The sequence below is a fragment of the Desulforamulus profundi genome (assembly GCF_002607855.1).
Map to the genome: position 1 here is coordinate 1 of NZ_AWQQ01000116.1, position 89,317 is coordinate 89,317.

General features: G+C 51.4%; 71 protein-coding genes, 15 pseudogenes and 1 riboswitch. Of the genes and pseudogenes, 70 read left to right on the top strand and 16 right to left on the bottom strand.

Annotated elements, in window-relative coordinates; all coding sequences use genetic code 11:
* The 10 genes and pseudogenes from P378_RS16210 to P378_RS16265 form a co-directional block, all read left to right on the top strand.
* A partial coding sequence (locus P378_RS16210; protein WP_143338527.1) for a transposase occupies positions 1 to 550 on the top strand: 550 nt, incomplete at its 5' end.
* Between the two features lie 108 nt (positions 551 to 658).
* Positions 659 to 970 carry an Rpn family recombination-promoting nuclease/putative transposase gene (locus P378_RS23195; protein ID WP_274378747.1) on the top strand — a complete coding sequence of 104 codons (312 nt, stop codon included), beginning with the start codon at positions 659 to 661 and terminating at the stop codon, positions 968 to 970.
* 4 nt (positions 971 to 974) lie between these two features.
* The gene (locus P378_RS23200; protein ID WP_274378754.1) at positions 975 to 1,451 is read left to right on the top strand and encodes an Rpn family recombination-promoting nuclease/putative transposase; all 477 of its coding nucleotides are present in this window, start codon (positions 975 to 977) and stop codon (positions 1,449 to 1,451) included.
* A 374-nt stretch (positions 1,452 to 1,825) separates the two neighbouring features.
* Entirely contained in the window at positions 1,826 to 2,173 is a 348-nt protein-coding gene (locus P378_RS16225; protein WP_238473341.1) for a Fur family transcriptional regulator, read from the top strand.
* Positions 2,174 to 2,221: 48 nt separating this feature from the next.
* Positions 2,222 to 2,767 (top strand): NADH peroxidase, encoded by a 546-nt coding sequence (locus P378_RS16230; protein WP_073236531.1) that lies wholly within the window; start codon positions 2,222 to 2,224, stop codon positions 2,765 to 2,767.
* 375 nt (positions 2,768 to 3,142) lie between these two features.
* Positions 3,143 to 3,601, top strand: coding sequence for a Fic family protein (locus P378_RS16240; RefSeq protein ID WP_274378755.1), 459 nt, complete (start codon positions 3,143 to 3,145; stop codon positions 3,599 to 3,601).
* 552 nt (positions 3,602 to 4,153) lie between these two features.
* Positions 4,154 to 4,699 (top strand): hypothetical protein, encoded by a 546-nt coding sequence (locus tag P378_RS16245; RefSeq protein ID WP_238473343.1) that lies wholly within the window; start codon positions 4,154 to 4,156, stop codon positions 4,697 to 4,699.
* Positions 4,696 to 6,015 carry an anti-sigma-I factor RsgI family protein gene (locus P378_RS16250; protein ID WP_099083962.1) on the top strand — a complete coding sequence of 440 codons (1,320 nt, stop codon included), beginning with the start codon at positions 4,696 to 4,698 and terminating at the stop codon, positions 6,013 to 6,015. Before P378_RS16245 ends, P378_RS16250 begins: the two co-directional genes overlap by 4 nt.
* A 643-nt stretch (positions 6,016 to 6,658) precedes the next feature.
* A pseudogene (locus tag P378_RS24345) lies at positions 6,659 to 7,179 on the top strand (stalk domain-containing protein).
* A 280-nt stretch (positions 7,180 to 7,459) separates the two neighbouring features.
* A complete protein-coding gene (locus P378_RS16265) occupies positions 7,460 to 8,041 on the top strand; it encodes a Uma2 family endonuclease (protein WP_099083965.1) in 582 nt (193 codons plus the stop codon).
* Positions 8,042 to 8,255: 214 nt separating this feature from the next.
* Here the strand turns inward: P378_RS16265 and P378_RS16270 are convergent.
* From P378_RS16270 to P378_RS16285, 4 genes and pseudogenes are all read right to left on the bottom strand, one after another.
* Positions 8,256 to 9,055 (bottom strand): annotated as a pseudogene (locus P378_RS16270) (ATP-binding protein).
* 20 nt (positions 9,056 to 9,075) lie between these two features.
* Positions 9,076 to 10,999: pseudogene (gene cooS, locus P378_RS16275) on the bottom strand (anaerobic carbon-monoxide dehydrogenase catalytic subunit).
* Positions 11,000 to 11,100: 101 nt separating this feature from the next.
* Complete coding sequence (locus P378_RS16280; protein ID WP_238473345.1) at positions 11,101 to 11,781, bottom strand: Crp/Fnr family transcriptional regulator; 681 nt, start codon at positions 11,779 to 11,781, stop codon at positions 11,101 to 11,103.
* A gap of 155 nt (positions 11,782 to 11,936) precedes the next feature.
* Positions 11,937 to 12,170, bottom strand: coding sequence for an AbrB/MazE/SpoVT family DNA-binding domain-containing protein (locus P378_RS16285; protein WP_099083967.1), 234 nt, complete (start codon positions 12,168 to 12,170; stop codon positions 11,937 to 11,939).
* A 119-nt stretch (positions 12,171 to 12,289) separates the two neighbouring features.
* On the opposite strand from P378_RS16285, the gene P378_RS19850 reads away from it, so the two are divergent.
* Complete coding sequence (locus tag P378_RS19850) at positions 12,290 to 12,451, top strand: hypothetical protein (protein ID WP_180261148.1); 162 nt, start codon at positions 12,290 to 12,292, stop codon at positions 12,449 to 12,451.
* Between the two features lie 7 nt (positions 12,452 to 12,458).
* Here P378_RS19850 and P378_RS16290 read toward each other — a convergent pair whose 3' ends face one another.
* Complete coding sequence (locus P378_RS16290) at positions 12,459 to 13,367, bottom strand: selenium metabolism-associated LysR family transcriptional regulator (protein ID WP_099083968.1); 909 nt, start codon at positions 13,365 to 13,367, stop codon at positions 12,459 to 12,461.
* Positions 13,368 to 13,379: 12 nt separating this feature from the next.
* Entirely contained in the window at positions 13,380 to 14,408 is a 1,029-nt protein-coding gene (locus P378_RS16295) for a YeiH family protein (protein ID WP_099083969.1), read from the bottom strand.
* Positions 14,409 to 14,715: 307 nt separating this feature from the next.
* Here P378_RS16295 and P378_RS16300 point away from each other — a divergent pair, with 307 nt between their 5' ends.
* The 17 genes and pseudogenes from P378_RS16300 to P378_RS16360 all read left to right on the top strand — a co-directional run bounded on the left by P378_RS16300 (position 14,716) and on the right by P378_RS16360 (position 29,725).
* Complete coding sequence (locus P378_RS16300; RefSeq protein ID WP_338013948.1) at positions 14,716 to 15,150, top strand: phasin family protein; 435 nt, start codon at positions 14,716 to 14,718, stop codon at positions 15,148 to 15,150.
* 49 nt (positions 15,151 to 15,199) lie between these two features.
* The gene (gene ubiB, locus P378_RS16305) at positions 15,200 to 16,876 is read left to right on the top strand and encodes a 2-polyprenylphenol 6-hydroxylase (RefSeq protein WP_099083970.1); all 1,677 of its coding nucleotides are present in this window, start codon (positions 15,200 to 15,202) and stop codon (positions 16,874 to 16,876) included.
* 142 nt (positions 16,877 to 17,018) lie between these two features.
* A pseudogene (locus P378_RS16310) lies at positions 17,019 to 17,707 on the top strand (WecB/TagA/CpsF family glycosyltransferase).
* A gap of 206 nt (positions 17,708 to 17,913) precedes the next feature.
* The gene (locus P378_RS16315) at positions 17,914 to 19,170 is read left to right on the top strand and encodes an LCP family protein (protein WP_099083971.1); all 1,257 of its coding nucleotides are present in this window, start codon (positions 17,914 to 17,916) and stop codon (positions 19,168 to 19,170) included.
* 111 nt (positions 19,171 to 19,281) lie between these two features.
* Entirely contained in the window at positions 19,282 to 19,509 is a 228-nt protein-coding gene (locus tag P378_RS16320; RefSeq protein ID WP_180261151.1) for a stalk domain-containing protein, read from the top strand.
* Entirely contained in the window at positions 19,506 to 19,883 is a 378-nt protein-coding gene (locus P378_RS16325; RefSeq protein ID WP_180261152.1) for a copper amine oxidase N-terminal domain-containing protein, read from the top strand. Before P378_RS16320 ends, P378_RS16325 begins: the two co-directional genes overlap by 4 nt.
* Before the next feature lie 74 nt (positions 19,884 to 19,957).
* Positions 19,958 to 21,102: pseudogene (locus P378_RS16330) on the top strand (acyltransferase).
* Positions 21,099 to 21,929, top strand: a complete 831-nt coding sequence (locus P378_RS16335; protein WP_099083974.1) for a polysaccharide deacetylase family protein — start codon at positions 21,099 to 21,101, stop codon at positions 21,927 to 21,929. Before P378_RS16330 ends, P378_RS16335 begins: the two are co-directional and overlap by 4 nt.
* Before the next feature lie 40 nt (positions 21,930 to 21,969).
* Complete coding sequence (locus P378_RS23205; protein WP_274378748.1) at positions 21,970 to 22,902, top strand: FAD-dependent oxidoreductase; 933 nt, start codon at positions 21,970 to 21,972, stop codon at positions 22,900 to 22,902.
* Entirely contained in the window at positions 22,899 to 24,011 is a 1,113-nt protein-coding gene (locus tag P378_RS23210) for an FAD-dependent oxidoreductase (RefSeq protein ID WP_274378749.1), read from the top strand. The genes P378_RS23205 and P378_RS23210 overlap by 4 nt, the downstream gene beginning before the upstream one ends.
* A 107-nt stretch (positions 24,012 to 24,118) precedes the next feature.
* A complete protein-coding gene (locus P378_RS23215; protein ID WP_274378750.1) occupies positions 24,119 to 25,057 on the top strand; it encodes a DUF5693 family protein in 939 nt (312 codons plus the stop codon).
* A 55-nt stretch (positions 25,058 to 25,112) separates the two neighbouring features.
* The gene (locus P378_RS23220; protein WP_274378751.1) at positions 25,113 to 26,048 is read left to right on the top strand and encodes a DUF5693 family protein; all 936 of its coding nucleotides are present in this window, start codon (positions 25,113 to 25,115) and stop codon (positions 26,046 to 26,048) included.
* A gap of 104 nt (positions 26,049 to 26,152) precedes the next feature.
* Complete coding sequence (locus P378_RS22310) at positions 26,153 to 26,884, top strand: polysaccharide pyruvyl transferase family protein (protein ID WP_238473346.1); 732 nt, start codon at positions 26,153 to 26,155, stop codon at positions 26,882 to 26,884.
* 124 nt (positions 26,885 to 27,008) lie between these two features.
* Positions 27,009 to 27,173 (top strand): hypothetical protein, encoded by a 165-nt coding sequence (locus P378_RS22315; RefSeq protein ID WP_238473347.1) that lies wholly within the window; start codon positions 27,009 to 27,011, stop codon positions 27,171 to 27,173.
* A 56-nt stretch (positions 27,174 to 27,229) separates the two neighbouring features.
* Entirely contained in the window at positions 27,230 to 27,811 is a 582-nt protein-coding gene (locus P378_RS22320; protein WP_238473348.1) for a phosphodiester glycosidase family protein, read from the top strand.
* Complete coding sequence (locus tag P378_RS22325; RefSeq protein WP_238473349.1) at positions 27,805 to 28,674, top strand: stalk domain-containing protein; 870 nt, start codon at positions 27,805 to 27,807, stop codon at positions 28,672 to 28,674. The genes P378_RS22320 and P378_RS22325 overlap by 7 nt, the downstream gene beginning before the upstream one ends.
* Positions 28,664 to 29,725 (top strand): hypothetical protein, encoded by a 1,062-nt coding sequence (locus P378_RS16360; protein WP_238473350.1) that lies wholly within the window; start codon positions 28,664 to 28,666, stop codon positions 29,723 to 29,725. Before P378_RS22325 ends, P378_RS16360 begins: the two co-directional genes overlap by 11 nt.
* A 51-nt stretch (positions 29,726 to 29,776) precedes the next feature.
* On the opposite strand, the gene P378_RS16365 is transcribed toward P378_RS16360, so the two are convergent.
* Positions 29,777 to 31,450: an FAD-dependent oxidoreductase gene (locus P378_RS16365; protein ID WP_099083975.1), complete on the bottom strand. Its 1,674-nt coding sequence runs from the start codon at positions 31,448 to 31,450 to the stop codon at positions 29,777 to 29,779.
* Between the two features lie 181 nt (positions 31,451 to 31,631).
* Here P378_RS16365 and fabZ point away from each other — a divergent pair, with 181 nt between their 5' ends.
* The 11 genes and pseudogenes from fabZ (at position 31,632) to P378_RS16415 (ending at position 47,333) form a co-directional block, all read left to right on the top strand.
* A complete protein-coding gene (gene fabZ / locus P378_RS16370; protein ID WP_099083976.1) occupies positions 31,632 to 32,060 on the top strand; it encodes a 3-hydroxyacyl-ACP dehydratase FabZ in 429 nt (142 codons plus the stop codon).
* A 193-nt stretch (positions 32,061 to 32,253) separates the two neighbouring features.
* Positions 32,254 to 33,347 (top strand): annotated as a pseudogene (locus P378_RS16375) (glycosyltransferase family 4 protein).
* Between the two features lie 53 nt (positions 33,348 to 33,400).
* Positions 33,401 to 34,265: pseudogene (gene galU / locus P378_RS16380) on the top strand (UTP--glucose-1-phosphate uridylyltransferase GalU).
* Between the two features lie 59 nt (positions 34,266 to 34,324).
* Positions 34,325 to 35,161: an NAD-dependent epimerase/dehydratase family protein gene (locus tag P378_RS16385; protein ID WP_338013949.1), complete on the top strand. Its 837-nt coding sequence runs from the start codon at positions 34,325 to 34,327 to the stop codon at positions 35,159 to 35,161.
* 453 nt (positions 35,162 to 35,614) lie between these two features.
* Positions 35,615 to 37,078: a phosphoglucomutase/phosphomannomutase family protein gene (locus tag P378_RS16390; RefSeq protein ID WP_099083977.1), complete on the top strand. Its 1,464-nt coding sequence runs from the start codon at positions 35,615 to 35,617 to the stop codon at positions 37,076 to 37,078.
* Positions 37,079 to 37,227: 149 nt separating this feature from the next.
* Positions 37,228 to 38,625: a S8 family serine peptidase gene (locus tag P378_RS22330; RefSeq protein WP_238473351.1), complete on the top strand. Its 1,398-nt coding sequence runs from the start codon at positions 37,228 to 37,230 to the stop codon at positions 38,623 to 38,625.
* Positions 38,626 to 38,642: 17 nt separating this feature from the next.
* Positions 38,643 to 40,283 (top strand): S-layer homology domain-containing protein, encoded by a 1,641-nt coding sequence (locus tag P378_RS22335; protein WP_238473352.1) that lies wholly within the window; start codon positions 38,643 to 38,645, stop codon positions 40,281 to 40,283.
* 271 nt (positions 40,284 to 40,554) lie between these two features.
* On the top strand, positions 40,555 to 42,126 hold the full coding sequence (gene murJ, locus P378_RS16400; RefSeq protein WP_099083978.1) for a murein biosynthesis integral membrane protein MurJ: 1,572 nt from the start codon (positions 40,555 to 40,557) through the stop codon (positions 42,124 to 42,126).
* A 59-nt stretch (positions 42,127 to 42,185) separates the two neighbouring features.
* Entirely contained in the window at positions 42,186 to 42,449 is a 264-nt protein-coding gene (locus P378_RS16405; protein WP_180261153.1) for a YlmC/YmxH family sporulation protein, read from the top strand.
* 66 nt (positions 42,450 to 42,515) lie between these two features.
* A riboswitch (SAM riboswitch) is annotated at positions 42,516 to 42,613 on the top strand.
* Between the two features lie 97 nt (positions 42,614 to 42,710).
* Entirely contained in the window at positions 42,711 to 43,904 is a 1,194-nt protein-coding gene (metK, locus tag P378_RS16410) for a methionine adenosyltransferase (protein WP_099083980.1), read from the top strand.
* A gap of 498 nt (positions 43,905 to 44,402) precedes the next feature.
* Positions 44,403 to 47,333 carry a M6 family metalloprotease domain-containing protein gene (locus tag P378_RS16415; protein WP_099083981.1) on the top strand — a complete coding sequence of 977 codons (2,931 nt, stop codon included), beginning with the start codon at positions 44,403 to 44,405 and terminating at the stop codon, positions 47,331 to 47,333.
* An 81-nt stretch (positions 47,334 to 47,414) separates the two neighbouring features.
* On the opposite strand, the gene P378_RS22340 is transcribed toward P378_RS16415, so the two are convergent.
* Both P378_RS22340 and P378_RS22345 read right to left on the bottom strand, forming a co-directional pair.
* Entirely contained in the window at positions 47,415 to 47,636 is a 222-nt protein-coding gene (locus P378_RS22340; RefSeq protein WP_238473353.1) for a hypothetical protein, read from the bottom strand.
* A gap of 8 nt (positions 47,637 to 47,644) precedes the next feature.
* Positions 47,645 to 47,896 carry a helix-turn-helix domain-containing protein gene (locus tag P378_RS22345; RefSeq protein WP_238473354.1) on the bottom strand — a complete coding sequence of 84 codons (252 nt, stop codon included), beginning with the start codon at positions 47,894 to 47,896 and terminating at the stop codon, positions 47,645 to 47,647.
* 139 nt (positions 47,897 to 48,035) lie between these two features.
* Here P378_RS22345 and P378_RS16425 point away from each other — a divergent pair, with 139 nt between their 5' ends.
* From P378_RS16425 to P378_RS16500, 17 genes and pseudogenes are all read left to right on the top strand, one after another.
* Positions 48,036 to 48,773 (top strand): ATP-binding protein, encoded by a 738-nt coding sequence (locus tag P378_RS16425; protein ID WP_180261154.1) that lies wholly within the window; start codon positions 48,036 to 48,038, stop codon positions 48,771 to 48,773.
* A 75-nt stretch (positions 48,774 to 48,848) separates the two neighbouring features.
* Positions 48,849 to 49,313 carry a glycosyltransferase family 2 protein gene (locus P378_RS16430; protein WP_099083982.1) on the top strand — a complete coding sequence of 155 codons (465 nt, stop codon included), beginning with the start codon at positions 48,849 to 48,851 and terminating at the stop codon, positions 49,311 to 49,313.
* A 36-nt stretch (positions 49,314 to 49,349) separates the two neighbouring features.
* On the top strand, positions 49,350 to 51,068 hold the full coding sequence (locus P378_RS16435; RefSeq protein ID WP_238473355.1) for a sensor domain-containing diguanylate cyclase: 1,719 nt from the start codon (positions 49,350 to 49,352) through the stop codon (positions 51,066 to 51,068).
* Positions 51,065 to 51,790 (top strand): ComF family protein, encoded by a 726-nt coding sequence (locus tag P378_RS16440; protein ID WP_238473356.1) that lies wholly within the window; start codon positions 51,065 to 51,067, stop codon positions 51,788 to 51,790. The genes P378_RS16435 and P378_RS16440 overlap by 4 nt, the downstream gene beginning before the upstream one ends.
* 433 nt (positions 51,791 to 52,223) lie before the next feature.
* On the top strand, positions 52,224 to 52,421 hold the full coding sequence (locus P378_RS16445) for a cold shock domain-containing protein (RefSeq protein WP_011879371.1): 198 nt from the start codon (positions 52,224 to 52,226) through the stop codon (positions 52,419 to 52,421).
* 142 nt (positions 52,422 to 52,563) lie between these two features.
* The gene (hpf, locus tag P378_RS16450) at positions 52,564 to 53,085 is read left to right on the top strand and encodes a ribosome hibernation-promoting factor, HPF/YfiA family (RefSeq protein WP_099083984.1); all 522 of its coding nucleotides are present in this window, start codon (positions 52,564 to 52,566) and stop codon (positions 53,083 to 53,085) included.
* 259 nt (positions 53,086 to 53,344) lie between these two features.
* A pseudogene (gene secA / locus P378_RS16455) lies at positions 53,345 to 55,958 on the top strand (preprotein translocase subunit SecA).
* A gap of 62 nt (positions 55,959 to 56,020) precedes the next feature.
* Positions 56,021 to 57,127, top strand: a pseudogene (prfB, locus tag P378_RS16460) (peptide chain release factor 2).
* Positions 57,128 to 57,379: 252 nt separating this feature from the next.
* Positions 57,380 to 58,231, top strand: coding sequence for a YitT family protein (locus P378_RS16465; RefSeq protein WP_099083985.1), 852 nt, complete (start codon positions 57,380 to 57,382; stop codon positions 58,229 to 58,231).
* Positions 58,232 to 58,269: 38 nt separating this feature from the next.
* Positions 58,270 to 59,088, top strand: coding sequence for a transketolase (locus P378_RS16470; RefSeq protein WP_099083986.1), 819 nt, complete (start codon positions 58,270 to 58,272; stop codon positions 59,086 to 59,088).
* Positions 59,089 to 59,234: 146 nt separating this feature from the next.
* Positions 59,235 to 60,176: a transketolase family protein gene (locus P378_RS16475; RefSeq protein WP_099083987.1), complete on the top strand. Its 942-nt coding sequence runs from the start codon at positions 59,235 to 59,237 to the stop codon at positions 60,174 to 60,176.
* Positions 60,177 to 60,360: 184 nt separating this feature from the next.
* Positions 60,361 to 61,047, top strand: a complete 687-nt coding sequence (gene ftsE, locus P378_RS16480) for a cell division ATP-binding protein FtsE (protein WP_099083988.1) — start codon at positions 60,361 to 60,363, stop codon at positions 61,045 to 61,047.
* A complete protein-coding gene (gene ftsX, locus P378_RS16485) occupies positions 61,037 to 61,924 on the top strand; it encodes a permease-like cell division protein FtsX (protein WP_180261155.1) in 888 nt (295 codons plus the stop codon). Before ftsE ends, ftsX begins: the two co-directional genes overlap by 11 nt.
* Positions 61,925 to 62,015: 91 nt before the next feature.
* Complete coding sequence (locus P378_RS16490) at positions 62,016 to 62,831, top strand: murein hydrolase activator EnvC family protein (RefSeq protein WP_238473357.1); 816 nt, start codon at positions 62,016 to 62,018, stop codon at positions 62,829 to 62,831.
* The gene (locus tag P378_RS22355; protein ID WP_238473358.1) at positions 62,774 to 63,142 is read left to right on the top strand and encodes a M23 family metallopeptidase; all 369 of its coding nucleotides are present in this window, start codon (positions 62,774 to 62,776) and stop codon (positions 63,140 to 63,142) included. The genes P378_RS16490 and P378_RS22355 overlap by 58 nt, the downstream gene beginning before the upstream one ends.
* Before the next feature lie 120 nt (positions 63,143 to 63,262).
* Positions 63,263 to 64,413, top strand: a pseudogene (locus tag P378_RS24350) (S41 family peptidase).
* 79 nt (positions 64,414 to 64,492) lie between these two features.
* The gene (locus tag P378_RS16500; protein WP_099083990.1) at positions 64,493 to 65,740 is read left to right on the top strand and encodes a PDZ domain-containing protein; all 1,248 of its coding nucleotides are present in this window, start codon (positions 64,493 to 64,495) and stop codon (positions 65,738 to 65,740) included.
* Between the two features lie 80 nt (positions 65,741 to 65,820).
* Here P378_RS16500 and P378_RS16505 read toward each other — a convergent pair.
* Positions 65,821 to 66,083 (bottom strand): annotated as a pseudogene (locus P378_RS16505) (DUF3243 family protein).
* Between the two features lie 183 nt (positions 66,084 to 66,266).
* Here P378_RS16505 and P378_RS16510 point away from each other — a divergent pair.
* Complete coding sequence (locus P378_RS16510; RefSeq protein ID WP_099084000.1) at positions 66,267 to 66,851, top strand: uracil-DNA glycosylase; 585 nt, start codon at positions 66,267 to 66,269, stop codon at positions 66,849 to 66,851.
* Here P378_RS16510 and P378_RS16515 read toward each other — a convergent pair.
* A complete protein-coding gene (locus P378_RS16515; protein WP_099083991.1) occupies positions 66,794 to 67,327 on the bottom strand; it encodes a coiled-coil domain-containing protein in 534 nt (177 codons plus the stop codon). The genes P378_RS16510 and P378_RS16515 overlap by 58 nt on opposite strands.
* A gap of 182 nt (positions 67,328 to 67,509) precedes the next feature.
* On the opposite strand from P378_RS16515, the pseudogene uvrB reads away from it, so the two are divergent.
* Positions 67,510 to 69,525 (top strand): annotated as a pseudogene (gene uvrB / locus P378_RS16520) (excinuclease ABC subunit UvrB).
* 12 nt (positions 69,526 to 69,537) lie between these two features.
* On the top strand, positions 69,538 to 72,372 hold the full coding sequence (gene uvrA, locus P378_RS16525) for an excinuclease ABC subunit UvrA (protein ID WP_099083992.1): 2,835 nt from the start codon (positions 69,538 to 69,540) through the stop codon (positions 72,370 to 72,372).
* Positions 72,373 to 72,488: 116 nt separating this feature from the next.
* Here the strand turns inward: uvrA and P378_RS16530 are convergent, their stop codons facing one another.
* From P378_RS16530 to P378_RS16540, 4 genes are read right to left on the bottom strand one after another with little or no spacing between them, the layout of a single operon-like run.
* A complete protein-coding gene (locus P378_RS16530) occupies positions 72,489 to 73,676 on the bottom strand; it encodes an ABC transporter permease (RefSeq protein WP_099083993.1) in 1,188 nt (395 codons plus the stop codon).
* Between the two features lie 14 nt (positions 73,677 to 73,690).
* Positions 73,691 to 73,996, bottom strand: a complete 306-nt coding sequence (locus P378_RS22360; protein ID WP_238473359.1) for an HlyD family secretion protein — start codon at positions 73,994 to 73,996, stop codon at positions 73,691 to 73,693.
* Complete coding sequence (locus P378_RS23225) at positions 73,972 to 74,682, bottom strand: HlyD family secretion protein (RefSeq protein WP_274378753.1); 711 nt, start codon at positions 74,680 to 74,682, stop codon at positions 73,972 to 73,974. The genes P378_RS22360 and P378_RS23225 overlap by 25 nt, the downstream gene beginning before the upstream one ends.
* Positions 74,679 to 75,356: a TetR/AcrR family transcriptional regulator gene (locus P378_RS16540; RefSeq protein WP_099083994.1), complete on the bottom strand. Its 678-nt coding sequence runs from the start codon at positions 75,354 to 75,356 to the stop codon at positions 74,679 to 74,681. Before P378_RS16540 ends, P378_RS23225 begins: the two co-directional genes overlap by 4 nt.
* A gap of 320 nt (positions 75,357 to 75,676) precedes the next feature.
* Between P378_RS16540 and uvrC the strand changes: the two are divergent.
* From uvrC to P378_RS16565, 6 genes and pseudogenes are all read left to right on the top strand, one after another.
* A pseudogene (gene uvrC, locus P378_RS16545) lies at positions 75,677 to 77,531 on the top strand (excinuclease ABC subunit UvrC).
* A 79-nt stretch (positions 77,532 to 77,610) separates the two neighbouring features.
* A pseudogene (locus P378_RS16550) lies at positions 77,611 to 78,434 on the top strand (Cof-type HAD-IIB family hydrolase).
* Between the two features lie 125 nt (positions 78,435 to 78,559).
* A complete protein-coding gene (rapZ, locus tag P378_RS16555) occupies positions 78,560 to 79,429 on the top strand; it encodes an RNase adapter RapZ (RefSeq protein WP_099083995.1) in 870 nt (289 codons plus the stop codon).
* A 12-nt stretch (positions 79,430 to 79,441) separates the two neighbouring features.
* Positions 79,442 to 80,765, top strand: a pseudogene (locus tag P378_RS16560) (gluconeogenesis factor YvcK family protein).
* Between the two features lie 80 nt (positions 80,766 to 80,845).
* Positions 80,846 to 81,070 carry a hypothetical protein gene (locus P378_RS22370; protein WP_238473360.1) on the top strand — a complete coding sequence of 75 codons (225 nt, stop codon included), beginning with the start codon at positions 80,846 to 80,848 and terminating at the stop codon, positions 81,068 to 81,070.
* Positions 81,028 to 81,675, top strand: a complete 648-nt coding sequence (locus P378_RS16565) for a polysaccharide deacetylase family protein (RefSeq protein WP_238473361.1) — start codon at positions 81,028 to 81,030, stop codon at positions 81,673 to 81,675. Before P378_RS22370 ends, P378_RS16565 begins: the two co-directional genes overlap by 43 nt.
* Before the next feature lie 100 nt (positions 81,676 to 81,775).
* On the opposite strand, the gene P378_RS16570 is transcribed toward P378_RS16565, so the two are convergent.
* Positions 81,776 to 82,342 carry a polysaccharide deacetylase family protein gene (locus P378_RS16570; RefSeq protein WP_207654071.1) on the bottom strand — a complete coding sequence of 189 codons (567 nt, stop codon included), beginning with the start codon at positions 82,340 to 82,342 and terminating at the stop codon, positions 81,776 to 81,778.
* Between the two features lie 510 nt (positions 82,343 to 82,852).
* On the opposite strand from P378_RS16570, the gene P378_RS16575 reads away from it, so the two are divergent.
* From P378_RS16575 to P378_RS16590, 5 genes are all read left to right on the top strand, one after another.
* On the top strand, positions 82,853 to 85,006 hold the full coding sequence (locus P378_RS16575) for an O-antigen ligase family protein (RefSeq protein WP_238473362.1): 2,154 nt from the start codon (positions 82,853 to 82,855) through the stop codon (positions 85,004 to 85,006).
* A gap of 14 nt (positions 85,007 to 85,020) precedes the next feature.
* On the top strand, positions 85,021 to 86,550 hold the full coding sequence (gene wbaP, locus P378_RS16580; protein WP_238473363.1) for an undecaprenyl-phosphate galactose phosphotransferase WbaP: 1,530 nt from the start codon (positions 85,021 to 85,023) through the stop codon (positions 86,548 to 86,550).
* An 87-nt stretch (positions 86,551 to 86,637) separates the two neighbouring features.
* Entirely contained in the window at positions 86,638 to 87,333 is a 696-nt protein-coding gene (locus P378_RS22375) for a mannose-1-phosphate guanylyltransferase (protein ID WP_238473364.1), read from the top strand.
* A gap of 41 nt (positions 87,334 to 87,374) precedes the next feature.
* Entirely contained in the window at positions 87,375 to 88,061 is a 687-nt protein-coding gene (locus P378_RS22380; RefSeq protein ID WP_238473365.1) for a cupin domain-containing protein, read from the top strand.
* A gap of 24 nt (positions 88,062 to 88,085) precedes the next feature.
* Positions 88,086 to 89,105 (top strand): glycosyltransferase, encoded by a 1,020-nt coding sequence (locus P378_RS16590; RefSeq protein WP_099083996.1) that lies wholly within the window; start codon positions 88,086 to 88,088, stop codon positions 89,103 to 89,105.
* Positions 89,106 to 89,317 lie beyond the last annotated feature (212 nt).

Sequence of the window (89,317 nt, forward strand, 5' to 3'; positions counted from 1 at the left end):
CCGTAAGGGAAAACCCATCACTAGGCAACGGTTTTTACCCATAGCTGCCATTGCAGCCACTTATGAGAAGCCAGCGGCTGAAAGCAGTGTGATTCTTCCAGAGGAAGAATGTCCGGCAACCTTCAAGGATGCGTACCTCTTGATAAGCAACCGAGTCGATGCACCGGAAGAAGCGGCCAGTGTCTATGCCAAACGGTGGAGAATAGAAGTTTTTTATCGCATGGTGAAACAGAATCTTGGATTAACTTCGTGCTATGCTCATTCTGAAACTGCCCATTTCGCACATGTGGAACTCTTGTTCACGGCGAAGACCCTTCTTTGTTACGCTACTTGGGAGTGCAATAAAGAAGGCGCCGAACAAGCCCCATCCCTCTGCGAAGTGGTAAGGTACTTTTTCAACGCCAGCTGTCGGATCAGCTGTTGCGAGCAGTTGATCCAAGTCTATTTTGACACGGCAACCGAGCGTTTTTCAAGGCTTATTGATAAATTTTGGCCGCAATCTTTAGAACTTAGGTTATGGATCTGGGAATATTATCCTGGAACTGCATAACTACTGTCTATTCAATAAGACTAAAGAGAAACTGCTTTTAGATCTGATTGACACTAAAGAATTTCAAAGATTACGCCGAATCAGGCAACTGGGCTTTTCTTTCTATACATGGACCGGGAGCTGGACCCCAAATACCTGCTGGACAGAGCAGCCAGGCTGGACATACTGGCCAGGACAGCCGCAGGAGCGCTGGTAAATGTGGAGCTACAAATAGCCAATAAATACAACATTGACAAACGTACTTTATTCTACTGGGCAGGGCTCTACCACGGGCAGTTAAGTAGCGGGCAGGATTTCATCCACCTCAGAAAAACCATCACCATCACCATCAACATCCTGGGCTTTAACCAGTTCAAAGGCAAGACAAAATACCAACACACCTTCCGCATCATTCCGCATCAGGGAAGACGAGACCGGTGAGTTACTGAACGATGAACTGGAGATACACTTTTTGGAGCTGGAGAAGTTCATCCGGCTGAAACGCAGGCCGAAGGACGCCCTGGAGGAATGGCTGCTATACTTCAATAATATTGTAGGCGAAGAAATGGAGGCGATCGCTATGGGAAACCCGGGCATTCGCAAGGCAATGACCATCGAGCAGATATTCTTCAAAAACCAGAGGGAGCGCAGGCTGTATGAGCTAAGGGAGAAGGCTGTCAGGGAYGAAATCTCCATGGTGGCAGGAGCCCTGGCCGAGGGAGAGGCTAAAGGTAAGGTTGCAATGGCTCAGGAGGCTATCTGCAAATACCTGGATGCCAGGTTCCCTGAAGATTCCGCTGGTTTACAGAGAGATATCCAGAAAATTAATGACATAGTCATTCTTGATAAAATCATCAACAAAATCTACACTGTTAATAGCCTGGAGGAAGCGGCAGCTATTGTCAGGGAGGCAGCCAAATAAGCAAGATAATGTCAGACATCACAAAAATTAGCCCCGGAAGGAGATAGACCCTCTTTCCGGGGCTTCTTGTGTCTAAAGGAGGGATTACAACAGTGACAGGGTGCCAGGCAGTAAGGTCGCCGTTCAATGGCTGTTCAGCCAACTTATTGGTTACTGAGTTTTTGGGGATTGGGGCTCTGGCTTGGTTTATTGACTTGTTCGCCAGGAAAAGTTTTATGTAACCGAGTAAAAATTTTGGCATTAAGATGTTGACAAAGAAAAAATGTTAAATTATAATGATTATAAATTAATAGGAGATWTAAATTTAAAATGATGATAAATAAGCTTAAAAATTTAGGCTGAAATTAACGCCTCAAAGACTGGCAATTTTAAATTTGCTTGAAGGTAATGCAAAACACCCGTCAGCGGAGGAAATATACAATCAATTAAAACCCCAGTACCCTTCATTATCTCTTGCGACGGTATACAATACCCTTGAAATACTGGCTAAAGCAGGGGAATTGCAAGAGATAAGGATAAAGGCGGATAAAAGACATTTTGATCCYAATCCTGCCCCCCATGGCCATTTTTTATGCCGGAGTTGCCAATCTATTTATGATTTGGATGCAGGCCCTCTGGAAATACAAACGTCATTTAATATTAAGGGGTATTTGGTGGAAGAATATACACTTTATTTTTATGGGATATGCCCAAGATGTTGGGAAAAGAGCAGCRGCAAATAACCCGTAACAGGGAATTATATAAAAAATTAAGTTTAGGAGGTTAAATCTATGAAAAGATGGCGCTGTATTGTTTGTGGATACGTCTGCGAAGGGGAGTCTCCGGTGGAAAAATGTCCCAACTGCGGAGCACCCCAGGAAAAATTTGAACTRTTGACCGCCTCCGGTCCGGATCTGGTGGACTGGAATAAAATAGGTGTGGTTAAAGGCTCCGGTTTTGAAGAGGATCTGAACATGCAGTTTAAGGGAGAGTGCATGGAGGTGGGCTTATATATTGCCATGGCCCGTCAGGCCGAGCGGGAGGGCTATCCGGAGATAGCAGAAACAATGAAGCGTATAGCCTGGGAGGAAGCTCACCACGCAGCTCGCTTTGCTGAACTTCTGGGGGAAGGATTAAGCGAAAGCACKGAGGAAAACCTGAAAAAACTGGTAGACGGCGAAGCCGGTGCCAACCGYGGGAAAAAGGAAATCGCCGTCCGCGCCAAAAAGGAAGGACAGGACGCGATCCATGATGCCATTCATGAAGCTTGCAAAGACGAAGCCAGACATTGCATGGCTTTCTACGGTCTCTTAAAAAGGTACTTCCCAAAGGCTTAAGATATTTACACAGGAATATACCCTTTGTTAAAAATAGCAAGGGATGCTTGTTTTCCGGCAAGAAAATCCCTTGCTATTTTTCGGTTATAAAGAAGGTTGCCGGAAGTGGCAAATATAACAAAGACATATTCGGGCAACAGATATCAGCAAATTTGGCCTGCATGGGAGGCAGCAAAAGAAATCTGTATTTTAATATATGTTTAAATATGTTATTTTTAAAATATTGATACCACAATCCCATGCACCGCATTTTCATTAACTGGTGACAACCAAAGATATGGAAAGTATCACAAGAAAGCCCCCGAGAGAAAGTCTCTCCCAGGGGCTTTTTTGTATTGATAATTTATGCAAAAAATGTAAGAAACCAAAGGGCTAATCAAAGAGCTTCATGCCATGCTTTTCTCTGGCATCAAGACCCTGGTCGGAGGCGTCCCTGTGGTACACGGGGCTTATAAAATCAAAGATAATCACGTTCTAACTGCCAACAGCCAAAGCCATCACTACATTCCAGCTACCCAAGTTCCTGTTGAGATGGAAAAACTGATCACCTGGTATAACGATAATAAGCAAATCCTTCATCCCATCAAATTATCTGCCCTCTTTCATCACCGGTTTGTTGCTATTCACCCTTTCCCCGATGGGAATGGCAGAGTGGGCCGGTTGTGCATGAACTACATCCTGATGAAAAAAGGATACCCCCCGGCCATTATCCGAAAAGAAAACCGATGGGATTATTACACGGCTCTTGAAGAAGCAGATAACAACAAGCCCGAATCATTTGTACATTCCAGTAAGAAAGAGCAGCCATGGACCTTTGCTACAAGGGCAAGTTGATTAATACAAGTTGGTTAATAAATGTTACGGTTATGAGGTTCTTGGTAAACAGTTCATGCGAACTGTCTACTCACCAGCCACAAGAACCGTCCCTGCGGCTTCATAATTAGCACTACGGTGTCACTTTCCTCCTCTGTGACCGGTTTGGCAGGTAAGATCCTCGCTCCCTGTCTATTTACGTCGAGTGCTGTCATTTGGTACAATCTTAGTAACCCCGGAAAATTTAAGTAATCAATTTTTGACACTTATTTGGTTTCAAAGGCCCCGAAAAACTCAACGGTCCACGAATGTCAGTGTAGGCGGGTGATCACCTGGTGAAGGATCCACAGTTGCAAGACCTCCTGGAAAAGGCCAGGGCCGGAGATAAGCAGGCCCGGGATGATCTACTCCAATCTCACCGGGCTACATAGCAGAGGTCGCGGCTGCTTACTGCGGCCGCAGGCTTTACTGGCAAAACGAAGACGAGCTGAGCGTTAGCTGCTGGCCTTCAACGAGGCCATCGATACCTTCAACCACTCTGCCGGCAAGGAGTTTCTCCATTATGCCCGGCTGGTGATCAAAAACCGGCTGATCGACTACTATCGTAAAGAATCACGACACAACCACCTCTCCCTGGAAGGATTGCCTGGCAATGAGGAAGGTCTTCCGCAGTGGGAAGCAGCTACCGCATGGCGACAGTATCACGAGGAAGAACTGGCCCGCGAGCGGGCGGAAGAAATGCTCCGCTTCGACCAGGTTCTACATACCTTTAACCTTTCACTGCAGCTTTTGGAACGGGCCTGTCCCAGGCACCGGGATACCCGGGAGATGCTGGTGCAAGCCGCCTGCGTGCTGGCCAGGGAACAGGACTTGCTGGCCTACGTTAAGCGTTACAAGCAGCTCCCTCTCCAGGAGCTGTCCCGGGCCACCCGCCTCAGCCGGAAGGTATTAAAAAGGGGACGAGCTTACATCCTGGCGTTGACCCTGATTCTCACCCATTCTGAATTCACGCACCTGCGCTCCTTGTTCTCGCTGCCACCGCCGGCTGCCTGTAGCGCCGGCCCAACGGACATGTCAAAAACGCCGGCCGGCTCTTCCAGGGGAGGTGACCCTCGATGACCAAGATAAAAGGGTTAGTGGTGAAGACGGAAGGCCGCCACATGTGGGTCGCCACCGAAGACCGGCAGTTCAGGCGGTATCCCCTTCCTGCCACAGGAGCTGCCGTCGGCCAGGAGGTGTGGGTTGAACAGCCCGTACCCGCCGTTCCGTATTTCTCCTCCCGGGGTGCCCTGGTGGCGGGCCTGGTAGTAATGATATTCCTGGGGGCGTTCCTCTGGCAATTGGTCCCCGGCGGTACCCCTGTCGCCTACCTGGCCGTGGACATCAACCCGAGCCTGGAAATCGCCGTGGACGGTGCGGGCAGGGTGCTGGAAGTGGAACCCCTGAACCAGGACGCCAAATTGCTGGTAAAGGGCCTTTCTCCCCGGAAGAAGGACGTCTATACCTTCCTTGACCGGATAATCCAAAAGGCCGAATACTCCGGTTACCTCAAACCCGGACGGGATAACCTGGTGCTGGTGACCATCATGCCGGTCAGGGACGGAGCACCCGTCCCGGTAAACGCTTCCGGGGTAAAAGAAGCTGTCCTGAAAAGCCTTGCTGACCGGAACGTTAAAGGTAAGGTCGGCATTCAAAACGCCTCTCCGGAGGAACGCATCAGAGCCAGGGAGGCGGGTCTTTCGGTAAACCACTACCTGCTCATTAACAGGGCAGTCGAAAAGGGAGTTCTGCCAGGCCTCACCGTAAAGGACAAGGCCGGCATCCAGGAGATCCTGAATCGTTTATCCGCCAGGGGCATTCAATTGGAACAGCTGGTGGTTGAATTCGGTGTCACCGCGGGACTTGGCAGCAACCAGCCGCCCCCCAAGGAGACCCTGGTTAACCCCGGGACAGTACCGCCCGGCAGTACTCAAGAAACCACCGGTAATCCGGAGCACCGGGATGCCAGGCCAGCAGAATTTCGTCCAGTGGATGAGGACGAGGAGCCAGGCGGGGACGACGACCGCCTACCGGAGGACGAGGAAGAAGCCGGCATTAAAGGCGAAGAAAAAGTTGATGAAGCGGATGAGGGTGAGGGTAATGAAGCTGGCGCGGAGGATACCCGCATAGAAGATGAAAAAGACGACGCCCGGGACCAGAGCATTGATCGTGATGGTGGTCAACCCGATGATTCTTCTAAACAAGAACCGGGCGAAGAAGCAAAAGAAGATGCGGGCAGTGATAACGGTGGCGACGAAGACGACGGTGCCGGTGTTCTAAAAGATTCCGGCAATGAGGACGAGAGCAAGGGCGATGATCAGGGCGACGTTCGCGAGAAAGAAAAATTTTTTGATCTGGACCCCCAAATTTTTTTCCGCCCACGCACTAACCAGTGAAAGCCAAAAACAGAAGAAAGGGGAGGTTCAAGTGTTCAGGATGCGTAGCAAAAGGTTACTGGCACTGCTGGTGATGGCTGTTTTTCTGGTAGCGGTATACTCTGTGGGAGGAGGAGCTGCAGCCGCCACAGGAGGCACGTCACCGGCACCGGAAACCTCTGCCGGCCCGACTGTGCCAGGGGACACCGGCGATGACAAACCAGGCACGGCTGGTGACCAAGACAAGGATGATGAAGACCGGAATGAAGAACGGGATGCCGGCAAAGATGCGAACAAAGTTGAAGACCAGGACGAAGAGGTAGACGAGGATCAAGCAGCTCGCGAAGAGGCGGATGAAGACCTGGACCTGGACGAGGAAGAGGACGTAGGTGACAAAGACGCCGAGAAGCAAGCAAAGAGACTTGCAAAAGCCCAGGAAGACCTGGCAAAGGCCCTGAGGAAACTGGCGGAGAACCCCAACGATAAAGATGCTTACGAAGACATGGCCAGGGCCTCTGCCGCCCTGGGCCAGTGGGATCAGGTCAAAGAAGCGGCAACACAGCTCCTGGCTATAGACCCGGACAACGAAGAGGCCGGCATCTTACTCGCGGTAAGCCTCTACCGCCAGGGGGATCAAGAGGGAGCGCTGCAACAGCTCCAGGCCATGGCCACCCAAAAGTCCGGTGACGACGACGTTTACGAACTGCTGGGAGAACTCCTGGAACTCCAGGGAGAACTGGATGAGGCGCTGGAAAAATACGAACAGGCCGCCGCTCTTAACCCCAACGACCCGGACATTTTCGCCAAGTTGAGCGTGGCTTATCAGAAAGTGGGGATTGAAGGAGTCAAGGTCTTTGTCAACGGTAGCAAGCCGCAATTCGACGTCCAGCCCCAGATCGTCGATGGGCGCACCCTGGTTCCCTTCCGGGCGCTGGCGGAAAGTCTCGGCGCCAGGTGGCCTGGGACGAAGCGACCCGCCAGGTGACAGTGTTTAAGGTGGACATCACCATCCACCTCACCGCTGACAGTCCGGTCGCCACGGTTAACGGCACTCCCGTCAACCTGGATGTACCTGCTACCATCACCGGCGGCCGGGTACTGGTACCCCTCCGGTTCCTGGGTGAGGGACTGGGCGCTAAGACCAAGTGGGATCAGCAAAGCCAGATGGTTATAGTCAGTCAATAAGTAGAGATACAGGTGCAGATCTAGAGGGGATACCCCCACAGGGGTATCCCCTCTACTTGGGTCCGATTACGGGATAGTGCGCTGTATCATTATCCTTACCGTCGTTGCCCGCTGCAGCCACAAACACCATGTTGATTAAACAAAGACCTTACACCACTATGTTTTGGTGAACTCATTTCCTCGGCATTTTAAAAGGACAGGGGGTTTTTATTCCAGGTTAAACAGGTTATAATTAAGAATAGGAAATATCTGTTAACTGCATGAGGAAGGAGAGGAGAGAATGGCAATCATCCCTACTAAGCAAGAAAGATATAGTTATCTGGACTATAAAGACTGGCCTACCGATAACCACTGGGAGTTGATAGAAGGGGTTCCTTTTGCCATGGTCCCAGCTCCTTCAACGGAGCATCAACTCATTAGTGGGAATTTGTTTTTTACTATAAAAGGCCATTTAAAGTCGAGCAAAAAAGATTGTATTGTCTTTTATTCTCCGTACAACGTGCTATTACCAGAAGAAGGAGAAAGTGAAGAAAATTGCTCAACAGTTGTTCAGCCCGACCTACTCGTAGTTTGTGATAGAACGAAAATCAAAGAAAAATATTGCGTGGGGGCACCTGATTGGATTATTGAGATTTCCTCCCCTTCTTCTCCTTCCATGGACTATGTGAAAAAGTTGCACCTCTACGAGAAGCACGGGGTTCGAGAATATTGGATTATTAATCCTCAAAAGAAACACATTATGATCTTCCGGTTGAAAGAAAATGGCGAATATGATGTGCCTGAGATTTATATAGAGAGCGGGGTTGTAAAGGTTAGTATTTTTGAAGGTTTCGAAATTAAAACAGAGGATGTTTTTGTCTAATAGGGGTACTGTATACATAGAGCAAAAAGTTCTTTAAACCAATCACAGCCCCTCTAATAACAGGTCTAGCCCTTACAGACCATTAACGCTTCCTTCCGGAAGGTTTAGAAAAACCGTTGTAGATACTCGACCGGAGTTACTAACTAATTAGGGTCTTATTACATGCCGGGCGAACCGAAAATAGACGTGGCACAGGCCACGTCTATCCATTTCTCTAGATTTTATTTAACAGATATTGCTCCAGTTTATCTTTAATGTCCTGCACCCGGGCCACCATGGAAGGGCTCGCTTCAAAGAGGGTCTTGCCGGCAAGATCAGCGGTAACTGCTTCCGGATCGTAGGTAGAATCCCTAACAGGGGCAGGAAATCAAGGGCTTGGCGAACACTTTCTTCCTGGCCGGGCCGAACTTTATTGGCCACGGCAAAAACCCGCTCAACCCCTAAATCCCGGGCAAATTTTACAGTGACTTTGGCCGTTTGGAAGCTGCGCTGCCCGGGCTCCACCACCACGATAAAGGCATCCACCCCTCTGGCAGTTCCCCGGCTCATGTGTTCCAGCCCCGCTTCCATGTCCACAATTACCGTGTCGTCTTCTTCCAATACCAAGTGATTTAGCAGAGTTTTTACAAAGGTATTCTCCGGGCAATAGCAGCCGCTGCCTCCGGTGGAAGTAAGACCTAACTGGAGCAGTTTAATGCCACCCTTTTGCACCACGTGTTTTTCCGGAATGTCATCCACCTTGGGATTTAAACTAAACCACTGGCCGCTGGTACCAGGTTCCGCGCCGGTTCGTTCTTTAATTAATTTTCTGTCCTGGGCAATGGTTGTAACCTGTTCCAACTCCTGTGCTGTGAAACCCAGGGCCATGCCCAGGTTGGCATCCGGATCTGCATCCACCGCCAGTACTTTTCTACCCTCCCCGGCATACAGGTGACACAACATGGCTGATAATGTGGTCTTGCCAACGCCCCCCTTACCGGAGACGGCAATCTTCACACCGGATTGTATCGACATTCTGTGTACCCCCTAGATGATTAGCTTAGTCCAAGAGCTTTCCTTTTTGCTTTAATTCGGTTGAGGATCATTTCTGCTGCTTTAACGGGATCTTCTTCATAAATCAGCTTGCCGCCAAACAACCCGTCGGTGGTTACAGGGAAGTTTTCCTTTTCGGCTGTCAGTACATTGACCACCAGTTCCGAACCGGTAACCTGGGGATTAACACCCACGTGTACGTCTACCCCGTTGGCAATAAAGTAAGTGCCAATGGATAAAGCCTTGGGATGGTGAGTTTCCGGACAAGAACCGGCAACCGGTAAATCTTTAATACCGACTCCCAGGTAGTTGGCCAGAGCATTTAAAAGGTCAGCAATTCTGGAGTTGTCGACGCAACTACCCATGTGCAGGGCCGGGGGCAAGGCCGGCAGGCCGTTAGCCTGGCCAATGGCGGTCAAGATGTTTCGTAAACTTTCCCCGGCATATTGTACCCCATCTGGGGATAATAATCCGAACTTACCCAAAGAGTGGGCGGAGCAACCGGTGGCAACCACCAGTACATTATTTTTGATCAGTTCCATGGCCAGGGCCACGTTTGAGCTGTCTTGTTTAACCCTGGGGTTGGTGCAGCCCACCAGGGCCACGGCTCCCAAAATCTGCCCGCCGGCAATGGCATCAACCAAAGGTTTTAACGGGTCTTCGGCGTTAACACCTTGAGGGCTTCTACAATCTGTTCAACAGAGAACCCGGCATAGGCTTCTGTAACCTCATTGGGTATAGAAATTTTCCTGGGATCTCTCTTTTTAAAGTTGGCAATGGCCTTCCGCACAATTTCTTGGGCCGCTTCATCTGCCCGCTCGGTGCTGAACTCCACGTGGGTAGCCCCGGACATCTTGGCATAGGGCAGAGTGGTAATGATTTCAGTATGATAGCAGCTGGCCACTGTCTGAAGGCCGGGCATGATGCACTGGATATCCACTACCATGGCCTCCAGAGCCCCTGTGATAATGGGCATTTCCTGGCTGGCATAGTTGGTGGCCACAGGAACGCCCTTGCGCATTAATAATTCGTTTCCGCTGCAGCAAACACCCACCACATTAATTCCCTCGGCTCCTACAGCTTTGGCCTCGTCCTTAAGTTTGCCGGCCCATGCAACCACTTTCTCAGCTAACAGGGGAACATGGCCGTGCACCGAAATATTCACCATTTCCTCTTTGATTACACCAGACGGTATTGTGCCTTAACCGCCTTGGGAGTACCAAACAGGATATCCTGAAGATCGGTGGACATGTGCAGACCGGCGTAACCGTCCACCAGTCCCATGGTGATGGTTCCCAGCAACAGGTTGGCAGGATCGGTGTCACCGCCCATTACCTGGCGAGCCATGGCTTTAGCAATTTCCAGGTGGGCGTTTACCGGCAGCAGGCCGAGTTTTTCCCAGTTCTCAACGGACTTGCTGTTGGCTCTAAATTTAAGCCAGTTTAGGGTGCCATGTTGTTTTTGGAAATCTTCCAATGCCTTGGTGGCCACTTCCTTGGCCAGGTGATTAACATCTTTTCCTTCAGCATTTAGGCCCAGACCTTGAGCCACAGCCTTTAGTTTTGCTTCATCCTGAATGGCGTAGGGAGCTTTGCCTTCTACTGCTTCCAGGATGGCATGGGCAACCTCCCTGGCGTGCTCGGCATGACTGGCTGTCCCCTCGGTAACCGTGGTTAAAAAGTTTCTGGCTACAATTGTATCTACATTGGCGCCACAGACGCCTGCCCGGGCTCCTTTTCCTTTGGGCGCAATACGGCAGGGTCCTTCAAGGCAGTGCTTGCAGCATACCCCGGTGGATCCAAAACCACACTGGTTCATTTTGGCTGCCCGGTCAAAGGCTGTATCGATCCCTTCCTCCCGGGCCTTGGTCAGCATTTGTTGTACACCGGTGTCCATGGACAGGTCTTTAACATCCTTTAAACCCATCAGACATCCCCCAATCCATTTTTTCTTTCATCTTATACCTATTCACCGGTGATTTCTGTAAAGTTCTTTACAAGTTTTAATTAAAAATTATGAATTTTTAATTAATTGTCAGCTGGCTGTCGGTATTTTTTTAATCCGTCTATATCTTTAATAATCAGGTTTTTCTGCTGAACTTTAATTAAACCCTTTAAAGTTAAATCCTTAAAAAGGTTTGCCAGGGTCTGTCGGCTGCTGCCGATCATACTAGCAATCTCTTCTCTGGTAAAGGTGAGCCGAATGACAATCCCTTGATCTGTTTTGGTTCCGCTATTCCTGGCCCATTCCAGCAATAAGGATATCAGCCTGACACCGGCTTCTTCAAAAACTAAACTCTCAATAACATCCATGGACCCCTTGAGGGTATCCCCCAAAACCCCGGCCAAGCCCAACATCAAATTAGGTACTTTAACCAGCATTTCCTTAAAAACCTCCATCGGGATGGCCGCTATCTTCACGGGTTCCAACGCTTGTCCAAAGGTGCGGGTATGCCCGCTGTAAACATCCCCGGCAGTTAGGATGGTCAGGGTAAACTCTTTTCCCTGGGGATAGCTTAGATAAACCCGCACCTTCCCTTCCAGGATTAATAAAATGGACTTGTGGAATTTACCGGGTGAAAAAACGATTTCCTTACGGTTAAAACGGTATTCTGTAAAACAGTGCTGGTAGTCCTCCAGATCTTCCAATTTAACGCCGCCAAACAGATCAGTTTTTCTTAAGCCTCCGAGACTCTTAATTCCTAACACCCCCACCGGCTTTGGTCTTACTCATTATTTTCATATAAGATGTGATAAAAAGCAATTAGCAGCCGGTTAGTGGGTGCCAGGCAGTGCGGCCGAGCCAGGTTGCGTCGTATAGCGGGCCAAAAGCATTTGTGCTGAAGGGATTGAGCCACGAAATACTAAACGGGAAGGCTGATGCGGTTGCCTGTGCAGAAAGCAATATCAGGCAATAAACCATAGGTCTGGTCGACTATCCCTTTTTTAGCCTTTGCCTGCTTGGACTTTAACACAATCCTTCCTTCCTCAACATAACAAGCCAGGGTATCCCCTTCTTTAAGGTTAAGGTTAAGGCTATTTCTAGCTTCTACAGGTATAACAATTTGACCTCTTGAAGAAATCTTGACAGTATACATTTCTTACACCTTCTTATGTTACTTATTATTCTTATTATATCTTAAGAATAATTTACTGTCATAATTTAGTTGGTTACAAGAGGGGGAGTAGCCTGCTACCCCCCGGTTGTATCAAAACCGTGCTAGATTACTCGATTCCCCTCGGAGGGGTATCTTTTCTCTTTGCCGCCGACTCGCTGGTGGGCGAGTCCATGCAGAACCCGGCCAAATACTATCGCAACAATGTGGCCAGTATTGATCAATTTCTTGTAATCTACATAACCCCGGTCAAAGACATTTAGGACATCACTATTGTCTAACCCCCATGGAGCAAAAAGAAATGAGAAAAGCAATAAACTCCTCCATCGCCGGGGATTGAAATTTTCCTTTGTGATAAATTAGATAAAACTGACGAAATAAAGGTAAATCTTTTATTTTAACAGGGACAAGGGTTCCCAGCTTTAATTCCTTTTGTACCGCCCATTTGGAAATAATCGTTGTTCCAAACCCCGCTTCCACAGCCGCCTTTACTGCTTCCGTACTTCCTAATTCCATTACCACATTCAAGAAAGCCAGGTCTACCCCCACCTCTTCCAGTCGCTCTTCAGTAATCCTCCTGGTGCCAGATCCTTGTTCCCTTAGAACCAAGGGTAAGGCTACAAGTTCATCTAATGAAATAACCTGTTGTTGAGCCAGTGGATGGTCTTTTGGTATCACAACAATGAGTTCGTCATGCAGGAAGGGTTTCACGGTCAATTCCAAATTTTCCACCCGGTCTTCCACCAGTCCCAAATCTAGCTCGTGCTTCACTACCATACTCACGATATGTTCTGTGTTTGTCACCTGGAGTAAGGCTTTTACCTGGGGATGTTGTTGATTAAATGCCCCCAGTATTTTTGGAATAACGTATTCCCCTAACGTAAAACTTGCCCCCAGTGATAATGGCCCCTGGATACTGCCGGTAAATCTTGCGATATCTTTTTCTGCCGCATCGATTAAGGATAATACCTTGTCCACATATTGATACAAGATTCGGCCAGCTTCTGTAATCGTTACCTGATGGGTGTTACGCTCGAACAATCTGGTGCCAAAATAGTCCTCCAAGGACTTAATGTGCATGCTGACTGCCGGTTGAGAAATAAAAAGGGCCTGTGCAGCCCCTGAAAAACTTTTTTTGTCTGCCACTGCCTTAAAAATCTGAAATTGGTATAAACTCAAATACGATTCCTCCTAGAAACCAATTATGTGGATGGCTAAAAAACCAGCAATTGAAATAATAACAGAACCAATTATACCAATAAGAAATGCCTTTTGTCCCATTCGTTTGAACATTTTTAAATTGACGCTAAGTCCCATACCTGCCATAGCTACAGTTAAAATTATAGCACTGGCCTGCAACATAAGTGAAACAAGTTTTTTATCTATTATACCAACAGTATTAAGACAACTCATAGCAATAAAACCAAAGATAAACCAGGGAATTGTAATCTCATTTATTCCACTCTTTTCTTTATCCTTAATACGCAAGTTGAACCAAAAACTCGTTACTAGAGTAACAGGAACAATCATTGCCACCCGGCCAAGTTTCGTCAAGATAGCCATGTCTGCAGCTGCACTACCAAAAGGTTGAGAAGCTGCTACTACATGGGCCACCTCATGAAGGGTTGCTCCGGCAAAGATCCCATATTCTTTTAAACTCAAACCTAAATAAGGTTGTAACAAAATGTAAATAATACTCCCAAAGGTTCCCAGGATGGCAACCGTTGCTACCGATACTACTGTTTCATCCTCATCGGATTTAATCGTTGGTGCAATGGCGGCAATGGCGGCTGCACCGCAAATCCCAGTTCCTACCGCCGTTAATAAGGCAAGTTTTTTCTCAACACGATATATTCTCCCCAAATAGTAAATAATACCAATAGCTAAAACAATAACTGAGACATCAAGAAGAATTATTTGTGGACCCGCAGTGAAGATAGCATTCAGATTAAGTCGTACACCCATTAAAATAATTCCCAGTTGTAGAAGTTTTTTACTTGCAAATCTTATACCGGCACTGGCATGAGCAGGTATTCCCATCAGGGCCCGCCATGTTACCCCCACTATAATTGCAATAATTAAGGGACCAGGTATCGATAAAAGAGGGAGACTCACGATGTTGTGAGTAAGCACCCCCACCACTACTGCCAGAATAAGTCCCCGGATTTCACCCCGAAATTTTCTTTGTTGGTTGCTGTTAAGTAAAGCATTTCCTTGCATAATAACCATCTCCTAACAATTTGCTCTGTGCAAGTCTAAGTCTAATGGGATTATTTTTAAATTGGAAATAATTCATGATGATAAACCCTATAAAGATATGCTTATAAACCTATCCTTTATCGGGTGTTACCAGTTTTCATGTTTCTTGCTGATTTCAAGTTTAAAAAAGCAGACTAAATACTCCGGTTGGTGGAAAAATATCGATTAAGGGAAACGAGGTATAGCTTTGCAACCTCAACTAAATGCGCTGCAAAAATACGCTATTAGAATCTAGGAGTGCATTTGCAAAACGGGGTGACCTTTATGGGTGAAATTTAACTTTTTGGCAGGAAAAGGCACAAGGCGTGACGAAGTACAAGGGGTGACGCAGTTAGAAGTAATGCCGGGAATATTTTTGAAGTGTTTTGCTGTTCTTTTGCTTAAAAAATCAGAAACGGAGGCAGTGGTTATGATGGATTTCATCAAAAAAGGATTAGCGTTCGGACTTGGTTTAGCCGTTACAAGTAAGGAACAAGCGGAAAAGTTTGTCAATGAGTTGGTAAAAAAAGGTGAACTGTCTCAGGAAGAATCGAAGGATATGATCAACCAACTCATTCAACGAGGCGAAGAAGAAAAAAAAGAAATAAAACGCATTATGCGTGAGCAACTCAAACAAATGATGGACGAATTGAATTTAGCCACAAAGGATGATATCAATAGATTGGAACAACGAATTCAGAATCTGGAAAAACGAGACGAGTAGACGAGGGGGATCAATCATTCAGGTCCCCCGTTGTTAAGGGGACGTATTGATGCTCGGAAAAAGGATGCGCCATATCAGTCGTTATCGAGATATTGTAATCGCTTTGGTTCGCCATGGATTTGGAATCGTTGTCGAGGAAATTGGTTTTGCTCATTTTCTCTCCTTCCCCCAGAGACTGTTCTTCGAGACAAAGGGAAAGGATTCAAAAACCACTGGCGAACGTATAAGGCTTGTTCTGCAAGAATTAGGTCCGACTTTCGTTAAATTGGGGCAGATCGCAAGTACGCGCCCCGATTTGCTCCCCGAAGATATCGTCCGTGAACTGGAAAAATTACAGGACAGGGTCCCTCCTTTTTCTTTTCAAGAAGTGCGTGAGATTGTTCAAGAGGAATTGGGGGGAGATCTGGAAGAAATTTTTTGTCATTTTGAGGATTCTCCATTAGCTGCCGCTTCGATCGGACAAGTCCACCAGGCAATCCTGTGTTCTGGTGAAAAAGTGGCGATAAAAATTCAACGTCCTAATATCACCACTGTTATTGAAACAGATTTGGAAATCCTTCAGGATTTGGCTACTTTGGCTGAACACCGTTTGGAATGGGCGGCAAGGTATCAAATCCGGGATATGGCAGAGGAATTTTCCAAGTCCCTTCGAGCCGAGCTCGATTATACGATTGAAGGACGAAATGCAGAGAAAATCTCCAATCAATTCAGAGACGATTCTAAAATATATGTTCCAAAAGTGTTTTGGGAGTATTCCACCAAAAGAGTATTAACTATGGAATACATCGAAGGTGTAAAATTCAATGAATTAGAAAAACTTAAGCAAAAGGGATATAATGCCAAAATGCTGGCGGAAAGTCTAGCGAAGGCGATCTTTCACCAAATTTTCATCGACGGTTTCTTCCATGGGGACCCTCATCCCGGAAATGTCTTGGTGTTGCCGGGAGAGGTGATTGCGTTTATAGATTTCGGCATGGTAGGACGCCTTACTCCCGAGATGAAATACCATTTTTCTTCATTGGTTATTGCCTTAATGCGTCAAAGTACGGACGGGGTGATAAAAGCCATCCTTCTCATGGGACTGGTGCCTGATGATGTGGATATGATGCAGTTGCGAGACGATGTAGAACAATTAAGGGAGAAGTATTACGGTGTCCCATTAAGTCAAATAAGTCTTGGAAAGGCCGTCAATGATCTATTTAGTGTAGCATTTCGACACTCAATCCGAATTCCTGCAGCCTTAACGTTATTAGGTAAGACTTTGCTGACGATTGAAGGCGTCGTTGAAAAACTAGATCCTGACTTTAGTATCCTCAATATAGCTGAGCCATTCGGGCGTCAACTGTTAAAGGAACGACTTCATCCTAAAAGTTTAGCGGAAACTGCATGGAAGCATGTTTCCGATTATGGTGAGTTGCTGTTTGATCTTCCTAAACACATTAAAGAATTAACCTCTTTAATCAAACGGGGGCGACTTCGTCTTGAAATCGACATCCCTGAACTTGATCTTTTGTTAAAGAAACTGGATCGGATCAGCAATCGATTATCATTTAGCATTGTTTTATTGGCGTTCAGCATCATAATGGTAGGTATTATTATTGGTTCTTCTCTAGGTAGACAATCAACCTTACTGTGGAAAATTCCGGCGATTGAGATTGGTTTTGGTGTGGCAACATTAATGTTTTTGTGGCTGTTATATTCGATTTTTAAATCGGGGAGATTTTAGCAGACTTACAGGAAAATTTCTAATGGAGGTGTAAAGTCTGGTCAGGGCTTAACTGGATTAAAAACAGTTAGGTTTTTTGAACCGGGCGAAATGTTTTTTGAGTCGTATCAATTTGCTTGGTGCATGGATAGATAATTTAGACATGAAAGATACTGTAATTAAGGCAACATCCTTTATTAAAAACAGTACAAAGAGTCATGAAATTATTACATTAAATCCTGAATTCCTCTTCAGGGCTCAAAGTAAATGTGAGCTGTTAAAATTAGTTAATGAGGCAGATTTAGTGACTCCTGATGGAGCGGGTATTGTTTGGGCTTCTAAAATTGCAGGTACGCCTGTTCCGGAAAGAGTAACAGGCATTGACTTAATGTTAAATTTGATGCCTTTGGCAGAAAAAGAAGGGTGGGGGATATTTTTATTCGGAGCCTCACCCGGGGTAGCAGAAGAGGCGGCAGAAAACTTAAAAAACAATATCCGAGACTGAACATTGTAGGCACCCGCCATGGGTATTTTAAGGAAGACCAAGAAGAAGAGATTGTTAACCAAATAATTGCCGCCAAACCTCATCTGCTCTTTGTGGCTTTAGGTATGCCTAAACAGGAGCTGTGGATTTATAAGCACAAAGATCGTTTAGGGGTTCCGGTTTCTATAGGGGTAGGCGGCAGTCTTGATGTTATAGCCGGCAGGGTGCAGCGGGTTTCGCCTTGGTTACAAAAGATGCACTTAGAGTGGCTGGGGCGGTTAATTAAGGAACCCCACCGTTGGAGGAGGCAGTTGGTTTTACCCAAGTTTGCCTGGTTGGTGATAAAAAAATATGTTCTTAAGTTATAACACCCCTGAAATTTTAACAAGGGTGTTATCTTTTTGCAGCTGTCTTCGTCTTTATTAGTAGAATTTTTGAAGGTAGACAGGGGTCAACGTCGAATATAGAGTTAATCTCACATATTACTTTGAGTGGCCCCAATTATTAGCGTTGAATGTTACTGGTGAACAATGTTACAATAATTTTGTATGCCGGTTAGCTCGGAGGTGGCAAAATGGAACGAAAAAAACGCAGAAAGCTGAAAATACTTCCCTTTATATTGTTCTGTTCCTTCTTAGTGCTGGTCTTAGGTGTGGGTTACGTTTTAGCGAACCAGTTTCTTTTTGACGGAAAAGGGCCTCTATCGATGGGTGCTAAGGAATCGGACGAAGATAACCCATTTAAAGACCGCATGAACTTTCTTCTCATGGGGATTGACGCCCGGGAGGGGGAGACCAATACCCGTACGGATACCATTATGTTGGTGAGTGTGGATAAGAAAAAGAATCGAATTGCCATGATTTCTTTGCCCCGGGACACCAGGGTCAATATTCCCGGTCATGGCTTTGACAAGATTAACTCGGCCAATGTTTACGGTGGACCCCAGTTGGTCATGGAAACCGTTTCTGATTTGACGGGGGTTAAGATTGACCATTATTTGATGACCAACGTCCGTGGCTTCCGGGACATTGTTGACGCCCTGGGCGGGGTAACCATTGATGTGGAAAAGAGGATGTATCACTACGATCCCTATGATGAGCCGGACCTGCGCAAAATTGATTTGCACCCTGGTGTGCAGAGGATGGATGGGAATAAGGCCCTCCAGTATGTGCGCTTTAGAAGTGACGCCCTGGGGGATGTGACCCGGACTGAGCGGCAGCAGAAGTTTCTGAAAGCATTGGCCAAGGAAATGATGCAGCCTTCTACCATTACTAAGCTTCCCAAACTGGTGCCCACCATTAATAAATACCTGGAGACCAACCTTGGCCTCACCCAAATGATTACTCTGGCTAAGGCGGCACAGAATTTAGGAAATGTGGAGATTGTCACCCAGACGATGCCAGGAAAGTTTCTGAATATGAACGGTGCCAGCTATTGGAGCGTAGACCCCCAGCAGGCCCGGCTGGTGGCGGAGTCCCTGATTCGGGATGGTAAAGTTTATGACGTGGTGTTGGGTGAGGAAAACATAAATACCAGGAATATAGCGAAGGAAACCACTTCAAAGCCAAAGACCAGGGAATATCTCCCGGCAAACCCGACCACGGATAAAGAGTCTGCTCCTGATTCTGAGACCAAAACAACCCCGGAGGCTAAAGCACCTAAAGGAACCGATGTTGAAATCATCGTGAATCCTCCCAAGGAATCCGGGGCTGAGCAAACCAATGGCGGAATCGGTACCTCCGGTACTCAGAAGAAACCGGTGAACAACAGTGCCCAGGAAGGTGGGGCCAATTCCGGGTCCAGCAGCTGGCTTCCTTCTGCACCTCTATAGTAATTCGTCCCTATGTCGTAAAGAATGAATGAACCAGGGAGTAAGGGATTTTCTCCCTGGTTTTTTGATTTATTGTTCAAATTTCTGAGGTTTAAGGGAGAACTTTATAGCATGAGACAGATACTCGGTAAACCTATCTTATTTATTATTGTTTTGTTGATGGTGTTCACTTCTTCTCTGCCGGCCATGGCCAACGAAAGTCAAATTGCCTTTCCGGTAGGTAAGAAAGTCTATTCCATAAACGGGCAGGAAAAAACCATGGACGCCCAGACCTTTGTAAGCAACGGGAGGACTTATATACCCTTCGTTACCTGGGAGAATCCCTGGGGGCGGAGGTGAAGTGGGTAAGTGACGGGGGGAATCACGGGCAGATTATTTTAGTGAAGGGCAGCAATGGTGTGGTTTTTCGCTTGGACAGGAAAGAGTATACGATTATCCGTGGGAACAATGCCACCAGTGCACAAATGGATGTGGCACCTGTATCCAGGGAAAACCGGTTGTATCTGCCGGCCAGATATGTGGCAGAGGTGTTCGGTTATCAAATGAACTTTGATACGGCCAGCAATGCGGTACAGATTTATCCTTCCACGAATCAAACACCTGTTACGGATGCCCCTGAACAGAAAGCACCGGAGATGGTAAAGCCAGATCCGTCTCTGGTTAACGGGTTGCTTTCCACTGTTTTGCTGCTCTACTCTTTTATGTTTTATTAATTTTTAAACCTTGTTTGTTACAAATTACCCCTGTTTTTTGTCTAATGAATAAAGGAAATAGTTGGAGATAAATGATGAGTGCTGAAAACAAGCAATCCCTAGGCGAAATTGAGATCACCAGGGGAATTGCCATTCTGGCGGTTCTGTTAATTCACATTACCGGTTTACCGCTGCGGGTGCTGGAACCGGGTTCAGCGTCCTTTTTGTTCTACACGTTGATAAACCGGGGCATGCAGTTTGCTGTACCGTTGTTTTTAATGATCAGTGCCCTGGTGCTGGCCTATGGCACCGGTTGGGGGAGAAGATTAACTGGTCCAAATTTTACCGAAGGCGGTGGCAAAGGGCTGTGGTGCCCTTTCTTGTCTGGACCACCCTTTACTTAGCCCTTCGCTTTTTCATCATCCGGGATATCCCCTATATCTCCTTAAAGCAGGGGCTGTTGTGGTATGGTTTTGGTAAGGGCTTCTTTCACCTGTACTTTTTATCGGTGGTAATTCAATTTTACCTGCTGTTCCCGGTCATACATAAATTCTGGAGAACCTTTAAACCCAATTTCATAACAGCAATTTTACTCTTTGGGTCCGTCCAGGTGGTTTTTTATTGGTTAAACAAGCTTTACATCTACCAGCACTTCAGTTATACGGGCTCTTTGATTTTTAGCTACAGTTTCCCTATTGGCATAGGTTTATGGATGGGATACAACACCGGGCACTGGGCTGCCTGGTGGAAGAAATACCGGGCCTTTTTCATTGCCCTGGCGGTGGCAGCGGGAGTATTTTATATTAACCGCTATCTGGCGTCCCTGGACGGGGTCAGGATCAGCACCTTTTATTTTCAAATGGCCTGGGCTCTCTATGTATCCACCCTTGGCATTTGCGTGATCTTCCTGGCCAGGCATTTGGCAGCTAAGGAAGGTACCATAGGTTCCTTTCTGTCCGGAGTCTTTTCAAAAGCCGGGCAATATTCCTATGGCAGCTACCTGGTTCACCCCTTTTTCCTGCTGGTGTGGCAGAAGATTTATGCTCCTAAGGAATCACCGGGACTGGACCTGTCTGTCTGGGGCGGGTTTCTGGTGATATTTGGACTTTCCTGCGTTACAACCTACCTTTTGGAAAGAACCTTTCTCGCCAGGCTGCTTTTTGGTGTACCTCCTAAAGGAATAAATGGGTTAACCGGTTTATCTGAAATTCAAAAGCAGAATAGGAGTCCGAGAGCATGAAAAGCTATATCCTCAAGAATCTGAGCGTTTGTCTGTTATTTTTCTGGCTCATCAGCATCCCTGCCACCATTGCGGAGGCCGCCAACAAAGCACTGATTCTAAACTATCATCATCTGGATCCCGCTGCCAGGTCCAGTTCCACCATTTCTCCGCAGTTGTTTGCGGAGCATATGAAATATTTAAAGGACCATGGTTATACTGTCATCAGCCTGCAGCAGTTGAAAAAGTATTTATTGGCTCCCCAGACGAAAGGGGTCGCAAATGGGAATAATGGTAAAGGGACCTTGCCGGACCGTGCGGTGGTGATTACCTTTGACGACGGTTATGCGTCCTTTTACGAATACGCCTACCCGGTGATGAAAGAATACGGATTTCCCTCCACATTGTTTACCATCGTGGGGAAGGTAAGCAATCCTTCTCCCAACGAGATTCCCAAATTGACCTGGGAGCAGGTAAAGGAGATGGCCGCTACCGGGTTGGTGGACTTTCAATCCCACACCTATGATATGCACTATCTGGTGAATAAAAAATCTGCTTTAATAGCGGAACCGGCCTTAAAGGTGCAAACCGATTTACGTCTGGCCCAGGATGTGCTGGCTTTCCATACCGGACGTTTTGTTGATGCCATTGCTTACCCCTTTGGCCACTACAACCGTTCTCTCATTCATATCGCCCGGCAAGAAGGCTACCGGTTAGGGTTTACCTTAAACCAGGGGGCAGTTCAAAAAGGGATGAACCTGATGGAGCTGCCAAGAGTGGCTGTGGGGGATGAGAAGACAACCGTACAGGAATTTGAGAAAGTACTGCTCCGTTATTTGGCTCAGTAGTGTTATCGTTATTCTATAAAAAGAGGGTGTGCACAACTAAATGATTCGGTTTAAGAAGTGGCACCGGTTGTTTCTCTGTGCCACTATTCTTCTGTTGGGCTTGTCCTGGCTGTTTTTCGGGGGCACGGGCAGGGGTGGCGGTAACGGAATTGTTCCGCTCAAGCAGACTAAACTAAAGGGTTCTTACGACGTTGTGGTGGTCGGTGGAGACCCGGAAGGAATTGCTGCGGCGGTTGCTGCGGCCCGCAGCGGTAAGACAACCCTGCTGGTGGACACCCGCCCGGTCCTCGGGGGCCTGATGACCCGGGGGTGGTTAAACAGCATTGATATGAACTACGGGCCGGGGAGAGAGATTTTAAACAAGGGGATTTTTCAGGAGTTTTTTAAAGGCATTGAAGGGGACTCCTTTGATGTGGTTACTGCCACAAATGTATTTCATAAAATGGTTAATAAAGAGGAAAACCTGGATGTTTTACCCTCTGTTGAGTCTGTTTTTCCCATTGTGAACGGCGAGGTGAAGCCCATAATACAACCGGGCCAGTCAGTGGTAAAGGAGCAAACGGCCGGGCAGTATGCCGGGCTTGCAGGCGGAGATAAAAGAAAGGCCAGCGAAGCAAAGGCTACCGGGAACCGGTCTGATCCATTGGTCATGAACGGCATTCAGGTACGACTGAACGAAAGTCAAACAAAGAATATTTCAGCCGGGCGGGTGATTGATGCCACCCAGGATGCGGATATCGCTGCGGCTGCCGGGGTGCCCTTCACCTACGGGCAGGAAGATTACGGCAACCGGGGCCAGGTCATGGCCGTTACGCTGGTTTTTAAGCTGGAGGGCATCAGTAAAGCGGACTGGGCAAAAATGATGCTTCATCTGAATATTAAAAGATTCAAGCAACGGTTGCTGCCGAAGACAGTATTGAGCGTCATGCCGGGGCCAATTTACGCAGTGCCTGGGGTTTTGACGCCATCATGAAGGATTACAAATCCAACACCCTGGAAGTGGCCATGCGGGGGCTGAATGTTGGACGGCAGCGGGACGACAGTGTTTTGATTAATGCTCTGCAGATTTACGGGATAGACGGGCTGAAATATGAAGACAGGCAGAAAGCCAGAGAGCTGGCCCAAAAAGAGCTGCCTCATATTGTGCAGTATATGAAAGAACATATCCCGGGCTTTACTAACGCCAGGTTGGCGGGTACCGCGCCGGAGTTGTACGTGCGGGAAACCAGGCATATACAGGGTCTGTACCGTTTAACGGTGGATGATGTCCTGGAAAACAGGGATTTTCCGGACCGGGTTGCCTTCGGTTCCTATCCCATCGACATCCAGGCAACCGACCCGTATTTTCGAGGAAACGTGATCGGAGTTCCCACCCAGTATGCTGTTCCGTTGAGATGTATCGTACCCCAAAAGGTGGAAAACCTGCTGGTGGTGGGGCGTTCCGCCAGCTTTGATTCCCTGGCCCACGGCAGCGCCAGGGTGATACCGGTGGGCATGGCCACCGGGCAGGCCGCCGGCGTAGCGGCGGCCCTGAGTGTAGAGTCCGGCTCATCGTTCCAAAAGATGGCGCAGGATTCGAATTTAATTGAGCAATTGCAACAGCGTCTGGGAGACCAGGGGGTGGAGCTAAAGCCCTTTCAGGCGCCGGCTCCCCTGGAAACCCGCCACTGGGCCTATGAGGGAATGAAATTCATGCGCCGCCATGGCCTGGCTGCCGGTGGTTACAGCAACAACTACCGGTTGGATGAAAACATGCCGGAAGCCCAGTTTATCAACGGGTTGAATGTGTTGAAGCTTGCCGGGGTAAAGGTAAAGGAGCGGCCGGTGCTCTATCCCGAGGGAAACGAGCTGACCCTTCAGGATGTGGCGTATATGTTTGCACGCTACCTCGGCTATGATTATAACAAGAAGCAGGCCTATGAATATTTTACCAAACTGGGATTCTGGGACAGCCAGACGGTAAAGCGTGTGCAAGAGAATAAGGGAGTTGTTACCGTTGGTGCGGGGTATATGCTGTTAAAGGATTTTACCGAGTGGCTGGCGGCCAATCCCCCGGCGGAGAGGGAATCAGCAACGAAGTAACATTAAAGCAGTAAAATAAGGCCGCGCATATGCACGGCTTTATTTGTGCCTTTTCGCCAAGAAGAGTATAATAAATGGAGAATTTTGTCATGGGGAGGAGATAAGACTTGAACAAATGGTGGAGGTACGGCCTCTGGGGGGTTCTGGTGATTGCCGTACTGGCTGCAGCCCATGTGGCCTTTTGGCAGCGCTATATGGTAGAGAGAGATCACAATCAAGTGCAATTGACCTTAAACTACGACGAAGTGGCTTCCCTGGCGGGGTTAAAGGGGTTAAGTGCCGTTGAAGGATTAAAGGAATTTAAAAAGCACGGCATTACCGGCGTCGTACTGCGGGAGCCCATGCTGGAAGATTTGCGCCTTGCCGGAGACATTCAGATCTATACCGGGCAGGGGCTGGTAAATTTACAAAGCAGCCATACTGCGCCGGTCTGGCTATCCAGCCTGTTGGAAAAAACGACGCTGGTTAAGAGTAACACTTATATCCTAACCTTTGACAAAGAAATCTATCAGCAACTTCGCACACAAATGTCTGCCAAGCTGGCCAGTGTGAAAACCCTGGAAGTTGACGATTCTACCTACGTAATTGAAACGACCGCCCCGTATATAGCAATAAAGGAACTGGGGGCCGGTTTTACCCGGTATTCCATAACGGATGTACAACAGGCCGGTATGACTGTCATCTTACAGATCCGTACCTGGCCGGGGGCCACCCAGCAAAGTATCGACAAAGTTTTTGCATCATACCGTGACATTCCCGGTGTTTCCGCCGTCATGTTTAATGAAGACACACTGCCGGGATACCCGTCCCTCCTGCCGGAGCTGGCAGCTCAAATTGAAGAAATGCATGTGCCTCTGGTTCAGGTGGAATTCTTCCCCCAGTTTGGTTTCACTAAAGTAGGGTTTCTCCTGGACAAAAACGTTGTCCGCCTGCACACAATCCCGCAGAATGAGTTAAAACGCATGTCTCCCGGTGAGGCGCTGGACCGCTACACCCTGGCTGCAGCGGAACGAAACCACCGCATCCTTCTGATCCGCCCCTTTTGACAGGGGGGACCTGCTGGAGAGAAACACTCAGTTCATTGACCAGTTATCCTCCCGGTTGGCAGGTGAAGGACTTAAGGTGGGAGCCGCCAGTGACCTGCCGCCGGTGCCTGTTTCCAGACCCCTGGTGCTGATCATCGGTCTCGGGGTGATCGCAGGGGGCCTGCTGTTGCTTGAAAAATTAAGGGGGGACAGGCTGGTTCCGGCCGTTGGCGCAGCGTCCGTGCTGCTTTGGGTGGCGGTGCTCTATTTTGACTTTCTCCTGGCCAGAAAAATAATGTCCCTGGTATCCGTCATTATTTTCCCGACCCTGGCCCTGATCTCCTATGTCAAGAGGGAGGGACTTTCCCCGGGAGCGGCGGTCTGGCGCTTTATAAAGATTTCCCTCTTTTCGCTATTGGGAGCTTTGTTTATGGTGGGGATGCTGGCGGATGCTGCATTTATGCTGAAGCTGGATCAATTTGCAGGGGTGAAACTGGCCCATGTGATTCCTTTGCTGGTGGTTCTTCTCTATTTCTCCCTGGTTGTGGCCAAAGGGGCGGCACTGCCGGAAAAGGTAAAAGGTCTCTTGAACCAGCCGGTTTTGCTGGGGGTTGCCCTGGCGGGGGCCTTGATGGCGGTGGCGATGATCGTTTATGTGGCCAGAACCGGCAACGAGGCCATGACCGTCAGCGGGCTGGAACTGCAGTTCCGCAGCCTGCTGGATCAGATTTTGGGAGTTCGTCCCAGGACCAAGGAATTTTTGCTGGGTCACCCGGCCCTGCTGCTGGTGCTGCTGTTTGGCTACCGGGACAACCGCTTTTTACCGTTACTGCTGCTGGGGGCCATCGGACAGGCCTCCCTGGTCAATACCTTTGCCCATATTCATACGCCTCTTCTGGTGTCCCTGATGCGGGCCTTCCACGGGATCTGGTTGGGAATTCTGCTGGGACTGGCTGTGTATTTCTTGATTAAGCTGGTCTGCCGTTACGGGAGAGGGGTTCTAAATGGCTAAAGTTGTAATATCCGGTTATTACGGGTTTGATAACCTGGGGGATGAGGCGGTTCTTTTCAGTATCTTAAAAACTGCGGGATCTTCGCATTGGGCTGAGGATCGAGGTGCTTTCCAATACACCGGAGGAAACGGCGGAGATCTATAAAGTAACTTCCTCCAACCGGTGGAAACTCGGGGATGTCTACCGGGCCCTCAAGGATTCCGATCTGTTGATCAGCGGCGGGGGCAGCCTGCTGCAGGATGTTACCGGCATCAAGAGTTTGCTGTATTACCTGGGGGTTATCTGGTTGGCCCAGCGGCTGGGCAAGCCTGTCTTCTTTTATGCCCAGGGCATCGGGCCGGTGAAGTCCTGGTTGGGCAGGCTGGCCATGAGGCTGGTGGTGAATAAGGTAAACTATATCACCGTGAGGGATGAATCCTCCCGGCAGGATTTAGAAGAGATGAAAATCAACCGCCCCGGCATCCGGGTGACAGCGGACCCGGTGCTGGGCCTGGAACAAAAATTTGTAGATGAAAAGATCGGCCGCGCCATTTTAGAGGAAGTCGGGCTGGATTTGTCCATTGAACGGAAACTGGTGGGGGTTTCCGTTCGGGAGTGGCAGGGCCTGGCGGATTACAAAAGGGTAGTGGCGGAAGTTTGTGATAAGCTGACACGGGTGGGCCACCAGGTGGTATTCCTGCCCATGCACTATCCGGACGATTTAAAGACTTCGGAAGAAGTTGTGGAACTGATGGAACAACCCGCTGTGGTGCTGTCCCAGCGTTATTCGGTGGTTGAAATGGCCAGTCTTATTGCCAATATGGATTTACTCATCGGCATGAGGCTGCATGCCTGATCCTGGCCGCCGTCATGCATGTGCCGCCGGTGGCCGTTTCCTATGACCCCAAGATCGACCGCTTCATGGGGCTGCTGGGCCGAGAGGCCGCTACCCCGGTGGACAACCCTAGTTTCGATGACCTGTGGCGCACCGTGGAGGAAATACTCTGCGAGCCTGGCTGGTCCGGGAGGAACTGATCCGGCAGGTGGAACCCCTGCGCCAAAGGGCCCAGTCCACGGCGGCGCTGGCCATGGAGGTCTTGGACCGGTCTTTATCCAAAGGCGTCCACGCCACCAAGTATTTGTAATTCAAGTTGGGGACGGTTCTTGACTTGAATTCGGTTTAGTTTTAAGGGAGGTAAAAATGACAAAAAGAAAATGGCTACCTTTCATTTGCTTGTTTCTGACGATGCTTTGGTCCTTTCCTGCCTGGGCGGCGGAGCAGATTGCTCCGGGAGTTCGCCAGTGGTCCTTTGAAAGGACGAACTGGGAAGGTAAGTCCATCAAGGGTTATGTGTTGGAGGTGGATCCTAAGCAAAAGTATACCGAGATTCGCGCTGTGATGGGGAATGAAGTCATCGGCAGCAAGGAAACCCTCAGCAGTATGGCGGAGCGCACCGGGGCGGTGGCTGCCATTAACGGCGGTTTCTTTGACACGGTCACCGGTATGCCGGTGGGGAATGTTTTTATCGATGGCAAAGCCGAGTATGTTTCGGATATTTTAAGAACCTCCTTTGGCTTTACCTACGGCGGGGGCGTCAAGATTGGTTACCTGGCCCCCAAAATGAAGGTAGAGGTTGTCGGTGTGGGCCAATTGGCCATTAAAGGCATTAATATGCCGGCGGTCAGCGACGGGCTGGTGCTTTATTCCCGGGTCTGGGGCAAGGCAGTGCCGGCGGGAACGCAGCTCCTGCTGAAACCGGACGGCAGTGGCGCTTTTTGGTAGAGCCTGTTTTCGGTAGTACCCAGATTCCGGCCGGCGGCTATGTTTTAAGCGGATGGGGAGGTTCAACCAACCAACTGATGGCGGTTTCTGCCGGTGCCAGGGCCAGGGTGATTACTGAGCTGCCCCAGGAATGGAGCAACCTGCGCCATGTTTTATCTGCAGGTCCTTTACTGGTGGAAGGGGGTCTGCCGGTGGATCAGGCGGTAAACGAAGGCCTGTGGGGCAAGGTATTGAAACCGGCGCCCAGAACTGCCTTGGGGGTTAACGCACAGGGGAAAGTGCTGCTGGTGGTGGTGGATGGCCGGCAGGACGGCAGCGCCGGGCTTACTTTAGAAGAGTTGTCATATCTCATGATGGATTTGGGTGCTGTCCGGGCGGTGGCACTGGACGGCGGTGGCTCCAGTGAGATATGGGTAAAGGGAAAAATTCTTAACAACCCCTCCGACAAGAAGGAACGCCCCCTGGGCAACGGGTTGATGATCATCCAGCAGATGCCTGTGTACGTAGACCACCAGCGGCTGTATTTAGACGTGGCTCCGATCATTGATCAAGGGCGGACCCTGGTGCCCATGCGGAAGATCTTTGAGCGATTGGGCGCTGAAATTAACTGGGATGAAGCGACCAAAACGGTGACGGCTGTCAAAGGGGAACTGAAAATTGAACTAACCGTAGGAAAAACCACTGCTGTGGTGAACGGTAAAAACATCAAGCTGGATGTACCGGCCAAGGTGATCAATGGACGCACCCTGGTGCCCATGCGTTTTGTGGGAGAAGCCCTGGGGGCCAAGGTGAATTACGTTACCACCAACGGCCCGGCCGTTTACATCGAGAGTGCGGAGGGAGGGTCCGGCCTTGCAAAATAAGCTGATCATCTTTATGTTGGGGCTGCTTTGCTTTACCATGACGGCGCTGCCCGCCGCAGCGGAACCGGTGATGCCTCCGGAACTGGAGCAAATGATGAACGACCAGACGCAGCAGGTGATTACCGAATTGCCGCCCCGGCTGGCTGTGGACTATATTGCCAATATTACCTATAACCTGGTGCGGGATGTTCAGAAACTGCCCAACGGCAATTTGCTGCTCTGCCGGGTGGGCGCCTGGATGCCCGGCATCGTTGAGGTGGACCAGCAGGGAAATGAGGTATGGAATTACTACGGCCTTCAGGCCAACAGCGCCCAGCGGCTGGCTAATGGAAATACATTGGTTGCGGATTCCGGCGCTCCGGGAGCGCCCTATGTACCCAGGGTGGTAGAACTGACCCGGGACGGGAAAAAAGCCTGGGAATATGCGCTGCCTTCCCTGGCCTATGCTCCCCGTTATGCGGAACGGCTGGCCAACGGCAACACCCTGGTGGTGCTCCCCTTTGAGGTACGGGAAGTAACCCCTCAGAAGAAAGTTGTCTGGCAGTATGGCCAGGGCAAGCCCGGTAAACCCGGCGATCCCGGTTACCTGGCCCGCCCTGCACGGGCCCACCGCCTGGCCAATGGCAATACCCTAATTGTGGACAGGGGTTATGCCAGGAATGGGCGGGTATTGGAAGTGACCCCCGGCAAAAAAGTGGTCTGGCAGTTTGCTGCCGCTGCCGCACCTTCTGCGGGCAGCCAGGAACAGAAACCACCGGGTTTGGTTGAACCGCTGGATGCATTGCGGCTGGCTGACGGGTCTACTTTGGTAACCGATAAGAAACTGGATATGGTCTTCCTGGTAGATGCCCAGGGGCAGGTCCTGCAGGCCAAGTCCTGGGCCGGACTTTACAAAACAGCTCCGGTGACAGACCTTTGGTTTGCCGAGCCAAAGGAAGATGGCAATATCCTCATCTCCGGCACCATGGTAACCGGACGCACCCGGGTGGCAGAAATTATTGGGGACAGTATGAAGGTTGTGTGGGAGAAGAGCCTTTTCCAGAGCAACTAGAAAAATAAATTCAAGTCAAGAACCGTCCCCGCTTGAATTTACGGTTTTTGTTTATTTATCCAATCTGGCGCCAAACTGTTGCAGTTTCTTTTGCACCCAGGCAATATCCTCCTGTGCAAACTGTTTGGGCTGCTTGTTGGCAGCCAGTGACCTTGCGGCTGCCACACCGGCAGCGTCCCCAAGGACCGCCAGGTTGGGCAGCACCCTCAGTTCCGCCCAAGCAAAGGAAGAGATGCCTGCTGCGTAGCCCGGGATCAGTAAATTTTCTGTTTTGGCAGGAAGGAGAACCTCAAAAGGAAGGTAGACCGGGTTGGTGGGCTCACCGCCGGCCTTCTGCCAATCCGGGCGCAGGTGCTTGGTTACGGGCCAGTTGTAGCTTCCGGAAGCCTTTAAATCGTTGGGAATGAAGGCATTAATGTCCATCATGTAATAGCCCAGGCCGATCCGAGTGGGGTAATTGTGTGTATCGGCTCCCTTGGAGTCCGCCCCGGCCCTTTGGGCTTCTTCCGTGGAAACAGCGAAATTAGTGTTCTCAGTTCCGTGGTCAGACTGCCCAGATAGCGGGCTGTGTACGGACTCTCGAATATACATAATCTGTCCTACCACCGGTAAACCCCGGCTGTCTCGGACCAGTTCAGCCTCACCAAAGCCGTACCAGTGGCCGGTGGCCGGGTCCTGTACTTTAAACTGCCGCAAGGTATTGATGAAATCAGGGTTTTGCAAGAATTGCCGGGCCTTCACCCGGGCCTGGTCCACGTTTAAATGACCCGGAGGAGTATCGGCAGGATACCGTTTGCTCCCTTTATCCCGCTCATGTGCCCGGGCGTCTACATTGAAGACCAGCAGGCAGTTCACCCACCAGGTATGATTGTCCTTCCCGTTGCTGGCAGCATTAATGGGTTTTATGGCAAAGCCTTTGGGGCCGTATTTCTCATTAAAGGCGATGACCTGCGGGTTGGCGGCAAAGGCCTGTTTTCCTCCCGCCAAGCCCCAGCTGCCCTTGGCGTCCCGGACAAATTCCCAGTCCTTAATTTGCGCGTTTTTGGGCGGGGTCTTAACACCGGTTACCTGAAACATTAGGGTAGCGGCCTGCTGCCGGGAGAAAGAAGTCTCGTCCCCCGGTAGGTATTGCCTGGGCCAATCTCTGCGGCCCACACTGACGGGATTGCCGGATAAGCGGGTTAACCGCCCGTCCACTGTGGCATCGATGAAAATCTTTCCCCTAACCTTTTGGATATCATCTCCCCAGGCCACCTCCCCGCTTTGTTTCCGGGCAATACTCCGAAGCCGGATTTCCTTTATCGTGTTGTTTTGTACTATGAGATCCTCGATGTCATAACCATAGAGGATTTTTAAGTTGGGGAACTGGGCAAGGTCCTCTCTAATGATTTGGGCCATCCCACCGGTATTGTAAAATTGCCCGGCTTTAGCATACCAGCGGCCAAAGGAACCCTGCGTAACCACGTGTCCTTTCCAATAACGAATATCGGTAAAATTTTGCCCGCCGACGGTACCGATGCCGCCCAATTCTTGAACGGGGTCATTTACCACCAACAAAATCTTTTTCTCCGGCGCCGCCGCTGCAGCGCTGCGGGCCGCCGCACACCCGTCAAACCCGCCGCCGATAATCACAATATCTTGCCTGAGAGTTTGGTTATAAGCAAAGACAGCGTAGCCTAAAAGCGGTAACGCCACGATCAATAAAACAGCCAACAGTTTTTTCATTTATGAACCTCCGAAATCCAAAATTCAAAAGTAACAACGTATAATTACGAGACCTTACTTCACAAGCGAAAGGCGAACAGCGAACATCTACCAAAAATTTCTTTTTTTCTTGTAATTTACGGCAGGAACCACTATAATATTGGCGAAAACATCCGTATATACATATAAAATGGAGGTTGACATGCTCGATATAAACGCCATACAACAAATTCTACCACACCGCTACCCCTTCCTGTTAGTGGATCGCATTTTGGAGATGGAAGAAGGGAAAAAAGTTGTCGGTATCAAAAACGTTACCGCCAATGAAGAGTTCTTTCAAGGCCATTTTCCCGGTTTTCCGGTCATGCCGGGTGTTTTAATCATCGAAGCCATGGCCCAGGTGGGGGCGGTTGCCATTCTTAGTATGCCTGCATATGCCGGCCGCATTGCCCTTTTTGCCGGAATTGATAAAGCCCGTTTCCGCCGGCAGGTGTTCCCGGGGGATACCCTGCGGATCGAGGTCGAGGTGTTAAAACTCCGCGGCACCGTTGGCAAAAGCACGGCCCGGGCCTTTGTCGGGGAAGCGTTGGCCGCCGAAGCGGAGCTAATGTTTGCCATCGGGCAGAAATAAAGAGAATCTCGTTGTATTTTTAAACGATTGTCAGGTTTATGGCATTTTTGCCTGAACAAAAGGTTTTTTTGGTATTCCTTAGGCAAGGTAGTTAAATTTGTTGCTGTACAGGTTTGTAACTCCTGGGTTAGAATGAATAGGATTTCTGATAATTGTTAGTTTGCCGGTTAGCTTGGAGGGATAAATGTTGATAATGACTTTACCACTGGCTTTTTTGCTGGCCCTGGTGGTAGCTCTTTTTGTGACACCTTGGTACGCAAAGTCGCTTTTAAAATTGGCGCCGTTGATCAACCGGATCAACGCAAAGTACACAGCAAAATTATGCCCCGTATGGGCGGGCTGGCTGTCTATATAGCCTTTACTGTTGCCGTGTTGTTGACTCAACAACTAGACAACCGGTTAATCGGTCTGCTGGTTGGTGGGTTGATTATTGTATCACTGGGGATTCTTGACGATACCAGAGGTTTGCCGGCCAAGGTGAAGCTGGTGGGGCAAATCGCCGCCGCAGCTGCGGTGATTCCCTTTGGTATTCAGGTGGATTTTATCACCAACCCCCTCAACGGCCACCTGGTGCATCTGGGCGCCTGGGGAATTCCGGCCACCATCTTTTGGATTATTTCCGTAACCAATGCCATTAACCTGATTGACGGCTTAGACGGATTGGCAGGAGGGACTTCCTTTATCGCCGCCCTGACCCTGGCTGCGGTCACCTGGCAGCAGGCCTACCTGCTGGGCGGGTTAGGCATGGACGTGGTTTCTCTGGCCTTGATCCTGGCCGCTGCAATCCTGGGCTTTTTACGGCATAACTTTTACCCTGCCAAGATTTTCTTGGGAGATACGGGTTCCATGTTCCTGGGTTATGCATTGGGCACCCTGGCGGTCATGGGTGTGGCAAAGGCTGCCACCGCCATCTCGGTGATTATTCCCATGGTGATCTTGGGCATTCCCCTGCTGGATGTGTTTTTCGCCATCCTGCGCCGCTACCAGAGCCAGCGCCCCATCTTCCAGCCGGACAAGGAACACCTGCATCACCGCATGATGGCCCTGGGCCTCTCCCATAAGCAGACGGTGCTGGTTATTTATGTCATCAACCTGGTGCTGGGCATCAGCGCTTTCTTGTTAACCGTCATCACCACCAACCAGGCGGTGCTGCTGCTCTTTATTCTGGCCGTGGCGATTATCGTGGCAGCCAACAAGATTGGCATCATCGGCAAGGCCACCAGGGAAAGCATTCAATCCACTGTTTCAGTTTCACAGAACTTACAACAGCGGTCCTCCAAAATGTAGGACCGCTGTTTGGCATTGGTTCTATTCATCAATCCTAAGAAAGGAAGCGGAGTATGAGGGTTCGTAAAGCCATTATCCCAGCAGCCGGGCTCGGTGTTCGGTTTTTGCCGGCTACCAAGGCGCAGCCCAAGGAAATGCTGCCCATTGTAGATACTCCAACGATTCAGTACATAATCGAAGAAGCGGTAGATTCGGGCATCGAAGATATCCTTATCGTAACGGGCCGCAACAAGCGGGCCATTGAGGATCATTTTGACAAGTCCTTGGAATTGGAAGTACAGCTGGGCAGTAAGCAAAAACATGAATTGCTCGGTTTGGTGCGAGACATCAGCGAAATGGTGGATATCCACTACATTCGCCAGAAGGAACCCCTGGGGCTGGGCCACGCCGTCTATTGCGCCCGCAAGTTCATTGGTGATGAGCCTTTGCGGTTTTGCTGGGAGATGATGTGATTCGCAGCAAGGTACCCTGTCTGAAACAGATGATCAACCTGTACGAAGAGGTCCGCTATACCGTCCTGGGAGTGCAGGAGGTGCCCCAGGAACATGTAAACAGGTATGGTATTGTAGAGGCCACCACCGAATGTGAAGGTGTCTGCCGGATTTACGACCTGGTGGAGAAGCCTGAAATTGATCAGGCCCCTTCTAGGCTGGCGGTTATGGGAAGGTACATTTTAAGTCCCCGGATTTTTAACATCCTTGCCACCACCAGGCCGGGAGCCGGCGGTGAGATTCAATTGACCGACGCCTGAAAAAGCTGGTTCACGCCGAAGCCATTTACGGCTGTTTGTTTGAGGGCAAACGTTATGATGTGGGAGATAAGCTGGGTTATTTGAAGGCCACGGTTGAGTTTGCTTTGGAAAGGCCGGATTTAGCGGAGGAATTCAGGAAATATTTAAAAGAGATCGTAGAAGAATAATTTCGAGGTTCTGTTCGAAGTTCGAGATTCGAAAACAGGTAAAGGACTGAAGAAGAATAGTGAGAGTCTTAGTTACCGGAGGGGCCGGTTTTATCGGCTCCCATGTTGTGGAGGCTTTGCTGGAAGCGAATCACGAAGTTGTTGTGGTGGATAATTTATCTACCGGCAAAGAAGAAAATCTACCCCCGGGAGTACCCCTTTATAAAGCGGATATTATAGACCCGGGCATAGAGGATATTTTTCAGGAGATCAGGCCCCGGGCCTTAATCCACCAGGCTGCCCAGGTGGCCGTGCCGGTTTCCCTGCGGGACCCGGTATTTGATGCCAAAGTAAACATTATTGGCACCTTGAACCTGTTGGAGGCGTGCCGGAAATACGGCGTGGAAAAGATGGTTTTCGCCTCTTCCGCAGCCGTGTACGGCAATCCTAAATACCTGCCGGTGGATGAGGAGCACCCTCTGAGGCCTCTGTCCGGTTACGGAATCTCCAAGCATACCGTAGAACGATATCTGGAGGCCTATCAGGAACTCTACGGCCTGCGCTGGACCGCCCTGCGCTACGCCAACATTTACGGCCCCCGCCAGGACGCCCTGGGCGAAGGCGGCGTGGTGGCCATTTTTATCGACAAGCTGCTTAATAACCATAGGGCGGTTATCTTCGGCGACGGCGAGCAGACCCGCGATTTTGTTTACGTCAAGGATGCAGCCACAGCCAACCTGTTGGCCCTTGAGCATGGGGACAACCAGATCCTGAACATCAGCACCGGCCAGGCTTCCACCGTGAATGAGTTATACACTTTGATCCGGCAGGAGGTAGGTTCTCCCTGCAGCCTGAGTATGGTCTACCCAGGGCCGGGGATATCGTGCATAGCTATTTGGATAATAAAAGGGCGGTAACACAACTGAACTGGCAGCCCAAGTATAGTTTAGCCCAGGGATTGCAGGAAACGGTGGCCTATTACTAAAATTCAAGTCGAATTCAAGTCGGGGACGGTTCTTGACTTGAATTCACCCTTGCAATTCAAATCAAGAACCGTCCCCAACTTGAATTATATAAACAACAACCCCCGGGTTTACTTACTTCCTGAACCTTTCACCGCTTTCTTATCTTTACTCACGATTAAATATCGGTCCAGCGCTTTGCGGCGGGTGTCCAGGGCTTTTATATCCACAGCCTTGGCCATATCATCAATCTCCTTTAAATACGATGTTTGTTAATTAATCACATTATTCCCGGTAAAATGACATTATAAACCTTGCCAGCATTGGAATAATATGCATAATTAAGGTGTAGATATCATAAAATAGTCTTTGTATCAAATTCCATTTATTGACGGGAGGAGATTGCCTTTGACTCATCAGATATCCTTTGGAACCGATGGATGGCGTGGCATCATCGCCAAAGACTTTACCTTTGACAATGTCAGGCTGGTGGCCAGGGCGGTGGCGGCCTATGTAAACGGGCAGGGCATTGGGGAACGGGGCCTGGTGGTGGGCCGGGACAATCGTTTTTTGGCCGAAGATTTTGCCGAGGCGGTGGCAGAAGAGTTTATCCAGCAGGACATTCCGGTGTTTTTGTGCTGCGGTGCCACCCCCACCCCGGTGACGGCCTATTCCATTAAGATTCACGGGGCTGCCGGAGCAGTTATGCTGACGGCCAGCCACAACCCGCCACCCTATAACGGCTTCAAATTCATACCGGAGTATGCAGGACCGGCCCTGCCCCATATCACCAAAAAGATTGAAGAAAATATCGCCAGGCTGCAGGCCGGGGAACCCTGCGACCATTATCGATTGGGGCCGCCGGAGGGGCGTTACGGGAGACTGCTGGAAGAGGAAAAGCCCCGGGCCTGTACCTGCACCGAACACAATCCCTTTGATGAATATGTCAAGCACATTTCCTCCATCATCGACCTGCAGACCATTGGCAGGGCGGGGCTGAAGGCGGTTATCGATCCCATGTACGGGGCCGGCATCGGTTATCTGGAACACATTTTGGGAGAAGCCGGGGTCCAATTGGAAGTTTTTCATAATCAACGGGACCCGCTTTTTGGTGGCACCTTGCCGGAACCCACCGGCAAGTCCCTGGAGGAGCTGAAAAACCGGGTCAAGGCCGGCGGGGCCCATTTGGGCCTGGCACTGGACGGGGATGCGGACCGCTTTGGCATCATTGACGCCAACGGCGAGTACATTACCCCCAACCAGTTCCTGCCCCTGCTGTATTACCACCTGCTGACCGTAAAGGGGTGGCGGGGACCGGTGGCCCGGACGGTGGCCACCACCCACCTGCTGGACCGAATTGCCGCGAAATATGATCAGCCGGTGTACGAATCTCCGGTGGGCTTTAAATACATCGGCCAGAACATGCTGGAAAAAGACTGCATCCTGGGCGGGGAAGAAAGCGGAGGCTTGTCCATCAAGGGGCACATTCCGGAAAAGGACGGCATTTTAGCGGGACTGCTGGCTGCTGAAATGGTGGCGCACCATGGCAAGAGCCTGACGGAACTTATGCAGGAGGTTTATGCAGCCTTTGGCCAACTGCACAGCGAAAGATTGGATATTCATACTTCTCCGGAACAAAAGGCCGAGATATTGGAACAATTGAAGGAATTTGCGCCGGGGGAACTGGCGGGGCAGAAGGTCATCGATAAAATTACCCTGGACGGCACCAAGCTGGTGCTGGCGGACGGCGCCTGGGTGTTGATCCGCCCCTCGGGCACGGAACCGCTGTTCCGGGTTTACGTGGAGGCCAACAGTCCGGAGCAAAAGAGTCAGATTCAACAACAGGTGAAGGATGTGTTAAAATTAAATTAAGTTTTTAATTATGCAGCAAACAAATATCTTGCTGTCTGTGTTTTAAGTTGTTTGATGATAAATGAAGGAATTAACTGAGGTGCTGTCGAAACTTTTTCGATGGTGCCTTTTTTCTTTGTACGGGTCGTACTTATTTATGAGGTGATATTTTGGGTTGCTTAAAAAGAGACAGATACAAACCCTTTTTATATGGTCTTATCTTTTTGATGGTTGTTCTGATGCTGCCCTGGCCCGTCTGGGCCGATGCACTGGAATACTCCTACCGGTTCGAAAATAACCTGGCTGCAGGAATCATGGGAATACCGGGCCTTTGGGCCCTGGCCCAGGGCACAAACGGCAGCGGCCTTACCGGTAAAGGCCAGGTGATCGCCGTGGCAGACTCGGGACTGGACGGCGGTGCATTGGAGACCGTGCATCCGGACATCAAGGACCGCCTGGTGGGAGTGAAGGACTTCAGCGGCGACGGCTGGAGCGACCCCAACGGTCATGGAACCCATATTTCCGGCAGTATTGTTGGCACCGGCAGCAGGTCCCAGGGAGCCATCCAGGGCATAGCGCCGGAGGCAGGGCTGTACTTTCAGGCTACCTACAATGCCAAGGATAAAACGTTACATATCCCCTCGGTTTATGAGTTATTGCAGGACGCCTACAATGCCCCCGGCAAACCGAGAATCCATGTCAACAGCTGGGGGGCCAGTTTCAGTGACGGTATTTATGACTGGGACACCTACAACCTGGACAAGTTTGTTTGGGAACACCCGGACATGGTGGTGCTGAAATCGGCGGGCAACGGCTATAAAACCGCCAAACCCTTTGTCAGCTCCCCGGGGGCTGCCAAAAACGCCATCACCGTAGGTTCCACCGAGGGGACCCGGGGCGTGGACACCGGTTCGGACAACCCGGACCAGGTGGCATGGTTCAGCAGCCGGGGCACCTTTGACGGGCGCATCAAGCCGGAGGTGCTGGCGCCCGGAACCTGGATTCTGTCCACCCGCAAGACCCGGCCAAACCCGGCGGAAGATAATTATATAGGCATGTACAACCAGTATTATGGCTATATGACCGGCACCAGCATGTCCACCGCCCTTACCGCCGGTTCCCTGGCGTTGCTGCGCCAGTACCTGCAGCAAAAGGGTCACTCCCCCAGCGCCGCCCAACTGAAAGCTCTGCTTATTTTCGGCACCCGCTGGCTGCCGGGAGTTCCCGCCAGCGACCAGGGCTTTGGCCGGGTGGATGTGGAGAAGTCCCTGATTGCCCTGGAAAAGGGAGATGCCAGGAGTTTGGACGAGAAGGGGCTCAAGACCGGGGAAAAGGCAACCTACACCTTTACCGGCAACGGTAAACCCTTTAAGGCGGTGCTGGCCTACTCGGACTACCCCAGGACGCCGGGCATTGGCAAGGACCTGGTGAATGACCTGGACCTGAAAATTACAGGTCCGGGCGGTAAGGAAGTCTATTGGGGCAACGGTTATATCGACGGGGACCGGCTGAACAACACCGAAGAAATTATCGTCAGTGATACCAAAAGGGAGAAACCTACACAATAGAAGTCACCGGGCAAAAGGTGGTCAAGGGTCCGCAGCCCTTCGCCCTGGTCTATGGCACCTTGCCTTACCATGGAACTATTAAAGAGATTAAGGATAATACCCTTACCTTCACCAGCGGTGAGAGCTTAAAGGTGAGTTCAAATGTTAACGTTCGAGTGGTTGGGGGCGACGCCCCGTTAAAGAACGCCGGTCTGAAAGACATTCCGGCGGGTGCGGAAGGGTATCTGGTCTTTGGTACGGACGGCCAGGTCAGCCATATCGACGCCCTGTATACCACCGTAAACAGCCAGGTGCAGTCCAAAGAAGGAACCAACCAGTTGATTATCTTTGACGGCACCCGCTGGACCCTGGCCGAAGGAGCCGGCATCTTTGTGGGCGGCAATGCGATAAAATGGTCGGAGCTGCCCATTGAGGCAGAGGTCAAGATGACGGTCAATCCGGTGACCGCCAGGGTTTGGCGGGTAGACATTCAAGGACTGCCCAACCATTCCCCTTACGTCCCCCTTCCTATTTCCGAACGGGAAGTCAGACAGGCCATTGAAAGTTCCAAGAACACCGGTAAAGTTGTTCTTGCCGCCGGCGGGGGGAATGAAACCGGTGAGGACAAGCCCGTCACCCTGGCCTTTGGAACGGCCCTGGCGGCGGAACTCTATCACTACGGCCGGCCGGTGGAACTAAAACTTCCCGGCCTGAGCGTGGAGGTTCCCGCAGCAGAGTTTGGCCGGATCGGTCAGTCCGAGCAGGGAGCCCAACTGCAGATACGGGTGACCTGGCAGTCCGTAGGGGAACAATCACTCCCCGGCACGGATTCCTTGATGCACCTGCGTCCCGTAGGCAAACTGGTGGAGGTGCGTCCAGCCATCGTTTGGCCCGATGGCAGCCAATTGGTGGTCAGTCAATCGAAAAACCCGGTCAAGGTAACCATTACATCTCCCATCGGCTCCACCGCAGGCCTGAACGTTCAAAAGATCGGCGCCTACCGGTTTAGCGAGATGACCCGCCAGTGGGAGTTTATCAATAATGATTACAACCCGGATACCGGTAAGTCCGGCTTTACCGTCAACTGGTTTGGTAAATTCGGGGTCCTGGAAGCCAGCCGTACCTTCAGTGATATAACGGGGCACTGGGCAAAGCCCCACATCGAAATCATGGCCGCCCGGCATGTGGTGAGGGGAATCACACCCGAAGCCTTTGGTCCCAATGAAATTGTCACCAGGGGTCAGTTTACCGCCATGCTGGTGAGAACCCTGGGACTGCCGGAGGACCCCAAGGGAGTCAAGTTCAGCGACATGCCCCAGGACTACTGGTGTGCCGGGGCGGTGGGCACCGGGGTGAAAATGGGCCTGGTGGTCGGCTACAGCAACGGCGCCTTTGGTCCCAACGATCCCATCACCCGGGAGCAAATGGCGGCCATGCTGGTGCGGGCCATCCGGTTTAACAGCCATAGGGTGATCCCTGACAGCGCGCCCCGGCCGGGTCTCTTTGCAGACGAAAACACCATCGCCCCCTGGGCCAGGACCTCTGTTTCCATCATTGTTCAAGAGGGGCTGATGAGAGGCAGAGGGGAGAATTTGTTTGCGCCCAAAGCATTAACCACCCGGGCCGAAGCGGCTACGGTGATGGCGCGGCTGCTTGAATACAGGGCCAATAATAAATAGAGGTCGGTCGTCAGTCGTCGGACGTCGGATAAACAGGGATTCATGTTGTTGAAGCAATCAATCTTTGTTTCTAAATGTTAATGTATGAGAAAGGTTTCCGGCCAGGGGAGCCTTTCTTTTTGATTCCTGTGTTATAAAGTGCAGGATATAGGGAGATTAAGTAGAATATATTACTTTTGTTGTCTCAGGTTAGATAAGCTCTAAAAATACAGATAATCTACCAATGATAGATAAACTAAAAGCCGGCGTCCGAAACAGGAGGTTTTATACTTTGTCCACCGGAAAAATGATTGCCCGGGCCACCCTGGTGATCGCAGTGATAAACCTGCTGTCCCGCATCCTGGGTTTTGTGCGGGAGCAGGTCATTGCCTATATGTTTGGCGCCACCGCCGTGACCGATGCCTATGTGGTTGCCTTTAATATTCCCAACGCGGTCTTTGCCATTGTCATTGGCGCCCTGGCCACCGTGGTGGTGCCCGTTTTCAGTGAATATGCCGCCAGGGGCCAAAAGGAAGAGGCCTGGCGGCTGTTTAACACCGTCATTACCATGGTGATCATTATTTTCACCCTGTTTACCGTGGGAGGGATTTTTGCCGCCCCGCTGCTGGTGAAACTGACCGCCCCGGGATTAAGCACGGAAGTGGCCGGCTTAGCCACCCGCCTGACTGTGATTATGCTGCCCATCCTGGTGTTCTACGGTCTATCCACCGTATTCCAGGGGCTGTTAAACGCCAACCAGGTCTTTGGCATTCCGGCCTTAAGTGTCAGCGTCACCAACATCACCATCATTGTTTCCGCCTTAACCCTGGGCAGTGTCTACGGCATTGACGGTTTGGCTGCCGGCACGGTGCTGGGCTTTGTGCTGGCCGCCCTCATGCAGGTGCCTAAGCTCAGGCAGGTGGGCTTCCGGTTTAAATTTACCGCCGACTGGAGCCATCCCGGCGTGCGCAAGGTGCTGTACCTGGTGGGTCCGGTGGCCATCGGAACCTCCCTCAACCAGATCTACCTGATTATCGACCGTATCCTGGCCTCCGGGCTGGCAGAGGGCAGCATTTCCGCCCTCAACTTTGCCAACCGGCTTATTTTGATGCCCATTACCTTTTTTGTGCTGGCCATCGGCACCGCCTTTTACCCCACCGTTACCACCCTGGCCGCCCAGGGCAAACGGCAGGAACTGGCGGATACGGTGCTGCGGGCAATCCGCATGGTCATTCTCTTTTCCCTGCCCGCCGGCATCGGGCTGATGGTCCTGGCCACACCCATTATCAAACTGCTGTTTGAACACGGCCAGTTTGGCCCCAGGGCCACGGAAATGACCGCCTTTGCCCTGATGTTTTATGCCATTGGCCTGGTGGGCCAGGCGGCCAACATCATTCTCACCCGGGCCTTTTATGCCCAGCAGGACACCAGGACTCCCGTCATACTGATGGCCGTTACCGTGGCGGTGAACCTCATTTTCAGCCTGCTGCTCATCGGCCCCTTAAAACATGGCGGCCTGGCCCTGGCCAACTCCATTGCCTCACTGGTCAACACCGCGATGCTGACCTGGTTTCTCAATAAACGGATACCGGGCATGTGGAATGCCGGCGCGGTCAAATTCCTGTTCCAAACCACCTTGGCCACCGCCGCCATGGCAGCGGCCGCCTGGGGGGTTAACGCCGCTGCGGCGGGCCTGCTGGCACCCTACGGCACCCTGGGGCTGGCAGCCCAGGTGGGCGCAGCGATCTCCGCCGGCCTGCTGGTCTTTGTGGGGGCGGTCTTTTTGCTCCGAATGGAAGAGGCTGGCCTGGTTACCCTTTACGCCGGTAAATTGCTGGAACGCCTTCGCCCCTCCCGGGGTTAGTCGCCAGGTGCACAAAAAACTCCCCTGGCGCATAGCATGGGTTAGGGGAGGTGCGAGTGATGATAAAAGCAACCCAACTGGAAACCAAGGATATTGTTAATCTTAAGGACGGCGCAAAACTGGGTCCGGTGAAAGATTTGCACATCGATCTGGAGACCGGCAGGGTGGTGGCCCTGGTGCTGCAGGGTTCCCGTCGTTATTTCGGCCTGGTGCGTTCCGGCAAGGATATGGTGATTCCCTGGGAACTGGTGAAAAAATTTGGCATCGACACCGTTTTGGTGGATTTGGAGCCCATGGACCGATCTTACTACGAAGTAAAATAGATTTAATTTGACACAAAGTACCTGCTTTGCTACAATATAATCTGGCAATTTTGCTAAACATTTCTGTGCTCATCAAGAGAGGTGGAGGGACTGGCCCGATGAAACCCGGCAACCTCACGGAAGGTGCCAAGTCCTGCGGGAAGTCTCTTCCTGACAGATGAGGTCATTGTGGGAAAGCTGGGATAAAATAACCTCTCCAACCGGGGAGGTTTGTTTATTTCTGATGAGAGCGGGAAAAGTTAATAGAGGGAGGGAATATCATTGAGCAGAAAACTATTTACTTCCGAATCTGTTACTGAAGGCCACCCGGATAAAGTAGCGGATCAAATTTCCGATGCTATACTGGATTCCATTCTGGCCAAGGACCCTATGGCCAGGGTTGCCTGCGAGACCTTTGTCACCACCGGCCTGGTGCTGGTGGGCGGGGAGATCTCTTGCAATTGTTATGTTGACATCCCGAAGGTCGCCCGGGAAACCGTGCTGGAAATCGGTTATACCAGGGCCAAATATGGTTTTGACGGTGACACCTGCGCGGTTCTCACTGCCATCGACGAGCAGTCCCCGGACATTGCTATGGGCGTGGACAAGGCACTGGAAGCCAAAACAGGCGAAATGACCGAGGATCAGATTGAGGCCATCGGCGCCGGTGACCAGGGCATGATGTTCGGCTTTGCCACCGACGAAACCTCCGAATTGATGCCACTGCCCATTTCCCTGGCCCACAAGATGGCCCGCCGCCTGGCCGAAGTTCGCAAGACCGGCCTGGTGGATTACCTGCGTCCCGACGGCAAGACCCAGGTCACCGTGGAATACGAAGGGGACCGGCCGGCCCGCATCGACACCGTAGTTATTTCCACCCAGCATCACCCGGAAATAGAACTGGCCGTCATTCGCCAGGACATGATCGAAAAGGTGGCCCGCTACGTGCTGCCAGCCGAGTTGATTGATAACCAGACCCGTTTCTTTATCAACCCCACCGGCCGTTTCGTCATCGGCGGACCCCACGGGGATGCCGGCCTTACCGGGCGTAAAATCATCGTTGACACCTACGGCGGCCGCGCCCGTCACGGCGGCGGCGCCTTCTCCGGCAAAGACCCCACCAAGGTGGACCGTTCTGCCAGCTATGCTGCCCGTTACGTGGCGAAAAACGTGGTGGCCGCCGGCCTGGCCAAGCGATGCGAAGTTCAAGTGGCCTACGCCATCGGCGTTGCCCGCCCGGTATCCGTAAGGGTGCAGACCTTTGGCACCGGTGTGGTCAGTGACGATGTCATCATTGATCTCATCAACCGTCACTTTGACCTGCGCCCCGCCGGCATCATCAAGGCCCTTGACCTGCGCCGTCCCATTTACAAGCAAACAGCCGCCTACGGCCACTTCGGCCGCCCCGACCTGGATCTCCCCTGGGAGCGCACCGACAAGGCTAAAATTTTGCGGTCTGAGGCTGGCTTAAAATAACATATCTTTAAACTAAAAATTAGACTCTTGACATAAAGGGGTTGAGTGTAAAATACTCTCAACCCCTTTCTTTTATCTTTAGTTACTATTCCTCTTAAGGCCCTTTTCTCGGAAAGGAAGTACTTGTTTTAACTTCTAAAGCCTATTCGTAAAACACTAAAAATATCTTACAATATTTTTTCTAATCAGCAGGATTTAGCCATAATTTATCATAATAATACTTTAATTTGGCACAAGTAAAAAATCTAATCAACTGGCGATTAAATCAAATAAAATATTCACTGGGGGTGAGTATAAAGCCATACATGTACGGAAACATAGCTCTTAAATTTTGAAAGTATTATATGTTAATGCTATTGCTTTGAGGACTAAATAACTTTAAATGTAAGAAATTTTTTAGTATGAAAGAAGATATTATTTTATTTTCCTAAATAGTTGACTAAGATGTTTGGCCTAAAAATGTCCTAAATTTAAACTGAATAGCTAGGGGTGTTATTTATGATGTCTCCTAACGTTAGAACAAAACTGTCCTTATTTACAACCCTATTGATGCTGTTACAACTATTTATTTTTGTAACACCGGGTATGGCCTCAGAAACGATAGGAAGTGTAGATAAGTATAAAACAAAAGGTCCCCAGTACATGCCCCTGCGCCCGGACCTACTTAACCAGAAAGGGCTTCCCGAAGGACCAGTAATGAAAAGTTTTGGATCTAATATGGGTTCGACCTTTACGTCAAAGGCAAACGACAACATTAATCCAAAGCTTCCCGATGGTTCTATTAAGCCTAAAATGAGTCCCGCTCCTGAATTAGACCAATCGGGAAGGCTGCTGGTGCCCCAGATCGGGACGAAAAAATCTGTTGCCATTATGGTTTACTTTGAAAATGATCCCTTTGAACCAGGAATTGATCAAAATTATTTCAACGATATGCTCTTTAATGATACCCCTGGCGCAAATAGTATGCATAATTATTACAAGGAACAGTCCTATGGTCAACTTAACATAGACGGAATTGTTTTAGGACCATACAAAAGTGACTACAATATTGACTATTACGCGCAGGATACAGCTACAAATAATAACGGTATTGATGACGCAAACGTTCAGATTTACGAGTTAGCCAGGGAATCTGTTCAAAAGGCCGTTTATGATAACCCGGATTTTAACTGGGACGACTACGACCAGGATAGCGACGGTTTTATCGATAACGTTATTATTATACAAGCGGGACCCGGTCAGGAAGAAGGGGCGCCAGCCAACAAATCTATCTGGTCTCACCAGTCGGCCATTCCTGGTGGGGAACCGGTTGGTGATGGTTTGAAGGTCGCAAATTATACTATGCAACCGGAGACAGGAAAGATTGGGGTGTTTGCTCATGAATACGGTCATGTCCTCGGTTTGCCTGATTTGTATGATGTTTCCTATACAATAACAGGTGCTGGTGAATGGGAACTGATGGCTTCCGGGTCATGGAATAATAACGGTGAAACTCCTGCAGGTTTGTCGGCCTGGTCTAAGCATTACTTGGGTTGGTTGAATTACACCGAACCGAATGAAGATCTCAAAGATCTAGTTTTACAAAATACTGTAGATTACCCAGAGGCATTACGATTATGGACTAACGGGCAAGGAAGCAATACTTATTACCTGGTCGAAAACCGGCAAAAAAAGGGTTATGATTCATTCCTGCCCGGGGAAGGGTTACTGGTATGGTGGATAGATAATCCGGAACGTTTCGTTGATTACAACCGTGTAAATGTACCAGTTCCTACTTGTATGCCTGTGGAGGCTGACGGCAATTACAATCTCTGGTCCAGTGGTTTGTTGCAATCTAACAGTGGGGATGCAGGTGACCCCTTCCCGGGATCAACCAACAATACAGCCTTTACTTTTACATCAACGCCCAATGCAACAACTTACGATTTGCTTAATCCAAACAATTGGGAAGTATCAGGATTGTGGGACGGCTTATATACGGGAGTATCTTTGTGGAATATACAAGCACAGGATCCAAGCGCTAATATAAAAACATATAAGTTTGATACTACAGTAAAGAATGGAATACTATTGACTCCCAGGACAAGTCTTTCTCAATCTAGTTTAACCTTAGGACAGAGCATTAATCTGGAATATGTTCTCCTGAATGATAATACAGTTGTTAACATTTATGTGGTGGATGGAAATGGAAGTCTTGTTCGTAATCTTATAACCAGTAATACGGAGAACAAAGGTATCCATTCCATTAGTTGGGATGGCAAGAAAAACAACGGTAGCTATGTAAGCGCAGGAAACTATAAGATTCGAATTGAAACCAGCGTAACCAGCACCAATACCAAAAACCCCTTGGGTGGAGGTTCCAGCTTTGAAAGAACTGCCACGTCCAGTCATGAACTTGCCATTCAAGTGACAAGCAATAACACTGGCAGTATTGGTGGAGGCGGAGGCGGCGGTGGTGGAGGGATTTCCACTGATTCCTCTAAAGAATCCATTATTGGGGACTTCGAATTCAATGAGGCCGTTTCCGAATCGAAAGAAACCGGTAGAGTAGAAATTTCAACTTCCGGCAAAGAAGTCCGGCTTAATGAAAAACAATTGAAAAGAGTTGTGGAAACTAACAAACCCATGGCTCTTTCGGTAAATAATGTAGGTATTGTTCTTTCCAACCAATTAGTTCAACGACTTTTAGAAATTGGAAACGCTAGTTTTACAGTGGAGCCTGTCACCGTCAACCAGGCGCAAAGCATTATGGCTCAAGCAGACAACAGAAACCAATTTAAACTGGTTGATAACATTTACGAAATAACTATTTCTGCCGGTAAAAAGGAGTTTACATTTAAAGATGATGAGACAGTTACTGCTGAACTGCCGGTTCCTGCCAGTGCCCGTAAATTAGCAGGGCAAGGGAAATTAACCGTAGGTTACTATAATCCCACCGAGAAGAAATGGGAAGATATGAATGCCACCTATAATGAAAAGAAAAATACAATGGCATTTACGACGTCTCATTTCAGTAAATATGCTGTTTTAGAAAAAACAGCACAGGCAGACGTCATGAGAAAGCCTGCGGTCATTAAACTAACCCTGGGTCAGGTGGAAGCTCAACTTAATGGTTATAAATATTCCCTGGATGCTAAGCCATTTCTGGATACCGAGGTTAACAGGACATTGGTACCTGTAAGGTTTGTTAGTGAGGCTCTTGGTTGTAAGGTTGACTGGATAGCTAAAGATAAGAAGGTTGAAATTAAAAAAGGGAATAACGTAGTGGTCCTGACTCTTGGGTCTAAGGAAGTCTTAGTAAACGGGCGAAAGTCAATAATGGATTGTGCACCGAATATTATGCCTCCAGGTAGAACTTTTGTGCCCTTGCGTTTTATCTCTGAGACCTTGGTGCCAAAGTCCAATACGATCAAGCAACTCAGTCCATAACAATAACTGAATAACCATCAGAATTTTCTACAATAACATGTAAAAACAACCCTGCAGCTTCAGACTGCAGGGTTGGCTACTTTACTTCTTTTCACTCTTCCTATCCTTATACTTTTCTTTCAATTCCTGAACCAATAATTTATCCGCTGCCCCGGGGCCTATCCCCGTTTGGTATGTATGATGCAGTAAGCTAAGGGTATTGCTCAGTGAAACCAGCCATTCTTCAATGACCTCGTTGGAATAGCCCTGTGCTTTAATGTTCTGGATTAATGAAATCAGCTTATGATTATTTCGATCTGACACAAAGGACATCATTCCAGGGGGGACAGTGGAGGAATCACCGGGGATGATCCCCGGGTGTTCATTGGTAAGGCCCAACAAATAGTCAACACTGCAATGAAAAAAACAGCCAGTTTTTTCAGGGTATCCGGGTCTGGCTGCCGCTTTTCTGTTTCGTAGAGCGCAATGGCTGATTTGCCGATGTTTAATGCATCGCCCAGAGCCTGCTGGGTAAGGCCTCTGCTTTCTCTCAGCTCTTTCATCCTCTGTCTGAAAATACCCACACAATACACCTCGAATCAATTATATCTGCGGTGTTTGCCAATTCAATTATGTGTTTCATAGTGAAATAAAAATACTTGACATTATTTCAAATTGAAAATATTGTGTAGGCAGCTAATAATCTCTTGGGAGGTGTCAGGGGTGACTGTGAACCAAAATGATGAGTTTAGTTTTCTTTTAGTTAAGGAAGACTCGGCAGGGTACAATGGTTTCGCAAACAATAATGAACGGTTGGTAAGAATCAGGCTAACCGGAGAAATGGCTGCAGCAATTGCTCATGAAATACGAAATCCCATGACAACCGTTCGTGGACTGCTGCAGATGCTTCAGATTGAAAAGGCTTGCCCCGGTTTTGAGGAACGTCTGCACGTTATGTTAAAGGAACTGGACCGGGCCAATTCCATTATTTCAGAAGTGCTTTTACTGGCCCCTACCAAGGTAACGGATCTAAAACGCAAGATCCTGAATGATATCCTGGAAGGACTGCTGCCGGCTATCAATTCGGAAGCCGTTAAAAACGGCCAAAGAGTTGTATTTGAACCGGGCATCGTGCCATATATTTCATTGAATGAACAGGAAATTGCCAAATTAATCCTGAACCTGGTGCGAAACGGTATGGAGGCCATGACACCCGGAGGCATTCTGACAATCAAGACCTTTATGGACGGCCAGGAAATTGTTTTGTCCGTACAGGACCAGGGAAAGGGGATTAAAATGGGGCTTCTTGATATGTTGGGAACCCCTTTCTTTACCACCAAGGAACAGGGGACCGGGCTGGGGCTGGCGGTTTCCTACAGCATTGCCGCCAGGCACAACGCCGCCATTAAAGTAGAAACCGGTCCCCGGGGCAGCACCTTCTTCGTCCGCTTCAAGACCTAGGGTCGGATCCCACAAAAATTTCCGCTCACCCCCTGTGCAGGTGTAAACATACTCTAAAGCACAGGGGGTGTTGTTATGTGGGAGACTATCGGGTATTTAACTATTTTAATCCTGGCCTGTTACGGTGTTTACTATCTGGTGCAGGACCTGTTTCGTCTGGTGAGGCACCTGCCCGGCCCGCCGGTGAGCATGCTGATGGTGCTGCGCAACAGGGCTGCGGACGTGGAGTATTTGATGCGGCGGTTGGAATCCTGGCGAAGATACCAGTGGGTGAACCTGGAAGTGGTGGTGGTGGATGACGGCTCGGAGGATGATACCGCCGATATCCTCAAGGGTCTGCAGCAGAATTTATCCTTTCGCTTTGTGTCTTTGGAGCCGGAAAGTCTGCCGGAGCACCCTTTCCGAAAGGACCGGGCCTTCATGACCGGGCTGTTGCACTGCCAAAATGCCCTGGTGTGGGTGGTGGATTTAAGAAAACTTCCCCAGGGACTGCTGGCTGAGAAGGTTTTTCGTGTATTTTTCTGCCAGGGCTGGAGGTAAATTACCATTTATTGTCGAATAATGGAGACGGAGGGGGTGGTTTTTATCTCAAGACAGGGAAGTCTTGGCTTGCTCTATACATGGACGATCATACTGCTGGGCTTTGGCTGGTTGTGGAAGGTTTTTCCCCAACTTAACCTGGACCAGGGGGGGACGCTGACGGTCCTCATCATTCTGGGTGTGCTGGCGGAGTGGATGGCGGTTCCCTTTCCCCAGGGATACTTATCCGGGGGCTACGTCATCGTTGTGGCCACCCAGTTGATCTGTGGCGGTGTGGCCACCGCCTGGGTGACCGGGTTGGTCTCCCTGATCGGGCTGGGCATTGCCAACCGGGGAAATCCCTTGCGAACCACCCTGTTTAACAGTTCACAGCACATTCTGGCGGCCGCCGGTGCGTCCTTTGTCTTCCAACAGGTGGAGGGAGAGATCTTACCCATCGTCCTGTTTACCCTGGTTTATTTTGCCGTTAACCACATGCTGGTTTATTTTTACCTGCTGCCCGGACGCCGGGACCACCCGGATTTATTTGGCTGGGATGCCCTGCGCTGGGACGGCTACACCTATCTCTTTACCGCTCCTTACGGGGCTTTGATGGCTGCCTTTTATCTTAAAATGGGCGTCAGCTGGGCACTGGTCTTATTCCTGCCGGTGCTGGCAGCCCAGGTGATTCTCGGTAAATATGTACATATGGAACTGTCCAACCGGGAGCTGACGGCCCTTTTCCAGGTGGCCAAGCGGCTGCGGGTCAGTTATGAACCGGACACCTTCTTTAACCAGATTTTGCAGGAATGCCGGCGGATTGCTCCTTTCCATACCGCTGTCATCTTCTTTTGGTCCCAGGAACGCCAGCTGTTTTTACCCGGCGCCGCCCAGGGGCCTTTACGGGAAGAGATGTGCAACATGGTGGCACCCGGCGAGGGCCTGGTGGGACAAGCTGCAGAGAGCAAGGAGCCCGTTATCATTGAGGATGTCCGGGACATGGACTCCCCAAGGGATGCCGGTTCCTTCCGGCGGTTCCGCTCGGTGCTGGTGATTCCCCTGCTGGCCCAGGGGGAGGTCACCGGTGTTTTGGTGCTGGGGGACATGCGCCCCTATGCCTATGAAGAGAAGCATATGCAGATGGTAAGCATTATCGGCGGCCAGGCGGGTATTGTGTTGGCCAACGACATGCTGGTGGAAAAAATCCGGCACCTGTCCGTGACAGACCGGTTGACCGATTTCCTTAATCACAGGCAGTTTTACCGCCAGGTGGTCAAGGAAATGGTCCGGTGCCGCGCCGCCGGGGAGCCCGCCTCCCTGCTGCTGGTGAACATCGATAATATGGGTGTTTTCAACTCCCGTTACGGGCACGGGGCAGGGGATGCGGTGATTCAAATGGTGGCTTCGGTGCTGCGGGATGTCACCCGGCCCGCAGATCTCCTTGGCCGGTACGGGGGCGGTGAGCTGGCGGTGCTGGCGCTGGGTTCGGACACGGCCAACGCTTTAAAACTGGCCGAGCAGATCCGGGTAGAGGTGAGGGACCGCCGGCTGGTGCCCGAGGAATCCCAGCAGCAGATCATGGTAACGGTGTCCGTTGGTGTGGCCACCTTCCCCCACGACACCACCGACCCGGACCAAATCTTCTTTGGGGCGGAAAAGGCGGTGGCCCGGGCCAAAGAACTGGGCCGGGACCGGTCCGTTGCTTACAGCCGGCTGTTAAAGGAAATCAAATTAAAAATACAAAAGGATGGAACTCCCGCAGTTCGGAGAAGGTGAAGACCCATGCACCCCCTGTTGGAAGCCCTGGTAAACTTGATTTTCCCCGAGTGGCCCGGCTGCAAGCTGTGCGGCCGCCTCGGCAAAGAAGACCTGTGCCCCGCCTGCCGTCAAGAACTGCGGGATTGGGCGGCCAAACCAAAGTGCCCGGTTTGCGGCAGGCCGGTCCCCCCCAAGGCCGGGTCACCCTTTGCGGAGATTGCCAAAGCCAACCCCCGCCCTTTGAGATGGCCAGAGCGGTGGGCCCCTATGAGGGCGGCTTGCGGCAGGCCATCCATCTTTTTAAATACAAGAGAAGAAAATCCCTGGCCCCGCTGCTGGGCGGACTCATGCTGGAAACATTGCAGAAACATCCCCGGCTGTTGCATTGTGATCTTGTACTGCCGGTGCCCATGTCCCGGGGAAGGTTAAGGGAGCGGGGGTTTAACCAGGCGGCGCTGCTGGCCCGCCAGGTGGCCAGGGGGCTAAACCTGCCGCTGTCAGACCGTGTGTTGATAAAGGGCGAAACACCGCCCCAGACAGGCCTTACCCGGCCCCAACGGGAGCAAAACCTGAGGGGATCCTTTAAAGTGAAGGCACCGGAAGAAATCAGGGGCAAAAACCTGTTAATTGTAGATGATGTTTTCACCACCGGGTCCACCGTTTCTGCCATGGCAGAGACCCTGAAAGAGCAAGGGGCGGCTGGAATCTTCGTCATCACACTGGCCAACGCGGCAAAATAAACTCCCAGAAGAAAATGGCAGAGGACTCAGAAGTTGGTGATTTCACAGGGAAAATCATCGGTTTCCCGGTACAATCTCCGCCAATCTTGCTAGATTACGACGTTATCACCAAAGCAGAATACCCGGCATACATCTTCCAAATACTGGAAAACAAAAATCTTCTACAAAAATCATGCCAACGCATCCCACATTCTGACAAATAATACTATACTATCCACCTGATGCCCACAGAAAAACCCCTGATTTGATGGGTTATTAACAGACTTATCCACATTGTCCACAGGAATAACCTTTTCAACAAGGATTTTTTCGACAAAGCATCGGAAATCCCCCAGGATCGGTAACACTTGACAGGGCACAGGTAAAAGTGATAAGATAACCCCACGTGAGTTCATTGGGCTCTCTGAAAGTATTTTGAAAGCGAGGAATGTAAATGCTCGGCAAGGTAAAATGGTTTAATGCGGAAAAAGGTTATGGTTTCATTGAAAGAGAAGAAGGTGGCGATGTATTCGTTCACTTTTCCGCAATTCAAGAAGAAGGTTTCAAATCATTAGCTGAAGGTCAGGAAGTTGAATTCGACATCGTTGAAGGTGCTCGTGGACCCCAAGCTGCTAACGTTACCAAACGTTAATTATAAAGGTTGAAAACTTTCTACCCTGCCACCGGCCAGGGTTTTAAAATTCTGTTAAAAAAATGCAGGAATTTAACAGGTTTTCGGGAATACTAACAGCAGGTATTTATTTCCTATGACACTGCGAAAGGAGTGGTACTTTGTGAAAGTGCAAGTTCGCGGTAAGAACATTCAAGTAACCCCGGCCCTGAGGGATTATGTGGAAAAACGTTTGGGTAAGTTGGACCGGTTCCTGGATAATTTGGGAGAAGCGGTGGCAACCCTGGTTGTTGAAGGCGATTCACATAAGATTGAGGTTACCCTTCCGGTAAACGGCATGCTTCTAAGGGGCGAAGAGGCCACCGGTGAAATGTATTCCTCGGTGGATCTGGTGGTTGAAAAAATGGAGCGCCAGATCGAGCGCTACAAAGGCAAGATCAACCGCCGCAGCAACCGTGGCATCGCCGACCTGGCGGAAGTCGCAGACAAAATCGAAGACGAGACCCCCAAGGTTATTAAAACAAAGCGCTTTGCCATCAAACCCATGGCCCTGGATGAAGCCATTATGCAGATGAACCTGCTGGGCCATGACTTCTTCGTCTTTTCCAATGCGGAAACCGAGCAGACCAACGTGGTCTACAAGAGAAAAGACGGCAACTACGGCTTAATCGAGCCGGAATTCTAAAATGTTTACAAAAGGGCACGCCGCACAGGCGTGCCTTTATTATTGACCGGCAAAAGACCTAACATTATCAGTATAATTTAACGGGACAACGGGAGGAATCGCAGGGTTTAGGGCGAAATCTCTACCACATGGCCATTTCTTGCTTTGTTCCGGTTGTGGTGATAGAATAAATTTGCCATAACTTCGAGGATTTGTCAGGAACCTCAATGGTTCTTTTCCTTTGGCCTGATAAAAGGGAAAACCTGAAAGGTGGTTAACCGTGTTAAAGTTTATCAAAAACCTGTTTGATGATAACGCCCGTGAAATTAAACGACTGCAGCGGGTGGTCGAGGATATTAACGGGCTGGAACCCCAGATAGCCAAACTGACCGACGCAGAACTGCGGGGCAAAACCGCAGAGTTCAAACAGCTGCTGGAGAACGGCCAGACCCTGGACGATATTTTGCCCGAGGCCTTTGCCGTAGTCCGGGAGGCTTCCAAACGTGTGTTAAACATGCGCCATTTTGATGTACAGCTGATCGGCGGCATGGTGCTGCACCAGGGCCGCATTGCCGAGATGAAAACCGGTGAAGGGAAGACCCTGGTGGCCACCCTGCCGGTGTACCTCAATGCCCTCACCGGCCGCGGCGTCCATGTGGTGACCGTGAACGACTACCTGGCCACCCGTGACAGCGAGTGGATGGGGCAGCTCTACAGCTTCCTGGGCTTGTCCGTGGGGCTGATTGTGCACGGCCTGGATTGGGAACAGCGTCGCCGGGCCTACGGCTCCGACATCACCTACGGGACCAACAACGAATTTGGCTTCGATTACCTGCGGGACAACATGGCCATCCACCCGGAGCAGCTGGTGCAGCGGGAACTGAACTACGCCATCGTGGATGAGGTGGACAGCATTTTAATTGACGAGGCTCGCACCCCGCTGATCATCTCCGGGATGGCCGACAAGCCCACCGACCTTTACTACACCATGGCCAAAATCGTGCCCAAGCTGGTGAAAGATACCGACTTTACCGTTGACGAAAAGGCCCATACCGCCCTGCTCACCGAAGAGGGCGTGGCCAAGGCGGAAAAAATGCTGGGCGTCCAGAACCTCTACGACGACGCCAATATGGAGCTGAGCCACCACCTGAACCAGGCCCTGAAGGCCCACGCCCTGATGAAGCGGGACCGGGATTACGTGGTGAAGGACGGCGAAGTGGTGATTGTGGATGAATTCACCGGCCGTCTCATGTTTGGCCGCCGCTACAGCGACGGCCTGCACCAGGCCATTGAAGCCAAGGAAGGCGTCAAGATCGAGCGGGAGTCCCAGACCCTGGCCACCATCACTTTCCAGAACTACTTCCGCATGTACAAGAAGCTGGCCGGCATGACCGGTACCGCTCTTACCGAAGAAGAGGAATTCCGCAAGATCTACGGTTTGGATGTGGTGGTCATCCCCACCAACAAGCCGATGATCCGTGACGATATGGCCGACCTGGTGTACAAAACCAAAGAGGCCAAATACCGGGCGGCAGTGGAAGAGATTGCCCGGCGCCATGCCACCGGGCAGCCGGTGCTGGTGGGCACCATTTCCATCGAAACCTCCGAACTGGTCAGCGGTATGCTGAAAAGAAAGGGTGTGCCCCACCAGGTCTTAAACGCCAAGTACCATGAAAAAGAGGCGGAAATCATTGCCCAGGCCGGCCGCCTGAACACCGTCACCATCGCCACCAACATGGCGGGCCGCGGTACCGACATCCTGCTGGGCGGCAACCCGGAAATTCTGGCCATGGCGGAGCTGCGCAAGAAGGACCGGAGCGAAGAGACCGCCGATGCCGAGTACCACGCCCTGGTGGAGAAGTACAGAAAACAGTGCGAAGAGGAACGCCGGCGGGTGCTTGAACTGGGCGGCCTGCATATCATCGGCACCGAACGGCACGAGAGCCGCCGCATCGACAACCAGCTGCGGGGCCGGGCGGGCCGCCAGGGCGACCCGGGCTCCAGCCAGTTTTACATCTCCCTGGAAGACGACTTGATGCGTCTCTTTGGTTCCGACAACATCGCCGGTTTAATGAATAAACTGGGCATGGAAGAGGATATGCCCATCGAGCACGGCCTCATTACCAAGTCCATTGAGACCGCCCAGAAACGGGTGGAAAACCGCAACTTTGACATCCGCAAGCACGTGTTAAACTATGACGATGTCATGAACCAGCAGCGGGAGCTCATTTACAACCAGCGCCGCAAGGTGCTGACCGGCGAAAACATGGCCGAGAATATCCAGGAAACCATTGCCACCGTGGTGACCCGTTCGGTGGACGCCTATTGCCCCGAGGGCGTGCACCAGGAGGAGTGGGACCTGGCGGGCCTGCTGGAATACGCCTCCCAGCTCTACCTGCCCAGCCATGACCTGAAGGTGGAAGACCTGGAGGAACTGGGGCGCGATGCCTGCGGGAGGAACTCCTGGACAAGGCCATGGCCCTCTACAAGGCCCGGGAAGAGGAACTGGGCGCCGAAACCCTGCGCGAAATCGAGCGGGTGGTGCTGCTGCGGCTGGTGGACGAAAAGTGGATGGACACCTGGACGCCATGGACCAGCTGCGTGAAGGCATCGGCCTGCGGGCTTACGGTCAGAAGGACCCGGTCATTGAATATAAGTTTGAAGCCTATGAAATGTTCAACAACATGATTGCCAACATCCAGGACGATGTGGTGCGCTACATCTTCCGGGTCAACCTGGTGCCCGCCCAGCCCCGGGAACAGCGGGTGGTGGTGGAAAACCGATCCGGCGACGAGGGTCCCCGCCAGCCGGTGCGCAAAGAGCAGCAGGTGGGGCGCAACGATCCCTGCCCCTGCGGCAGCGGCAAGAAATACAAGAAATGCTGCGGCAAATAAACCTAATAACTTAATAACTTAAGTACCAGGCACCATTTTCGGAGAGAGGATGAAATACCTTGCTGGATGCTGAAGTAAGGCGCGACCTGGAACAGCTGGGGAAGCGTATCAATGATTTGAGGGTTTCTCTTTGACATTGCGAGGCAGCAGGAAGAAATAGCCAAACTGGAGCAGGAAATGATGCGGGAAGGTTTCTGGGACAACGTGGAGCACAGCCAAAAGGTCAACCAGAGGCTGGCCAACCTCAAGGGCAGGGTGGAAAGCTTTACTGCCCTGGAGTCCTCGCTGCAGGACCTGGAAGTAATGCTGGAACTGTGCCTGGAAGAACAGGACCCCCTGCTTGAAGAAGAATTAACCACCGAGCTGGCTTCCCTGGCCAGGCGGGTGGAAGATACCGAACTGGAAGTACTGCTGTCCGGTCCCTACGACCGGGGAGACGCCATCCTGGCTTTGCACCCGGGGGCCGGTGGCACCGAATCCCAGGACTGGGCCCAGATGCTGCTGCGCATGTATACCCGGTACTGTGAAAATCACAATTATAAAGTAGAGGTATTGGACCTGCTGCCGGGGGATGAGGCGGGCATTAAAAGCGCCACCATCCAGGTGTCCGGCCCCAACGCCTACGGCTACCTCCGCTGCGAAAAGGGCGTGCACCGGCTGGTGCGCATTTCCCCCTTTGACGCCGCCGGCCGCCGGCACACCTCCTTTGCCTCGGTGGATGTGCTGCCGGTGGTGGAGGACGAAGTGGAGGTCAACATCCGCCAGGAGGACTTGAAGGTTGACACCTACCGCTCCGGCGGCGCCGGGGGCCAGCACGTCAACAAAACCGACTCGGCGGTGCGCCTCACCCACCTGCCCACCGGCATCGTGGTGGCCTGCCAGAACGAGCGCTCCCAAACCACCAACCGCCTGGCCGCCATGAAATTATTAAAAGCCAAGCTCATCGACCTGGAGCTGCGCAAGAAAGAAGAAGAGTTGGCCGCCTGCGGGGAGACCAAAAGGACATCGCCTGGGGCAGCCAGATCCGCTCCTACGTGTTCCACCCCTACAGCCTGGTCAAGGACCACCGCACCGGCGTGGAAGTGGGCAACGTCCAAGCAGTGATGGACGGCGCCATCGATGAATTTATCGCCGCCTATCTCAAAGAAAAGGCCGGCACCCCCAAATAAAACCTGGCCTCCCAATTCAAATCGGGGACGGTTCTTGACTTGAATTAGTTTTACGAATTCAAGTCAAGAACCGTCCCCGATTTGAATTTACGACAAGATTTTATGAGTCTTGGAAGGATTTAGCACCAATAGGGAGAACAATTATACTGGTAACCTAGCTTGTCAACATTAGGAATTAAAATAGTCTAAATCATTTTAGGGTATGATAAAACCGGGCAAATCTTATCATTGAGGGTTTGTGAGGTAGCTTATATGTCAATGCGCTGGTTAAAGGATTACCTGGGGGTTACCATTGGGGTGATCCTGACGGCCGTAGGATTGGATGCCTTTTTAGTCCCAAACAAAATTGCCGCCGGCGGGGTAAGCGGTATTGCCACCATTCTGCACTATGTCATCCATGTTCCGGTGGGGGCTGCCATGCTGGTGCTTAATGTGCCCTTATTCATTGGAGCCACCCTGCGCCTGGGGTGGCACTATGCGGTACGCTCCCTTTACGGTACCTTGACACTATCCTTCTTTATCGATTTTCTGGAACCCTACATACCTGCCCTGACAGACAATTTGCTGTTGGCTTCGCTGTACGGGGGAGTGCTCAGCGGCTTGGGACTGGGTCTCGTTTTCCGGCATAAGGGAACCACCGGGGGGACGGACCTGGCTGCGGCTATTGTGAGAAGTTTTGTGGGAATTAATATAGGTCAATTGCTGTTTTTAATTGACTCTACGGTTGTTGCGGCCGCCTGGATCACCTTTGATTCGGCGGAACTGGCTCTTTATGCTCTGATCACGATCTTCGTCACGGCCTGGGTCATTGATCTGGTTCAGGAGGGTTTCAGTTACGCCAAGGCCTTTATTATTATAACCGATAAGGCCGATCAAATTAGCCAGGAGATCATAAAGCAGCTGGACCGGGGTGCCACCGCATGGAAAGCCAGAGGCATGTATACCGGACAGGAGAAAGAAGTTCTCCTGTCGGTGGTGGGACGTACCGAGGTGACCAGGTTAAAGGAAATTGTTCGGGAAACTGACCCGCAGGCATTCATCATCTTAGGGGATGTTCATGAAGTGCTGGGCGAAGGTTTCAAGCAATTACAAGGTTCAAAATAATGGATTAAAACAATACATAGAATACTGGAGGAAAAGAAATGGAACAGGAAAAAATTTATGCTTTGCAGGAGCGGGCCAGGGCCATTCGCCGCCACATTATCACCATGCTGGGGGAAGCCGGCTCCGGCCACCCGGGCGGTTCACTGTCTGCGGCGGACATTGTCAGTGTACTCTTCTTTGATACCATGAAACTTAACCCGGAGAAACCGGATTGGCCGGGCAGGGACCGTTTTGTTCTGTCCAAGGGCCATGCGGCCCCGGTGCTCTATGCCGCCCTGGCGGAAAAGGGCTTCCTGCCCCGGGAAGAACTGCTGACCCTGCGTAAACTGGGCAGCCGCTTGCAGGGGCACCCGGATATGAAAAAGCTGCCAGGGGTAGAAATGTCCACCGGTTCCCTGGGACAGGGGATATCCGCCGCCGTCGGCATGGCCCTGGGTCTCCGTTTGGACGGCGGTGACCAGAGAGTCTATGCCCTGCTGGGTGACGGCGAAGTGCAGGAAGGCCAGGTCTGGGAGGCCGCCATGGCCGCCGGCCACTTCAAGTTGGACAACCTGACCGCCTTCCTGGATTACAACAACCTGCAAATTGACGGCCCGGTGGACGTGGTCATGGATGTGGCCCCCTTAAATGATAAATGGCGGGCCTTTAACTGGCATGTCATTGAAATCGACGGCCACGATATCGGGCAGATCCTGAAGGCCATCGAAGAGGCCAAAGCCACCAAAGGCAAACCCACCATGATCATTGCTAAAACCGTCAAAGGCAAAGGTGTATCCTTTATGGAAAACCAGGTGGGCTGGCACGGCAATGCCCCCAAACCCGAGCAGGTGGAACAGGCATTGAAGGAACTGGCGTGAGTAATTCAAGTCGGGGACGGTTCTTGACTTGAATTATAACAGGCCATCGGCCATCAGCGTCAGCTAAAAGAATAACCCCAAAAGCTGAAGGCTGACGGCTGACGGCCTGACCCCAAAGAAATACCTATTAGAACTGGAGGTTTACCATGACAAAGAAAATTGCCACCCGGGATGCATACGGCCAGGAACTGGTCCGCCTGGGAGCTGATAATAAAGACGTGGTGGTTTTGGACGCCGACCTGTCCAAGTCCACCAAGACCCATGACTTTATGAAAACCTATCCCGACCGCTTCTTTAACATGGGCATTGCCGAGGGCAACATGATGGTCACCGCCGCCGGGCTGGCAGCCGTGGGTAAGATCCCCTTTGCCAGCACCTTTGCGGTGTTTGCCACCGGCCGGGCCTATGAGCAAATCCGCAACAGCATTTGCTACCCCAGGCTGAATGTGAAAATTGCCGCCACTCACGCTGGCGTCACCGTGGGGGAAGACGGGGGTTCCCACCAGTCCATTGAAGACATCGCCATTATGCGGGCACTGCCCGGCATGACCGTGTTTGTCCCCGCCGATGCAGTGGAGACCGCAGCCGCCATCCGGGCCGCAGCGGAAATCAAAGGACCCGTTTACATCCGTTTAGGACGCTCCGGCGTGCCGGTCCTGCACGGGGAAGATTTTAAGTTTACCCCCGGTGAAGCCGTTACCCTGCGGGAGGGCACCAATGTGGCCCTGATTGCCACCGGTATCATGGTTCCCGCCGCCCTGGAAGCCGCTGAAACCCTGGCCGCCGAAGGTATCAGCGCCATGGTCCTGGATGTCCACACCATCAAGCCCCTGGACGTTTTTGCCATTGTGGAAGCCGCCAGAAAATGCGGCGCCGTGGTCACCGCCGAAGAACACTCCATCATCGGCGGCCTGGGCAGCGCCGTAGCCGAAACCCTGTCCGAGCACCAGCCGGTCCCCCTGCAGCGCATCGGCGTCCGCGACACCTTCGGCGAATCCGGCAAACCCGCCGAACTCCTCCAACACTTCGGCCTCACCGCCGCCAACATCGCCGAGGCAGCCAGGAAAGTTATCGCCAAGAAGAAGTAAGATGTACCTGGTACATTGGTTAGAAGTTTATAAAAGGAGTGCTTGCAAGGGCACTCTTTTTGTATTTTTTGTCAAAAATTGGACAAAAAGGAATGAATTTTAGACTATTTTTAAAGGAATTTACACTTTGGGCGTCGAAATCCGATAGGTGGTTCCTAAGATCATAACTGGGAAAGGTGTTAAGATGATACAGTTCTACAATGTCTCCAAGGTGTACGACAACGGCGTAAAGGCTGTTTCTGACTTGACTCTGCATATAAAAAAGGGTGAATTTGTCTTTCTGGTAGGCCCCAGCGGAGCAGGGAAGTCTACTTTGATTAAACTGATCTTCCGTGAAGAGCTGCCCACCCGGGGGCAGGTGATGTTCAACGGCAAGAATACTGTCCGTATGAAAGCACGGGAAGTTCCCCACATGCGGCGGAAAATCGGCATGGTTTTTCAGGATTTTCGCCTGCTGTCCCAGAAGACCGCGGCGGAGAACGTAGCCTTTGCCCTGGAAATCACCGGCACCTCCGGTAAAGAGATTAAACGCATTGTGCCGGAGGTTCTGGAGCAGGTGGGACTCAAGGATAAAGGAAACCTGTTGCCCAGCCAGATGTCCGGCGGGGAGCAGCAAAGGGTCTGCATTGCCAGGGCCATTGTCAACAACCCCCTGCTGATCATCGCCGACGAGCCCACCGGCAACCTGGACCCCGATACCTCATGGGAAATCATGAAGCTTTTCCAGGACATTAACCGCCGGGGCACCACCATCCTGATGGCCACCCACGATTCGGAAATTGTGAACACCATGAAGAAGCGGGTGATTGCCCTGTCCAACGGCTGTGTTGTGCGGGATGAAGAGAGCGGGGTGTACCGCTGTGAACTTTAATACCATTAAATATTTCTTCCGGGAAGCATTTACCTCCCTGGTCAGAAACAGCTGGCTTTCCATTTCCTCCGTGGGCATCGTCACCGTATCCCTGATTATTCTGGGCGCTTCTTTGCTGCTGGTGGTGAATGCCGAAAAGCTGGCCAAATCGGTGGAAAGCAGCGTTGAAATCACCGCCTTTTTAGAAGAAAATGTGGGCAGAGTCGATCGGGACAAGATTGAAGAGCAGATCAAAAGCAATCCCGAGGTCGACACCGTGGAGTTCGTCTCCAGGGAGCAGGCCCTGCAGGAAATGAAAGAGGGCTTCGGCGACCGGGCGGATATTCTGGAGTCGCTGGAGGAAAGCAATCCCCTGCCCGACGCCTTCCGGGTAAAGACCAAGCAGGCTTCCGCCGTACCGGCCACCGCCAAAAAAATTGAAGGACTGGCGGGCGTGGAACAGGTCCGCTACGGACAGGGCGTGGTGGAAAAGCTGCTCAGTGTGACCCGCTGGGTCCGTTATGCCAGCCTGGCCACCCTGACCCTGCTGACGCTGTCCGCCGGCTTTTTAATTGCCACCACCATTCGCATGTCGGTCTTTGCCCGCCGGCGGGAAATCGGCATTATGAAAATACTGGGGGCCACCAACTGGTTTGTCCGCTTCCCCTTCATCCTGGAGGGCATTGTGCTGGGCCTCACCGGTGGGTTGCTGGCCATCCTGGTGGTGGACCTGGGATATCTTTCACTCATTAACAAACTGAAAATTTCCCTGCCTTTTATTCAACTGGTGAACGAGCCCAGGATCATTCTGTACATTCTTGGCAGCATGATGGGGCTGGGCGTTCTCATCGGCGCCCTGGGCAGTTGGTTTTCCCTGAGAAAATTTTTAAGAGTGTAACAACCGCTGAGTAACATTACTTACGTTTGTCGTTTGGCGGAGTCCGACGACCGCTGCCCGACGACAGACGACCGAGTATGGAGGGATATCCGTGCAGCGCAAATGGACCCAAAAGTTTCTTGCCCTGAGTCTGGGACTGGTTATGCTGGCAGGAACGCCGGTGTTGGCGTCTCCTCCCCTGAACCAGCAGTTGGATCAAGTAAGAAACCAGTTAAACCAGAAAAAGGCCCAGGAACAGCAGACCAAAAAAGTGGTCAAGGACTATACCCAACAACTGGCTACCATTAACCATTCCATCAACCAGAAGACGGAGCAGATTAAACAACTCCAGGGTTCTCTCAACGTTGCGGTGAACCGGCTGGAGGAAACGAAAAAGGACCTGGCCCAGGCAGAAGAACGTCTGGCAGAGAGCAACGACCAGTTGAAGAAAAGAGTCAAGGGCATGTACCAGAGTGGTCCTGTGGGCTACCTGGAGGTCCTGCTCAATGCCGGCAGTTTTTCGGATTTTACCAACCGCCTGGAGTTTTTGCAGCGGATGGTGCAAAGCGACAAGGCCATTGTGGACCGCATCACCAGCGAAAAGCAGCAAATCGAGGAATACAAAAGTGCCCTGGAGACCAGAACCCGGCAAATTGCTAGCATGAAAAACGAGCAGGAATACGTGAAAGAAACCCTGGCCCAGGCCCAGAGTGAAAAAGAAGAACTGTTAAAAGAGGCCAAACAGGACCTTAAGAAGACCGAGGCAGAAATCGACCGCCTGGAGGCCCAGGAGGAAGCCATCCTGAGGCAGATTGCCCTGGAGAACGCCAAAAAGGGCGGCAATTATACCGGGGGGTATTCAGCTGGCCGGTGCCGGGCTATTCCCGTATTTCTTCCCCCTTCGGCTACCGCATTCACCCCATTTTGAAGAAACAGCGGTTTCACGCGGGCATTGACATTCCTGCGCCCACCGGGGCCGCTGTCATTGCCCCGGCCGCCGGCACGGTGATCTATTCCGGCACCATGACCGGTTACGGCAGGGTGGTTATGATCGACCACGGCGGCGGGGTGGTCAGCCTGTACGGGCACCTGTCCGCCCAGTTGGTGGGCGATGGGCAGGCCGTAACCAAGGGTGACACCATCGCCAGGGTCGGCAGCACCGGCATGTCCACCGGGCCCCACCTGCATTTTGAGGTGCGGAAAAACGGCACGGCGGTCAGCCCCCATAATTACCTGTAAAAAAGCCGGGTCAACCCCCGGCTTTTTGCCGCCAGAAACTGGAAAAGTCTTTGTAATTTATGATGTTCTGTTGTAGTATAATACATGTGTAAGAGATAAAGAAAACGGGCAGGTGTTAGTGTGAGAAGAGACTCGTTGGCCTTTTGGGGAAGGCTGGCCATTGTACTGGTCTCCATGGTTTTTGTCATTTTGCTGATCCTGGGCGGCACAGTGGCAGGCAATTACAAAGGGCTGGGCAACTTGGTCAAAGTGGTAACCCTGGTGAAGGGCCAGTATTTGTTTGAAGTGGCGCCGGAAAAGCTGGTGGAAGGAGCCATCAAAGGCGTGGTGGAGTCCCTGGACGATCCCTATTCGGTTTACCTGGACGCCAAGACCTACTCTTCCCTGCAGGAACAGATTCGCGGTTCCTTTGGCGGCATTGGTGTTCTGGTGGGGGTCAAGGAACATTATCTGACGGTGGTAAAACCCTTTCCCCATACACCGGCGGCCGAGAAAGGCATCAAAGCCGGGGACATTATTATGCAAATTGGCGACCGACCGACCAAGGACATGGACACGGAAACCGCCGTTAACCTCATGCGGGGTCCCGTCGGCTCCAAAATTGAACTAACCATTATCCGGGAGGGTGTCAAAGAACCCCTGAAAATTAAGCTGACACGGGAGGAAATCAGCGTTCCCACCGTGGAGGGCCGCATGCTTCCCAACGAAAACAATGTGGCTATATTGCCATCAGCCAATTTACCGAGAACACCGGGGAAGAACTAGTAGAATCTCTGCAGGAACTCCGTAAAGAGGGGATGGAAGGGCTGGTATTGGACATCAGGGATAACCCGGGTGGCGAACTGAATTCAGCCATTAAGATCGCAGACCAGTTCTTAGCCAAAGGCCCCATTGTGCATATTGATTATCGCATCGGCCGGGACCACACCTTCAACGCCGAGCCCGATCAACTGGATTTGCCCCTGGTGGTCCTAGTAAACAAGGGCAGCGCCAGTGCTTCTGAGATCTTGGCCGGTGCTGTTAAGGATGCCGGAGTTGGCACCCTGGTGGGCACCAAGACCTTCGGCAAAGGCGTGGTGCAAACGGTATTTCCCCTGGACAATGGCGCCGGGCTTAAGCTGACCACCGCCAGGTATTTGACACCGGAAAAGCAGGATATTCATAAAAAAGGCATTACCCCGGACGTGGTGGTGAATCAAGAACGGGACGAAAAGACAGATAAACAATTAGAAACCGCTATTAAGCTGGTACGGGAAAAGATTCAAAAATAATGAATGAGGTGGGAAGCAGACCTTGTTCCCACTTCTAACTTCTCACATCTTACCTCTCAAATGGCAGGTGGTTCTGTTGATGTTTCCTTTTGCGGAGATAACACCGGAAATTCTAAAAACCATGGCGGCAGTTTTTACGGAGTCCCAGATCCTCCAACTGTTCCTCCTGGTGGTGGGCATCGTGGCTTTGCAGTACCACCGCATCGGTAAGGTACGGGAAAGATTCTTTGGCCTGAAGCCCCGGGGGGTGTGGCGGGATGTTCTGCTGGCCACCGGTTTCGGGCTGCTGGGGGGCGTTGTGGCCAGCTACTTGATGGTGTTTGTGGGGCTGACACTGTCCGGTTCAGGATTAATTTACCTCTGGCCCCTGGCCATTTTGTTAATGCTTATTGATGCCAGGTTTTTATGCTTTGCCTATGCCGGGGGGATTTTGGCCTTCAGTTCAATGGTCTTTGGCTGGCCCGACATCAGCGTGCCCCAGGTTTTAGGGCTGGTGGCCATTTTGCACTTTGCAGAGGCCGTTTTAATTCTCATCAGCGGTCATATGGGGGCGGTGCCCACCTTTATCAAAAATGCGGAAGGCAAGGTGGTGGGGGGCTTTGCCTTGCAGAAATTCTGGCCCATTCCCCTGGCGGTCATGGTGGTGGTAGGCCATTCCAGTGTACCCACCGGGGGAGTCAGCATGCCGGACTGGTGGCCCCTCATCCGGGGAGACCTGGGGGCCAACGTGGACAATATTATTTACGGCCTCATGCCGGTGGTGGCCGGTTTGGGGTATGGCGATCTGGCGGCAGCCCGCACGCCGCAGCAAAAGGGGAGAATTTCCGCCGTCATCCTGGGTATATACAGCGTTCTCCTGCTGGGTCTGGCCGTTTTGGCCGATCAACGACCCCTGATGGGAATCGTGGCGGCCCTGTTTTCTCCCCTGGGTCATGAACTGGTCATCTACTTGGGCAAGAAACTGGAAACGGGTAAATCCATTTACCAGCCCACCAGCCAGGGGGTTAAGGTGCTGGATGTGGTGCCGGGCTACCCTGCCTGGCAGGCCGGTATTCGCTCCGGCGACATTATTATGGAAGTCAACGGCATGGCGGTCAGCAGCCGCCAGGGCCTGGAATTTGCCCTGGGCGTCTACAATCAGCTTCAACTTACCTACTTTTCCATGAAAGAGAAACGAGTGTTCCGGGAAGGCGTCGATTACCAGGACAAAGAGATGCTGGGTCTCCTGCCCGTCCCGGAAGGGAATGAGCAGAACTATCTGGAATTATCCACCGAAGGACCCTTTCGCCGGTGGTTTAACAACCGGTTTACCCGGGGGGGTAACTAAACAGACGGTAGACAATGCGATAGCCGTAAGGAAAGAACAAAAGACCACGTTGTGATGACGTGGTCTTTTCATCGGAAAAACTAACGGGCACGGCTGGCCAGTTTGGTCATGAGCCGGGCAATGACTTCCTGCTCTTCCCTGTCGGCCACATCCCACAGTTCCTTGAGAACCTTTTGCTCCGGGTTGGCGGGCTGCACGTTGTCAGCCAGAATGGAACCGGCGTTCATGGCATATTGTTGGATCTTGTCCCGGGGGATTCCCAGTTCCTCGGCAAATTCCATGGCCTGGCCAGATACTTCTTCCAATTTTCCCAACTTGTGTTGGATTTGCTTAAATCCAGCATTACGTTTCCTCCTCCTCTTTTGACTGCGCATTTGTAGCACAGCCACCTGTTTCACCTATAGTTTGGCAGCGGGAAGAGAAATTATACATACCTGGAAATAAAAGACTGAACCGCTGCCAGGGGTTGCCAAGCCGGCAGATGTGGTCTATGATAATCATTGAAACAAAGCAGGAGGTTTTTGCCATGTCATTGGAGCAATTGGCTTTGGATATGCAGCACTGCACCCGCTGCGGGCTGGCGGAGGGCCGAAACAAGCTGGTTTTCGGAATGGGTAACCCCGGGGCCAGGTTAATGCTGATCGGCGAGGGGCCGGGCAAAGACGAGGACGAGCAGGGCCTTCCCTTTGTGGGCCGGGCCGGGCAGCTGCTGGACCGCGTCCTGGCGGCCATCAACCTCACCCGGCAAGAGGTGTATATCGCCAACATCGTAAAGTGCCGGCCGCCCAACAACCGGGTCCCCAGCCGGGCCGAGGCGGTGGCCTGCCTGCCCTATTTATACCGGCAGATCGAACTGATCAAGCCCGGGATTATCGTACTGCTGGGCAACACAGCCCTGCAGAACTTAATCGGTCCGGAGGCCCGCATCACCAGGATGCGTGGCCAGTGGCTGGAAAGCCGGAGCGGCATCAAGATTATGCCCACCTATCACCCGGCGGCGGTCCTGCGGGACCCCAACAAAAGGCGCCCGGTATGGGAGGACTTTCAAAAGATTCAGGAGGAGTACCTGCGGGTGACAGGAAAAGCTGCCAGGGACCAGTACTCCTTTTGATCACAAAAAACTGCTGCCTTACCTGGCAGCAGTTTTTTAAGGTAATAAAGTTTTTCTTCATGCTCCATTAGTTTCTCGTGAATAAAATCAAATCTGTCTTCAACCCGAATAAAGCGGTGGATCATCTCCTCACGCAAGGAGGACATTTGACTTTCAAAAGAGGACAGTCGACTTTCAAAAGAGGACATTTGACTTTCAAAAGAGGAAAGCTGATCTTTAAAGGAATCCTGGTTGGCTTCTAATTTTTCCACCCTTAATTCCAGGTTGGCAACCCTTGCATCAAGTTTATCTACTGTCGCCTCAAGTCTTTCAACCCTCGCCTCAAGCCTGTCTACCTTTGCATCAAGTTCTTCAACCTTGGTATTCAGTTTTTCCACCTTGGTATTGAGTTCTTCCACCAACGAGTTGGTGTGGCCAACAATACGAATCAAGTCAGTGACCAGATGCTCGATACGTTCCAGACGTTCCTCGCTCATTTTTTATTCCCCCATGAGAAGGACTGGTGTTTATCCAAAACACTACCTAAATTATAGCACAAAATTTTCCACAAATAAATAATTTTAAAAACATACATAAGCTAAATCTACCAGTACTCCCAGGTTTCTGATATTGACCGAAATGGTATAATATAAGGTGGACAGAAAGCAGGTGGATGAATGTGGAATTTAAGCTGAAATCCGAGTTTCAACCCCGGGGAGACCAGCCCAAAGCCATTGCACAACTGGTGGACGGGCTGAACAGGGGATTAAAGCATCAGGTGCTGCTGGGGGCCACCGGCACCGGCAAAACCTTTACCATGGCCAATATCATTCAAAAGGTGCAGCGGCCCACCCTGATCCTGGCGCCCAACAAAACCCTGGCGGCCCAGCTGTGCAGTGAAATGAAAGAGTTTTTTCCGGAAACTCCGTTGAATATTTCGTTAGTTACTTCGATTATTACCAGCCCGAGGCCTATATTCCTCATACCGATACTTATATTGAAAAGGACTCTTCCTTGAACGATGAAATTGACAAACTGCGCCACTCGGCAACCACCGCCCTGCTGGAGCGGCGGGATGTCATTATCGTGGCCAGTGTTTCCTGCATTTACGGCCTGGGTAACCCGGAGACCTACCGGGACCTGGTGTTGTCTTTGCGGGCCGGCGGCACCTATGACCGGGACGCTATTTTAAGGAAGCTGGTGGACATCCAGTACGAGCGCAACGACATCAACTTCACCCGGAACAAGTTCCGGGTCCGGGGAGACGTCATTGAAATCTTCCCCGCCAACGTCAGCGACAGGGCGCTGCGGGTGGAGATGTTCGGCGACGAAGTGGAGCGGCTGCTGGAGATCGACACCGTGACCGGCGAAATTCTGGGACAGCGGCAGCATATCGCCGTCTTTCCCGCCAGCCACTTCGTCACCGCCGAGGAGAACCTGAAACGGGCCATTGCCTCCATTGAAGTGGAGCTGGAACAGCGGCTGAAAGAGCTGCGGGATGCCGGCAAACTGCTGGAGGCCCAGCGGCTGGAGCAGCGCACCCGCTACGACCTGGAAATGATGGCCGAGGTGGGTTTCTGCTCGGGCATTGAGAACTACTCCCGTCATTTAACCGGACGGGCCCCGGGGGAATCCCCCTTTACCCTGCTGGACTTCTTCCCGGAGGACTGGCTGCTGATCATCGACGAGTCCCACGTGGCAGTACCCCAGATCGGCGGCATGTACGAAGGGGACCGTTCCCGCAAGACCACCCTGGTGGAGCACGGTTTTCGCCTGCCCTCGGCCCTGGACAACCGGCCCCTCAAGTTCCACGAGTTTGAGGACAAGGTAAACCAGGTGGTTTACGTGTCCGCCACACCGGGCAACTACGAATTTAAACACCAGCAGCAGGTGGTGGAGCAAATTATCCGTCCCACCGGCCTGGTGGACCCGGAAATTTCAGTCCGCCCCACCAGGGGCCAGATCGACGACCTGCTGGGTGAAATCCGCCTGCGGGTGGAGCGGGACGAGCGGGTGCTGGTGACCACCCTGACCAAAAAATGGCCGAAGACCTTACGGATTACTTTAAAGAAAATGGCGTGCGGGTTCGCTACCTGCACTCGGATATTAACACAATTGAGCGGATGGAGATTCTGCGGGACCTGCGGTTGGGTACTTTTGACGTGCTGGTGGGCATCAACCTGCTGCGGGAGGGCCTGGACCTGCCCGAAGTCAGCCTGGTGGCCATCCTGGATGCTGATAAAGAAGGTTACCTGCGTTCCGAGCGCTCGCTCATTCAGACTATTGGCCGGGCCGCCCGCAACGCCGAGGGCTGCGTCATTATGTATGCCGATAAAATGACGGACTCCATGAAGAAGGCCATCGGCGAAACCGAGCGCCGCCGCAAGATACAGGTAGAATACAACCAAAAGCACGGCATTACCCCGGAAACCGTCCGCAAGGCGGTGCGGGATGTCATCGAAGCCACCCGGGCCGCCGAAGAAAAGGCGCCCTACGTGGCCCGGACCAAGGCCGGCAAGATGACCAAGACCGAGCTCAAAAAGATGATTGCCAAGCTGGAAAAAGAAATGAAAGAATCCGCCAGACACCTCGAATTCGAGCGGGCCGCCCAGTTAAGGGATGCCATTATTGAGCTGAGACTGCAGCTGCGGGTGATAAGGAAATTAAGCCGGCGATACCGGAGGTAGAGTATTAAAGGAGTACAATCATGCAAGATAAGATCTTAATTAAGGGCGCTCGCTCCCACAACCTCAAAAACATCGACGTTGAAATTCCCCGGGACAAGCTGGTGGTGATCACCGGCTTGTCCGGTTCCGGCAAGTCCTCCCTGGCCTTTGACACCATCTACGCCGAGGGCCAGCGGCGGTATGTGGAGTCCCTGTCTGCCTACGCCCGGCAGTTCCTGGGGCAGATGAACAAGCCGGATGTGGACTATATCGAAGGTCTGTCCCCGGCCATTTCCATCGACCAGAAGACCACCAGCCACAACCCCCGCTCCACCGTGGGGACCGTGACGGAGATTTACGACTACCTGAGGCTGCTCTTTGCCCGGGCGGGCCGGGCCCACTGTCCCAAGTGCGGCCAGCCCATCACCCAGCAGACGGTGCAGCAGATGGTGGACCAGCTGATGGCCCTGCCCGAGGGGACCAAGCTGCAGCTGCTGGCCCCGGTGGTGCGGGGCAAAAAGGGCGAGCACGTAAAAATCTTTGAGGACATCCGCCGCAACGGCTTCGTGCGGGTACGGGTGAACGGGGAAATCTATGATGTCACCGAAGTGCCCCGGTTGGATAAGAAAAAGAAACATACCGTTGAAATTGTGGTGGACCGCATTATCATCCGGCCCGGCAGTGAAAAAAGGCTGGCCGATTCCATGGAGACCGCCCTTAAGCAAAGCGAAGGGGTGGCCGTTGCCGCGGTGGTGGACGGGGAAGAATACACCTTCTCGGAAAACTTTGCCTGCACCGACTGCGGTATCAACATCAGTGAAATCAGCCCCCGGCTGTTCTCCTTTAACAGCCCCCACGGGGCCTGCCCGGCCTGTACCGGCCTGGGCTTTAACCATGAATTTGACCCGGATTTAATCATGCCGGACAAGGGTAAAAGCATCCGGCAAGGGGCCATTGAAGGCTGGCACAAAGGAAACATTGCTGCCGCCTACCTGTCCGGCCTGGCGGAGAAGTATGAATTCAGCCTGGACACCCCGGTGGAGCAGCTTGCTGCCAAGCATCTCCAGGTGATTCTTTACGGCACCGGCAATGATAAAGTAAAGTTCCACTATACCGACGGTTACGGCCACGTGCACCGCTACGAAGTGCCCTTTGAAGGGATTATCGGCAACCTGTCCCGCCGCTACCGGGAGACCCAGTCCGAGGCCATGCGGGAAGAATTTGAAAAATATATGAGCATCAAGCCCTGCCCCAGCTGCAAGGGCGCCAGGCTGAAGCCCGAGGCCCTGGCAGTGAAGGTGGGGGGCAAGAACATTGCCGAGGTCACCGCCCTGCCGGTGTCCGAAGCTCTAAAGTTCTTTAACAACCTGGATCTCACCGAGAGGGAGCGGCTCATTGCCCGGCAAATTCTCAAAGAAATTAACGAGCGGCTGGGCTTCCTGGTCAACGTGGGCCTGGATTATTTGACCCTCGGCCGTTCTGCCGGCACCCTGTCCGGCGGGGAGGCCCAGCGCATCCGACTGGCCACTCAAATCGGCTCCGGCCTGATGGGGGTGTTATACATCCTGGATGAGCCCAGCATCGGCCTGCACCAGCGTGACAACGAAAGGCTCATTGCCACCCTGAAGCGGCTGCGGGATTTGGGCAACACCCTGATCGTGGTGGAACACGATGAGGATACCATCCGGGTGGCGGACCATGTCATCGACATCGGCCCCGGGGCCGGCCGCCACGGCGGCCAGGTGGTGGCGGCCGGTACCATGGAAGAAATCATGCGGGTGCCGGAGTCCCTTACCGGCCAGTACCTGAGCGGCAAGAAATACATTCCGGTACCTCTCAGCCGCCGCCAGGGAAAGGGACAAAGCCTGGTCATACAAGGGGCGGCGGAAAACAACCTGAAGGGCATTGATGTGGAAATTCCCCTGGGGCTCTTTGTCTGCGTCACCGGGGTATCCGGCTCCGGCAAAAGTACCCTGATCAACGAAATCCTCTACAAGTCCCTGGCCCACAAACTGCACCGGGCCAAGGACAAACCCGGGGAGCACCTGGGAATCCGGGGCATCGAGCACCTGGAAAAGGTCATCGACGTGAACCAGTCCCCCATCGGCCGCACCCCCCGGTCCAACCCGGCCACCTACACCGGCGTGTTTAACGACATCCGGGAGCTGTTTACCCAGCTGCCGGAGGCCAGGGTGCGGGGGTACAAGCCCGGCCGTTTCAGCTTTAATGTGAAGGGCGGCCGCTGCGAAGCCTGCCAGGGGGACGGCATTATTAAAATCGAAATGCACTTCCTGCCGGACGTTTATGTACCCTGCGAAGTCTGTAAAGGCCTGCGCTACAACCGTGAGACCCTGGAGGTCAAATACAAAGGCAAGAGCATTGCCGATGTATTAAATATGGAAGTGGACGAGGCGGTGGAGTTCTTCGCCAACATCCCGAAGATTCACCGGCGGCTGAAGACCCTGCAGGACGTGGGGTTGGGCTATACCCGCCTGGGCCAGCCGGCGCCGGAGCTCTCCGGCGGTGAAGCCCAGCGGGTGAAGCTGGCCACCGAATTAAGCCGGCGCAGCAACGGCGGTACCATCTACATCCTGGACGAGCCCACCACCGGCCTGCACACCGCCGATATCGCCCGGCTGCTGGAAGTGCTGCACCGCCTGGTGGACAACGGCAGCACCGTGGTGGTCATCGAGCACAACCTGGATGTCATCAAGACTGCCGATTACATTATCGACCTGGGACCCGAAGGGGGCGACAAAGGAGGAACCCTGGTGGCCGCCGGCACCCCGGAAGAAATTTGCCGGGCGTCCCAATCCTACACCGGCCAGTTCCTCAAACCGGTGCTGGAACGGGACCGCCAGAAAACCCTCACCTAATTCAAGTTGGGGACGGTTCTTGACTTGAATTCGACAATTGTCAAATTCAAGTCAAGAACCGTCCCCAACTTGAATGAAAGCCTCCGGCTGGTTTGTCAGACCGGAGGCTTTTGGTGTTAGAGGGGGATGTTACTTTGTTGCTGCACAGGGGTAGCAAATTTTTGGTACTGGCGGTTGAAGCACCAGATGGAAGCCGGCAGCAGTACCGCAAAGATGCCCACCAGCACCAGCAGGTTCGGCAGTACCTGGGAGAAACCGATGCCCATCAGGGCGATGTCGCGCACATCGGATACCAGGTAGGTGAGGGGCAGTGAGGCGGAAATTGCCCTGGCAAACAGGGGCATGGATTGCACCGGCCAGGTAAACCCTGAGAAAAGGAAGGACGGAATGGCCACCAGCATGGCAAGCTGGGTGGCTTCCAGTTCGCTCCGGCAGACGATGGAAAGAAAGATGCCCAGGGTCAGGATGGCCAGAATAAAGACAGCTATCAGCAGCAGGAGCAACGGGTAGTGGCCCCGGAAGGGTATCTGGAAGACCGTAAAGCACAGGGCCAGCACCACGTTGGCGCTGACAATATTTAATAGGAAGTAAGGGATCATTTTTCCCAGTACCACATGGTGGGCCCGGTAACCGCCTGCCAGCAGGTCTTTGATGGCCCCCGTTTCCTTTTCCCTGGCCACTGCCACCGCCATGTAAAGGAGAATCACCTGCTGCAGGGCGGTGCAGGCCAAGCCCAGCAGCAGAAAGTTGGCGTAGTTGAAGGTGGGGTTATACCACACCCGCAGCCGGTACCTGAGGGGAAGGGCTGTGGCGGCAGCTTTCTCCGGCAGCAGGGCCTGGCTGGATTCCAGCGTCTTGATACTGACACCGGCTGACAGGGTGGAGATAATTTCATTGGCCGCCGACATGACGGCGTTGCTGAACAGCATGTTGGTGCCGTTGACGATCACCAGCACCTCGGAACCCTGACCCTTTTTAAGGTTGGTGTCCAGGTCCTCCGGCAATACCACTGCCGCCGTAACCTCACGGGTCTCCAACATTTGGCGCAGCTCTTCCTCACTGCTCACTTGACCCACCAAATCAAACTTTTCCGAATCCCGAAAGGCCTGCACCACAATCCGGCTGGTGGCTGTGTTGTTATAATCCAGCACCACGGTTTTGATGTGCTTTACCACATGGTTGCTGTACATAATGCCGAACAGCACGATGTACAGGGTGGGAATAAAACACATGACGAACAGCAGTCGCTTGTTGCCCCGGATGTATTGCCATTCCCGGGAGGCAATTGAAAGGATCTTATCCATGCGCAACCCCCCGGCTATTCAAACTTTACTTGAACCGACATGCCCGGCCGCAGTTGGGCGGAGTTCACCTTGATCTTGACGTTGTAGGTGACGATGTCCTTTTCACCCCGGTCGTTGGTGGCCCGGGCGGTGGCAAATTCCGGCTTGCGGCTGATATTAACAATTTTGCCGGTGTATTTTTTGTCCGGTACGCTCACGGGGATGAGCGTGGCCTGCTGGCCCTCTTTGATTTTATCCAGCACAGACTGCTTCACCTTGACATTGACCCAGTTGTCCGCATAATCGGTCACGGTCATCAGGGGCAGGCCGGTGGACACCATCTCGCTTCATCGACATTTAGCGAGGTGATGGTACCGGAACAGGGAGCTTTGATATTTGTTTCTTTTAAATTAATCTTTACCTGCTGCAGGTCGGCCTCGGCCTTTGCAAGGGCAGCTTCAGCCCGCTGCATATCAGCCTGGTAGACATCCACCTGCAGCCGGGAAGCCCTGGCGTTGGCCAGATCTCCTTCGGCTGCCGCCACCCCGGCCAGCGCCGCTTTATAATCCTTCTCGGCGCTGTCCATCTGCTGATCGGAGATGGCTTGGGCCTTATGCAGTTCAACCATGCGTTCATAGGTTTTTCTGGCCAGTTCGGCATCGGCTTTGGCTTTGGCCAGGGCTGCTTCGGCCTTCTGGACAGCGGCGGCCGTGCTGTCTGCGGAAAGCTTGCTGCCGGCAGCTGCCTTGGCAATATCCCCATTGGCGGCGGCGATACCGGCCAGGGCCTGGGCTTCTTTTGCCTTCAAGTCTTCGTCATCAATTTTAGCCAGCAAATCACCGGCCTTCACCTGCTGGCCCTCCTGCACATACAGCTTCACAATGCGCCCCGGCACCTTGGTGTTGACATCCACTTCCTTGGCTTCCACCACCCCGGTAAGTTCCTGGCCTGTCTTTTGGGCTGTACATCCTGTCAGCAACAGCAGCAGAACCATGACCGATACAAACCATTTGTTGGGACGGATCATTCTATTTCCTCCTTGTTTTTCAGGATTCCGTTGAAGGTAAAGTCAAGAATATGCCGGCAGCGTTCCTCCAGCATGTCTTCAGACATCATGTCGCCGGCCCACATGGGCTGTACCGTTTCCCGGCGGCTGAAATAAATCAGGCAGAGGGCGTGCATGCTCAAAAGGGTCTGGCGTATATCAAGGTCGGGGCGGAAAACTCCCCGGTTGATGCCGTCCTGTAAAATCTGACCCAGGTCCGATTCAAACAGATCCAGCAACTGGGGTAAAACTCTGCTGCCGTAACGTCCCCGGTTCAGGGCTTCCCAGTTCACCAGGCGCACAAACTCTTCATCCCGGGCCAGGAAGTAAAAATACTGGCGCAGGGCCCGCTCCACATTTTCCATAGGGTCGGCGCCGGGAATAAAGGCCCCTTTGGCGAGGTTGTATATTTTTCTGTAGTTATAGCGCAGGACCTCAACGTACAGGTTTTCCTTGCTTTCAAAGTAATGGTAAATCATCCGCTTGTTGATCCTGGCAGCGGCGGCGATTTCGTCCACCCTGGCGCCGTCCAAACCTTTACGGGAAAAGATATCCGCTGCGGCCAGGAGGATGCGGTTTTTGCTTTCCTCGGCCCGGGCGCTTGCTTCATTCTTGTTGTCTGTTTCTTTTTTCGGAAGCCTTTCCCCTTTAGCCATGACAACCTCCTTACCATAAAGTAACTAACCGGTTATTTACCTGGCTTTATTGTGCTCCTCTTTGCCATCATTGTCAAGAGAGGGATGATTTATTTGAAATGTTATTAATCCATATGAAATTTTGCAACAAATTTGTTATTTTTTCCAAGCAGGAAAAGAAACGGTCGTTAGCCAAGATAAACAGGAAATACTACCGGTTAGGTAAACTTAATCTGTTCTTTATCCCATCTTAACCATTAGATGAAAAAATAGTTAGAAAAAGACAATTACCATTGGCACCAGCGGACCTGCACGATACAATCATCCTGGGGGGGATGGCTTTGACATTAACAGACAAAATTAAAAATATTCCCCCGCGCCCCGGGGTTTATCTCTATAAAGATGCGGATGGCCAGGTGATCTATGTGGGGAAGGCGGTTTCCCTGAAAAACCGGGTTCGCTCTTACTTTCAGGCGGGCGCCAAACAGGCCCCCAAGGTGAAGGCCATGCTGCGCCGGGCGGTGGATCTGGACTACATTGTCACCGATTCAGAAATGGAAGCCCTGATACTGGAAAACAACCTGATTAAAAAACACCGGCCGAAATATAACGTCTTATTAAAGGACGATAAAACCTATCCCTACATTAAAGTGACGGTCCAGGAGGAATTTCCCCGGGTGCACATCACCCGCCGGGTGGTAAAGGACGGCGCCCGGTATTTCGGCCCCTTCACCCACGCGGGGGCGGTGAACGAAACCCTGCGGCTGTTGAAGAAAATTTTTCCCCTGCGCACCTGCAAGCAGCGGGAGCCGGCGCCCCGGGACCGTCCCTGCCTGAACTATCACATCCGGCGCTGCCTGGGCCCCTGCTGCAATTTGGTGGAACGCCCGGCCTACCGGGAGACCGTCAACGAAGTGGTGTTGTTTCTGGAGGGGCGCCAGGAAGATTTAATGAAGAGGCTGCGGCAGCGAATGGAGCAGGCCGCGGAAAATTTGGAATTTGAAAAGGCAGCGGAACTGAGGGACCAACTGCTGGCGGTGGAAAAAATTGTGGAGCGGCAGAAGGTGGTGTCCACCGACCTGGTGGACCAGGATGTGATCGCCATGGCCAGGGGCTTTGATGAGGCCTGCCTGACGGTGTTTTTTATCCGGGGCGGCAAACTCATCGGCCGGGAACAGTATTTCCTGGAGGGCACCGATACCTGGAGCGGGGGGAGGTCATGGCCACCTTCGTGCAGCAGTTCTATAACCAGACAGAGGTTGTCCCGGCGGAAATTTTGCTTTCCGAAGAAATTGAAGGCGCCCCTCTCATTGCTGCCTGGCTCAGTGAACTGCGCGGCAGCAAGGTTAACATAAAAGTACCCAAGCGGGGGATAAACACAAACTGGTGGCAATGGCGGCCCAGAATGCCCTGCTTTCATTGGAGCAAACCCAACTGGAGCGCCAGGCCGGGCGGCAGGCCGTGGACGGGGCCCTGGCGGAATTGATGGCTGCCCTGGATCTGGCAGAGCCGCCCCGGCGCATGGAGTGCTACGACATCTCCAACATCCAGGGAACCGAAACGGTAGCCTCCATGGTGGTCTTTGAAGACGGCAAACCGGCCAAGGACCAGTACCGGCGTTTCAAAATCCGCACCGTGGAGGGACCCAATGATTTTGCTTCCATGAAAGAGACCCTGAGCCGGCGTTTGTCCCGGGCCAGGGAAGAGCAGGCCCAGGTGGAGGGAGGAGAGCTTGCTGCCAACCGGGCCAAATTTACCCGCTTGCCGGATTTAATCATTATCGACGGGGGAAAGGGACAGCTTTCCGCCGCCAGGGAGGCCATGCTGGAGCAGGGCTTTGCGCACATTCCCGCCTTCGGTCTGGCCAAGGAGGAAGAACTGCTTTTTGCGCCGGGCCGGCCGGACCCCATCCGGCTGCCCGGGGAATCCCGGGGCCTGCAGATGCTGCAGCGACTGCGGGATGAAGCCCACCGTTTCGCGGTAACCTATCACCGCAAGCTGCGCACCCGGAGAAACCTCAAGTCAGTCCTGGATGAAATCGAAGGCATCGGCGCCGTGCGCCGCCGGGAACTCTACAAGGCCTATAAGAGCCTGGATGCCATTAAACAAGCTTCGCCGGAAGAATTGGCCAAAGTCCCCGGCATGAACATCAAAGCCGCCGAGGCGGTGTACAGGTTCTTCAGGGAGAACGAATAAAGCTATTCGCCAGCCAAAAGCGAACAGCTAGACCCGAAAGAAATACAAAAGGGGGATTTTTCCATTGACTAAATACCGTATGCTGGCCATTGACCTGGACGATACCCTGCTCAACAGCCAGCTGAAAATATCCGCACGCAACAAAGAGTATATCCGGCGGGCCAGGGAGGCGGGGGTGCATGTCACCCTGGCCACCGGGCGCATGTACTGCTCCGCCCTGCGTTATGCCCGGGAATTGGAGCTAAACCTGCCCTTAATCACCTACCAGGGCGCTCTGGTCAAGGAAGCGTGCTCCGGGGAAATCCTGATTCACAGGCCGGTGCCGCTGGATTTGGCCCGGCAGGTTATCGAGCGGGTAAAGACCCTGGGGTATCATATCAATGTCTATGTGGATGACAATCTGTATGTAGAAAAAGTAACCTCCGAGGCAGAGACCTACCAGAGAATATCCGGCATCACCGCTCACCCGGTGGGGGATTTGCTTAAATTTCTGGACCGGCCGCCCACCAAGGTTCTGATTGTCGGTGGCGTTGGGGCGTTGGATGACCTCGGGCGGGAAATCAGGCAGCAGTTTGGCACAACCCTGCACATTACCAAATCCAAACCCCATTTTCTGGAGATCTCTCATCCCGAGGCCACCAAAGGCCATGCCCTGGATACCTGGCCCGGCGCTGGGGGTTAACGGCTGACCAGGTAATCGCTATCGGAGACGCGCCCAATGATTTGGAAATGATTGAGTATGCCGGCCTGGGTGTTGTGGTCGGAAATGCCCATGGGGACGTTAAAGATAAGGCAGATTATGTGACCCATACCAATGACCGGGACGGTGTGGCGGAGGTCATTGCCAAATTCATTTTGGGGCATGAAAACCTCTCACATCCCACTTCTCAAATAGCACCTTAACAGTACTGTTTTACTATAATGGGGTAGACAGTACCCCTTCAGGATAAGTGTTTTATTTGCTTAAATGCAACGTAGCGTTTACAATATAGTAGAACTTTAAGCTTGTCATTTGAAGGGGGGTTGAAGTGTCCAGTCCAAGATTATTGATTGTCACCGGTATGTCCGGAGCCGGCAAAACGCAAGCGGTACAAAGTTTGGAGGACCTGGGCTACTTCTGTGTTGATAACCTGCCTCCGGCCCTGATGCCCAAGTTTGCTGAGCTGGTTTCCCAGTCCAACGGGAAAGTTGATAAAGTCGCCCTGGTGGTGGATATCCGGGGCGGGACTTTTTTTAACCAGGTGATGGAGTTTCTCAACGACCTGAGCAAACAGGGTTACCGGTATGAAATTTTGTTTTTGGAAGCATCCGACGAAACCCTGGTGCGGCGATATAAAGAATCCCGCCGCCGGCATCCTTTGGATGCCCACGGCGAGGTTCTGGAGGTCATCCGGGAAGAAAGGGAACTGCTGCGCGAAATCCGGGGCAGGGCCAACAAAATCATCGATACCTCAAATCTTTCCAACGTTCAGTTAAAGGAACAAATTATCAGCCAATACGGCGGTGACAAGGAAGATAACAATCGACTGTTGATTACCGTCATTTCCTTTGGTTACAAATATGGCATTCCCTTGGATTCCGACCTGGTGATCGACGTGCGGTTCCTGCCCAATCCCCACTATATCCCGGAACTGCGCTGCCTCACCGGTAACGATGAACCGGTGCAGCGGCATGTCCTGTCCAAGGACGTCACCAAGGAATTTATGGAGAAATTCATCGATTTTGTGACATTTTTAATTCCTCACTATCAAAATGAGGGAAAAGCCACTTTAATGATCGCAATCGGCTGTACCGGCGGGATGCACAGGTCTGTAACACTGGCCAATAAACTGGGAGATGTACTGAGCGAGAAGGGATACCGCATCAATGTAAGGCACCGGGATATCATGCGAGTATAGGCGGTGGGATCATTGGCCACTCTATGGAAATGGTTTTCTCCAGGCATGAATATAAAACGCTGGCTGCTGCTGGCCCTGGTGGGGATTGCCCTGCTGGGGCTGGGCCTGGCGCTGGTGGACCGCCATCTGGTGGGCCTGATGTGTGTGGTGGTGGACCGGCTGGCTAACCAGTTGGCCGGTGTTCCCCGGTGGTTGATAGGGGTGCTGATTGCTACCCTTGGCCTGATCACGATGGGCTACGGGTTTCGGATGGCTTTTAAATCCGTTATGACGGTAATCCGGCCGGACCCGTCCGAGCGGCTGGTAGAAACCATTTACCACCACAGGTCGCTGAAACGGGGACCAAGGTGGTTGCCATCGGCGGGGGAACCGGGCTTTCCAGCCTGCTCAAGGGAATCAAGGAATATACCAGCAATATCACCGCCATCGTGACGGTCACCGATGACGGCGGCAGTTCCGGCCGCTTGCGGGATCACTTGGGAATGTTACCGCCGGGAGACATTCGCAACTGCCTGGCGGCCCTGGCGGACAAAGAAACCCTCATGGAAGAAGTGCTGCAGTACCGCTTTGACAGCGGCGAACTGGCCGGACACAACCTGGGCAATTTACTGCTGGCCGGGTTAAATAACGTCTCCGGCGGTTTTGACGGGGCCGTGCGGGCCCTCTCCAAAGTGCTGGCCATCCGGGGCCAGGTGCTTCCCGTCACCCTGGAAAACGTGGTGCTGGGGGCTGAACTGGCAGATAACACCCTGGTCTTTGGCGAATGCAACATTTCTGCCAGCCGCAGCCGCATTAAAAGAATTTTTTTACGTCCGGAGGTCTGCCGCCCCCTGCCCGAAGCCCTGGCAGCCATCCGGGAGGCGGACCTGATTATCCTGGGGCCTGGCAGTCTGTATACCAGTGTCATCCCCAACCTGCTGGTGCAGGGGATGGCGGAAGCCATCCAAAATTCGCCGGCCCAAAAGGTTTACATTTGCAACATTATGACGCAGCCCGGGGAAACCCAGGCTATACCGCCTACGATCACGTAAAGACCATCTGTGATCATGTGGGGCCCATTGTGGACCAAATCCTGGTGAACAGTGAGCCCATCCCGGGCCGTTTGCTGAAAAAATACCGGGAGACAGGCGCCGCACCGGTAAAAGTGGACAGCGCCGCACTGGCCAAAGCAGGTGTGCAAATCTGGTCCAAATACCTGGTGCAGCACAGCGATGTGGTCCGGCACCAGCCTGAAAAACTGGCCCAGGCGGTGATGGAAATCATCTACGAATCCAAAACCGCAGCCCTGGAACGGGCGCCGGTCAAGATTTACCAACCCTCAAGGACGATACGATAGCCGGGCTAATACGGCATTCCAGCAACTAGACCCCAAAGGAATACCCATCAGGCTAACAACGAATCAACGGAGGTGAACCGATGTCTGCAGCCAAGAAATTCTTTCTAGTCAGTCTACTAATGATCACACTGACCTTCACCGGAACAGGCATCTGGTACCAGCAGCAGAACAAAGCCATTCCCTCGGATGCTAAATACCCCAAATTGCAGGGCATCCCCATTCTGATGTACCATAAGGTGAATCCGGACCCGGCACCGGTGGTTTGGGCCTGCGGGTTCCTCCGGATAAATTTGAATGGCAAATGAAATACCTGAGAAAGAACGGTTATGAAACCGTTTCACTGGAAGATGTGATGGATCATTTTGAAAAGGGCAAACACCTGCCGGACAAACCCATCGTCATCACCTTTGACGACGGTTACAAGGACAATTACCGGTTTGCCTACCCCATCATGAAGAAGTACGGGTATACCGGGACCATCTTTGTGGTTTCCAAAGCAATCGGCAACACCAACTTTTTTGATGTAGAAAAGAAACTCCAGCCCGAAAACAGAATTATGGACTGGCATGAAATACGGGAACTGGCTGAGGCCGGCTTTACCATCGGCGCCCATACGGTGGACCACCCCCACCTGGCGGAAGTGCCGCCGGAAGTGGCCCGTCACCAGATCGAAGAATCCAAGCGCGCCCTGGAACACGGCTTGAAAAAGCCCGTTGAATTTTTTGCCTATCCCTACGGCAGCTACAACGACACCGTGGCGGATCTTGTAAAACAGGCCGGCTACCGGGCAGCCGTCACCACCGAACTGGGCCTGGCCAAAGCTGACTCAAACCCCTTCAAACTCCGCCGCATCCGTGTAACCGGCCATTACAGCAACGAGAAATTTATTGAAGAACTGCATAAATACTAATAGGCATTCCAATTTTCCATTCTAAACTCTTCCACGGCGGGGACGGTGCTGCCGATCCTTAACAACTCGCTCACAGTAACAAAACTGTAGCCCTTCTCCTTTAATCCCTGCATGATTTTCGGCAAAGCCTCCACCGTCTGGGTGCGGTCGCCGCCGCAGTCGTGCAAAATGATGATGGAGCCGTTCCTTGCATTGTTGACCACCCGGTCAACGATTTTTTTGCTCCCGGGTCAGCCCAATCCTTTGGGTCTTCCCGGGCGGTCCAGAGAATCACCTTGTATCCTTTATCCAGCGCCGGTTCCACTGTGGCTATGGTGCATTTGCCGCCCGGCGGGCGGAAATACTGGGTGTGCCTGTCGGTAAGCCGATAAATCACCTCATCTGTTTTATCCAATTCCTCTGCCAGCCGGGCGGGCTTCACAGGCGACATGGGGTGATTAAAGGTATGATTGCCGATTTCATGGCCTTCCTGGGCCATGCGTCGGATCAGTTCAGGGTATTTCTCCGCCCTTTTCCCCACCACAAAGAAGGTGGCGCCGGCCTGGTGTTCCCTTAAAATATCCAGCACTTGTGGCGTAAAGGTGGCGCTGGGCCCGTCATCAAAGGTAAGGGCCACCACTTTTTTGAGGTGCTGACCTGCTTCACGACCTGCCCGCTGCGCAGCCATTGCTCCACCGAAGTCCCATTGGAAGCGGTGGTCGTGGTAAAAGTCGTGGCCCCCGCCGCCAAACCCAGGATTAACACTCCTATGATAAAGGCCTTTATCGTTCTCTTCCCCAAGTAAACAACCACTGTGCCAGCCCCTCTCCGGAATCTGCTAAAAACAATATATTCATGAAGGTACTGGCATTATGTGGGATAAATTAACGGTTCGGTAGATTCTGAGACCCTTCTTTTATAACAGTAACGAAGCAAACAAATTACCTGGTTTTATTTGTAAAAATTACAGTTATTAAGAGGAATCTATAAAACAATTGTAGAATTATAAAATACAAAGTTGAAAAAGTTACAAAGGAGCAGGTTAGGTGTGGCTGCTGTGATAGCGAAAGCAAAGATGAGGAATAAGCAGGTTTTACTAACTGAAAACATATTTGAACAGACTGCTTTTTGGGGATTGTGCTTACTGTTGTTTTTTTCTCCGTTTTTTAGGGGACTGTTTTTCCCGCAGGAGCAGCGAGTGGCTTTAATTGCAGCGGCTGCAATATTTTGGCTGGTTTGCCTTGCCGGGTACCAGAGAAAAAATCTTAAATTACATTCCTCTTCACTGGACTGCCTGATCCTGGGTTTACCACTTGTTTACATAGTATCTGCATTTGGAGCAGCAAACTATGCCCTGGCAGTGGACGAAGTGATTAAAAACCTGCTGTATTTCTTGGTGTTTTGGTCAGCAACCCGTGTAATAAATAGAGAAAGCGATATTGAAAAAATCTTTATCGTTACCTATCTTTGTGCCATTGGTGTATCACTGGCCGGTTTATTCACAGCATCCGGGTTCATAGATATTAAGGACGGCTTTCTGACAAGCGATGGCGGGACCATTGCCTCCACCTTTCAGTACAAAAATACCCTGGCTTCATTTTTAACCGCTTCAATTTTCATAGGTACTTACCTTTGGGGAAAGCAGAACAGTTGTCTGCAAAAAATTGTACTAATAGCGGGCAATTTCCTGCTGCTGACAGTTCTGTTCTCAACCCAATCCCACGGGGGATACATAGTATTTGGCATCTTTACTGTAGTATTATGGTTCCTTACCCCGGCCCCCAAAAGATTGGGCCTGATTATAAATACCCTTGCTTTAATTGTCTTCGGATTTATTGAAAGCAGATTGTTTCTTGCAAGCATAGCAGATAGGAACATAGGACTGGCCTGGTTTTGGCTGATCGGGGGCGCGGTGCTTATATCCGCCGGTCAATGGGCAGCAATAAAGTATATTAAAAACAGACAAAAACCCCCAATTTCATTCCGACAACTGGTAATTGCAACGGTCATAGCGTTTGCAATCGGTTTGGCGGTTATGGGCGCAACCGGCATGTTTCAAATCCTATCGGAGAAAATCCATGCCTTTGGCGCCATGGAACGTCTAACCATGTACCAGGACAGTTTAAAAATGATAAAGGAAAAACCCCTGCTTGGCTGGGGAGGGGGCGGCTGGTCAGAGGCCTATAGTATTTTTCAGGGGTATGGCTATACCTCTCGCCAAACCCACAGCTACTTTTTGCAATTGGCCATCGAAACCGGCCTGCCGGGGCTTTTCATAGCCCTTTCCATATGGGGTGTCTTTTTAATCAGAGCGGTTAAAATCTATAAAGCCTGCCAGAACAACAGCAGGAACCAAACCCTGGCAGCCGCGCTGATTTGCGCGGTACTGGCGATCATTGCCCATGCTCTGTTTGATTTTGACTTATCTTTGTCCGCTTTGACCATAGTCATGTTTACGCTTATGGCCTGCCTGCTTTCCCTGGACAAAAACGTAGAGGCAGTACAAGCAAAAACTTCACAGGCCGGTTGCGGGTACAAATTGGCCGCTTCTACCGCAGCCCTTTTGGTAATAATGACTGTTTCATTAACTTTAATTTCAGCCAGGCAGTACTCCGATGCAGCCCTTGAGGCAATCAACGTGCGTAACGGGGACAAAGCCCTGGTTAACATAGAAAAATCCATCAGTTTAAACCCGCTGGCGACAGAAAACGTTAGCCTGGCTGCCCAACTGCAGATGGCATTGGGAAACCGGGATAAAGCCATTGAGTATGGTAAAAAATCCGCAGCACTGGCCCGCTACAACCCGGACAGGCAGGTGGAACTAAGCCTTATCTATCTGCGGGCCAACCAAAATGAAGAGGCGGTTGCGGCCATTAACCAAGCTGTAGCCCTGGCCCCGCTTAAAACACAATATTACGAACAATTAGCCAATGTACTAACCAACGCTGCCATCAATGAATTAAAGGCGGAAAGATTTGCTGCGGCAGCTAACTACGCCAAACAAACCCTCGCCATCCCCGGGAAAATAAACAAAGTGTTAGATACTGTGTCCCCAGACAAGAAAAAGCTGTGGATATACGCACAGCCTTTAACGGTAACGAGCAGAATTAAATTGAACCTGGGCACTGCCAACCTGCTGCTGGGGAATTTTACAGAAGCTGACATGAATATTCTGGAAGCAGCCCGGGACCCGCAGGTTCAGAAAGACATCCTGGTGTGGCAGGCGCTGCTGGCCCAAAAACAAGGGGACCAAAATAAAGCTCAAGAAATCCTGCAAAATGCAGAAAAGGACAACCCCGATATTAAGAAACAATATGCTCTACTATCTTCGCTAAAACTTATTACGAAATAAATGATCTGCTGGAGGTGTTGGACTTGACTGGAGATCCAGCAGTGAAGCGGGCGGTGGAAATGTCCTTTCCCTCCTACGTGCCCACAGGCGGGACTTCCCCCGCTGCCAGAGGCCTGTTGGCCGTCCCTGCCCTGGTATTACTGGATGCACTGGCTATTGGCAGCAGCTTACTCATTGCCTATGCAGCCAGAACCTATGTATTACCGAAAATACTCCCGGGTTTTTTCAGGCCGGAGTTATTGGACAATACCCTGCAAAACCTGTGGTGGCTGCCTTTGGTTTTAATATCCTGCATGGCCTATGAAGACCTGTACCAAAAGCGCATGCCCTTCTGGAAAGAAGCAGAAAGAATACTTAAATCCTGTACCCTGGCGATGATCTTTTCCATCTCTTTGCTATACCTGGCAAAAATGACCGGGGAAATATCCAGGACCCTGGTAATAATCACCTGGTCAGCCACCATTGCCCTGCTGCCGTTTTTCCGGTACTTTGGCAAAAGGCTGCTGGTTAAGCTAAACATTTGGAGCAGGCCGGTAATCATTGTCGGCGCAGGCAAAACAGGAGAATTAATTGTTCAGGCCTTAACCAGGGAAAGCACCATGGGCTATGAAATTATCGGGCTTCTGGATGATAACAAAGAACTAACCGGCCTTGTGAACCCGCACTCTGAAGCGGTTATCCCGATTCTTGGCACCTTTGACGATGCCGAACGAATTATCTCTGCCACCAGAGTGCAGGAAATAATCGTTGCCGCCCCCGGACTACCCCCAAAACAACTGGTAGAACTGACCAACCGGCTGCAGCCGATGGTAAACAATGTCATGCTGGTGCCGGACCTGTTCGGCCTAGCGATGAACGGGATTGAAGTTGAATACTTCTTTGACGAACAGGCTCTGCTGCTTAACGTAAAAAACAAGCTTAAATCAACCTTAAACAGGAGCATTAAGAGGGCCTTCGACCTTGTCGTAGGTTTTACCTTATTACTGCTCTGTATGCCGGCAATGCTGCTTATCGCTGCGGCAGTCAAACTGGATTCCCAAGGACCGGCCTTCTTTGCCCAGGAAAGACTTGGCCAAGGAGGCTTCGCCTTTACCTGTTATAAATTCCGAACCATGTATGCCGAAGGAGATAAAGTATTAAAAAAGTATCTCCGGACAAACCGGCAGGCCAGAGAGGAATGGCAGGCATATAACAAATTAAAGAACTACGACCCCCGTGTGACCAGGGTGGGCTCACTGCTGCGCAGGTTCAGCTTAGACGAACTTCCCCAACTGATTAATGTAATATGCGGCGAAATGAGCCTGGTGGGACCCAGGCCCTACTTGCCCCGTGAAAGAAAGCAAATGGGCGCCTGGGCCCACGACATTCAGGTGGCCAAACCGGGCATCACCGGCCTCTGGCAGGTCAGCGGCCGCAACGAAATAGATTTCGAAGGCCGGTTGAAGCTGGACACCTGGTATGTCCGGAACTGGTCCTTGTGGCTAGATATAATTTTACTAATAAAAACAATAAAAGTGGTTATAAAGCGAGAAGGGGCTTACTAAAACGCAGTATGTACTAATCTAACATCAGTATTAACGTTATATGTAATTATTCCTCTTGCTAGTAAATAAAAGAAAACGGAGTGAAATATGATGAAACTGGTTGTCCTGGCTGGGGGAGGGGGAACTCGTTTGTTCCCTGTATCCAGAAACAGCTACCCCAAACAGTTCTTAAAACTGGCTAGTGATAGAGCGCTATTAATAGATACTATTAAACGGTTTGAAAAGAAAATTGCCCCTCAGGATATTATTATTGTTACAAATAAAGAATATAAACACCATGTACTCAACGAGCTAAAAACATGGGGTTTGGAAAAGGCCCACATTATATTAGAACCGGCATCACGTAACACGGCACCTGCCATCGCACTAGCTGTGCAATATTGTAAAGATGTGTTAAAAGCAGAGGATTCTCAGTGTATTTTGGTAACGCCCTCCGACCATATAATTTCTCCTGAGGAAGCGGTGCTTGCAGCGGTTGCCGAGGCGGAGGGGCTTGCCTTAGGCAAATATTTCATTACCTTTGGTATTGTGCCGGACAAACCTGAAACCGGCTATGGTTATATCAAAGCAGGTAAAAACAGTATAAAACCAGCCACAAATAGCTGCGCTTTTAGCTGTTCGTCTGCCCTTGAAGTAGAAAGATTTGTTGAAAAACCAGACCAAGAAAAAGCTGAAGAATATTTTGCCTCCGGGGAATACTTTTGGAATTCGGGAATGTTTGCCTTTAATATCGATGTTTTTATGCAGGAACTGGAAGCTCATTCCCTGATATTTGTCGGTTAATTAAAAAAGGATACCATCATGCCTTAGAAAACTTTGAACAAATGCCTAACATATCAATAGATTACGCTCTGGCCGAAAAATCAAGCAGAATTGCAGTTATTCCGTTACAATTAAAGTGGAGCGATGTTGGATCGTGGGATGCACTTTATGACATTCTGGAGAAAGACGGCAAGGGAAATGCCTTAAAGGGTGATTGTGTAGCCGTTGACTGCAGCAACTCGCTGCTGCTAGGCAGTGACAGGCTGGTTGCTGCCGTTGGATTAGAAGATACAATTGTTGTTGAAACCAACGACGTAGTTGTGGTGGCGAAGAAGGGGGAGACCCAGAAAATAAAAGATTTGGTGGGGCTTTTGAAGAAAAGCTGCCGAAAGGAAGTAAATGAACACACCACAACATACCGTCCATGGGGTTCATATACCGTTTTAACCGAAGGCAGCGGGTTTAAGGTCAAACGAATAATGGTTCTTCCGGGAGAACGATTGAGCCTGCAAATGCACTATCACAGAAGTGAACACTGGGTGGTTATTGCGGGTACCGCCAAAGTAACCATTGGGGAAAAAGAAATCATGGTACATGAAAGCGAGAGCGTTTTTGTCCCTAAATCCACAAAACACTGTCTGGAAAACCCGGGCAAAATACCCTTGGAAATTATCGAGGTACAGACCGGAGCTTACCTTGAAGAAGACGATATCGTAAGGTTTAACGATATTTATGGTCGTATTAACTAACACACCGGTTTGGGAGAAACATAAATGAAAGTTGCACTGGTACATGATTGGCTGACAAATTTCGGAGGGGCAGAACGGGTTCTGCAGAGCTTTCACCGGGTGTTTCCGCAAGCACCGGTTTACACGGTTTTCTATGATCAGTCCCGCCTGCCGGAAAGCTTCAAAGATTTGGATGTCAGGACTTCCTTTTTGCAAAAGATCCCTTTCGCAAGAAAGAAGCACCAGTGGTTTTTGCAATTTATGCCAATGGCTGTGGAACAATTCAACTTATCTGAATATGATCTGGTGCTTAGCTCATCGACCTGCTGTGCCAAAGGAATCATTACGGGCGCGAATACTTGCCATATATGTTACTGTAATACTCCTATGCGGTACGCCTGGGACTTTTATCATGAATATACCGATAAAAAAGGACCACTTATGCGAGGGTATATTGCCTGGCAGATGAATCGTATAAGGCAATGGGACCGCACCAGTGCAGACCGGGTGGATTATTTTCTAGCTAATTCACGTAATGTAGCACGGAGGGTCAAAAAACATTACCATCGTGATTCCCATATCATTTACCCGCCGGTTGATACTAATTATTACCGTCCATATGGCAACGAAAGAAACTTTTTTTTGTGTGGCGGTAGGCTTGTAGGATACAAAAGAATAGATCTGGCAGTAGAAGCCTTTTCAAGGCTTAAGCTTCCCCTTTGGGTCGCAGGCGATGGTGAGGAATATAAAAAATTAAAAACGATGGCAGGTTCCTGTGTGAAATTTCTGGGTAAAGTTAAGGATTCAGAATTACGTAGCTTATACCAACAATGTCGGGCCTTTATTTTCCCAGGAGAAGAAGATTTCGGTATTATGCCTGTAGAAGCCCAGGCATGTGGCCGCCCGGTCATAGCATTCGGCAGGGGAGGGGCCCTTGAGACTGTAGTTGAGGGACAAACTGGTATCTTTTTTAAGGAACAGAATGTGGATTCACTGGTGGAAGCTGTTAAAAGGTTTATTACTGTAGAAGCAACTTTTTCACCAGAAATCACTAGCGTTGCATAAAACTTTCGCATAAATTAAAAGGTAATAATTGGAAGATATAATTGTATAATTTTGTAATTATTTGGGTGTATACACCAATTAACCCATTTTACTTTATGCTAAAGGAACAACCACTTAAGAGGTAGTCCTTTAATCCACATTTTTACAAATGATGTAATTCCTAGGCTATTATCGGGTCGTAAGTTAAATCATCCAGGTGGTCTGCTTCACCT

Bases quoted from the DNA above. Each gene is read 5' to 3' on its own strand.
- P378_RS23195 (WP_274378747.1), top strand. From the start codon at position 659: ATGGACCGGGAGCTGGACCCCAAATACCTGCTGGACAGAGCAGCCAGG.
- P378_RS16250 (WP_099083962.1), top strand. From the start codon at position 4,696: ATGACCAAGATAAAAGGGTTAGTGGTGAAGACGGAAGGCCGCCACATG.
- P378_RS16265 (WP_099083965.1), top strand. From the start codon at position 7,460: ATGGCAATCATCCCTACTAAGCAAGAAAGATATAGTTATCTGGACTAT.
- P378_RS16285 (WP_099083967.1), bottom strand. From the start codon at position 12,170: ATGTATACTGTCAAGATTTCTTCAAGAGGTCAAATTGTTATACCTGTA.
- P378_RS16295 (WP_099083969.1), bottom strand. From the start codon at position 14,408: ATGCAAGGAAATGCTTTACTTAACAGCAACCAACAAAGAAAATTTCGG.
- ubiB (WP_099083970.1), top strand. From the start codon at position 15,200: ATGCTCGGAAAAAGGATGCGCCATATCAGTCGTTATCGAGATATTGTA.
- P378_RS16315 (WP_099083971.1), top strand. From the start codon at position 17,914: ATGGAACGAAAAAAACGCAGAAAGCTGAAAATACTTCCCTTTATATTG.
- P378_RS16320 (WP_180261151.1), top strand. From the start codon at position 19,282: ATGAGACAGATACTCGGTAAACCTATCTTATTTATTATTGTTTTGTTG.
- P378_RS16335 (WP_099083974.1), top strand. From the start codon at position 21,099: ATGAAAAGCTATATCCTCAAGAATCTGAGCGTTTGTCTGTTATTTTTC.
- P378_RS23205 (WP_274378748.1), top strand. From the start codon at position 21,970: ATGATTCGGTTTAAGAAGTGGCACCGGTTGTTTCTCTGTGCCACTATT.
- P378_RS23210 (WP_274378749.1), top strand. From the start codon at position 22,899: ATGAAGGATTACAAATCCAACACCCTGGAAGTGGCCATGCGGGGGCTG.
- P378_RS22320 (WP_238473348.1), top strand. From the start codon at position 27,230: ATGACAAAAAGAAAATGGCTACCTTTCATTTGCTTGTTTCTGACGATG.
- P378_RS16365 (WP_099083975.1), bottom strand. From the start codon at position 31,450: ATGAAAAAACTGTTGGCTGTTTTATTGATCGTGGCGTTACCGCTTTTA.
- fabZ (WP_099083976.1), top strand. From the start codon at position 31,632: ATGCTCGATATAAACGCCATACAACAAATTCTACCACACCGCTACCCC.
- P378_RS16405 (WP_180261153.1), top strand. From the start codon at position 42,186: ATGATAAAAGCAACCCAACTGGAAACCAAGGATATTGTTAATCTTAAG.
- P378_RS16415 (WP_099083981.1), top strand. From the start codon at position 44,403: ATGATGTCTCCTAACGTTAGAACAAAACTGTCCTTATTTACAACCCTA.
- P378_RS16430 (WP_099083982.1), top strand. From the start codon at position 48,849: ATGTGGGAGACTATCGGGTATTTAACTATTTTAATCCTGGCCTGTTAC.
- P378_RS16445 (WP_011879371.1), top strand. From the start codon at position 52,224: ATGCTCGGCAAGGTAAAATGGTTTAATGCGGAAAAAGGTTATGGTTTC.
- P378_RS16465 (WP_099083985.1), top strand. From the start codon at position 57,380: ATGTCAATGCGCTGGTTAAAGGATTACCTGGGGGTTACCATTGGGGTG.
- P378_RS16470 (WP_099083986.1), top strand. From the start codon at position 58,270: ATGGAACAGGAAAAAATTTATGCTTTGCAGGAGCGGGCCAGGGCCATT.
- P378_RS16475 (WP_099083987.1), top strand. From the start codon at position 59,235: ATGACAAAGAAAATTGCCACCCGGGATGCATACGGCCAGGAACTGGTC.
- ftsE (WP_099083988.1), top strand. From the start codon at position 60,361: ATGATACAGTTCTACAATGTCTCCAAGGTGTACGACAACGGCGTAAAG.
- P378_RS16500 (WP_099083990.1), top strand. From the start codon at position 64,493: ATGTTTCCTTTTGCGGAGATAACACCGGAAATTCTAAAAACCATGGCG.
- P378_RS16510 (WP_099084000.1), top strand. From the start codon at position 66,267: ATGTCATTGGAGCAATTGGCTTTGGATATGCAGCACTGCACCCGCTGC.
- P378_RS16515 (WP_099083991.1), bottom strand. From the start codon at position 67,327: ATGAGCGAGGAACGTCTGGAACGTATCGAGCATCTGGTCACTGACTTG.
- uvrA (WP_099083992.1), top strand. From the start codon at position 69,538: ATGCAAGATAAGATCTTAATTAAGGGCGCTCGCTCCCACAACCTCAAA.
- P378_RS16530 (WP_099083993.1), bottom strand. From the start codon at position 73,676: ATGGATAAGATCCTTTCAATTGCCTCCCGGGAATGGCAATACATCCGG.
- P378_RS22360 (WP_238473359.1), bottom strand. From the start codon at position 73,996: ATGGTGTCCACCGGCCTGCCCCTGATGACCGTGACCGATTATGCGGAC.
- P378_RS23225 (WP_274378753.1), bottom strand. From the start codon at position 74,682: ATGATCCGTCCCAACAAATGGTTTGTATCGGTCATGGTTCTGCTGCTG.
- P378_RS16540 (WP_099083994.1), bottom strand. From the start codon at position 75,356: ATGGCTAAAGGGGAAAGGCTTCCGAAAAAAGAAACAGACAACAAGAAT.
- P378_RS22370 (WP_238473360.1), top strand. From the start codon at position 80,846: ATGTCTGCAGCCAAGAAATTCTTTCTAGTCAGTCTACTAATGATCACA.
- P378_RS16570 (WP_207654071.1), bottom strand. From the start codon at position 82,342: ATGGCTGCGCAGCGGGCAGGTCGTGAAGCAGGTCAGCACCTCAAAAAA.
- P378_RS22375 (WP_238473364.1), top strand. From the start codon at position 86,638: ATGATGAAACTGGTTGTCCTGGCTGGGGGAGGGGGAACTCGTTTGTTC.
- P378_RS22380 (WP_238473365.1), top strand. From the start codon at position 87,375: ATGCCTAACATATCAATAGATTACGCTCTGGCCGAAAAATCAAGCAGA.
- P378_RS16590 (WP_099083996.1), top strand. From the start codon at position 88,086: ATGAAAGTTGCACTGGTACATGATTGGCTGACAAATTTCGGAGGGGCA.